The following is a 115,343-nucleotide window of genomic DNA, read 5'->3' on the forward strand; positions in this document are numbered from 1 at the left end:
CTGTTCCTGTTCTACATCTTCTTCGAGGCCGGCCTCATCCCGATGTACCTGATCATCGGCGTGTGGGGCGGTGCGGACCGTATCTACGCTTCGTACAAGTTCTTCCTCTACACGCTGCTCGGCTCGGTGCTGATGCTGATCGCGATGCTGTGGATGGCGAATACCGCCGGTACCACCGACATCCCGACGCTGATGGCTTACGATTTCGATCCGCAGGTCCAGACCTGGCTGTGGCTTGCCTTCTTCGCCAGCTTCGCGGTGAAGATGCCGATGTGGCCGGTCCACACCTGGCTTCCGGACGCGCACGTCCAGGCGCCGACCGCCGGTTCGGTCATCCTTGCAGGCGTTCTGCTGAAGATGGGCGGCTACGGTTTCATCCGCTTCTCGCTGCCGATGTTCCCCGAAGCCTCGGCCTACTTCGGTCCGCTGGTCTGGGGCCTGTCGATGGCAGCCGTGGTGCTGACCTCGCTGATTGCACTCGTGCAGCACGACATGAAGAAGCTGATTGCCTATTCGTCGGTTGCGCACATGGCGATCGTGACCATCGGCCTGTTCGCCTTCAACGTGCAGGGCCTCGAGGGCTCGATGCTGATCATGCTCAGCCACGGTCTGGTTTCGGGCGCGCTGTTCCTGTGCGTGGGCATCATCTACGATCGCCTGCACACCCGCGAAATCGATCGCTACGGCGGCCTTTCGATCAACATGCCGCGTTACGCGCTGTTCTTCATGCTCTTCACGATGGCCTCCGTCGGCCTTCCGGGCACCAGCGGTTTCGTCGGCGAGTTCCTGAGCCTCGCGGGTATCTACCAGGTTTCGACGTGGACCACGCTGATCTGCGCCACCGGCATCATCCTGGGCGCTGCCTACATGCTTTATCTCTATCGCCGGGTCGCTTTCGGCGAGCAGAAGAACGCCGATGCTGCCGCCATGGCCGACCTCGACGTCCGTGAGCTGCTGATGGTGGTTCCGCTGGGCATCGCAGTGCTGTGGATGGGCATCTATCCCGAGAGCTTCATCGCGCCGATGCGCGCCGACATTGCCGCGCTCGACGCCCGTCTTGCCGCTGCCAAGCCGGAAGGAGACTCCAAGGTCGCCATGGGTAAGGAAAAGCCTGTGCACGAAGAAGAAGCTGCGCATGAGGGGGCACACTGATGGACTGGTCACAGTCGCTGCGCCTGATCGCGCCGGAAGAAACACTGAGCATTGCAGGCCTGGTCCTGCTCCTGATCGCCGCCTGGGGCGGTGACAAGTCGAGCCGTCTGATCTCGATCCTGGCGGTTGCTGCGCTTGCCGCCGCGTCCTTCCTCGTCGCCCCCGCGCTGTGCGGCGGCGCAATGGGGCCGGATACCTCGGCTTTCTTCGGCCAGTTCCGTGCCGATGCCTTTGCGTCCTACGCCAAGATCCTGATCTATATCTCGGCTGCGGCCTCCTTGGTCATTGCCCCGAAGTTCTTCGATCGCTTCGATGCGATGCGTGCGGAATATCCCGTGCTCGTCGTCTTCGCGGCGCTGGGCATGGGCATCATGGTTTCGGCAGGCGACCTGCTGACGCTGTACATCGGTCTCGAGATGAACTCGCTGGCTGCCTACGTCCTTGCGGCCTTCCTGCGCACGGATGACCGTTCGGCGGAATCGGGCCTGAAGTACTTCGTCCTGGGTTCGCTCGCCTCGGGCATCCTGCTCTTCGGCATGAGCCTGACTTACGGCTTTACCGGCACGACCTCGTTCTCGGGCATCAACGCCGCGCTGTCCTCCGGGCTGTCGCATGGGGCGCTGTTCGGCATCGTGTTCATGCTGGCAGGGCTTGCCTTCAAGATCAGTGCCGTGCCGTTCCACATGTGGACGCCCGACGTTTATGAAGGTGCGCCGACGCCGGTCACTACCTTCTTCGCGACCGCGCCGAAGGTGGCTGCCCTCGGCCTGACCATGCGCGTCATGCTCGATGCGTTCGGTGAGCAGGCCGCTGCCTGGCAGCAGATCGTGATCTTCATCTCGCTCGCCTCGATCGTGGTCGGTGCCCTTGGCGCCATCGGCCAGTCGAACATCAAGCGACTGATGGCGTACTCGTCGATCAACAATGTCGGTTTCATGCTGATCGGTCTGGCCGTTGCCACGCCGCAGGGCGCTTCGGCCATGCTCGTGTACCTTGCGATCTACGTCGCAATGTCTCTGGGCGGTTTCGTCGCGATCCTGATGCTCAAGGACGAGAACGGCAACTACGTCGAGGACATCGCGAAGCTTGCCGGCCTGTCGCGTACGCGACCGGCGCTGGCGCTGGGCCTGGCGATGATCATGTTCAGCCTTGCCGGTATTCCGCCGCTGTTCGGTTTCTGGGGCAAGTTTGTTGTCTTCCAGGCGGCGGTGCAGGCCAACCTGATCGCGCTGGCCGCCATCGGCATTGCGGCATCGGTCATCGGCGCTTTCTACTACCTCAAGATCGTCAAGATCATGTACTTCGACGAGGCTGCCGACGTGGTGAAGGGCGAGAACGACATCTGGCACAAGATCATTCTTGTCGCCTCGGTCGTCTTCATTTCGCCGCTGGGCTACCTGTTGACCAAGTGGCTGGGCGGTCTCGCTGACGCTGCCGCGGCAGCCCTTTACTTCTCGTTTTGATCCGAACCGTCACTCAGACGGGTTCGACCAACGCTGATCTGGCTGCTCGCCTGTCCGGAGGGGAATACCTTCCGGAAGGCGAGTGGCTGGTCGCGGACCGCCAGACGGCAGGGAAGGGCCGCCTGGGCCGCGCCTGGAATGACGGGCTCGGCAATTTCATGGGCTCGACGGTAGTGAGGCTCGGGCAGGGCGATCCGCCGTTCGCCAGTCTTGCGCTTCTGGCTGGTCTTTCGGTCCACGAAGCCATCGCCTCGCTGCTCCCCGATCCTTCGCCCCTGTGGCTCAAGTGGCCGAACGATCTCCTGCTGGCCGGCAGCAAGGTCGCGGGCATCCTCCTCGAAATGATCGCCGGGACAATCATTGTCGGCATCGGCGTGAACCTGCGCGTCGCGCCGCATGTCGAGGGGCGTGCCGTTGCCGCACTTTGCGATCATGGCGTCGATGTCTCCCGCGATGATTTCGCGAATGTGCTGGCGCGGGCCTTTGCTCTCGAACTTGAACGCTGGCGGTCGGCCGGCCTTGCCCCCATGCTTCGTCGCTGGCAGAGTGCCGCACATCCCAAGGGAACACGCCTCACAGTGCTTCCTCCGGGAGAGGAGGCAATCGAAGGTGGGTTTGCCGGGCTGACGCAAGAGGGGAACCTCCTGCTCAGCCTGGATGACGGATCGGTGCGGACGATCCACGCCGGCGACGTGCTTCTTTCCGCAACTTCGCATTGAGGAAAACCAGGTCCCATGCTGCTCGCCATTGATGCTGGCAATACCAATGTCGTTTTCGCGCTGTTCGACGGACGCGAGTTGAAGGGGCGTTGGCGCATAGCCACCGATCCGCGCCGTACAGGCGACGAATATGCCGTCTGGCTGATGCAACTGCTCGGCATTCGCGGGATCGATGCCAAGCAGGTCGACACGATCATCATTTCGACCGTGGTGCCGCGCGCGCTCCACAACCTCGAGATTCTGAGCCGGCACTACTTCAATGTCGAGCCTCTGATCGCGGGTCAGGGCAAGGCCAATTACGCCATTGAAATCGACGTGGACGAGCCGCGCTCGCTTGGCGCCGACCGCGCCGTCAATGCGATCGCCGCCCATGCCAAGCATGGCGGAGACCTGATCGTCGTCGATTTCGGGACGGCGACGACCTTCGACATTGTCGACTTCAAGGGCGCGTACAAGGGCGGGATCATCGCGCCTGGCATCAACCTCTCGCTCGACGCGCTGGTCGGCAATACCGCCAAGCTGCCGCGCATTGCCATCGAGCTTCCCAAGACGACCAGCGTTATCGGCCGCAATACCGAGGACCAGATGCTGATTGGCGTCTTCTGGGGCTACGTAGCCATGATGGAAGGCCTGATCGCGCGGATGCGTGCCGAAATCGGCCGTCCCGCCAAGGTCATCGCGACGGGCGGCCTTGCGGTGCTGTTCGATGAGGCGACCGAGATTTTCGATGCCGTCGATCCGGATCTTACGCTCGACGGCCTTGCCATACTTGCCGAAAGGGCAGCTTCTAAGTGATACCCGGTAACGAATTGTTGTTTTGCGCGCTCGGCGGCTCGGGCGAGATTGGCATGAACGTCAATCTCTACGGCTGCCAGGGCAAGTGGCTGATGGTCGACCTTGGCATGACCTTCGGCATGAACGAGTACCCGGGCATCGATCTCGTCTTCGCCGATCTCGAATTCATCGAGAATGAGCGCGAGAACCTGCTGGGCATTGTCCTGACCCATGCGCATGAAGACCACATTGGTGCCGTTCCCTATTTCGCCCAGGAACTGGGCGTTCCGATCTATGCGACGCCCTTCACGGCAAAGCTGGTCGCGGCCAAGCTTGAAGAGGCCGGTATTCTCGGCGATGTCGAACTCATCGTGGTGGAAGACCTTGAGCGTTTCGAGATCGGGCCTTTCGGCATTCGCTACGTGCCGCTCGCGCACTCGATCGCTGAAGGCAACGCCCTGCTGATCGATACGCCGTTCGGCCGAATTTTCCATACCGGCGACTGGAAGCTGGACGATGCGCCGCAGATCGGCACCCCGGCAACCAGCGAGGAACTGACGAAGATCGGTGACGACGGCGTGCTGGCGCTGGTCTGCGACTCTACCAATGTGTTCAATCCGAAGGCATCGGGTTCGGAAGGAGATGTCTTCGACGGCCTGCTCGAGGAAGTGAAACGTCACAATGGTCGCCGCGTTCTGGTGACCACTTTTGCGTCCAATGTCGCGAGGCTCCAGACGCTGGGCGAAGTGGCGCGCCGCACCAACCGAAAGCTGTGCGTGGCGGGGCGCTCGCTCGATCGCATCATCCAGACCGGCCAGGCTTGCGGATACCTCACGGATCTGCCCGAGATCGTCGATCCGGAAACGGCGATGGACCTGCCGCGCAGCGACGTGCTGATCGTCGCTACCGGTGGGCAGGGTGAGCCGCGCGCGGCGCTTGCGCGCATTTCCGAAGGCAATCACCCGATCAAGCTGGAGAAGGGCGATGTCGTCCTCTTCTCCAGTCGCCAGATTCCGGGCAACGAGATCGCCATCGGCAAGATCCAGAATCGTCTCGCGGACGACGGTGTCGTGATTGTCACCGACCGGCAGAGCCATATCCACGTTTCGGGCCATCCCGGGAGGCCGGAACTCGAGGCGCTCTATGGCTGGATCCGTCCCGACATTCTTGTGCCCGTGCACGGAGAAATCCGCCACATGCGTGAGCAGGCGAAGCTGGGCCTGTCATGCGGCATTCCCAAGGCGGTCTTCCAGAAGAACGGCGATCTCGTGCGACTGGCTCCGGGGGCACCGGGCAAGTTCGGCGAAGTCCGCTCGGGCCGGCTCGTACTCGACGGCGATATCATCGCGCCTGCCGATGGCGAGGCCATCGTGATGCGCCGACGCATTGCCTTCAACGGCGTTGTCTCGGTCGCAGCCGACCGCAAGGGGAACGTCGAGGTAGCCGCCATCGGCCTGCCTCTGGACGAGGATTATCAGGCGTTCATCGAAGAGGCGCGCAGCGACGTTGCCCAGGCCCTGGCCAAGTCGAAAAAGGCGGATCACGCCGACCGCGTAGAGGCCGCGCGCCTGGCCGCGCGGCGTGCGGCGACCCGTTGGTCGGGCAAGCGACCGCAGGTCCAGGTCCTGCTTCTCGAGAATTGATCGGAGCGGGCCCATGCAATGGACATCGATAGCCGCGATCTACAGCCTGCTGTGGGTTCTCAGCGCCTTTCTGGTCATGCCGATCGGCCTGCGCACGCCTGATGAGGTTGAAGGTCACAAGGTCGAGACCGGTCATGCGGACAGTGCACCGATCAACTTTCGTCCCGGCCGCATCGCCCTGCGCGCGACGGTCCTGGCCGCGGTGCTGATGGGGCTGTTCTACCTCAACTATATCTATGGCTGGATAGAGGTCGAGGACCTCAACTTCTTCGGTGATCCGCCGGTCAAGGATCTCGGTTACTGAAGGTAACGCAGCAGGGCGGCTCCCTTGTGGGAGATCGCCCTGCCGGTCTTCCGGGCGGTTCAGTTGCGCAGGCGTTCGATGGCCTGTGCCAGGGCCACGTAGAGCTTGCCCATGTCCGACGAGAGCAGGGTCACGCCCAGCGCATTTCCGTCACGCGTCGAGAGGATCTGGCGCAGGATCGCTTCGAAATCGTGGATGTAGCGGCTGACGTGTTCGCGGAAGGCATCGTCGCGCTCGAAGATCTGCTGGATCGCCTTGGCTTCCCCGGCCTCGAGGAGCCGCACCGCACGGCGGGTGAAAATGCCGCGATCGCCCCGCAGGTAGGCCGCCCAGGCTGTGTCCGAAACATCGGATGACAGGGCACTGGCGATGTCGATGGAATTCGAGTTGAGCGATTCCGTGATGAGGGCGACGCGCCGCGAGAAGTCGTTGTCGACCTGCTCTTCGGCCCGGCTGCGGGCATGGGCAACGCGGTTTTCGAGGTTGCCGACCAGTTCGTCGATCTTGCCAAGCTGGTCGCGCAGCTGGATAGCGGCCTCCCGGGTCGCTCCCGAGGCATGGGCGACGGCCTGATCGAGCTGACCGGAGACTTCGGCGACGCGCGAACGCATGGCCTTGTCGATGGCCATGGCGCCTTCCTTGCCGAGCTGGTCGGCGACGCTCGCGACTTTCGCCGCGCTCTTCGTCTCTATCGCTTCGATGCTCTCGGCAATCGTTGCATTGAGGGCCTCGATGGAGGCGCGCAGTTCGGTCCCGGCCTTGTCCGAAGCCTTGGCGGTTGCCTGTTCGATTTCGTCTAGAGCGCTACGCAGCTCGCGCAGCAGCGCGGCGTGGTCGCTGCCCTGCCGATTGATGCCGGCATGGGCCGTGGATAGCGAGGCCATGAGTTCGTGCAGCGCCTTGCCGGCGGCGTCGATCTCGCTGGCAAGGCCTTCGCTGCCGTCTCCGGCCTGCCTGAGGCTTTCGAGGAGGGCGGCCACGCCCTGATTGACGCGGTCGAGACGGTCTTCCGTAATCGAGAGGGCTTCGGGCAGGGCGTTGTGCGCCTGCTTGGCGCTCGCCTGGATGAGCTCCAGCAGCCGGATGCTGTCGTCAGTGAGCTTCTCGACGTCGTTGTCCGTTGCCGCCAGGGTTGCGCGGGCCGAGGTCAGCCTTTCGGTCAATGCGGTCAGGCTTGCGCTCAGGACTTCCTCGCCTTGTGCGCTGTCTTCCGAAATGGCCCGCAGGCGCGCTTCGAACCCGGAGAGCTGGCCGGTGATCGCTGCGGCGGTCTCGCGCAGGTTCTCGCTCTGGATGCGATGGTTCTCTAGGCGTTCGGCGATGCCGCTGTCCAGCTCGCCCAGTGTCTCGCGCAGGCGGGCAATCGCGGCGTGTTCCTGTTGTTGCTGGCGTTCGAGACGTTCGGCCGCTTCACCGGCAAGACGGGCGGAGCGCTCCGCGAACTTTTGGTCGAGCTGCATGGCCTCGTTCTCGATACCGGCAAGCCGCTCGGAGAGGCCTTCCAGTGCCTTGCGCTGCGATTGCGCGATGGCATCGCTGACGCCCGCCTGTTCGCTCTGCAATTCGGCCAGGGACGATTGCAGCCGTTCAACGGCCTTCGTTTCGGCATTGCGCAGGGCGCGTGAGACGACATCGCTTTCATCGCGCAGGGCCTTGAGGCGGGCACGCAGCGACGTGAGGCTTTCGGCTTCGTGGTTGTCGAGCTGGCTGCGCGTGTTGGCGATTTCCTCGCTGAGAGCGGCGGCCCGCGTGCGCACGGCGGCAAGGGCTTCGATCTCGTGCTTGTCGAGTTCGGTGCGGAACTCCTCGCTCTTCTCGGTCAGCGCGGCGAAGCGCTTCTCGGTCAGGTCCTCGAGCTTTTCGCTTTGCGCGGCGAACTCGCCGAGCGTTGCCTCCACGGCGCTGCGCAAGGCTTCGACCTGACGCTCGCTTGCGGTGCCGAATTCGTTCAACCGGTTGAAGCCGGTTATCATGTCCTCAAGCTGGACATGCGCGGCGCGGCCTGCATTGCCGATGTTGTTGGTGACGTCCTTGGCCGAGCTGGCGATGACGGGAAGCTGGCTGCGCAGCTTTTCCATGTTTTCCAGCGCCGCATGGCTGACTGAGCTGATGGAATCGACGCGCGTCCCGTTGTCCCGGATCAGTTCCTCGAGACGCCCGGCGTTTTCCGAAATGCGTTCGGCGGCAATGCGGCCGAGGCTTTCCAGGTCGCGCGACTGCGAGGCGAGGAATTCGCGGGCGAGGCTGAGTTCGCGATTGACGGTGGTGAGGCGCTCTTCGAGCCGCGCGGATTCGCGCGACAAGGACTGCGCGACGTCGCCGAAGCGCCTGCCCTCTCGCGCGCTGTGGCGAAGCGCGAGCAGCCAGCATAGCCCGATCAGCAGGACCGGAACCGCCCATTCGGCAACCAGCGTGGGAATGGCCTCGAGGGTGACGCCGGGTTGGAACTGGGGAAGGCGGGCGAAAAGGAACAGGGCTGTCCAGCCTGCCGTTGCCAGACCGGCCAGGAGCGGGGCGATCCATACATTGGAGGGCGCTTCTTCCGGTTCGTCATGATCGCCGACCCAGGCTTCGTCCCAGTGCTCTTGCGCCTGGCGGGGCTGCTCGGCACCCGCATCTGCGGGCGTGACATCGGACGCGGTGGCCTCGGCCTTGTCCGCGTTAGCCTCGTTGCCGCCGGCGCCGAAGGCAATGATCCTGTTTTCTCCAGCCATTGCGATAGAATACCACGAGCCGGGCGGGGATAAACCCCGGTTTAATACATTACCCATTATCCTGGGGAAATGGCTTACGAATCAGGCGCCCTCGAAGCGACACTGGCTGCTGCGGCAGGCGGGGATGCCGTGCTTTTCGAAGAATTGCTCGCCAGTTTCCTCGAAAGCGTGGCTCGCCAGGTCGACCTGCTCGAACGCGCGCGCTGCGACGGCAACTGGAACCTTGCGGCAATGCTTCTCAAGGGACTTGCAGCCAGCTTCCATTCGGGCGCCTTGCTCGATCTGTCGGAGGAGGCCCTGAACGCTGCACCGGGCGAACCCACGGTGATAAGGCGCCTGAAGGCTTTTCTCGCGGAGTTTTCCGCCGATTGATCGCCCGGCGATGCTTGGCACCGACCAAGCCTGTGCCTAAATGGGCGCGCTTCGCTGGAGATTGAAAACTGCGCATCGCTTTGCTGGCCATGACTGAACCCGCGGGAGCGGGACAGGCGTTTCCGCGCGGATTTCTGCGGGTGGCGGGCGTGAGCGTGGCACACCACCAGCTTGGCCTGGCCCTCGCGCTCGACTGTCAGCGTGTCATCTGCATGGCGCGCGGCACTTCGCCCGAACTTCTGGCGCTCCAGCATGCGGCGGAAGATGCCGGGCTGCAGTTCTACATTGCGACGAATGCGCGCCAGCTGAGCGGGCTCATCACGGCCAGCGATGAAGTGCTCGTCGTTACCGAGGGACTTTTCGTCGATCCGGGCAGCGTCACCCACCTGTTCGAGAGTCGCGGGCCGGTGGTGCTCGTCATGCCGGTCGAGAATGCCTTGGCGGCCGGGTTCGAACGGATCGACCTCAACCGTGCGGCGGCAGGGATCATGCGGGTTCCGGGCGAATTGATGGAGCGGCTGCAGGAGCTGCCGCCGGATTGCGACATCATTTCGGCCCTGACCCGCATTGCGCTTCAGTCGGGTATTGCCATGCGCGAGGTGCCTTCAGGGGTGCGCATCGGCGCCAACTGGCGTCTGGTCCGCAACGAGGGCGAGGCCGTCGCGGTGGAGGCCGAATGGCTTGCCGAGCAGGTCAGCGACGGAAGGCAACTTTCTCCGGGCGGTTCGGTGGCTCGCCTTGGTGTCCTGACTTTCGGCACATCGCTGCTGCAGGCCGGCAATGCATCGAACATGCTCAGCCTCGGCGCCTTGGGAGCCGTGGGCCTCTCGGCAGTACTGGGCTGGTTCGGACTGGTCTGGATCGCCTTGATTTTCGCGGCGATCGCTGCGCTGCTGGTCGAAAGCAGCCGTCTTTTGCGACAGGCAGAGCGCCGGGCGCGGGGGCAGATGACGCCGATCATCCCGCGCGCCGATGCGCTGGGCTGGCTGGTCGATATCGAGATAGGGCTGCTCAGCCTTGTGGCGATTCCGCGCGTTGCCGGGGAATCGTTGATTTCGTGGGCGTTTCCGCCGATCATGCTGGTTCTGCTGGTGGCGCTGATACCCAATAATCTCACCGGTTCTACCGCATCGTGGTTCCGAGATCGGGCACTGCTCGGCGTTATACTGGCTCTTTCCGCGCTCTTCGGGCATGTTCTGGTCGTGGTCGAGTTGATCTCGATCGGCCTCGTCCTCGCAGGGTTGATCCTGCCCCTGCGGCGCAAGGACTAACCCGGCTTTAACCAAGGATGGCGTAATACGAGCCGATGATCGATCAAGCTGTTCATTCGGCTGACCGGGACAACGTCGAAGCTGTGCTTCGCGACGAGCTTGCTCGCGGCGATGCGATGGCGGGAAGTGTTCTTCCGATCCTGCGGCACCTTATTACCGCCGAAGACAGCTCTGTCTTCAGTGACGAGATCCTCGCGCGCGTGCGCGGGATGCTGGCAGACCTTGCCAATACCTTGCTCGACGCCCTTGCCGAGCGCACCGGGCAGCCGGAACGTGCCGCCCATCCGGCCGACGAAGTTTCCCTGCTTACGCGTGCCTTCCTCGAAAACCAGGCGCTTCTGGCCCACCTTCATGCCCTGGCGCTGGAATGGCAGCTGACAGAGCGGCTGCAGTCGCGCCTTGCGCTCGATCCCGTGGTTTCGCCCCTGTTGCAAAGCCATGTCTCGTCGCACGAGGGTGCGATTCAGGATCTCGCCATGAAATTTCTCGCCGCGCAGGCCCGCTGGTGCCAGTCTCAGCGGCGCATGAGGCTCTCGCTGTTCGAACTTCCGGCCGACCTTTTCCATGAGGCGCTCGTCACCTTGAGTGCGAGCATCGGTGAGGATCCCGAGATGATCGAGCGGGCGGCCTTCGCCGAAGCCGCGTTGCGGCGCAAGTACGACGAAGGGGCTGGCCGTCTCGGCCTTGCGACCCAGCTGGCGATGAGCATGCGCGGCGAAGTCGAGGCATCGCTTTCGGTCGCGAATTCGGGTGTGGCGCTGTTCCTATCGGCCCTGGCGATCGGCTCCCGTCAAGGTCGGGATGCAGTCGTCCTGTCCACGCATGAGGCGCAACTGGCACGTCTGGCGCTGGCGCTGCGCACTGCGGGCCTGTCCTCCACAGGGGTTGAGCAGCAGTTTCTCGCCCTGCATCCCGACATTACCCTGCCGCAAGGCTTCGACCGGCTCGGCGCGGATAAGGCTTCCGCGATCCTCTCGTCGGGACGCGTCGCAGGGTGATGCAGGCAGGCGGAACCATTCTCGCCCGGGCGGTCAGCGATCCCGAGGACAGGCTGTTGACGGCCGAAGAGCCGCTGGCGGGGCTGCAATTGCGCTGCGGCGGAGAGCTTCCCGGAACCATCGCGGTGCCGGAGCTGCTCGAACTCGTGCGCAAGGCGCGCCGCTATCGCTTTCGCCTGGCGCGGGCGATTTCGGCCAACGATGGCAGCGATACGGTTACGGCCTGGGTCGAGGTTGAACCGCGCGAAGGCGAAGCTGGCGAGACGCCCGGCTGCGACATCGTCGTGCGAAACTGGCAATCCTCCCCGCTGCCGTCGGAAGAGATCAGCTTCGCCGAACGCCGGCGGATGATGACCGACCGGCACCTGGCCGAACTGACGGCGCAGCTCGATGGTTCGCAGCGGGTCCTCACTGCAGTGACGGACAGCCCCGACCTCGTGTATGTGGCTACGCGGATGGAAGAGGGGATCGGTCGGCTCTGGACCGATTTCCTCCCACCCGAGAACGTGACTCACCAGCAGCCGCTGCACTGGCGCCTGCTCGATGGGACGCGCGTGAGCGTGGAGGGTTCTGACCGGCCCTGGCGGATTACCCTGATTCCGCATATCCGGCCGGGCTTCGATCCCTCCGGTTTCGAACTCTTGCTGATCTCGGACGAGCCGCAGGCCGGTGAAGTCGAGACCGCCAACCCGATCGAACCCACCTTGCGGCGCAGTCTCGTCGGGCAGGATCTCTCACCGGTCCTGCGTCAGCCGATTTCGCGCATCATCGCCAATGCCGAGACGATCCGCTCGCGGCTCGCCGGTCCGATTCCCGATGCTTACGCTGACTACGCCGGCGAGATCGCCAGTGCGGGCAAGCTGCTGCTGGACCTGCTGGAGGATCTGGCCGACCTCGAAGTCGTGGAATCGGAGAACTTCTCCACGGCGCCCGATCGCATCGACTTGTCGGAAGTCGCGCGGCAGGCTGCCGGAATTCTCAACGTCCGCGCGCGGGAAAAGGGCATCGTCATCGATGCGCCGCAAGTGGCCGAAAGCCTCCCCGCCGTGGCCGAATTCCGCCGCGTTCTGCAGATCCTGCTGAACCTGATCGGCAATGCCATCCGCTATTCGCCGGAAAGGTCTCGCATCTGGCTGAGACTCGAGCCCCTCGGGTCAATGGCTCGCGTCATCGTTGCCGACCAGGGACCGGGCCTGTCGGACGAGCAGCAGGCGCGAGTCTTCGAGAAGTTCGAGCGCCTCGGCCGTAGCGGCGACGGCGGATCGGGGCTTGGCCTCTATATTTCGCGCAGCCTGGCAAGGGCGATGGGCGGCGAACTGTCGGTCGAGAGCGCGCCGGGACAGGGCGCGCGCTTCATCCTCGACGTACCGGCCGACCCTGAGGCCTGAACTCGTTCAGGCCTTGCCGTTGCCGTGGCGAGCGAGCCACACGACGATACAGCCCACGGCTGCAAGGATTGCGCCGCGAATGGCCCATGTGCGGTCTGCCAGCATGAAGCTTTCCGCCGGCCACATGACCACGCCCGTGCCCTGACCGACCCATAGCAGGCCCATGGCGATGGCCAGGAGCCCCAGGACAAATGCTACGATCCTGATAAACAGCATGAAGATTCCCCCGCCATGTTCCCGAACGGCCTAGCTCATCGAGGTGGCCGGATTATGGCGGGTTGGCAAGTTCCGAGGTTCCACTTTCTCCGGCGCCCAAGAAAAAACCCCCGCTTTCGCAGGGGTTTCTCCTGGAGGCAGCCCTTGCAGGCGGCCCCGTCCGGATTGCCGGTTATCAGCGCTGCGACAGCGGCACGTAGTCGCGCTGCGTCGGGCCGGTGTAGAGCTGGCGCGGACGGCCGATCTTCTGGCCGGGATCCGAGATCATTTCGTTCCACTGCGCGACCCAGCCCACGGTGCGGGCAAGAGCGAAGAGCACGGTGAACATCGTGGTCGGAAAGCCGATCGCCGAAAGGATGATGCCCGAGTAGAAGTCGACGTTCGGGAAGAGCTTCTTCTCGACGAAGTACGGATCGTTGAGAGCGATTTCCTCGAGGCGCAGGGCGGTCTCGAACAGCGGATCGTCGACCTTGAGCGCCTCGAACACCTCGCGAACGGTGGACTGCATGACCGTCGCACGCGGGTCGTAATTCTTGTAGACGCGGTGGCCGAAGCCCATCAGGCGGAACGGGTCGTTCTTGTCCTTCGCACGCTCGATGTAGTGCGGGATCTTGTCCGGCGTACCGATTTCCTTGAGCATGTTGAGCGCGGCTTCGTTCGCGCCGCCGTGTGCCGGGCCCCAGAGGCAGGCGATGCCGGCCGCGATACAGGCAAACGGGTTCGCGCCCGACGAACCGGCGAGGCGCACGGTCGAGGTCGATGCGTTCTGCTCGTGGTCGGCGTGGAGGATGAAGATGCGGTCCATGGCCTTCTCGACGGCCGGGATCACTTCATACTCTTCCGCAGGCACGCCGAAGGTCATGCGCAGGAAGTTGCCGGTGTAGGACAGGTTGTTGTCCGGGTAGAGGAACGGCTGACCGATCGAGTACTTGTAGGCCATGGCCGCAATCGTCGGCATCTTGGCGATCAGGCGGTGCGAGCTGATCTTGCGGTGCTCGGGATCCGAGATGTCGGTCGAATCGTGGTAGAACGCCGAAAGCGCGCCGACGACGCCGCACATGATCGCCATCGGGTGCGCGTCGCGGCGGAACCCGCGATAGAACGTGGCGAGCTGCTCGTGCAGCATGGTGTGGCGGCTGATGGTGAACTCGAACTTCTCGAGCTCTTCCTTGTTCGGCAGTTCGCCGTTGAGCAGCAGATAGCTGACTTCCATGAACGACGAATTTTCAGCCAGCTGACCGATCGGATAGCCGCGGTGGAGCAGGACGCCTTCATCGCCGTCGATGTAGGTCAGCGCGCTTTCGCAGCTTGCAGTCGAAGTGAAGCCCGGATCGAACGTGAACATCCCGGTCTGGCCGTAGAGCTTACGGATATCGACGACATCGGGGCCGACGCTACCTTTCAGGACAGGGTAGTCGTAGTCCGCTCCACCTGCGGACAGTTTAGCCTGATCACCCACCAGTTCTTACTCCTTATACCTGTGACCCGGCCGGGACTTCGGCCTGTGCGGCAATGCGCGCGAGGCTTTCGTTCCTGCCGAGCAGAACCAATACGTCGAAAATTCCCGGCGAGGTCGTTTGACCCGTCAGGGCTGCCCGCAAGGGTTGCGCGAGCTTGCCGAGGCCCAATTGGAGGTCCCCGGCCATTGCTTTCAGGTTGGCTTCCAATGCCTCCAAAGTCCAGTCGGATTCCCCCGACAGACGCTCATGTATGATCGCCAGGCGCCCCCGCGCCTCGTCGGTCAGGAGAGCTTGCGCCTTCTCGCTCATCGCGAGAGGACGGGCGGCAAACAGGAAGGCGGCGCCTTCTGCAAGTTCGTTGACGTCCTTCGCTCGCACCTTGAGGACCGGCATGGCTTTCTCGAGCAGGACGGGATCTGCGTCTGCGAAGCCATTGGCCTTAACGAGCGGGACGACGAGTGCGGCAAGACGGGTGTCATCCGCCTCGCGCAGGTAGTGTCCGTTGAGATTCTGCAACTTGGCAAGGTCGAAACGGGCAGGCGACTTGCCGACATGGGCAATGTCGAACCACTCGACCGCCTGGTCGCGGGCGATGATTTCCTCGTCGCCATGTCCCCAGCCGAGCCGCAGCAGGTAATTGAACAGCGCTTCGGGCAGCACGCCCAGGTCATCGCGATAGGCATCGACGCCGAGCGCGCCGTGGCGCTTGGATAGCTTGGCGCCGTCCGGGCCGTGGATCAGCGGTACATGGCCGTAAGTCGGCACCGTCCAGCCCATGGCGCGGATGATGACAAGCTGGCGGAAGGCGTTGTTGAGGTGATCGTCGCCGCGGATGACGTGGGTCACGCCCATGTCGTTGTCGTCGACTACGACAGCCAGCATGTAGGTCGGCGTGCCGTCGGAGCGCAGGATGACGAAGTCGTCGATCTCGACGTTCTGGACCGTGACCTGTCCCTGCACGAGATCGTCGATTACAGTCTCGCCATCGCGCGGGGCCTTGATGCGCACGACGTAAGGGCGATCGTTCGGCCAGGTCGCGGGATCGGCGTCGCGCCATTCGCTGTCGATGCGGAAGGGGCGGCGTTCTTCCTGAGCCTTCTGGCGGCGCTCGGCGAGTTCCTCGGTCGAGAGGTAGCAGCGATAGGCGTGACCGGATTCAAGCAATTGCGCGGCCACTTCGGCGTGGCGCTGCGAGCGGGCGAACTGGAATACAGGTTCTTCGTCGCCTTCGAGGCCGAGCCAGGTCAGGCCGTCGAAAATCGCGTCGATGGCCGGTTCGGTCGAACGGGCGCGGTCGGTGTCTTCGATGCGAAGCAGGTACTTGCCGCCGTGATGGCGGGCGAAAAGCCAGTTGAACAGCGCCGTACGGGCGCCGCCGATGTGAAGGTAACCCGTGGGCGAGGGGGCAAAGCGCGTAACGACGGCTGACTGGCCGCTCGATCCGCTCGATGCACTGCCGCTTGCCATTGTAATTCCCTTCCTGTCCTATGTTAGCCATGGCCAGCCAAGCCACAGCCGGTGATGATGAAAATGCCCGCCACGGCCTTGTCGGGGGCGCTGCATTGCAGCATCGGCCATGGAACAGCAAGAGCGACTTGTCGAGGGTTTTGGCGGCCCTGGAACGATTTCTTTCGCAAGCCGGCTTCGATCGCGGGCCATGGCTGGTCGTCGCCTTCGCGGCCGGAATCGGCACATGGTTCGGGCTCCCCGGACCACTCTACTGGAGCGCATTTGCCGGTGGGGCCATCGCAATAGCGGCGCTCGCAGGATGGGTCTGGCCGGATCGTGAGCGTTTTGCGCAGCTGAGATTGGCGATATGCGCCGTTTTCCTCATGTTTTCTGCCGGTTGCCTCACCGTGTGGGCCAAATCTGTGCTCGCAGGACAAGAAGCGATCGAAAGGCCGATATCGGGCGTGTTCCTCGGCAAGGTCCTGGGCGTGGACGAGCAGCCGGCCTTGGAGCGCGTGCGATGGATCGTGGCCGCCCGAGAACCGGATTCGGGGGTGCCTATCAAGGTTCGCGTCAATGTTCCGGCCGACCCCGATGCCGCGCCCGTATCGCCTGGGGCAGTGATTCGCTTCGAGGCGCGGCTGATGCCGCCCGCCGCCCCGATGTTTCCGGGCGGTTACAATTTCGCCCGGACCGCCTGGTTCTCCGGACTTTCCGCAAGCGGGAGCGTGACGGGCAGGGTCACGATCGTTGAGCCTGGGACGGGCGACGACGGGATCGATGCCATGCGCACAGCGCTTTCCCGGCATGTGCGTTCCCGCATGGCCGGTTCTGAGGGCGGGATTGCCGCGGCGCTGGCCAGCGGAGACCGGGGCGGCATCCTCGAGGAGGATGCACAGGCGATGCGCGACGCTGGCCTCGCGCATCTGTTGGCAATCAGTGGACTGCATGTCAGCGCGGTGATCGGCGCCGCCTATTTTCTGGCCTTGCGACTTCTTGCGCTTTGCCCGGCACTGGCGCTGCGTTTGCGGCTTCCGGTCGTGGCAGCCCTGTGCGGAGCGCTGGCCGGGATCGCCTATACTGTGCTGACCGGATCGCAGGTGCCCACGGTCCGTTCCTGCATCGGGGCGATGCTGGTCCTGATCGCGCTGGCGCTGGGGCGCGAAGCGCTTTCGCTGCGGATGTTGGCGGTTGCCGGCTTCATTGTCCTGCTGGTCTGGCCCGAATCGCTGACCGGCCCCAGCTTCCAGATGAGCTTTGCCGCCGTACTCGCCATCGTGGCGCTGGCGACCTCCGGGCCAGCGCGTCAGTTCCTGGCACCGCGAGAGGAGTCGTGGCTCTCGCGGCTGATGCGCCAGGTAGTCATGCTCTTCGTGACGGGCTTCGTGATCGAAGTCGTCCTGATGCCGATCGGCTTCTACCATTTTCATCGCGCCGGTGCCTACGGGGCGCTTGCGAACGTGCTTGCGATCCCGCTTACGACTTTCGCGGTCATGCCCTGCATTGCCCTCGCGCTGCTGTGCGACATTGTGGGACTGGGCGGGCCGTTCTGGTGGCTGGCGGGGCAGTTCATCGACCTACTGCTTGGCCTCGCGCACAAGATCAGTGCGCTGCCGGGCGCCGTTTCGGTTCTGCCTGCCATGGGGACGGGCGGTTTCCTTCTGTTCGTAACCGGCGGATTGTGGCTCGGCCTTTGGAGCGGGCGCGTGCGGCTGCTGGGACTGGTGCCCGCCTGTTTCGGCATCGTCTGGCTCATCCTGCTCGAGCCGCCGGACATTCTCGTGACCGGCGATGGCCGTCATGTCGGACTGCTCGACGATAGCGGCGATGGGCTCGTCACCTTGCGCGACACCGGCAGCGATTATGTGCGCGACAATCTTCGCGAATTCGCAGGGATCGAAGGCGAATTGACGCCCCTCGCATCGTGGCCGGGTTCGAGATGCAATCGCGACTTCTGTTCGGTACGGATCGATCGAGCCGGTCGATCGTGGGACTTGCTGATCGCCAGAGGCCGCGACCAGGTGCCCGAGCGGTCGCTGGCAGCGGCCTGCGACAAGGCCGATATCGTCGTTGCCGATCGCTGGCTGCCATGGAGCTGCAAGCCGCGCTGGCTCAAGGCCGACCGGACCATGCTGGACAGGACCGGCGGGCTTGCCATCAGGCTGCGCGGCAAATCCGTCGAAACAGTGGCGGCAGGGCAGGGCCGCCATGGCTGGTGGAACCCGCGCGGGCCGTGATTTCGGCCCTGTCCGGAGAGTACGCCTTCCGGAGAGTACGCCTGAGCGGCACGCCTCCCCGGGGCAAGCTCAGTGATAGCGGCGCAGCAGCCCTGCGAGCTTGCCCTGAACCTCGATCTCGTCAGGGCCGTAGATCTGCGGTTCGTATGCGGCATTGGCGGGCACGAGGCGAACCATGCCGCCATCGCGCTGGAGATACTTGAGCGTCGCTTCTTCGCCGCGAACCAGGGCGACGACGATTTCGCCGTCGCGTGCGGTGTTGGTGCGACGGATCAGGGCAAAGTCGCCGTCGAGAATGCCGGCCTCGACCATCGAATCGCCCGAAACCTCAAGCGCGTAGTGTTCCCCCGAGCCGAGCAGGGCTGCCGGAACCGGAAGCATCGACTGGCCTTCGAGCGCCTCGATAGGAACGCCGGCAGCGATGCGACCGTGCAGCGGAATTTCGATGACGTCGTTCGCCGGTTCAGGCTTGCGTTCGGGCTGCTTGAGTGCGGCAAGGGCGTCTATGCCGGCAGGAGCGGCGGCCTTCGTCGCAGGCTTGCTGGTGACGTCTTCGGGCTGGCGCAGGATTTCCAGCGCGCGGGCGCGGTTTGGCAGGCGGCGGATGAAGCCGCGTTCCTCAAGCGCGGAAATGAGGCGGTGCACGCCCGACTTCGACTTGAGGTCGAGCGCTTCCTTCATCTCTTCGAAGCTGGGCGAGATGCCGCTTTCTTCAAGCCGGACCTGAATGAACTTGAGCAATTCATGCTGCTTGCGCGTCAACATCTTCGTTGCCTCTTTCTCTGCGTCCCCGAGCGTTGTTCTGCTTGTGAACAATGAGAGAACAATTAAGCAACAGATTCTGGAACGTCAAGCAATACCGCCGTTTTCGAGCAGGAACACCCGCACCGTGTCTCCGGGCGTGGCGGCCGGTGCATGCGCGGGGCGATCGATCAGCACATTGCTGGCCGCAAGGGCGCTGAGTGCACCGCTGTCCTGCAGCGTCATGGGCGCCACGCTCTCGCCGTTCCAGTAGCCGCGCAGGAATTCGCGGCGGTGGCCGATGGCTCTGAGAGATCCGTCCAGAACGGTCGAGATCTGCATTGGCAGCGAACGGTTTGCTCCGAGCATTGCGCGCAGCATCGGCAGGACGAAGAGATAGGCGGTGACCATGCTCGAAACCGGATTGCCCGGCAGGCCGATGATGATCTGCGTGCCGCCGCTGCTGCGTTCGCGCGTGGCAACGAGGATCGGCTTGCCCGGCTTGATGGCGACGCGCCAGAAGTCGAGCCTTGCGCCCCAGCGTTCGAGAGCCGGGCGCACGAGATCGTGATCGCCTACCGAGGCTCCGCCGCTGGTGACGATCATGTCGCAATCGGCGGCCTCGTCGAAAGCGCCGATCAGCGCATCGAGCGTGTCGGTCACGGGCCCGATTCGCTGCGCCTCGACCGGCAGGGCGCTGACCAGCGAGACCAGCATGGCGCCGTTGCTCGCGGGGATCTGGTGCGCAGGGCAGGTCTCCGGATCGGCGGCCAGTTCATCGCCGCTGTCGATCACCGCGACTTTCGGCATGCGGCGCACCGGCAGGTGGCGATGACCCGCGGAGAGGGCCAGCGCGATATGCGCAGGGCCGATGCGGACTCCTTCGCCCAGCACTTCTTGCCCCGCCGTGAAATCCATCCCGCAAGGGCGGATGTGCTTGTGCGGCGGTTCGGGCAGATCGCCGCTGAGAGTAATGCGGTCGCCTTCCCGCCCAAGGTCTTCCTGCAGGATCACGACGCCGGCATCGGCGGGCATGATCGCGCCGGTCGAGATCCGCACGGCCTCGCCCTTTTGCAGCGTGCCGGTAAAGGGGTGGCCTGCGGCGCTTTCACCGATCACCTGCCATGGCCCGGTGAGGTCGCCTTCGATCATTGCATAGCCGTCCATCGCAGAGAGATGAGCGGAAGGCTGGGTGCGCCGCGCCAGCAGCGGTTCGGCCAGGAAGCGGCCCAGCGCGCTTTCGACGTCGACGCGCTCGACCGCTAGTGCTTCGGCCAGTGCAAGCAGGCGGGCCTGGGCATCTTCGAGCGGGATCGGCGCGGGACCTGCCATCAGTGCCGGTCCTCCGCGCGCCAGGTCCCGGACTTGCCGCCGCGCTTCTCGATCAGGCGGATGTCGCCGATGACCATGCCCTTGTCGAGCGCCTTGGCCATGTCGTAGATCGTCACCAGCGCCACGGAAACGGCCGTGATGGCTTCCATTTCCACGCCGGTCTTGCCGGTGAGCGAGGCCGTCGCCGTGGCCCTGACGGCTTCGTCCTCGAAGCTGAAATCGACATTGATCGCATCGATGGCGAGCGGGTGGCACATCGGGATCAGGTCCCCGGTGCGCTTGCCCGCCATGATCCCGGCGATGCGCGCGGTGCCCAGCACGTCGCCCTTGGGGGCATCCCCGGCGCGGATCGCCGCGAGTGCCTCGGCCGACATCGTGATCCGCCCCGAGGCAATGGCGAGCCGCTGCGTCTCTGCCTTGGCGCCGACATCGACCATGCGCGCCGTCCCGTCCGAATCGATGTGCGTGAGGCTCTTGTTCATCTCAGACCTTGAAATCCTGATGAGGTTTACACGGTTTACACAGTCCAGAAGCGCCAGCGGAGCGGCCTCGCAGGACCGGTAAGCGTGCGGTTTCGGGGCCGGGTACATTCGCGCTCATGCCCCATGGATGGCAGATTTCCCGGCTGTAGGACAGGGTGGGCTTCGCGAATGCCATCGGCCCGAAGTTTATCCTTCGAGCAGCGCCCGCGTTGCCGCCTCGACATCGTCATGACGCATCAGGCTTTCGCCAACGAGGAAGGTGCGCGCGCCGCACTGCGAGAGACGCTGCAGGTCGGCATGGCCGTTGATGCCGCTTTCACTGACGAGCAGCGTGCCTTCCGGTGCGAGCGGGGCGAGCCGCTCGGTCGTGGCGATGTCGGTGACGAAGCGCTTGAGGTCGCGGTTGTTGACGCCGATCAGGCGCGATTTGAGCCGGGCCGCGCGCTCCATTTCATGCTCGTCGTGGACTTCGACGAGGCAGTCCATGCCGCGTTCGAGCGCGGCCGCCTCGATCTCGGCCATCAGCGTATCGTCCAGCGCGGCAACGATGATGAGGATGGCGTCGGCCCCGATCGAACGCGCTTCGGCGACCTGCCAGGGATCGACCATGAAGTCCTTGCGGATGACCGGCAGCGAGACCGCGGCGCGCGCCGCGACGAGATAGTCCTCATGGCCCTGGAAGTAAGGTGCATCGGTCAGGATCGAGAGGCAGGCCGCGCCGCCCTTTTCATAGGCGACGGCATGTTCGGTCGGGCGGAAATCCGGGCGGATCAGGCCCTTCGACGGGCTGGCCTTCTTGATTTCCGCGATGAGGGCGAACCCGCTCTCGGCCTTGCGGCGTAGCGCCGCCTCGAAGCCGCGCGGCGCGCTCTGGCCGGCAGCCTTCGCATCGAGCGCGGATAGCGAGGCAAGGGGCTTGCGGGCGGCGACTTCCTCGCGCTTGGTATCGCAGATCTCGGTGAGCTTGTTGGACATGGCGGGCCTTCGGTGCCTGATGCGGTTCGGTATGGGCGGGAAGCGGCGCTACTTGAGCGCGTCGATCCAGCAGTTGAGCAGGGCATTGGCGAGGCCCTTGTCGATGGCCTCGGCAGCTTCCTCGACGCCTTCCCGCCAGGTCTTTGCTTCACCGGCGACAACAAGCGCACCGGCCGCGTTGAACAGCACGGCATCGCGATAGGCGCCCGCCTCGCCCATGAGCAGGCGGCGCAGGGCCTGGGCGTTGTACTGCGGATCGCCGCCGCGAATGGCATCGACCGGCGCGACTGGCAGCCCCGCGTCGGCGGGCGAAACGCGGCGCATGGCCAGTTCGCTGCCGGTCACTTCCGCAACTTCGTTGCCGCCTGCAAGGCTGAGTTCGTCGAGGCCTTCATCGCCGGAGACGACGAGCGAATGCTCGGTGCCCAGGCGAAGGATCGCCTCGGCATAGATCGGCACGTAGGCGGGCCGGGCGATGCCCACGAGCTGGCGGCGGACCTGCGCCGGATTGGCAAGCGGGCCCATCAGGTTGAAGATCGTGCGGCGCCCCAGCTTCTTGCGTAGCGGCATCAACCGCCCAAGCGCCGGGTGGTGGCGGGCGGCGAAGAGGAAGCAGATGCCAAGGTCGGCCAGTGTCGCCTCGGCGGTTTCCACGGCGCGGTCGAGATTGAGACCGAGCGCCTCGAGCGTGTCGGCGGCGCCCGCCTTGGAACTGGCCGCGCGGTTGCCGTGCTTGGCGACCGGCACGCCGCAGGCGGCAACGACCAGCGATACGGCAGTCGAGACGTTGAGTGTGTGATGACCGTCACCGCCGGTTCCGCATACGTCGATGGCATTGGCGGGGGCGACGATGGGGATCATCCGTGCCCGCATGGCGCGTGCGGCGCCCGCGATCTCGCCGGCATTCTCGCCCCGCTCGGAAAGTGCGACGAGAAACGCGGCGATGTCCGCCTCGGGCACGTCGCCGTCAAGGATCGCGGCGAAGGCGGCTTCAGCTTCGGCTTCCTCGATCGGATGGCTGGGATCGGGCAGCGTCATGCGACGGCCCTGGTCTCGATGCCACACAGGCGCAGGAAGTTCGCCAGCATGTCGTGCCCGTGCTCGGTGGCGATGCTTTCCGGGTGGAACTGCACGCCGTGGATCGGCAGGCTTGCGTGGCGGAAGCCCATGACGTGGCCATCGTCGGAGCGGGCGTTGACCAGCAGCGTCTCGGGAATGTCCTCGACGATCAGCGAGTGATAGCGCGTCGCGGTGAAGGGTGAGGGCAGCCCCTCGAACACGCCGGTATTGTCATGCGTCACCGGCGAGGTCTTGCCGTGCATCAGCCCGCCGCGCACGACCCTGCCGCCGAAGTACTGGCCGATCGACTGGTGGCCCAGGCACACGCCGAGCAGCGGCTTTCCGGCATCGGCCGCCGCACCGACGAGGTCGAGGCTGATGCCTGCCTCGTTCGGGGTGCATGGCCCCGGCGAGATGAGGAAGCCCTGCGCCCCGCTCGAAATCGCCTGTCCGGCCGAGAGCGCATCATTGCGCACGACTTCGACCTCTGCCCCCAGCTCCATCAGGTAATGGACGAGGTTCCAGGTGAAGCTGTCGTAGTTGTCGATGACGAGGATCATGATTTGCCCTTTGCCCTTTTCTCGACGACGATCAAGGGGCCGAGCGGAGGTCCGCCATCGACGCGGCCCATGTGCGGGTCCCACAGGGAAGAAACGCTGCCGTCGAGGAACAGCGCATTGGGGCAGTCCAGCGCGTCGCGGAAATAGCGGGCGAGCCTGCCGAAGGAGATCGGTTCGTCGGAAATGACGAAGTGCGCGTTTCCGTCGCGGTCGACGCCCACGCCATTGCGCAGCTTGAGCGACTGGCCGTCGGGCGCGATGCGGGGATGCAGCTTTCCGGCGATGACCAGCATCGGCCCCGACTGGGTGCCAAACTGCGGGCGGTGCGAGACGCTCTGGGCAAAGTCCTCGCTGGTGCGAACGGCCCAGTGGCCGTCGGTATCGCCATAGAACACGCCGTTGGGCAGAAGGTGGAAGTTGCCGTAGCCCTCGTTGCGGTTGAGCGTGTGCAGGCGATTCCCGTCCTCGACGTAGTAGCCGATCGGCTGCCCTTTCTCGTCGAACATGCCTCCGTTCATCGCAAAGGCGACTTCATGGCTCATTTCCGGCCGGTCGACCGCGAGCTGGGAAAGGCTGCGGTAGGGCACGCCACCCTTGGGGCCCAGAACCATGTGGATGGTGTGGCGGCCCGGCTCTGCGGTGCAATGGGTGAGCGATGCGCCCTCGAAGCTGGCGGCCTCGCACGGCGGCGGCGGCGGCGCCGCGGCTTCCTGCTTCGCATCGCCCGAAGAACAGGCGGCGAGCAGCAGCGCCAGCAGCAGGGCGGGCGCCGTACGGGTCACTGCCCGAAGCCCGGCTCTCCTGCGACACGGACCGCTTCGCGCGCGGCAGCGAAAAGGGCGCCGGACTTGGCTTCGCATTCGCGCTGTTCGTAGGCCGGGTCGCTGTCGGCAACGATGCCCGCGCCCGCCTGGACGTGGAGCACGCCGTCCTTGAGCACGCCGGTGCGCAAAACGATGCACGAATCGACCGAACCGTCGGGCGCGAAATAGCCGACCCCGCCAGCATAGGCCCCGCGCGTTTCGGGTTCGAGTTCGGCGATGATCTCGCAGGCATGGACCTTGGGCGCGCCCGAGACGGTGCCGGCCGGGAAGCCGGCGAAGACTGCGTCGATGGCATCGTGCCTGGCGGTGTCGAGCCGGCCGACCACGTTCGATACGATGTGCATCACGTGGCTGTAGCGCTCGATCGTGTAGCTGTCGGTCACTTCGACGGTGCCCGCCGCAGCCACGCGGCCGACGTCGTTGCGCCCCAGGTCGAGCAGCATGAGGTGTTCGGCGCGTTCCTTGGGATCGGCCAGCAGGCTCGCCTCGTTGGCCTTGTCCTCGGCCGGGGTCTTGCCGCGCGGGCGGGTGCCCGCGATCGGGCGGATCGTGACTTCGCCGTCACGCACGCGCACGAGGATTTCCGGGCTCGATCCGACCAGCGCAAAGCCGGGCAGGTCGAGGAAATAGAGGAACGGCGAAGGGTTCACCCGGCGCAGCGCGCGGTAGAGCGCAAGCGGCGGCAGCGGGAATTCGCAGGTGAAGCGCTGGGCCAGCACGACCTGGAAGATGTCGCCGGCCTGGATGTACTCCTTGGCCCTGAGCACCATCGCCTTGTAGTCGTCGGCCGCCATGACCGGCGTGGGCTCTGGTATTGCCAGGTCGGGCTGGGCCGGAGCGAGCGTGGCGGGCACCGAGAGGCGGCGCAGCGCCTCGTCGATGCGCTCCGCGGCGGCTTCGACCACGCGATCCGGCGAACCGGCGTCGGGCCAGACCGGCGCCACGCAGAACAGCTCGTCGCCGAGGCGATCGAACACGAGGATCAGCGAAGGCCGCACGAACAGCATGTCGGGCACGTCGAGGCTGCTTTGCGGCGCGCGCGGCAGCTTCTCGACAAGGCCGATGGTCTCGTAGCCGAAATAGCCGACGAGGCAGGCGAGCGCCTTGGGCAGTTCGGCGGGCACGTCGATGCGGCAGGTCTCGACGAGGTTGCGCAGTTCGGAGAGGCTGTCGCCGGGCAGAGCCGCGAAGGCGTCCTTGTCGGACTTCCACTTGCGGTTGATCTCGCAGCTGGCGCCGCTGGCACGGAACACGAGGTCGGGATCGAGCCCGATCAGGCTGTAGCGCCCGCGCACTTCGCCGCCTTCCACCGATTCCAGCAGGAAGTCTCCGCGACCGTCCTCGAACAGCCGCAGGGCCGCCGCGACCGGCGTCTCGGTATCGGCGACCAGCTTGCGCCAGAGCAGGGCGGGGCGCCCTTGCTCCAGTTGCTGCCGGACCGTGTCTCTATCCGCTTCGCGCTGCATCGTCGTTCCTGCCTGCGCTTACTGGGCCGAACCGGTGCCGGCGAGTTCGTCGCGCACGGCCTTGATCGCGGCGGCATTCTTGGTGACGCCCACGTCCTTGCGGATCGCCTTGCCGAGTGCGTCGGCATAGGCCTGGCCGAGCTGCTGGCCGAGTTCCTTCTGGGTATTGGCGACCAGATCGTCGGAATCGATCTTGGCAGGGTCGATCTTCTTGAGGGCCACCACGAACCAGCCGCGTTCCTGCGGGGCGGCCTGCACCTTCACCGTGTTCTCGGCCATGTGGAACATGAGCGAGATCGGTGCCGGGACCTGGCGGCCGTTCTGGATCGCGGCGGTCAACGTGGGACGCGACATCGTGACGGGCTGGATCGGCGGCAGGCGCTTGCCGACCGACGCCATGGCCTTTTCGAGCGCGGTGCCCTTCTTGACCTCGGCCTGGACCTTGAGCGCGGCGGCCTTGGCGGCCTGCGAGCCCTTGTCCATCGACCAGGCGACCTTCACGTCGTCCTTGATCTCCTTGAGCGGAGCCGGCGCGGACGCGTCGATCTCGCTGACGTCGTAGATCATGAAGGTCTTGCCGCGTTCGACTTCGGCGACCTGCGGCTGCTCTTCCTCCATCGAGAAGGCGGTCTTGAGCACCGGGGCGATGACGTCGGGCGCCTTTTCGCCGGGCTTGAGATAGACCTGGCCGTCGGCGGTGATGGGCGCGGTGGTCTGCACCTCGATCCCGAGCGACTTGGCGACTTCGATCAGGTTGGCCCCGTCGGCGAACTTGTCCTCGAGGCTGGCGAGTTCGTCGGTGAAGGCGGCGCGGCGCTTTTCCTGCTCGATCTGCTTGGCCAGTTCGTCCTTCACTTCGGCAAGGGTGCGGGCAGGCTTTTCCTGCTTTTCCTCGACGCGGATGACGTGCCAGCCCAGCGGGCTCTTCTGCGGCACGGCGAGCTTGCCGGTATCGGCGGCGAAGACGGCATCGGCGACGGCCGGCGAGAACTGCTCGCTCAGATCGGTCTTGCTGAAGAATTCGAGCCTGGCTGCCGACAGGCCCTTTTCCTTAGCCGCCGCTTCGAGCGACTTGCCGCCGTTCACTTCGGCGACGATCGCCTTGGCAGCGGCCTCGGTCGGCACGATCAGCTGGGTGATACGGCGCTTGTCCTGCGCGGCGTACTGTGCCTTGTTGGCATCGTAGCGTGCGGCGATTTCCTTGTCGGTCGGCGCGGCGGGAGCCTTGATCGCGTCTTCACCGAAGGTCGCGTAACGGATCACGCGGCGCTCGGGCCGGATGAATTCGTTGATGTGGTCCTTGTAGAAGGCCTGGATCTCGATGTCGGTCGGGTCCTTCTCGGGCATGAAGGCCGAGGAAGGGAAGGCTGCGATCGTGCCGGTGCGGCTCTCGCCAAGCAGCGAGGCATAGCGCCTGGCGGCATCCTTCGACATAACCGCGCCGTACTGCGCCGGAACCAGCAGCTGCTGCGAGACGAGGCCCTGGGCGATGTCCTCGCGCAGGACCTTCTCGGTCAGGCCCTGCTGCGCGAGCGCCTGGCGGAAGGTGTCCTGGCTGAACTTGCCGTCAACGCCCATGAAGCCGGGGATCTGCGTGATCTCGCTGTCGATCAGGCGATCGCCTGCAACGACGCCCTGCTGCTTGCCGAAGACGAAGAGCGCTGTGCGGTCGATGAGATCGTCGAGGACCTGCTCGACTCCGCCTTCTGCGACCATCAGTTTCATGGTTGCGGTGGGCTGATTGCGCTTCACGCGCTCCAGCGCCGCGCGGGCCGACTGCGTCAACTGCGGGGCGTCGATACTTTCCTTGCCCACGGTTGCGACCTTCGTTCCGCCGCCGAGGCCGGCCGAGGAACTGAGGCCGGCGATATCGCCGCTGGCGAATGCGAGCGCGATGACGACGAGCATGATCAGCGCGACAGCCGCACCGATCTTGGATTTGAGCATTGAACGGAAGAAAGTGAGCATGGATCCGTGCCGATCAGCGATGACTTGAGCGAAAACGAAGGTTTCGCAGGAAACGGCCGCAGGCTTTAGGGGCGCTTGCGCGTTACTGCAATGCCGACTCGTATGTGATTGCTTGAGCGACACACAGGAAAGTTTTACCTGAACGAAGGCTGCATGAGTTTTGACAACCGAGGTCCGCCTGTCCTAGCTGCGCGGCGCAAGCGGAGCGGCGATTCTTTGGCTGGACCGAAGGCGGCGCTGCGCACTTGATGAAATCAAGGGTTGGAAATGGCTGGACTGCCTTACATCGTCGGTAACTGGAAAATGAACGGCACGCGCGCGATGCTCAACGAGGCGCGCGCGATTGACCGGGCGGCGGCACGCTTTCCCAAGGTGCAGGTCGCGGTCGCGCCGCCGGCGACGCTGATCTATCGCACGCGCGACGCAGCGGCCATCATCGGCGTGGGCGGGCAGGACTGCCACGCCGAAGAGAGCGGCGCCTTCACCGGCGACATCTCGGCACAGATGCTCAAGGACGCAGGCGCGGACTTCACCATCGTTGGCCACTCGGAGCGCCGCACGCTCCACGGCGAAAGCGATGCTGACGTCAAGGCCAAGGCGGAGGCTGCGCTCGGTGCGGGCCTCGGCGTGATCCTGTGCGTGGGTGAAACCGAATCCCAGCGCGATGCCGGCGAGGCCGAAACGGTCGTCGGCGCCCAGCTCGAGGGTTCGTGTCCGCGTGTCGACGGCGCACCGGAAAAGCTCTCGGTCGCTTACGAACCGGTCTGGGCCATCGGCACCGGCCGGGTGCCTTCGGTTGAGGACGTGGCCGCGATGCACAAGGCGATCCGCGCAAAGCTCGTCGCGCTTTACGGCGAGGGCGGTGCGGACGTGCGCATTCTCTATGGCGGCTCGGTAAAGGCCGACAATGCCGCGGAACTGCTGGCCGTGCCCGAAGTGGGCGGCGCGCTCGTCGGCGGGGCAAGCCTGTCCGCCGAGAGCTTCCTCGCGATCGTCGGCGCAGCCGCTTCGCTGGACGCGGACTGATCGATAAAGTGCTGCAGGGCCCGGCATTGATGGCCGGGCCTTGCGAAAACCCGTTGACGGGTTGCGCCGCGAAGGCGTTGCGCCTATCTGCGCGACGTGTGATGCGGGCTTGATGCTCCCCAGAAGGCTGAGACTGAGATGTTCCTTTTCCTGACCGTCCTCCAGGCGCTCATTGCAGCGGCGCTTGTCGGTGTGATCCTGATGCAGAAGTCGGAAGGCGGCGGTCTGGGCGTCGGTGGCGGCAGCCCCTCGGGCCTGATGTCCGCGCGCGGCGCAGCCAACTTCCTGACCCGCGCGACTTCGGTTCTGGCCGTTCTCTTCGTGGTCCTGAGCATCATCCTGGCAGCGCTTGCCGTCGATGTGACCACCGGCCGCGATATCGACACTTCGCTTGAACGCGGCGCTGCTGCGCCGACGGCTCCGGCACAGCCGGCCGATCCTCTTGCCGGCGCGGCGAATCCCGCCGCGGCACCGGCCCGGGGCGATGGCACTGCGCAGCAGGCGCCGGCCGACGATCCGCTTTCGGGTGCTGCCAAGCAGTAATTCCGAGGCATTTCCCGTAACCGAAATGCCGTCTGGCAGTGGCAGGCGGCATTTCATGTAGTATTGACCTGTGGATTCAGGCTCTGGGCGCTTGCCTATGGGCCTCCATGCAATTTAAGGCCCGACTCCCATGGCGCGGCATATTTTTATCACCGGCGGCGTGGTTTCCTCGCTCGGCAAGGGGCTCATGGCAGCGAGCCTCGCGGCTCTCCTGCAGGCACGCGGTTTCCGCGTCCGCATCCGCAAGTTCGACCCTTACCTCAACGTCGATCCGGGCACGATGAGCCCGTACCAGCACGGTGAGGTCTACGTGACTGACGACGGGGCCGAGACCGACCTCGACCTTGGCCACTACGAACGCTTCACCGGCGTATCGGCCCGTCAGAGCGACAATATCACCTCGGGTCGCATCTATCAGGACATCATCGCCAAGGAGCGCCGCGGCGACTATCTCGGTGCCACCGTGCAGGTCATCCCGCACGTCACCGACGCGATCAAGAACTTCGCGATGTCCGATACCGACGACCTCGATTTCGTGCTGTGCGAAATCGGCGGCACCGTCGGCGACATCGAGGGCCTGCCCTTCGTCGAGGCCATGCGCCAGCTGCGCAACGAGATGGGCCGTGAGCAGAGCTGCTTCGTCCACGTCACGCTGGTGCCCTACATCGCGGCGGCGGGCGAGCTGAAGACCAAGCCGACGCAGCACTCCGTGCGCGAATTGACCGGTCTTGGCATCCAGCCCGACATCCTGCTGTGTCGCTGCGACCGCGAACTGCCCGAAAGCGAGCGCCGCAAGATCGCGCTGTTCTGCAACGTGCGCCGCGAAGCCGTTATCCCGGCGCTCGACGCACCGAACATCTACGCGGTGCCGCTGCAGTATCACCGGGAAGGCCTCGATGCCGAAGTCCTGCACCATTTCGGACTGACTTCGCCGGCGCCCGACATGGCGCGCTGGGACGAGGTGACCGACCGCTACGAACATCCCGAAGGCGAAGTGACCATCGGCGTCGTCGGCAAGTACGTCGGCTTGCCCGATGCCTACAAGTCGCTCAACGAAGCGCTCGTTCACGGCGGCATGGCCAACCGGGTCAAGGTCAACATCAAGTGGATCGATGCCGAGCTGTTCGAGAAGGACGATGCCGAGATCGCGGCCGAGCTTGAGCCGATGCACGGCATTCTCGTGCCCGGTGGCTTCGGCGAACGCGGTACCGAGGGCAAGATCGCTTCGGTGCGCTTTGCGCGCGAGCGCGGCGTGCCGTTCTTCGGCATTTGCCTCGGCATGCAGATGGCCTGCATCGAAGGCGCGCGTTCGGCCGGCATCGCCCAGGCGAGCTCGACCGAATTCGGCCCGACGAGCGAGCCGGTAGTGGGCATCATTACCGAATGGATGGGCAAGGACGGCCTGGAGCAGCGCGCTGCCGGCGGCGACCTTGGCGGCACCATGCGTCTGGGCGCCTACCAGGCGGAGCTTTCGCCCAACAGCCATGTGGCCTCGATCTACGGTTCGACGACGATCAGCGAGCGTCACCGCCACCGCTACGAAGTCAACGGCTCGTATCGCGAAGCGCTGGAAGGCGACGGATTGATCTTCTCGGGCATGTCCCCCGACGGCTTGCTGCCGGAGATTGTCGAGCGTCCGGACCACCCGTGGTTCGTGGGCGTGCAGTTCCACCCGGAACTCAAGTCCAAGCCGTTCGATCCGCACCCGCTGTTCAAGGGCTTCATCGCGGCGGCGCTGCAGCAGGCGCGCCTCGTCTGACCTGACCGGCGACAGTTATCGCGAAATGAAAAAGGACCGGCCGCAGGGCCGGTCCTTCTCGTTTGGGGCGATGCCTTTTCAGGATCTCGTCGACAGGATCAGAGCAGCTTCCAGGTCAGCGGCAGGACGACCGAGCTGGTTCCGCTCGGCGGCGCGGGCAGGTTGCCCATGCGGGAGAAAACGGCTTCGGCTTCGCGGTCCAGCGCGCTCGAGCCCGAGGTCGCCACCAGTTCGGTACGCTCGACCTTGCCCGAGGACGAGACGTAGACCTTGACCTTGGCCGTGCCTTCCTCGCCGCGCATCTGCGCCGTGCGCGGATAGGTCTGCTTGGAAGCGACGGAGCGCTTGACGGTGTTGAGCCAGTCGTCGGCCATGGCGGGCGCCGCCGTCATGGCGAGGACCGAAGCGACCGCGGCGGCTTTGAGAACGATATTCTTCATGCACTCACTCCACTGTTATGGGAATGACCGGCCCCACCGGCAGGCCACCCGTTTACTCATCTTGAAAGCTTCAGAAGTCCGACCAGTCATCGAGGTCCAGTGCGGCATTGCCGACGAAAGCCGGAGCAGCAGCGGGCAGGCTACGCGCAGACGCTGAGGCCATGACCGGTCCCGCGTTGCCGATGCCATCCCTGGCAGCGCCGCCCGCATTGTCGTTGAGACCCTTGCCGTCCTTGATCCGGAACGCGGCCATCTGGGTCATGAGCTGCTGCGTTTCCTCGGACAGGCTGCGGCTGCCGGCCGAGCTTTCCTCGACCATCGCGGCATTCTGCTGGGTGAAGCTGTCCATGCCCGCGACCATCGTCGAGATTTCCGAGATGCCCTCGGCCTGCTTCTCGGCGGCCCCGGCGATCTCGTCGACCAGGTTGGAGACGGTGACCACTTCGCCGACGATCTGGCGCAAGGCTTCGCCGCTGCTCTCCACGAGCGCAACGCCATCGCCGACTTGGCGGCTGCTGCGGTCGATCAGGGTGCGGATGTCCTTGGCGGCATCGGCCGAGCGCTGGGCGAGGGCGCGCACTTCGGTGGCGACCACGGCAAAGCCCTTGCCGGCCTCACCGGCACGAGCCGCCTCGACCCCGGCATTGAGCGCGAGCAGGTTGGTCTGGAAGGCGATGCCGTCGATGGCGCCGATGATCTCGGACATCTGGCGCGAGGTCGTCTCGATGCTGCGCATGGCGTCCACGGCCTCGTGCGCAATGCCTTCCACCCGGTCGGCCGTCTCGCGGGCGACGCCAAGGCGCGAGCTGGTCTGGCGCGCGTTCTCGGCAGTGACGTGCACCACGCTGGTGAACTCGCTGAGCGTCCGCGACGTGTCGGCAAGCGAGCTTGCCTGCTTCTCGGTCCGCTCGGCAAGATCGGAGGTCGCCGTTGCGATCTCGTTCGTGCCGATGCGGATCGACTGGCAACCATCGATGATGCGGCCCATCGTATCGCCCAGGCGCGAGACCGCGACATTGAAGTGCTCGTGCAGCTGCGCCAGCGAGCCGCGCGCTTCGGGAACGCGGTGGATGAGGTTGCCCTTGGCCAGTTCGGCAAGGCCATTGCCGATGGCATCGATGGTGATCTGGAGCTCGCGGGCGCGCTCCTGTTCCTCGTGCGCGCGCTGCTGGTCGGTTGCTACAAGCCGCTGGAAGTTCTCCAGCGCGCGGGCCAGGCTGCCCAGTTCGTCGCGGCGGTTGCTGCCCGGGATGAAGACATCGATGTCGCCGTCGATCAGGCTGCGCACCGATTCGGAAAGCTGCTTCACTGGCCGCGCGATCGATCGCATGAGGAAGAGCATCAGGCCGATGGCGCTCAGTACGCCGGTGATCGCGGCCACGAGCATGACATGGCGGGCATTGGCATGGATTGCCTCGCCTTCCGCGGCTGCCGCCTTGGCGGTGGAGGCGTTCAGGTCGATCAGGTTCAGGAGCTGATCCTCGATCGCATAGAAGGCATCGAGCCCTTCGCCGTCGAACATGTCGACCGCAGCGGGCTTGTCGCCCTGCGCCAGGTTCAGGATCGCGTCGTTCTGCTGGACGTAGGCCTGCCAGCTTTCCCGTACGCCCTTGAGCGATTGCAGCGTCTCGGGGCGCTTCACGTGCTTGGCGTAGTCGGCGAGGACTTCGTCGATCACCGCGCCGGAGTTGCGCAGGACCTTGACCTGCCGCTCCCATGTCGGGGTGCCGGCGGCCTTGACCGTGTCTTCCTGGTGGATGCGATATTGCGAGACGTAGGCATGCAGGTCGCCCAGCGCGCGGGACGCTGGCAGGGCGTTCTCGTTCAGCTCCTCGGTGAGGGCATTGACCTCGCCGATCTGCTTGAGCGCGAAGGCTCCCATTGCACCCATGATCGCCAGCAGCAGGCCGAAGGCGAGTATGAGGCGGTGACTGATACGCAATCGATTCATTGCTCTTGAAATCCCCCCATGTTTCCCAATGAGGGGTTACTTAGCGCGCAAGTGTTCGATGCAGTTTAAGCCGTCCTCGTGTCCTGCCCCTTATTTGTTTGTTTCTAAGCGTTTAAACAATCTTGCGGGCATACTTCGGGTAATGGTTAAATCGAAGTTGCCGCAGCGCGCGTCCGGCGCGGCGAACAACGGGGCGACCACGCAAAAAGGGCGGCCCGGTTTCCCAGGCCGCCCCAGACTTCTGTTCTTCGAACGGCTTCGATCAGGCCGCCTGGGTGCCTTCGTCCGATGCATTGTCGACAACCGTGAGCGTGTTGCCGCCAATCGCGATCTTCTTGGGCTTCATCGCCTCGGGTACTTCGCGCACGAGGTCGATTACCAGCAGGCCGTCCGCAAGGTCGGCGCTGTCGACGCGGACATAGTCGGCAAGCTCGAAGCGGCGCTCAAACCCGCGCTGCGCGATGCCGACATGCAGATACTCGCCCTCGACACTGTCATCGGGCTTGTTGCCCTTGACGGTCAGGAGGTTGGCCTGGGCGGTGATATCGATGTCGGCGGGCTTGAAGCCTGCAACGGCAAGCGTGATGCGATAGGCATCCTGGCCGCGGCGTTCGATGTTGAACGGGGGATACTTGTCGCCTGCGTTGGGTCGGTTCTGGTTCTCGATCATGTCGAAAAGGCGATCAAATCCAACCATGCTGCGGCGATAAGGCGAAAAGTCGATACGGTTCATGACAAAAATCCTCCAATGAGCAATCTTCGTATTGTCCGGGCCCGTGAAATCCGGCGCCCTGCGATCGAGCCATCCCCACTGTGGGCCATGACTCGTCCCATTAGATATGATACCGGCGCCCACTTTCAAGTGACTGTCAGCACGGATTGAAGGAGCGATTGTCGATGAGCAAACCCAAGGTCGAGATCTACACCAAGTGGGGCTGTCCCTATTGCGTTGCGGCCAAGTCGCTGCTCGACGGCAAGGGCGTCGCCTATGAGGAATACGATATCACCATGGGCGGTCCCAAGCGCGACGAGATGACGGATCGCGTCCCCGGCGCGCGCACGGTCCCGCAGGTCCTTGTGGCCGGCACGCCCTACGGCGGCTTCGACGACATCAATGCGCTCGACCGCGAGGGCAAGCTCGATCCGATCCTCGGTCTGTGACCGCAAGCGAGTAAGGCCATGACCCGCGCAGCCCTGTTCCAGATGACGACCGGCATAGATCCGCAAGCGAACGCCGACGCCATCGCCTCCGCCACGCGCGAAGCGAAACAGGGCGGGGCGGCGATGCTTTTTACCCCGGAGATGTCGGGGCTGCTTGACCGCAAGCGTACGCGCGCGCGCGAGGTCATCCGTGCCGAGACGGAAGACCGCGTGCTCTCGCAGGTTCGCGAAGCCGCGGCGCGCGAAGGGATCTGGGTGCACCTGGGTTCGCTTGCAATCGAGCGCGAGGACGGCCGCTGGGCGAACCGGGCTTTCGTCATCGACGCAGGCGGAGAGATCCGCGCCCGCTACGACAAGATCCACATGTTCGACGTCGACCTGGCGACGGGCGAGTCCTGGCGCGAATCCAATGCCTATGCCGCCGGCGACGCAGTGGTGACGGTGGAAACGCCGCTGGGCAGGCTGGGTCTGTCGATATGCTACGACGTCCGCTTTCCAGCGCTCTACGAGGCGCTGGGCAGGGCCAGCTGCGACGTGATCGCCATTCCGGCCGCCTTCACCGTGCCGACCGGAAAGGCGCACTGGCACCTTCTGCAGCGCGCCCGCGCCGTTGAGGCAAGCGCCTATGTCCTGGCCGCCGCGCAAGTGGGCAGGCATGAGGACGGGCGCGAGACATACGGCCACTCGTTGGCGGTCGATCCGTGGGGGGAGATCATCCTCGACATGGGCGGGGAAAAAGCCGGTCTCGGCTTTGCCGAAATCGATCCTGCCCGCATTGCCGAAATTCGTGCGCAATTACCGAGTCTTGCCAATCGGCGGACAATAGCCAAATAGAACTGACCATGATCGTCTATGATCTCGAATGCCGTTCCGGCCCGCACCGGTTCGAAGGCTGGTTCAAGTCTTCGGAGGATTTCGCGCGTCAGCAGGAAAGGGGGCTGGTATCCTGTCCGCACTGCGGCTCGGTCGATGTGGGCAAGGCCATCCAGGCCCCGCGTCTGTCTCGCAAGGGCAACCAGATCGCCGAAGCGCCCGCTCGCCCGCAGCCTGCAAAACCGGCCGAAGCGCCCGGCGCGCCGGTAGCCAGCGCCCCGATCCCGGCCGAAGCCGTAGAAGTCATCCGCAAGCTCGCGCAGATGCAGGCAGAAGCGCTCAAGTCCTCTCGCTATGTCGGCAAGAACTTCGCCGAAGACGCGCGCGCCATGCATTACGGTGAGCGCGAGGCCGAGGCCATCCACGGCCAGACAAGCGCATCCGAGGCGCAGGAACTGCTGGAGGAGGGGATCTCCCTGATGCCCTTGCCGTTCCCGGTAACGCCGCCGGAACAGGCGAACTGAACCGAAGCGATTGCCAACCCGAAAAAGCCAAGCTAGGACCCGCCCCGAGCGCGCCCGTAGCTCAGCAGGATAGAGCACCAGATTCCTAATCTGGGGGCCACTGGTTCGAATCCAGTCGGGCGCACCAAATTCCATCATCCGCGGAATTCGGCCATTGCATGGGATCACCTGACCCGTTCTGACCGTGAACATCAGGGATGATCGGAATTCTCCGCCAAGTCCGGGATGGGTTCCTTATCGACTGCGCTCGTGAGCAAAGGGGGGCTCTCTCTTTGCTGGCCTTTCCGCCCAAGGCAGCGCCGCCGGTTCTGAAGGCCGATCTGCACGAGAGGCGCACGAAGATGCGCTGACGGCCGAAGGCCAGGTTGGCAACTCGATATTCTGTGGCTCAGATGTCTCGTTCAATCAGTATGTTGCGGGCCAGTAGCAGTGAGCCGACCGGTCCGGCGCTGGCGCCGAGTGCGGGAAGGCAGATCATCGTCTCGATGGCTGCAGGTTCCAGGTCGGGCAGGTAGCCTGCGAGGATCGCGGGCAGCCGCTTTCGTGCCCGCTCGATGAGGTGCGGCTGGCGGGTGGCGACGCCGCCGCCGATGACGATACGCTGCGGGGAAAGCGCGAGGAGCAGCGTGGACAGGAGTTCGGCCAGGTCATCCCCGACTTCGTCCCAAGCAGGCGAGGCGGGATCGAGCTTGCCCGGATGCACCGGCAGGCGGGCTTCCAGGGCGGGGCCGCTGATAAGGCCTTCGATGCAGTCCCCATGAAAGGGGCAGGTGCCTGCAAAGGTCGCGCCCGGCGCGCGGCGGGTGCGGATGTGGCCGAGTTCTGGATGGAGGAGGCCATGCACCGGTCGGCCATCGATCACGATCCCTGCGCCAAGGCCTGTGCCGATCGTGATGTAGACGAGGCTGGAGCAGCCTTGAGCCGCCCCGAAGGCATGCTCGGCAAGCGCCGCCGCATTGACGTCGGTATCGACGGCGATCGGGCAGGCGAAGTGTGCTTGCACCATTTCCAGCACGCCGGTGTTGCTCCAGCCGGGCTTCGGGGTGGCCAGGATGGTGCCGTAATCAGGCGCATCCGGCGTCACCCGGATGGGGCCGAAACTGGCGATCCCGATGGCGGCGAGGGGGGATGCGGCCTGCCATGCCGAGAGATGGGCGTGGGCAGCCTCCAGGGTTTCATCGGGGGTGGTGGTTGGCAGGGCATGGCTTTCGAGGATGCGGGTGCCATCGCCCAGGGTGACGATGGTCTTGGTGCCGCCCAGTTCTATGCCGGCAAGGCGCGGAGGGGACGCCTGTGTCATGTGAGCGCGGCGCACTCGCCCGAAAGCGAAAGCTTCAGGAAGGGAGCGAAAGTGCCGCCGAAGTGGGTGCGTCCCTCCGGCTTTTGCGCAGCCGTGGCATCGTCGATGCCCCAGTAGTCGGCGAAGCTGGTGACGGAAAGGTCAGGCAGGACCCACCAGCTATAGGCCTGAAAGGGCTCGCTTTCTGGATTGGCAAAGACGAGACCGTGGCCGTTGAGCAGGCGCCAGGGGCCTTCGATGCGCTCGGCAGTCGCGCCGTAAAGCCCCGTCGGCGCGGTGATCCCGGGGGCGAAGACTTTCGCCTGGGTCGACCAGAACAGGTAGAGGCGGCCCGCATGTTCGACGATGTGCGGCCTTTCAAGTTCGTTGTTGGCATCGGTCGCATCGACCAGCGGAGCGAGCGGACGATAGGTGCCGCTGGTATCGTCCAGGCGCGCCAGTCCGACAAGCCCGTTGAAGGCGCGGGGCGCCGCGGCTGCCGAACCGGTGAAGAGGAGGTACTCGGCTCCGTCCGGCGCACGCCAGGGAAAGGGATCTCGGAAGGCCTTGATCTCGCCGATCCGGCCTTCTGTTTCCTCGGCGGCCATGTAAGGGCCTGCCGGTTCCAGGATCTCGCGCGGATCTGACCACTGGCCGAACGGGGCGTCCGGGTCCTCTGCCAAGCTGCAGCGGGTCACGAACAGGCGCTGGCGAAAGGTGGGGGCGCTCTCGCCGCGCTCGCCGACGACCGTGAAGTAGAGGGCCAGATGCGCGCCCTCGACCCGCGCCGCGCCCGACCACTCGCGGCTTCCGGGGGTGAATCCCTCGGGAAGGGTTTGGCCGAGGTGCCGGAAACTGTCGCCCTCGCGGAAGAAGTGATGGATGCGGGCAAGGCCGTGCCGGCTTTCGGGATCGTCGGCCCTGGGCGCGGTCAGGGCAAACCAGAGTTCGCCGCCGTTCCAGGGGACGGGCTTGCCGCTCGCGTCGGCAAGTGGCCAGGCATCCCAAACGTCGATGTCATCTGCAACGCGGCGCACGTCCTTTTGACCGAGAACGGGCGCGCGACTGCAGGCTGCAAGGTCAAGGCCGGCCAGGTCCCCGGCTGTCCAGGACAGTTTTCCGTCATCCGTCTTGGCCGGATCGGTGTTCATGCGTTCGTTTTCCTTGCGTTGCATCGGGGCTGAGGTCGAGGGGGGCGGACATGGCCGGGTGGAGGAGAATGTCCAGCCATGTCCGCTGGCTCCAAGGTCAGAACTCGTAGCGAAGCGAGGCGGAGATCGTGCGCCCGTTGATCGACCTTGCCCTGACGTAGTTGTCCACGCCCGGGGTGATGGATCCTTCCTCGGCTTCGGTAATGCCCGTTGCGTTGAAAAGATTGTTGGCGTTGAGGGAGACCTCGATCTTGTCCATCGGACGGAAGTTCACGAAGGCGTTGACCTGCGTGTAGGCAGGGAACACCAGTTCGTTGCTGTCCTGGGCATAGGCCTTGGTGGTGCCCACGATGTTGAGACCGGCCCGAACCACGTCGAAGTCCACGGCGGGCGTGATCTGGTAGATCAGCTTGGCCTGGCGGCGCGGCGTGTTGCCCTCGTTGGCGGGCGTGATGGCGTCTTTGGCGATCTTGGCGTCGGTGTAGGTGGCGCCGGCACGCAGGTCGAAGATGCCCGAGCGATAGGCCGCTTCAATCTCGACGCCGGTGGCCTTGTAGCTGCGGTCGAGGAAGCGCTGGGTGGTCGCCTCGAAGTTCTGCTCCTGCGTCTTGGCGTGGAAGCCGGTTACGAAGAGGCCGAACGGTCCCGAGCGGTACTTCACGCCCAGTTCGTACTGGTCGACGAAGTCGATGGCATCTTGCTTGCGGACCGAGCCGTCGGCCTGGACCACGCCGAACAGCAGGCGGTCGGCATTGGCGCGTCCGCCGCGACTGATGCGGGCGAAGCCGGCAATGTCCGAGGTGAACATGTAGTTCGCACCGATCGACCAGGACCAGTAGCCGACCGAGTAGCGGACCGGGCTCGGGTTGCCGTTGTCGATCAGCGAGACGCTGCGCTCGACCGGCTGGATCGTGCCGTCCCCGTTGACGTCGAAGTTCGCGGTCTGGAGCGTGCCGGCGTAGTTGCCGCGCGCCTTGACATGGTCGTAGCGCACGCTCGCGTCGATGGTCAGGCCGCCGGTTTCAAAGGTGCCGGCCAGGTAGGGCGCGTCGATGTTGTAGCGCACGTCATAGCTGCGCTGGCAGCAGTTGCCCCAGAAGGGTACGCCATAGGCATAGAGCCCACCGCGCGTGAGGACGCTACCCGCGCCGTCGGTGACGTCGAGGAGCGCGGCGTTGTGCCCGTCCACTGCCATCAGGTAGGAATTCCAGACCCAGTCCATGTCGATGTTCTGGCGAGCCTTGTAGTAGCCGGCGGTGATCGAGCCCGGACCGAAGTCCTTGGTCAGCTTGAGGTCGTTGGTGAAGCTCGAGAAGTCGTTGATGTCGACGTTGAAGAGATGCGTGCGCATGACGAGAGCGTTGCCCGCCAGGGCCTGTCCGGCGCTGGGACCGTTGGCATAGACCAGTCCGTAAGTGCCGGCGGCCCCCGTCAGCAGTTCGCCTACCGAGTTCGCGATCCCCTGGCCCGCACCGACTTCGGCGGGGAAGGGCGAGACGAAGCGGCCATGGACGTCCGAGTAACGGAATCGTTCCTCGAGCTTCAGGCCGTCGGCCACGTCGAATACGGCTTCGAGGCCGACCGAGGTGACCACCGGGTGCATGCCGTCCTTGATGTCGGTGGTGTGGAGCGCATTGTTGCCGTCCAGGCCGATATCGGTGGTGAAGTACTTCGAGTGCGGCGTCTGCGACTTAATGTCGAAGCCCGGGAGCGAGCCGAAGTGCGGGTTGGCATTGGTGCCGGTCACCAGTGTCGGCATCGGCAGATAGCCGATCGCCCGGTCGTCGAGGCGCTTGAGATAGACGCGCACGTAGCCGCTGTCGAAGTCCTGCGTGAGATTCGCTTTGACCTGATAGCCCTTGTTGCCGGTATAGCCTGCGTCGCGCGGCCCTTCGCCCTGGCGCCAGAAGCCGCCGATGTTGAAGCGCGTCTTTTCTGCCAGGTGGCCGCCGTAGTTGAAGTCGAGGCGGTAATCCTCGTAGTCGAGGCCGACGGTCGCCATGACCACGCCGCCGTCGTCCTTGCCATCCTTCGAGATGAAGTTGATGACGCCGCCGGGCGAATTGGACGCCAGCGTCGAGGCCGAGCCGCCGCGTACGGCCTGGATGGAGGCGATTGTCTGGTCGGCGCGCAGGAAGATGTCTGCATTGCCGAAGGCGATGTCTCCGAACTGCATGACCGGCATGCCGTCTTCCTGCAACTGCAGGAACTTGGCGCCGCCCGAGGCGACCGGCAGGCCGCGCACGGCGATGTTGGCATTGCCGTCGCCGCCGGTGGATTCAGAGCGGATGCCCGGGATCTGGCGGAAGATCTCTGCGGTGGTGCGCGGTGCCGCTTCTGCGATAGCGGTTTCGTCTAGCGCGCTGACCGAGATCGAGCTTTCCAGCCGATTGGTGGGGCGCGCCGAAGCCGTGACGATGATCTCGTCAAGCCCGAGTGCATCCTGAGAGCTTTCGTCAGCGGCGGTATCCTGAGCGTGGAGGCTGGCAGGCAAAGTCGTGACCGCGGCCACACTAACCGCAAGCAGTGTGCGAAATTTCATCGATCCTCATCCCATTACGTTGTGTTTGTGCAAGTCCGTCATACCCCTCATTCAATCGATTGCAATATATTTCTGCAATCGATTGAATTTTTGTCGCGCAACCGCTACCAAGGCGCCTGGCCAGCGTGAAAAGCGCGGCTGATGAGAGGATTGCGGGCATGATTGAATCGCAGAAACCAAGGCTCTCCCTGATTCGGATCGTCGAGATGAATCTGGGTTTTTTCGGCCTGCAGTTCAGCTTCGGGCTGCAGCAGGCGAACATGGGGCCGATATACGGCTATCTTGGCGCAAACGAAGCGACGATGCCACTGTTATGGCTTGCAGGCCCGGTCACCGGCCTGGTCATCCAGCCGATCGTCGGCGCCATGAGCGACCGCACGCATTCGCGCCTGGGCCGCCGGACGCCTTACTTCCTGGTGGGGGCCATCCTCTGTTCGGCCTGCCTGTTCCTGATGCCCTTTTCCTCGGCCCTGTGGATGGCGGCCTCGCTGCTATGGCTCCTCGATGCGGGCAATAACATCACCATGGAACCCTACCGCGCTTATGTCGCGGATCGTCTTGCGAGCGAGCAGCACTCGGTCGGATTCCTGACGCAGAGCGCTTTCACGGGCCTTGCCCAGACGCTGTCCTACCTTGCCCCGTCGCTCCTCGCCGCAGTGATCGACCGCAACCTCCTCGATCCCAATGGTATTCCCGTGATCGTGCGGATGGCCTTCCTGATCGGTGCGGTCCTCTCGATCTCGACCATCCTGTGGTCGATCCTGAGGGTGCGCGAACTGCCGCTCAGCCCCGCGGAACGCGCCAAGCTCGACGCAAGTCCCCTGACGGCAGGCGCCACATTGCGCGAAATCGGCGATGCCATCCGCGAGATGCCGGCCCCGATGCGTCAGCTCGCGCTTGCCATGCTGTGCCAGTGGTATGCGATGTTCACCTACTGGCAGTTCATCGTCTTTGCCGTCGCACGCGCGCTTTACGGGACCCATGATGCCTCTTCGGCAGGATTTCGCGATGCCACGCTGACGGCGCAGCAGGCCGGTGCCTTCTACAATGGCATTGCCTTCGTTGCCGCGCTTGCTCTCATCCCGCTGGTTCGTCGATTTGGCGCCCGCGCGGTGCACGTCGTTTGCCTGAGCGCCTCGGGCGCTGCGATGCTGGCCATTCCCGGTGTCGATAGCACCGCGTTCCTATTCGCCGCGATGGTCGGCATCGGGTTGGGCTGGGCGGGCATGATGGGTAACACCTATGTCATGCTGGCAGGCTCGATCCCGCCCGAGCGCACGGGCATCTACATGGGCATATTCAACATGTTCATCGTGATTCCCATGCTGATCGAGAGCCTCACCATGCCGCTGCTCTACGGTCCGCTCCTGGGCAGCGACCCGCGCAATACGCTTTATCTTTCCGGCGGGCTGATGCTGTTGGGGGCAATCGCGACGCTGCGCATCCGCCTGCCGCGTTCCGGCGAGGCAGTTGGCGCAATTCCTCCGGCACATGGCGGGGGATGAATTTTGGTTCCCCTCTCGGGCCTCGTGGGCCTATGTCCTCGATCATGAAGTCAGGTCGCAGATTAGACGAGGATCCGGTCACGAAAGACGGGGCCGAAATCACGAAGGTGAAGACTCTTGCCGATCTCGGCAAGATCGCCGGAGTGACGGCGGGCACCGTTTCGCGGGCGTTGGCGGGCTCGGAGCTTGTCAACAAGCGTACGCGCGAGCGCATCCTCGCACTGGCCCACGAGCACGGATTCCAGCTCAACCAGATCGCCAGCAAGCTGCGATCGAAGCGCACGGGAATGATCGGGGTCGTCATTCCGCTGGGACACGAACGCAACCAGCACATTTCCGATCCGTTCTTCATGACCCTGCTTGGCCATCTTGCCGACGAGATCACCGAGCGAGGCTACAGCATCGTGCTGGAGCGCGCGATACCGGAGGAGAAGCCCGACTGGCTGGACCGCATCTGCGGTTCGGGCATGGTCGATGGAGTCATCCTGATCGGCCAGTCCAACCAGTTCGCAACGATCGAGCGGATCGCCGAGACGTATCGTCCGCTCGTGGCCTGGGGAAGTTACCAGGAGGGCCAACTTCACTGCGCGGTGGGCACCGACAACCGTGCAGGCGGAGAGATCGCAGCACGGCGACTGCTGGCAGGCGGGGCGACGCGCCTGGCATTCCTGGGCGAGACGACCGGTGTTGAAATCGCCGAGCGCTTCGCGGGCGTGAAGGACGTGGCGGACGAGGTCGGGGCCTCGCTGGTCCACTTGCCCTGCCACATGTCGTTCGAACTCATGACCGGCGAACTGGAAAGTCTGCTTGCCCAACATGACGGGGACTTCGACGGCATCATTGCAGCGTCGGACCTCATCGCCATGACCGCCCTCAAAGTCCTCTACGGTCTGGGCAAGCGGGTGCCAGAGGACGTCCAGGTGATTGGCTATGACGATCTGCCGCTGGCCGCGCAGACCATGCCTCCCTTGACGACGATCCATCAGGACATTTCCGGCGGCGCAAGGGAGATCGTCCAGCGCCTGCAGTCAGCTATCGCCGGACGGGACGTTGCCTCGCTGGTCATGGCTCCCAAACTCATCGAACGCGAAACGACGCGCGGGCTGGCCTAGTGTCGGCGGATCAGACATGCGCCATGTCGGACGGTTCATCCGGCATGGCGGTCACAGTCAAGACTTGTTCAAGGCCATTGCATCGAGAGGATCGCCGTTTGCGGCACTGGCGCGGTAAGTCAGTGTCCCGCCGTCGACGCAAATGACCTGGAAAGCCTGGGTTCGGGAGGCAATCTTGCGCGCCCAGGGCAGATCGGCCACCTCGTTCATCACAGCACTTTGCAGTCTCAAATCGCACCTGTGCCTGTCTCAAGACCGACGGAACGTACAGAGAATAAGCGTTTGTTTTCTGTATCTTCAGCTGTTCAACAGGGACAACAGAAAGCGCAGAGTCCGGTTACGGAAACTTGCCGAGGATCCAAGCGTCCATTGCTTCGATGATTAGGGACCAGTTTTGTCAAACAGGGCAATTCCTGCCATTTTCTTGCTGCGCGCAGCGCCCTTGAGCGCGCGGCCCGGTTTCGCTATCGCAGTGCACCGATGGCTTTTCCGCGTCGCCTCAAGCTGGACCGCATCGCTGCGATGCTTGTCCTGTCGCTCGCACTCCTGTTTGCGAGCGCGATGGCGTGGTCGAACATGGTCGTCGAGCTTCAGCACGCCCCGGGACAGGCGGATGAGCACGAAAGCGTTCTGCTCAGCAGCCTGACCGCACAGCTCGATCATCTGGACGATCATTTCCCCGATCGGGATGACGAGGACGAAGCGGGCGGCGCACTGCAGGGGCACCATCACCACTCCGGCGATACAAATTCGGCAATCCCGGCGGACGCAGGCCATGCCAATCAGCTCGCCATGGCTGACGCGGGCCCGCACGCGATCGGGCCCGATTGCGCCAAGCCCGGATCGGAGCTTACCGGTCTCGAGCGTCCTCCCCGTTTCATGACCCTGAACGCCTGAACCCCGCGCTGACCGGGCGCGGGATGTCCCACGCTCGTCCGCGAGGCTTCATGTCATGTTTTCGAACCCTTCCGCGCGCCTTGCCGCGCGCCTGATACGTCTGGCGCCCCCGTGCGCCGTCATTCCGCTTGTCCTTTCGGCACAGGCCGCCAGTGCGCAGGGGATCACCCTGTCCGAGGCGCTGTCGCGTGTCGCAACCACCAACCCGACCCTGCAGGTGAACGCTGCCCGGCTCGATGCCGCCGATGCAGCGGTTGCGATTGCGGGTGTGCGACCGCGCGATAGTGTCGGCATCGAAATCGAGGATTTTGCCGGCACAGGCACGTACGGCCCGCTTGAGCAGCAGCAGACCACCGCGTGGTACGAACGCACCTGGGAGCGCGGGGGCAAACGCGAAGCGCGCCTGAGTTCCGCCCGCGCCGAACTGGGCGTCGCCGGCGAGCGCAACGCACTGCGCATGCTCGACGTGCTGGCGCAGGTGCAGTCCGCCTGGGTCGAGGCTCTCGCTGCCGAGGCGGGCATCGCCATAGCGCAGCAGCAACTGCAGGTGGCCGAGCAGACACAGGCGCAGGTCGGCCGCCGGGTGGCCCGGGCGCTCGATCCGCTGTTCGCCGCCGAACGTGCGAAGACTGCGGTGATCGAGGCGAGGATCGCGCTCGATCAGGCACGCAGGCTGGCCCGCCTGTCGCGCGCCAGCCTCGCCGGCTGGTGGGACGGCAACGAGGATTTCACGCTGGCGACCGACCCGTTCTTTACGGTGCAGGAAACCGGGCCCTCGGCTGCCGACAGCCCCGACCTGACGCTACTGTCCGCCGAGCGGGAAGCGGCCGAGAGCCAGGTTCGCCTCGCGCAGACGGGCAACACCGGTGACGCCACGGCCCGGATCGGTATTCGCCACTTTGGGCAGGGCAACGATGTCGCCCTCATGGTCGGCGGCTCGATCCCGCTGGGCAGCCGGGCGGCCAATCGCGGCAATGTCGCGCGCGCCTCAGCCGAGAGCCGCGCCGCCGAGGCCGAGATCGCGGTCGCGCGGCTGCAGATCGGCCGAGAGGTGGATCGCCTTGTTGCGCAGCGCGCGGCACTGGCGAGCGAAATCGCCCGGATCGAGCGCGATGTCCTCCCGTCGGCACAAAAGGCGCTGCGCTTGGTGCGTGACGGTTTCGCGCGCGGGGGCACGGCTTTCACGTTCCTTGAAATCAACCAGGCCCAGCAGGCCCTGATCGATGCCCGGTCCCGGCGCGTCGACCTGCTGCGGCAGTTCCATCTCGCAGGCGCGCGGCTCGACCGACTGACCGGCCGCCACGCATCCCTCGTTTCCAGCACGGAGATCCGCCGATGATCCGCTCGCTTTTCTGTGTGAGCTCGCTGCTCGCCCTGTCACTGCTTGCCGCTTGCGGCGAAGATGCCGCCCATTCCGACCATGCCGAGACCGAGGGCGAAGCCCATGGTGCCGGCGCTGACGAATATGAACGCGGGCCCCACCGTGGCCGCATGTTGCGCGATGGCGATTTTGCGCTCGAAGTGACCATCCAGGAAGACGGCACGGAGCCCGAATTCCATGTCTATGCCTACCGCGGCGATGAACCGCTTGCGCCCGCAGAGGTGCAACTGGCCGTGGAACTCAAGCGCCTTGGCGGGGAGGTCGACCGCTTCGCCTTCGCCCCGCGCGAGGATTACCTGCGCGGGAAGGGCGTGGTTCGCGAACCGCACAGCTTCGATGTCAAGGTTCGTGCCGTCGAAGGCGGACGCACCCATTCCTGGTCCTACGCTTCCTATGAAGGGCGCACGACGATTTCCGCGCAGGCAGCCCGCCAGGGCGGCGTTGAGACCAGCAAGGCCGGTCCGGCGCAGATCGCGGAACTGGTCGAGCTTTCCGGCCGGGTGGAAATCACGCCCGAAGGCCAGGCGGACGTGCGCGCGCGCCTTCCGGGACAGATCATGTGGCTGAGCGGCCAGCTGGGGCAGGCGGTTCGCAAGGGCCAGGTGCTGGCGCGGGTCGAATCCAGCCATTCGCTGCAGACATACGCCATTCCTGCGCCGATTGGCGGGATCATCGTCGAGAAGAATGCCAATGTCGGCGACGTGACCGGCGATCGCGCGCTGTTCGTGATTGCCGATCCCACGAAGCTGCATGCCGAGTTTTTCGTCTATCCGCGCGATGCCGAGCGGGTGCGTGTCGGCCAGGCCGTCACCGTGCGCAGCCTTTCGGGCGATGCGCAGATGACGGCCGAGGTGGAGGCGATCCTTCCGACCGCGGACCTCGCCAGCCAGACGGTTCTGGCGCATGTGCACCTGCCGCCCGCCGCGGCCAACGTGTTCCGGCCGGGGATGGGCGTGAACGGGACTTTCACCGTCGCTGCGGCTGATGTGCCGCTGGCGGTAGAGACGAAGGCGATCCAGCGCTTCCGGGACTTCGATGTGGTCTATGCCAGGGTTGGCGATACCTACGAGGTCAGGATGCTGCAGATCGGGCGGCGCACCCCGGAATGGACCGAGGTCCTTGGCGGCCTCGAGCCGGGCACCGAATACGTCACCGACGGCGCTTTCCTGATCCGCGCGGATATCGAGAAGTCGGGGGCCAGCCATGACCACTGAGCCATCCGCCGGCAAACCGCACGTGCTTGAACGCATCATCGCCGCCTCCATCCGTTTTCGCTGGATGGTCCTGAGCTTCATCGCGCTTTCCTGTGCCGTCGGCATATGGGCCTTCCAGCGCCTGCCCATCGATGCGACGCCCGACATCACCAACGTGCAGGTCCAGATCAACAGCGAGGCGAAGGGCTTTTCCCCGCTGGAAGCCGAGCAGCGCGTCACGTTCCCGGTCGAAACGGCCATCGCCGGCCTGCCGGGCCTGCAATATACCCGCTCGATCTCCCGCTACGGTCTGAGCCAGGTGACGGCCGTCTTCGCGGACGGGACGGACATCTACTTCGCCCGCCAGCTGGTGAACGAGCGGCTCCAGACCGCGCGCGACCAGTTGCCCGATGGTGTCGCGCCCGAAATGGGCCCGATCGCCACCGGTCTCGGCGAGATCTTCATGTACACGCTGGAGGCCGAGCCGGGCGCGCGCAAGCCCGACGGCAGCGGCTATACGCCCGAGGATCTGCGCACCCTGCAGGATTGGGTGATCCGCCCGCAGCTTCGCAACACGCCCGGCGTCACCGAAGTGAACAGCATCGGCGGCTTCGAGCGGCAATATCACGTCACACCGCTGCCTGACCGGCTTTCGGCCTATGGCCTCGCTCTCGGCGATGTCGTGACCGCGCTCGAACGCAACAATGCCAATGTCGGTGCGGGCTATATCGAGCGTTACGGCGAGCAGTACCTGGTGCGCGTGCCGGGGCAGGCATCCAACCTCGACGATCTGCGCTCGATCATCGTAACCAACCGGGGAGGCGTGCCGATCCGCATTGCCGACGTTGCCGACGTCGTCATGGGCGAGCAATTGCGCACGGGCGCTGCAACCGAGAACGGCCGCGAGGTCGTGCTCGGCACCGTCCACATGCTGGCGGGAGAGAACAGCCGGGTCGTCGCCCAGGCGGCAGCGCAGCGGCTCGAGGAAGCGGCAAGGGCGCTTCCGCCCGGTGTCAGGGCCGTGGCGATCTACGACCGCACAGACCTTGTCGAGCGCGCGGTCGCGACAGTCGAGAAGAACCTCGTCGAGGGGGCTCTGCTCGTCATCGTCATCCTGTTTCTCCTGCTCGGCAATATCCGCGCTGCGCTCATCACCGCGGCGGTGATCCCGATCACCATGCTGATGACCATCACCGGCATGTTGCGTGCCGGCGTTTCGGGCAACCTGATGAGCCTGGGCGCACTAGACTTCGGCCTGATCGTCGATGGTGCGGTCATCATCGTCGAGAACTGCCTGAGGCGCTTCGGCGAGGCACAGCACGATCGTGGTCGCCTGCTCGACCGCGGTGAACGCTTTGCGCTGGCGGCTTCGGCTACTTCCGAGGTTATCCGGCCATCGCTGTTCGGCGTGCTGATCATCGCGCTCGTCTACGTGCCGATCTTCGCGTTGACCGGCGTGGAAGGAAAGATGTTCCACCCCATGGCGATCACCGTCGTCATGGCCTTGAGCTTTGCGCTCGTCCTGTCGCTGACTTTCGTTCCGGCTGCAGTGGCGCTGTTCGTCACCGGCAAGGTGGAGGAGAAGGAGAGCCGCCTCATGATCCGGGCGCGACGGATCTACGAACCTGCGCTCGATGCAGCTCTGCGCCTGCGCAAGGCCTTTGTCGCGGGGGCCGTCGTCCTGGTCGCGATTGCGGGCCTCTCGGCAACGCGGATGGGAACGGAATTCGTTCCCAACCTCGACGAGGGGGACATCGCGCTGCACGCGCTGCGCATTCCGGGGACCAGTCTCACGCAGGCAGTGCACATGCAGACGGCGCTCGAGGCACGGCTGAAGCAGTTCCCCGAAGTGGATCGCATCGTCGCGAAAATCGGCACCGCCGACATTGCGACAGACCCCATGCCGCCGTCTGTCGCCGATACGTTCGTCATGCTCAAGGACCGCGCCGAGTGGCCCGATCCACGCAAGCCGCGCGAGCAACTCGTGCGCGAGATGCGCGAGGCGGCGATGACCGTGCCGGGCAACAATTACGAATTCACCCAGCCCATCCAGATGCGCTTCAATGAACTGCTCTCCGGTGTTCGCGCCGATGTCGCGATCAAGGTCTTCGGCGACGATCTCGATACCCTGCACGAAATCGGCAAGTCGATCGAAGGCGTCGTCGAGCGCATCGACGGCGCGCGCGACGTCAGCGTGGAACAGGTGACGGGCCTGCCGGTGCTGCAGGTCACACCCGACAGGGCGGCGCTGGCCCGCCTCGGCCTCAATGTCGGCGATGTGCAGGAAGTCGTGGCCATCTCCATCGGCGGTGCCGAGGCGGGGGCGATCTTCGAGGGCGACCGGCGTTTTCCGCTGATCGTCCGCCTGCCCGAGGACATCCGCGGCGAGGCCGACGAGATCGGTCGCCTCAGGATCCCGCTTCCCGGCGAGGACGGCCAGCCCCGCGGCTTCGTGCCGCTCAGCGACGTTGCCCGGGTGGACGTCGTGATCGGCCCCAACCAGGTCAGTCGCGAGGACGGCAAGCGCCGGGTCGTCGTTTCAACGAACGTGCGCGGTCGCGATCTCGGCTCGTTCATCGACGAACTGCGCGAGAAGATCGATGCCGAAGTCGAAGTTCCGGCCGGTTACTGGGTGAGCTACGGCGGGACCTTCGAGCAGCTCATGTCCGCGGCAGAGCGCCTGCGGCTGGTGGTGCCGGCGGCCCTGCTGTTGATCTTCGCCTTGCTCTTCGCCCTGTTCCGGTCCGCGAAGGACGCCGGCATCGTCTTCTCCGGCGTGCCGCTGGCCCTGACCGGAGGCGTAGCAGCGCTGCTGCTTCGCGGCTTGCCGCTCTCGATCTCGGCAGGCGTCGGCTTTATCGCCCTGTCGGGCGTCGCCGTGCTCAACGGTGTCGTCATGCTGAGCTTCATCCGACAGCTGCGAGAGGCAGGCCGCCCCCTGGACGAAGCCATCCGTCAGGGCGCGCTCACCCGCCTGCGCCCGGTGCTCATGACCGCGCTGGTCGCCAGCCTCGGCTTCGTTCCGATGGCCCTCAACGTCGGCGCCGGCGCCGAAGTACAACGCCCGCTGGCAACAGTGGTGATCGGTGGCATCATTTCCTCCACCCTGCTGACCCTGCTGGTCCTGCCTGCGCTCTACCGGATCGTCCATCGGCGCGAGGCGGAACCGGAAGCGGGTGAGCAACAGGAAGAGGTGCTGGAAGGCTGATCCGCACCTTCCTATCCAGTGGACGCGCCGTCGAAGTCCTATAGAACTCGGCGGCGCGTTCGGACTCGAAAAGAACGGTGGATTGGAAAGCATGAGCAAGGTCACTGTCATTCTCCCGTTCTTCAACGAACAGGGATGGATCGGGCCGACCGTTGAAAGTCTCGCGGCGCAAGGTGACCGTCATTTTCGGCTGCTGCTCGTCGACAACGGTTCGATCGACGATGGGGCCATGGAAGCGGCGCGTTCAGGTCAGTCACTGGGAGACCGTTTTCAGATTGTCGCGTGCAACATTCCCGGGAAGATCAACGCCATGCAGGCAGGTCTGGCCCTTGTGGATACGCCTCTGGTCGCAATTTGCGATGCCGACACTTTCTATCCTCCGGATTACATCGAACGCATCATCGCAATCTTCGAAGGTGACCCGGCGGCGGCTGCGGTCATGGCAATCGACCTGTATGCACCCCGTCCGGATCCGGCATCCCGAGAGCGGGTGGAATTCATCATGCACAAAAGCCGTCGCTTCGCGGACAAGTGCCATGCGGGTGGCTATGCTCAGGCGTTTCGAACGGATTGGCTACGCGCCGCCGGTGGCTTTGACACTGGACTCTGGCCCTATGTTCTCGAGGATCATGAGGTCGTGCACCGGGTCGGCAGGTTCGGACACTCTGTCTATCATCCCGATCACGTGTGTTTTCCGTCGGAGCGCAGAACCTCACGAGATTCGGTGAGTTGGACGCGCTGGGAGCGTCTCTTGTACCGGTACATGCCTTCTACCGGGATGGACTGGTACTTTTATCGTTTCCTTGCCCACCGCCTGAGGTCGCGCAAAAGCCTCGGAACGGCTCTGCGGCAAAAGACTTGGTGATTGCCGCTCGTATCGCTGCCAAAGGCAATCGATGATCAAAGGCCCGACTGAAAGCGGAATTATGCGACTTAGAACTGAGCCGAGACCATCAGTCTGTCGCCGCCGGCGTCGTAGCGGATATCGAACCCGGCGGCGCGCAGATCGGCGAAGCTGACGTAGTCGGCCGCAGCGGAAGAGCTTGCCAGTCTTTCGAAGGTTTCCGGTGCCATCTGGTCCTTCACTGGCGCGAGCAGGTCGGCGAGTTTTACCGACAGGTCGCCCGTCATGCCGATGCGGACCGTCAGGCTACCCGCTGGCATTCCTTCCAGGCTGAGCCCGGCTACGTGCATGATGTGATCGCCCACAACCCGATCAGGTACTTTCGCGAGTTTCGGTGCCTTTTCCATGCGCGGCTTGGCAAGGCCTGCGTCGGTCGGGTTCTGCGCGCGCAGAGGCGAAACGCCCGAATTCCTGGCTGGCTGGCGGGCCGGGGCCAACTTGGCAAGGTCGAACTGGCGCACTTCCTCGGGCTGCGCGAACATTCCAAGTCCCTCGCTCTGGGATAGCGGTCCCGCAGCCACTGCGGGGCCGGCGTCGGGCTTTGCGCTTGAGACAAGCGATTGCTCTGGAGGTGTGACTGGAGCCGATTGCGCAATCGGCGGCGCAATCGGCGGTGCAATCTGTTTCAACGTGGCATCAGGCTGGAGGAGGCCAGGTTTCGACAGATCCGTGGTCGGCGGGGGCAGGGCAATGCGCACTGCGTCGAGCGGTTCGGTCTGTTCCACCTTTCTTGCCTGTGACTTGGCAAGTTGATCCGGCGGAAGGTTGCCTTGCGGACTGGTGCCAAGCACACTCGATGATGGCGCGGAAGGCTTGGTTCGGGCCAGTTGCGAAGTATCGGGCGAGGGAGCGACGACGACTGGGATGACGGGAGGTGACAAGGCTTCCGGCTGGAGGTCGCGCGTCCCGGTCGCGGCGTAGGCCGCGCTCGTCGGGGCCAATGCAGTCGTCAACTCGGCTGCGCTTACCGTAGCAGCTTGCGTCAGGGCCTCCGCGGAGTTCCCAAAGCTGGTGCTAATCGTCGGTGCTCCGCCGAAGCTCGGTGCGGTGAGACGAAGGGGCTTCACTTCCAGTCTGCCCATCCATTCGCCAACGGTCCCGTTGGAAACGGTTACGGCGGGATAGGTAACCGTGAAGCCGGCCATCCCCGTTGCCAGGGCGAGGGCAAGCACGCGCAGGTCCGGAGTGCCCGGGTGTCCCTTCGTGAAATCCATTCCCATTGCGATGTTCATGACGGTCCCCTCCGTTCGTTCGATCGCAAGCCCCAGAGATGTAACGGACGTTTATCGCCGCAATTCATCCTGTTGACAAACCTAATCATCCGAAATGGTCGAAGCGTGAGGCGTCCGGCTTCGCCGCTTTGCCTATCGTCAATAAAAAATATCTAAAAATCATATAATTAAAAAGTTTTCTGGGTTGCACGCCCAGTCAAGGCTTACCTCTAAATGTGTGCAACACCGGGACAGCGTCTCGTTAAGGTTAGTTAACAGACTTGTCTCCGAAAGGTCCGCGTGTTGCTGTGATTTCAGCCGGTTAAGTCTGCTCCGAGTCGCTTTCATCGAGCGCTGAGAGAGGCAGGCACCGGCTGAAAAGGGCGCAATGGTCAAGCGGTGTTCAGTCGCGTTGCGTCCGGAATCCGCCGCCTGACCATTTCGAACCCAACTGCGTCGCGGTGTCTTGCCGCGGCCGGCAAGCGACAGGGAAGTGGTTATGGATTTTCAGGACGGTCACGGTTCGGACGACATGTCTCCGGCAGATGCCAACCTGGCAGGTGGCAATATCCTGGCAGCCGCGGCGGCGGGGCCGTCGCAAGTCTTGCTGCCCGATGCCAACAATCTCGTCGTTCTGCCCGAGGGCGCTACGCTCGATGAACTGTCGGTGCAAGGCCGCGACCTCGTTCTGACGCTTCCCGATGGCCGGGTCTTCGTCATTCCCGATGGCGCCGTCTATGTCCCGCAGATCGTCATCGGCGATGTCGCGGTTCCGCCGCTCAACCTCGCGGCGTTGCTTACCGGCAATGAGCCCCAGCCTGCCGCCGGAGCGGTGCAGAGCTCGGGCGGCAATTTTGCCGATCCCACAGGACCGATCCAGGCCGCGTACGGCCTGGGCGACCTGCTTCCCTACACCGAACTCTCGTTCCCGCAGCCCGAGCAGGAGGAAATTCTTCCTCAGCTCGTGAACAAGGTGCCCGATATCCTGATCCAGGACGGCGGTCCGGCGTCGGACTCGGCTACCGATACGGTTTCTGAATCCGGCCTTTCCGGCGATCGTCTCAACGGCAATCAGGAAACGCCCGGCTCACAGTTCGGAAACGGGTCGGACGTCACCACCGGCACGATCTTCGTCACTTCGGAAGATGGCATCGGCTCCATTGTCATCAATGGCGAAATGCTCACGGGTGAGGCCGGCCAGCAAATCGATGGCGCTTTTGGTCGCCTGACGCTGGGTGCACTCAATGGCGACCAGATTGCCTACACTTACGAGCTTGCCGACAATACCAGTGGCGACAGCACGGCGGACGTGTTCACGGTCGTGGTCACCGATCCCGATGGCGATACCGCCACGGCGACGCTGACTGTCAATATCACTGACGACGCTCCTGTTGCCCGCGCGGATACCGACACGGTCCCGGCCGCGGACTTCACCGCGCAGACCGGCAATGTCCTGAGCGGCGAGGGCACTACCAGCGGTGAGGCGGGCGCCGATACCCTCGGTGCCGATGGCGGCAGCGTCACCGGCGTGCATGCCGGAACTTCCGGCACGTTTTCGGGCACCGGATCGGTCGTGACCGGCGAGTTCGGCACGCTCACGTTGCTCGCCAATGGTTCCTACAGCTATGTGCGCACTCCGGGAACCGGCGGCGGCGGAACCGATGTCTTCACGTATCAAGTGACAGACGGTGATGGCGATGTCTCGACTGCGACGTTGACGATCAGCATCGCAGACAGCCCGCCGATGATCATTTCGGTGCCCGAGATCGGCGAAGGAACCCAGGTCAACGAGAACCAGCTGCCCCCGTCGACCGATACGCGCGATGGCGAGGACCCCGGTTCGCAGTTCGTCAGCGGCCCCGAATCGACGACCGGCACGATCACCTTCCATTCCGACGATGGCCTGACCAGCGTCTCGATCGGGGGCACAGTCGTCACGCCGGGTACCTTCCCGCAAGTTGTCTCGAGCGATGAGACGGGTACGCTGACCGTCAACGATCTCACTTTCGATCCGGTCACCGGCGACGGTAGCGTCACCTATACCTATACGCTCAACGACAATACCTCGAACACCGATGGCACGACCGTGTCGTTCGATATCACGGTCATCGATGCGGACGGCGATCCCGCCTCCGACAATCTCGACATCCAGATCGTCGACGACATGCCGACGGCGTTTGCGGATTCGGGCACGGTCACCGAGGGCGGCTCCTTGACTGTGCCCGCGACGGGTGTGCTGGCGAACGATGTCCCGGGGGCTGACGGCGCGACGATCACCGGCGTTGCCACCGGCACCGACACTTCGGCGCCGGTTACCGGTAACCTCGGCGGGGCTGGCATCGCGGGCACCTACGGCACGCTGATCCTGGGCGCCGACGGCAGCTATACCTACCAGTCGAACGCCAATGCGGTACCGCCTGCGGGGGCAACCGACAGCTTCGTCTACACCATCACCGATGGCGACGGCGATACCTCGACCACGACGCTGACGATCAGCCTTACCGACAGCGGCCTTGCCGCGAGCAACGAGGATGCTTCGGTCGATGAAGCGGCGCTCTCGATCGGTTCGAACCCGTCCTCGACGGCGGAGACCGTCTCGGGCTCGCTGACCGACAATGCCTCGGGCGGCGCGGGCGGTTATACCTATGCGCTGGTCGGCTCGGCGACGGGCAGCCACGGCACGATCACCATCGATCCCAGCGGTTCTTGGAGCTACACGCTCACCAGCCCGGTCGACGGCGCCACGCTCGACAACGGCGTGACCACCGAGAACAACCTCGAGAGCTTCACCTACCAGGTGACCGACGCTGACGGGAACACGACCACCAGCACGATCACCATCGACGTCATCGACGATGTGCCCACCGCGCGCGCCGATACCGACAGCGTCGTCGAAGGCGCTTCGACCGATGGCAATGTGCTTTCCGGCACCGGCACGACTTCGGGTCTGGTCGATGTGCTGGGCGCCGACGGCGCAGCCCCGGGCGGCGCAGTCACCGGCGTTGCCACCGGCACCGACACGACTTCGCCGGTCAGCGGCAACCTCGGCGGTGCGGGCATCGCGGGCACCTACGGCACGCTGATCCTGGGCGCCGACGGCAGCTATACCTACCAGTCGAATGCCAATGCGGTGCCGCCTGCGGGGGCGACCGACAGCTTCGTCTACACCATCACCGATGGCGACGGGGACACTTCGACCACGACGCTGACGATCAGCCTTACCGACAGCGGCCTTGCCGCGAGCAACGAGGATGCGAGCGTCGATGAAGCGGCGCTCTCGATCGGTTCCAACCCGTCCTCGACGGCGGAGACCGTCTCGGGCTCGCTGACCGACAATGCCTCGGGCGGCGCGGGCGGTTATACTTATGCGCTGGTCGGCTCGGCGACGGGCAGCCACGGCACGATCACCATCGATCCCAGCGGTTCTTGGAGCTACACGCTCACCAGCCCGGTCGACGGCGCGACGCTCGACAACGGCGTGACCACCGAGAACAACCTCGAGAGCTTCACCTACCAGGTGACCGACGCCGACGGGAACACGACCACCAGCACGATCACCATCGATGTCATCGACGATGTGCCCACCGCGCGCGCCGATACCGACAGCGTCGTCGAAGGCGCTTCGACCGACGGCAATGTGCTTTCCGGCACCGGCACGACTTCGGGTCTGGTCGATGTGCTGGGCGCCGATGGCGCAGCCCCGGGCGGGGCGGTCACCGGCGTTGCCACCGGCACCGACACTTCGGCGCCGGTTACCGGCAACCTTGGCGGGGCTGGCATCGCGGGCACCTACGGCACGCTGATCCTGGGCGCCGACGGCAGCTATACCTACCAGTCGAACGCCAATGCGGTGCCGCCGGCCGGCGCAACCGACAGCTTCGTCTACACCATCACCGATGGCGACGGCGATACCTCGACCACGACGCTGACGATCAGCCTTACCGACAGCGGCCTTGCCGCGAGCAACGAGGATGCCTCGGTCGATGAATCGGCGCTCTCGATCGGTTCGAACCCGTCCTCGACGGCGGAGACCGTCTCGGGCTCGCTGACCGACAATGCCTCGGGCGGCGCGGGCGGTTATACTTATGCGCTGGTCGGCTCGGCGACGGGCAGCCACGGCACGATCACCATCGATCCCAGCGGTTCTTGGAGCTACACGCTCACCAGCCCGGTCGACGGCGCGACGCTCGACAACGGCGTGACCACCGAGAACAACCTCGAGAGCTTCACCTACCAGGTGACCGACGCCGACGGGAACACGACCACCAGCACGATCACCATCGATGTCATCGACGATGTGCCCACCGCGCGCGCCGATACCGACAGCGTCGTCGAAGGCGCTTCGACCGACGGCAATGTGCTTTCCGGCACCGGCACGACTTCGGGTCTGGTCGATGTGCTGGGCGCCGATGGCGCAGCCCCGGGCGGGGCGGTCACCGGCGTTGCCACCGGCACCGACACTTCGGCGCCGGTTACCGGCAACCTTGGCGGGGCTGGCATCGCGGGCACCTACGGCACGCTGATCCTGGGCGCCGACGGCAGCTATACCTACCAGTCGAACGCCAATGCGGTGCCGCCGGCCGGCGCAACCGACAGCTTCGTCTACACCATCACCGATGGCGACGGCGATACCTCGACCACGACGCTGACGATCAGCCTTACCGACAGCGGCCTTGCCGCGAGCAACGAGGATGCCTCGGTCGATGAATCGGCGCTCTCGATCGGTTCGAACCCGTCCTCGACGGCGGAGACCGTCTCGGGCTCGCTGACCGACAATGCCTCGGGCGGCGCGGGCGGTTATACTTATGCGCTGGTCGGCTCGGCGACGGGCAGCCACGGCACGATCACCATCGATCCCAGCGGTTCGTGGAGCTACACGCTCACCAGCCCGGTCGACGGCGCGACGCTCGACAACGGCGTGACCACCGAGAACAACCTCGAGAGCTTCACCTACCAGGTGACCGACGCCGACGGGAACACGACCACCAGCACGATCACCATCGATGTCATCGACGATGTGCCCACCGCGCGGGCCGATACCGACAGCGTCGTCGAAGGCGCCTCGACCGACGGCAACGTGCTTTCCGGCACCGGCACGACTTCGGGTCTGGTCGATGTGCTGGGCGCCGATGGCGCAGCCCCGGGCGGCGCGGTCACCGGCGTTGCCACCGGCACCGACACTTCGGCGCCGGTCAGCGGCAACCTTGGCGGGGCTGGCATCGCGGGCACCTACGGCACGCTGATCCTGGGGGCCGACGGCAGCTATACCTACCAGTCGAACGCCAATGCGGTGCCGCCTGCGGGGGCGACCGACAGCTTCGTCTACACCATCATCGATGGCGACGGGGACACTTCGACCACGACGCTGACGATCAGCCTCACCGACAGCGGCCTTGCTGCGAGCAACGAGGATGCTTCGGTCGATGAGGCCGCGCTGGGCATCGGTTCCAACCCGTCCTCGACGGCGGAGACCGTCTCGGGCTCGCTGACCGACAATGCCTCGGGCGGCGCGGGCGGTTATACTTATGCGCTGGTCGGCTCGGCGACGGGCAGCCACGGCACGATCACCATCGATCCCAGCGGTTCTTGGAGCTACACGCTCACCAGCCCGGTCGACGGCGCGACGCTCGACAACGGCGTGACCACCGAGAACAACCTCGAGAGCTTCACCTACCAGGTGACCGACGCCGACGGGAACACGACCACCAGCACGATCACCATCGATGTCATCGACGATGTGCCCACCGCGCGCGCCGATACCGACAGCGTCGTCGAAGGCGCTTCGACCGATGGCAATGTGCTTTCCGGCACCGGCACGACTTCGGGTCTGGTCGATGTGCTGGGCGCCGACGGCGCGGCCCCGGGCGGCGCGGTCACCGGCGTTGCCACCGGCACCGATACCTCGGCGCCGGTTACCGGTAACCTTGGCGGGGCTGGCATCGCGGGCACCTACGGCACGCTGATCCTGGGCGCCGACGGCAGCTATACCTACCAGTCGAACGCCAATGCGGTGCCGCCGGCCGGCGCAACCGACAGCTTCGTCTACACCATCACCGATGGCGACGGCGATACTTCGACCACGACGCTGACGATCAGCCTCACCGACAGCGGCCTTGCCGCGAGCAACGAGGATGCGAGCGTCGATGAGGCCGCGCTGGGCATCGGTTCCAACCCGTCCTCGACGGCGGAGACCGTCTCGGGCTCGCTGACCGACAATGCCTCGGGCGGCGCGGGCGGTTATACCTATGCGCTGGTCGGCTCGGCGACGGGCAGCCACGGCACGATCACCATCGATCCCAGCGGTTCTTGGAGCTACACGCTCACCAGCCCGGTCGACGGCGCGACGCTCGACAACGGCGTGACCACCGAGAACAACCTCGAGAGCTTCACCTACCAGGTGACCGACGCCGACGGGAACACGACCACCAGCACGATCACCATCGATGTCATCGACGATGTGCCCACCGCGCGCGCCGATACCGACAGCGTCGTCGAAGGCGCATCGACCGATGGCAATGTGCTTTCCGGCACCGGCACGACCTCGGGTCTGGTCGATGTGCTGGGCGCCGACGGCGCGGCCCCGGGCGGCGCGGTCACCGGCGTTGCCACCGGCAACGATACCTCGGCGCCGGTTACCGGTAACCTCGGCGGGGCTGGCATCGCAGGCACCTACGGTACGCTGATCCTGGGCGCCGACGGCAGCTATACCTACCAGTCGAACGCCAATGCGGTACCGCCCGCCGGCGCGACCGACAGCTTCGTCTACACCATCACCGATGGCGACGGCGATACCTCGACCACGACGCTGACGATCAGCCTTACCGACAGCGGCCTTGCCGCGAGCAACGAGGACGCGAGCGTCGATGAAGCGGCGCTGGGCATCGGTTCGAACCCGTCCTCGACGGCGGAGACCGTCTCGGGCTCGCTGACCGACAATGCCTCGGGCGGCGCGGGCGGTTATACCTATGCGCTGGTCGGCTCGGCGACGGGCAGCCACGGCACGATCACCATCGATCCCAGCGGTTCTTGGAGCTACACGCTCACCAGCCCGGTCGACGGCGCGACGCTCGACAACGGCGTGACCACCGAGAACAACCTCGAGAGCTTCACCTACCAGGTGACCGACGCCGACGGGAACACGACCACCAGCACGATCACCATCGATGTCATCGACGATGTGCCCACCGCGCGCGCCGATACCGACAGCGTCGTCGAAGGCGCATCGACCGATGGCAATGTGCTTTCCGGCACCGGCACGACCTCGGGTCTGGTCGATGTGCTGGGCGCCGACGGCGCGGCCCCGGGCGGCGCGGTCACCGGCGTTGCCACCGGCACCGATACCTCGGCGCCGGTTACCGGTAACCTCGGCGGGGCTGGCATCGCAGGCACCTACGGTACGCTGATCCTGGGCGCCGACGGCAGCTATACCTACCAGTCGAACGCCAATGCGGTGCCGCCTGCGGGGGCGACCGACAGCTTCGTCTACACCATCACCGATGGCGACGGCGATACCTCGACCACGACGCTGACGATCAGCCTTACCGACAGCGGCCTTGCCGCGAGCAACGAGGATGCGAGCGTCGATGAGGCCGCGCTGGGCATCGGTTCCAACCCGTCCTCGACGGCGGAGACCGTCTCGGGCTCGCTGACCGACAATGCCTCGGGCGGCGCGGGCGGTTATACTTATGCGCTGGTCGGCTCGGCGACGGGCAGCCACGGCACGATCACCATCGATCCCAGCGGTTCTTGGAGCTACACGCTCACCAGCCCGGTCGACGGCGCGACGCTCGACAACGGCGTGACCACCGAGAACAACCTCGAGAGCTTCACCTACCAGGTGACCGACGCCAACGGGAACACGACCACCAGCACGATCACCATCGACGTCATCGACGATGTGCCCACCGCGCGCGCCGATACCGACAGCGTCGTCGAAGGCGCTTCGACCGATGGCAATGTGCTTTCCGGCACCGGCACGACCTCGGGTCTGGTCGATGTGCTGGGCGCCGACGGCGCGGCCCCGGGCGGCGCGGTCACCGGCGTTGCCACCGGCACCGATACCTCGGCGCCGGTTACCGGTAACCTCGGCGGGGCTGGCATCGCGGGCACCTACGGTACGCTGATCCTCAATGCGGATGGCAGCTACACGTACAACAGCACGGCAAATTCGATCTCGGGCAACGCGACCGACAGCTTCGTCTACACCATCACCGATGGCGACGGCGATACCTCGACCACGACGCTGACGATCAGCCTTACCGATGTTTCGCTGGTCGGCGATGACGAGAGCGTCACGGTTTACGAAAAGGCCCTCGATACGGCCCAGACTGGCGCGGATGTTGCGGCCGGTTCGATTACCGGTTCGATGCCATCGGATCCAGGCGAAACCGCGAGTGGCGCCGTCTCCGTGACGGGGGCTACCGGCTATTCTATCGCCGGAGGATCCGTCAGTGGGAACGAGACGACGGTCGTGGGGACTTACGGCACGCTCGTGCTCAACAACAGCACCGGCGCCTTTACCTACACACTGACTTCGCCCGTCACGACAACGCCGTCGGCGAATGATGGCGTGACGACGGCGCTCGGCGCGGAAAGCTTCACCTACACCGCGAGCGACGCCAACGGGAACACGACGACAGGCACGATCTCGATCGATGTTGTCGACGACACGCCCTATGCCGTCGTGCCCGAGGCGATCCAGGTGACCAATGGCGCGGCGCCGGTCTCGGCCCCCGCGGACCTCGACGCCGACATGTCGGTGATCGACAACTACGGGGCCGACGGGGCGGGCACTGTGCGCTTCGCACCCTCACTGGACGGGGCGGACAGCGGCCTGACGCACAACTTCGTATCGATCACCTACACGCTGGTGAGCGATACGGTGCTGGAAGCCTATGCCGGCGCGGACAAGATCTTCACCGTCACGCTGGACCCTACGACGGCCACCTACACGGTCGACATGGACGGGACGATCGACTCGATCCAGACCATCGATTTCAATGCCGGCGGTTACAATTTCGTGGGCGGCAACAACAGCTGGTCGGGCTTCATTCCGGTGGGCGAGACGGTGGGATCGCCGATCGACAACAACAGCCAGGACCTGCTGCTGACACCGTCGATCAACAACGCCGACGACGGCACGATCAACTCCACCGCCAATACCGGTGGTATCGGCGGGGGCGCCTCGGTCGGTTCGAACGAGACCTTCCGGGTCGACTTCGTCACCGATCTGCGCGGCGATCCGAAGGACGGCGCCGGGGACTACGATACGGATACGAACCGCGACCACATGTTCGACGGCCACTATACCGTGAACGGGGCGGTGGCGCTGTTCAAGTCGACCAATGGCTCGACCGTGAACATTGCCGCGTTCGACGATCCGGACGGCAACACCGCCGTCGGTGACGGCGACAAGGACTCGATCACCGGCATTTCGATCGTCTGGCGGGGAACGCAGTACGTCGATGGAAGTGGTGATCCGATCATCATCCCGACGATCACTGCAACGAACTACACCGTGAATGGACACGTCTTTACCGTGACCCTGCTTGGCGATGGTTCGGTCAATGTCGCCGGGGTTGAAGGCGACCCGGGATCGAGCCAGGTCGGCACGCAGATCGCGGTCTTCACGGGCGACGGCTTCAACAGCGTCGAGTACACCTGGGCGGGTGGCGACACCTTCCAGATCGGCGACTTCGGCGCGAGCACGCTGACCAACGACCCGGTCAACTTCACCATTCCGGTCGAAGTGGTGGACGGCGACGGCGACGTTTCGGCTCAGTCCAATCTCTCGATCACGGCAGTGACGACGACGCCTCCGGTGGCGCTCGATCTCGATGGCGACGGCGTCGAATTCGTCGGGCTCGATGCCGGAGTCACGCACGACTATGGCAGCGGACTTGTGCAGACCGCTTGGCTCAGCGCCGATGACGGCCTGCTGGCCCACGATACCGGGCACGGCCTCGATATCGTCTTCACCGACGATGCCGCGGGAGCGGAAACCGACCTCGAGGGCCTGCGCCTGGCTTACGACAGTAATGGCGACGGCAAGCTGACGGCAGCCGATGAGAGCTACAGCGAGTTCGGCGTCTGGCAGGATGCGAACAGCAACGGCGTTGTCGATGCGGGCGAGTTCAAGACGCTGGCGCAGATGGGGATCACTTCGATCGAGCTGACTGCGGAAGGCCCGGGGTCGTCGCAAGCCGATGGCGATGCAATCGTCCATGCGACCGGCGAGTACACCATGAAGGGTGCCACTTACGCACTGGCCGACGTCTCGTTCGCAACGGCGAGCGTCGAGAGCCAGACTGCGGCACGCACTGCCGAAATGGCGGCGATCACTGCGGCTGCGGCAGGCTTCATGATGTCGGGTGCGGCCCATGCGATGCCGCTCTCGCCAATCGCGATAGAGGCGATTGCCGCGGCGATGCAGACTTTCGAGACGCATCTGCCCGAAGTGACGGTTGCAGTGCCGGAACATGCTCCGGCGACACCGCCGGTGACATTCCTGCAGGATGGCCAGCAGGCTCACCAGGACAGCGAGCCCGAAAGCCACCCGTCGCAGCACGCGGCGGAGCAGGGCGCCGGGCATGGCCTGGGTGACGTGGTGCAGCATCAGGACGTCTCCGTGCAGCCGCTTGGCAGCGGCGAGGAAGGCCACGTTCAGGCGAGTGCGGCTCCGGCTCTGTTCGGCGGCGCTGACTCGGGGCTGATGCAGGCATTGCTGCTCGCCGCACAGGGCGAGCAGGCCGGTGGTTCGAAGGACCAGGGTAATGGCACCGGAGCCGGGCAGGGGAGCGGGCACGGGGGCGAACATGGCTCCGGGAATCTACCTGCCGTGCAGGAAGCGATTGCTGAAAGCGCCGGGCACCATGCTGTGGACTCGCTGATCGACCACTTCGCCGGGCATCAAGGCGCACACGGCGCTCCCGCGATTGCCGAGACGATGGGGGCGGACGGCCTGGATCACGTGCTTGGCGCCATGCTCGCCGGCGGCGGCCTCGACGGCCTGCACGCGGCGGGTCTGGCCGGTGGATTTGAGATGGCTGCAATGGCTGCAGCCATGGAAGCACATTCGACGACGGTCGCCTGACGCGACCCGGGATATCGAGGGGATGAAAATGACGGGCAATTGGAAGGGGCCTCTGGCGGCATTCGCGCTGGCTGGATGTCTGGTCCCGGTGGCGGCTTCGGCACAGGACCAGCAATCGGACCTGATGTCGCTGGGCAAGGGGGAGCTCAAGAGCGAGATCCGCACGCGATACGACGCGGCTCTGGCGCAGACCGGGGATGCGAGCGTCGTTTCGGCCGATACGCCGGCCTACATGTGGGCTTCGCAGGCCAAGGCGCAATGCGGCATTGCCATGGGTTTCCTGAAGAGCGGGACCAAGGATCCCGTCAGCATCGGCAAGTGCGACGAGGCCTATCGCCGCATGACCCAGCCGCAGATGGTGTCGCAGGAAGCCGCTGCCCCGCAGCCGCCGGTCGCCGAGGCACCGTGCCTGCCCGGGCCCTACATCGTGTTCTTCGACTGGGACAGCAGCATGATTTCGCCCGACGCGGCGACGATCCTCGATTCGACCGTGTCTTCGACTGCAGGCTGCGGCGGGGCTGCGATCCGGATAGACGGATATACGGATCGTTCGGGAAGCGACCGCTATAACATGGGGCTTTCGACGCGCCGGGCCGATGCCGTGCGCGACTACCTCGTGTCGCATGGCACGACGGCCAATTTGTCCACGCAGGCGTTCGGTGAAAGCAACCCGCGTGTGCCGACGGCGGATGGGGTTCGCGAACTCCAGAACCGCCGCGTTGAGATTACGGTCGAGTGACCGGGAGAGGTGTGAAGATGTTGTACGGTAGAACCATCGCGGCGGGGATTGCGGTCCTTTTGTCCGGAACGGCTTCGGTGGCGCTGGCGCAGTCGGCCGGCCCGGTGAGCCTGCGCGATGCCATAGTCGTGGCGGTCAATTCGAACCCCGAAGTGGCGCAGGCCCAGTATAATACCGAGGCCATCCAGTTCGAGCGCAAGCAGGCGCAGGGTCTTTATGCCCCGCGCGTCGATGTCGAGGCATCGGCAGGCTGGCGCCACCTTGAGAACAGGACCCGCCGTTCGCTCGGCATTGCCGGGCAGGAACTCTATCCGCTGAGCGCCGAAGTGCGTGCGGAATGGGTTGCCCTCGACTTCGGTCGCCGTCGTGGAGAACTGCTGCGCCAGGCAGCGCGCGTCGACGGTGCCTCGCTTCGGGTGGTCGAACGTTCTGAATACATCGCCCTTCAGGTCGCGCGTCAGTACCTCGATATCCTCCTCCAGCAGCGCATCGTTGCCGCGAGCGAGGATAACGTGGCGTTTCACCGTTCGCTGGTGAACGATCTGACGACTGGAGTGGAACAGGGATCGATCTCGATCGCCGACCAGCAGCAATCGGAAGAACGACTGCAGGCCGCGCTCGTCCGCCAGTCGGAAGCCGAGCAGGACCTGACGGAAGCGAAGATCAAGCTGCGTCGGCTGACCGGTCTCGACATCGACAATGTCACGATGCCGCCTGAACTGGCGGAAGGCTTGCCGGGCACCCTCAGCGAGGCGGTCGGGCTGGCCCGAACGGAAAATCCGCTGGTCAAGGAAGCGGCGGCGGACGTCGATGCTGCAGGGGCACTGGCCGACAGCGTGCGCGGCGACGGTTTCCCCAAGATCGGCGTGGACCTGAACGGCCGCGCCGGTGAGGACATCGACGGTTTCCGCGGTTCCACCAAGGACGTGCAGGCCCGTGTTTTCCTGCGCTGGAACGTGTTCGACGGCGGCATCAACCGCGCCAACTACCAGGAGATGGTGCGCCGCGCGAGCGAAGCGCGCTATCGGCTCTACCAGGTGACCCGCGAAGCCGAAGAGGACGTCCAGACCGCCTGGACCACCCTGCAGACGCAAGGGCGCATCGGTGAACAGCTGGGCAACCAGAGCCGCGTGTCGGACGACCTGCTGCTTTCCTACCGCAGCCAGTTCAACGTCGGGCGTCGTTCGCTGCTCGACGTGCTCGATGCGCAGAACACGCGCTACAACGTGCAGGTCCGGCTCGAAACCGCGCGCTTCTCGGAAATGTTCGCCCGTTATCAGGTGCTGGCCGCGACCAATCGCTTCCTCACCACGATCAACGTGCCGGCAGGTGCCGGGGCCGGTATGAACGAGCGGGACCGCTTCCACTACGGTCCGCCCAATCCGGCCGAGACACAGTACCGCACCTATCCCTGACCCTGCGCATGGCGGCGCGGCGATTGACGGCAGTGGCTAACGGGGGCGGTTCTCGCCCCCCTGGATGAGCGTAATGTTCGAAGCAACGGAAGTGAAGCGCGGCGAGGAAGACTTTCTCGTCGCGTGCATTGCCCGCATGGCGGAAAAGGCCGGCGTCTCTTGCGCGCCGGTCATGTTCTCCTCGTTGGCGCGCAATGCGCAAGGCTACCTGCCGCGTCACCAGGCCGAAGCGGCGTTGGAGCTGCTGGGCCTCAACTGCGACGCCTCGCGTCGCACCAGGCTGCCGACCAAGCCGGAGTTCTACCCGGCCATCGTTTCGTTCGAAGAGGGCCAGGTGGCCGTCATTCACGAGGTGAAGGACGCGGATGCTCGGGTCTGGCGTCCGGAAACCCGCAGTGAAAGCTGGGAGCCGGTAGCGGCACTTGCCGAACGCTACGATGGCTGGATGGCCACCGTCTTCGGCGATTCCTCGAGCGCGAGGGAGGCTGGGGCGCCTTGGCAGGAGCGGGCCAAGAGCCACTGGTTCTGGAGCGAGCTGTACAAGCTGCGCGACCAGTTCTGGCCGGTGATGGTGGCCTCCGTCATCGTCAACGTGCTGGCGCTGTCCTACCCGCTGTTCTCGATGAACGTGTACGACCGTGTCATCCCCAACCGCGCGCAGGCCACCTTGTGGGTGCTGGCGGCAGGCGTACTGATTGCCTTTGCCATGGATTTCATGATCCGGCGTGCGCGGACCCGCGTGCTGGACCAGATCGGGCGCGATCTCGACCTGAAGCTGTCGCAGAAGATCTATTCCAAGGTGCTGAGCTCCCCGCTCGCCGGGCGCAAGGGCCACACCGGCAACCTCGTGGCGCGCGTCTCCGAATTCTCACTGGTGCGCGATTTCTACGCCTCGACGACCATTGTCCTTGTCGCAGACATGGCCTTCCTCGTCCTGTTCCTGGCGGTGATCGCCTATATCGCGGGCTGGCTGGCGATGGTGCCGCTGATCGGGGCGGCGTGCATGGCGATCTTCGGCCTGCGCCTGCAGCGCAAGGTCAGCAGCGCCGCGCTCGATGCGCAAGTCGACAACGGGCTACAGCAGACGCTCCTGGTGGAATCGATCTCGGGCATCGAAACGCTCAAGAGCCTGTCGGGCGAAGGCGTGATGCTCGGCCGCTGGCGTCAGCTTGCCGAAGCCGGTGCCCATTCGCAGCGCCGTCTGCGCGACGTCAGTTCCGCGGCGATCTCGCTGGCTTCCACCTTCCAGCAGGTTACCAGCATCAGCCTTGTCATCGGCGGATACTACCTGTTCGACGCGGGCAAGATCACGATGGGCTCGATCATCGCCATCGTCATGCTTTCGACCCGTTCGCTTTCTCCTGCCGCGCAGTTGGCCTTTCTGCTCACCCGCAGCCAGCAGGCGCGCAAGGTGCTGGATTCGCTGCAGCAGGTCTGGCTCGAAGAGGATGAGCGCACGATGGGCAGCACTTCGCTGACCCCCGAAGTGCGCAGTGCCAATGTCCGCACCGAGGATCTCGAATTCACATATCCGCAGGCCTCGATCCCCTCGCTCGCCGGGATCAACCTGACGATCAAAGAGGGCGACCGCATCGCCATCATCGGCAAGGTCGCCTCGGGCAAGTCGACACTGGGCCGGGTGATCTGCGGTCTCTACCAGCCCACCGCCGGCTCCATGCTGATCGACGGGATCGACAGCCGCCAATACCGGCCGCAGGACTTGCGCAACGCCTATCGCTTCGTGGGGCAGGATGCCGTGCTGTTCAGCGGCTCGATCAAGGACAACCTCGCGATCGGGGCCGGTATCGTGCATGACGAGGACCTTCTTCGCGCCTTGCGGCAGGTGGGGGCGGACGAGTTTCTCTCGCGAGATGCCAGCGGTTTCGATCGTCCGGTCGGCGAATCCGGCGTCCAGCTTTCCGGCGGGCAACGGGCGTTCCTGTCGCTTGCCCGGGCCATGGTGAAGCCCTCGCGACTGCTGTTCCTCGATGAGCCGACCGGCGCCATGGATAGCCAGACCGAGCAACTTTTCGTCGAGCGCCTGTCCCAATCCCTGTCACCTTCGCAGACACTTGTTGTCGCGACCCACAGACCGGCACTTTTCTCGATCTGCAACCGCCTGATCGTGCTGGACAGGGGGCGGATCGTCGCTGACGGTCCGCGCGACGAGATCATTGCGTCGGCAGGCATGGGAGCCAGATCGTGAACGCCGCAGCTGCCTCTATCCTAGGGCAAGGAATGCAGTGCACACATGCGCACGCTGCCCCGGTGCGCGCCAGGCGCGCGATGATTGCGGCGCTTGGCGGCGTCGTCCTCCTTGGCCTCGTCGCCTGCACGCAGGTTCCCGGGCTGCGCAGCATCTTCGGCCTTGGCGCGAACGAACCGGCGCCAGTCATCGTACCTGCCGAACAACTGCGCGAAGTCGAAGCCATGACGGTGGACGACAAGTCGCAGATCCTCGTCGAAGGCAGCGAGGCCGAACAGCGCAATGCCGCGATCGCCGTCTCGGGCCTCCCGGTGGAAAGCGCGGCCAGCTTCGTCCTGCACGGCACTTCCGGTGCTGCCTATCGCACGGCGCTGAAATGCATGACCCAGGCGGTTTATTACGAGGCTGCCCGCGAGCCGCTGGAGGGCAGGCGGGCCGTGGCACAGGTCGTGCTCAACCGGGTGCGCCATCCCGCCTATCCGAACAGCGTCTGCGGCGTCGTCTATGAGGGCTCGCAGCGCACGACCGGGTGCCAGTTCAGCTTCACCTGCGACGGTGCGCTGCTTCGCGCGCCCATGGCATCGCTTTGGGCCGAGGCTCAGGAAGTCGCGCGCGAGGCCCTTGCCGGGCGCGTCGAGGCCAGCGTCGGCACCGCTACCAACTACCACGCCGATTACGTCCTGCCCAAGTGGGCCTTCACCCTCGCCAAGATCGACAAGATCGGCCGCCACATCTTCTATCGCCTACACGGCAAGTGGGGCCAGCGTGCGCTGTTCACCAGCGCCTACAGCGGGGTCGAGCGCATTCCGGCGCTCGATTACGAAGGTTTGCGCGCGCGCCTGCTTGCCGCATCGCAGCAGCTGGTTGAGCCCGCACCGGCGCCGGGCCTGACCGTCCCGCCGGCCGTCACCGACCGCCATGCCGCCAACGACGTCGGCGGGCGCATCGATACGACCAAGCAATGGCGCCTCTCGATCCCCGATCCGGTGTCGGCCAGCTCGAAGTACCAGTCCGCCATCGCGGCCAGCACGCTGGCCCAGTCGCAGGCTGTCGAACCGGCGATGGAAACGGCATCCGCGCCGTCAAGGATAGTGCTCGCACGATGAACGCCATGATTTCGTCTTTCAGGCAGCGGATCGGTTACGACGACTGGGATGCCAGCCGCAGGCTGATTGTCCTGTGCGGCGTTGCCCTGCTGGTGCTGTTCGTCTGGGCCGGGCTTGCCCGCGTCGACGAAGTGACCCGCGGCATGGGCAAGGTCGTGCCGTCCAGCAAGGCCCAGCTCGTCCAGGCCGCCAGCCCGGCCACGGTGCTGTCGATCCTCGTGCGGCCCGGCCAGATGGTGAAGAAGGGCCAGTTGCTCGTCCGTCTCGACGATTCCCAGTCGTCTTCCGCGCTGGGTCAGTTGCAGGCAGAAAACGAGCGCCTTGCCGCGCGGGCCGATCGTCTGGAAGGGGAGGGCACCGGCACGGAAAGCTCCTGCGGCGAAGGCACGATCTGCGCCGAGGAAGCACGCCTTGCCGACGTGCGCCGCGCCGCCGCGCAGAGCCGCCAGAACGCTCTTGTTGCGCAAGTCGATCAGCGTCGCCGCGATCTGCAGGAGGGACAGGCAACGGTCGCCTCGCTCCAGAACAGCGCGAAGCTGGCGCAGGACCAGGTCAACATGCTCACCCCGCTTGCGCAGAAAGGCATCGTCCCCAAGACCGAACTGCTGACTGCCCAGCGCGATCTTGTCGACACGCAGGGGCGGCTCTCCGCGGCGCGGCAGGGCGTCGGCCGGGCGCAGGCGGCGATCCGCGAAGCCGAGGCGCAGCTGCGGCAGGCCCGCCTCGATTTCCAGCAGGAAGCGCTCAATGAGCGCAGCGAGATCACCACCAAGATCGCGGTCAACGAAGAGACGATCAAGGGCGCCGAGGCCCGCCTAGAGCGCAACGAATTGCGCGCACCCGCGACCGGCTACATCAACGATGTGCAGGTCACCACGGTCGGCGGCTTTGTGAATGCGGGCGAAAAGCTCATGCAGATCGTGCCGGTGGGCGAAAAGCTGCTGGTGGAAGCGCGCGTCGATCCCAAGGACATCGCCTTCATCAAGGTGGGCGATCCTGCCAACGTCAAGGTCACCGCCTACGACTTCTCCATCTATGGCGGGCTGACGGGCCGCGTGCGCAACATCAGCGCGGACAGCATCTACGACGACGTCGAGCGCAAGGCCTACTACAGTGTGATGGTGGAAACCGACAAGGCGTTCATCGTCAAGAATGGGACGCGGCTGCCGATCATGCCGGGCATGATCTGCGACGTGGAAATCGTGACGGGGCGCAAGAGCATCCTGACCTACCTGTTCAAGCCGGTCCTGCGCGCCTTCGACGAGGCTCTCACCGAGCGCTGATTTTCACGCTGGGCGGCAGCGTTCAGCGTGCGGCGATAAGCGTCGGGGCCTGTTCCGGTTGGCGGGTATAGCCGTGGAGCCACTTGCCGCTGGTGCTGAACGACATGATCGGCCGGTAGTCGTAGCTCATCGCGCCGTCGAGCAGCTTGTCGGTCGCATTGTCGAGCACCCAGTAGCGGCCCTCCAGCTTCACGACGAGCAGGGCATGATCGGCGTTGCGCACGGTATCGCGCGCGATCGTCAGGTACATGTCGGAACGCGGCACGCCCAGTGCGGCAAGCGCCTGCATCTTGAAGATCGCGATGTCCTCGCAGTCCCCGGCGCCGTGCTTGAGGGTCGCGCTGGCGGTCGCCCAGTAGTCGGACTTGCCGTAGATCTCGCTGTCCTCGCGGTAGCGGATATGCCGGTTGGACCAGGCATTGACCGCCGCCAGCGTCATTTCGCTCGCCCCGGCGCCGGAGCGCGCGGCCATGGCGGCGACGGCACGGCCAGGCAATCCGGCGCGGCGCACCCGGTCCCACTGCGCATCGAAAGTCGTATGGCGCAGCGGCAGGCGGGCGCTGCCGAGAAAATTCTCCGGATCGGCCGAGGCGCGGCTCGTCGCTGAGTAGATCGCCGGCAATGTGCGCGACTGGGTCAGGGCTGCGCAGCGCAGTCCCCCGGCAGCCGGTGCGATCGGCGCCGTCACCAGCGTCTGCGACGCTTGCCCGGTGCGAGACGACTGCTGCATAGAGATCAGTTCAAGCCTGCTCGGCGCGCCGCCCAGCAACGCTGCCGCCTTGCTGCTAACAGGTTCCGCCACCCGCGCCATGAGCCCTGCAGAAGCAGCTCCCTCGCAAGCGCTGGCGGAGTAGTCCGGTTGCGATGAGGGGAGGCCGGAAAGGCCCGACACCCCCGCCACGGCAACCAGCGGCAGCCCCAGCACAACGGAGGCCGAAGCCTGCGCCGGCGCAGCAATCGCGAGCTGAAGGCCGAGGACCGGCACACCCGCAGCAACGAGATGGGACCACTTCATACGGCAAATTCTTGCCGCAGCGGCATCAATATGCCGTTTATCCCCGTGGTTAGCGGATATTAAGGATGTTGGGGGTCAGGCAGGTTTCTAGCGACGCCGCTTTACTGCGAGAAATCGTATTGAATTCAATCAGTTCAAGCGTGTGCGATGCCTGAAGGTTATGTTCACGCGTTCGGAGAGGATCAGATAAGGCAGCCAGAGAGCCGTGCTGATCAAGACCTTCTCGATATTGCCGGAAAGCAACGAATGCAGGGCAGATGCAACTTGCGGCGGCAGATGACCAGCCTGCGTGACATGTTGGGCAATCAGAAGCTGCATGGTGGCATCTAGAAACCACGTGAATACGAGCATGCGCGGAAACATCGGCGCGGCGCGCAACGCCATGACGAAACAGACGGTGTAAAAGAAATTCAAGGTGACGACATCCAGCGTCATCATCGTCAGCATGGTGTTTGCCCATGCCGGGGCGCCGACAGGAATGGCAGGCATGGCGAGCATGAACTCGCCGCTGCGGAATGGGATATTGAGCAGCATTCCGGCGATAAGCGATGCCATCAACCCTGTCGGACCAAAAAGACCGTTCCTGCGCGCCTGCAGGCAATCAAGCTGGCGCCATTTGCCGTAACGGCAGAGGCGGATCGCGGGCTGCGTGCTAAGGTCACGATGCGGGAAGCAGGACGAGGCAATCCGGTAACCGAGAACGGGAGCCATGGTCACGGCCAGGAATGGAAAGATCATGGCGGCCAGGCTTGCGACTTGCGTCTTGTCGCCAGCAGCAACGGCAACTTTAGCCAAGGCCAAAAGCAGCATCGAGCCTAGCCAATAGGTGATGACCCGTTCCATGCGCGAATGGAAAAAGTTCACGGCAGCCACGCTCCGGCTCTCTAACCAGGAGAGCAGGACGCTTTTGCTATTTTCGATCTTGCGACTGCCCGATGTTTGCGGTTGCCACATGTCCGATTTTTCCCTTTCCGTTCCTCCCTTAACATGGTCCGGTTTGGTTAAGCAGGGGTAAAATTCCGCTGGACCAATCGACGGTGAGTCGTTTTCGAATCGCGCCGGGTTGATGCCGAATCCCCACAAGTGCTTGGAAATTAACCAATTATTTCAACAATTAACTTTCGTAAGTTACTGAATTACGGAGATAAAAAATACACTTAGCTTTTTAATTGACCAACTTGACCTTCCCGATCAATTCTATGCCTGCCCTGTGAGGGAACCTACGCATAGGAACCGATGCAAGTCACGGTTCTATAAGAACAATAGGTCGCGTTGGTTCCAGTGTACTCTCTCACGGACGGTGGGTTAGCCGGAAATAGATGCCGGAGCCCTGGAAACATTAGTCAGGCGGGCAGCCATGGGGCTGGGGGACCGCAAAATGTTGACTAGGAGTGCGCTATGATCAAGTTTTTCCGTAATTTCGTTAACGATGAAGCTGGCGCTTCGGCTGCCGAATACGCTCTCATTCTTGCGATCGTCGGCACGGGTATTACTCTCGCTGCAGTCAATCTGGGGGGAGCAATCTCTGGCGCAATGAATACCGCAGAAGGCTGCATTACCGCAAAGACTTGCTGATTTGATTTGGCTCCATTCTCAAGGTGGGAGTGGAGCCAATCACTTCTTCGTCGCATATTAGGGGGGGGCGCTCACATGCACGGGCGCAATATCGTTCTTATCGGGATCGCTGTGGCACTTGGCCTCATCGCGGTCATTCTTTCCAACTCCTACTTCTCCGGAGTAGAAGAGCAGCAGAAACGAATAGCTCGCGAGCAAGACCTCATAAGGATTGTTGTGGCGAACAAAGAGTTGCCATTTGGTACGATCCTTAATGACCAGAATATCACTCTGACAAACTGGCCGAGAAGCTCTGTTCCAGAAGGTGCATTTACCGACATTTCAGAGGCCGTTGGTAAAGGCAACGCGACCTTGCGCAACATCGTCGCTGGCGAACCCGTTCTGGCATCGAAGCTGTCTTCCCGCCCAACCCTGTCGGCCAACCTGCCCGCTGGACAATATGCCGTCGCTGTTCCGATCAGCGCTGTTGCCGCCGCTGGCGGTTTTATTCGTCCCGGTGACACGGTTGACGTCCTGCTGACGCGCAAGATCCCTGGCGATGGTGCTGCGGCCGATGACAAGATGACGGACGTCGTTCTCTCGACCGTTCCTGTTCTCGCCATAGATGTCGACGCAAGCGAAAAGAGCACCGAACCAAAGGCCGAAAGCAAGACCGCCACTCTGCAGGTCGATACGCTCGGCGCGCAGAAGCTGGCCTTGGCCCAGCAGCTTGGTGTTCTGAGCCTTGCTCTACGTAATGCTACGGATCAAACCGTTACCGCGGCATCAACCGTCCTTCCGAACCAGTTGACAGCCCGCAAGCTCTATATTGCCTCGCGGGAGAGCCGCGCGCCGTCAGCTCCGGCTGCACCGATCTCACGGTCGGTCATGTCGCCTTCGACGAGCGCGCCGCGCAGGAGCGGACCGATGATGACGATTTTCCGTGGCAGCGAACCCAGCCAGTATGAGGTGCAACGTGGCTACTAATCGCACGACGCGCACGGCGCTTGCCCTTGCCCTGGTGGCGATGTCGGGAGCCGGCCTTGCCGGATCTGCGGACACCGCGCGGGCCCAGGCTCTCGCTGCCGGGGGACTTCATGCGGGCACGCTGGAAGTGCCCTTCAACAAGAGCCAGGTCGTCTCGGCCGACCGACCGATCGCCAAGGCGATGGTCGGCAGCTCTGACATTGCCGACATCCTGCCGGTCACGGATCGTTCGATCTACGTGCTGGGCAAGAAGATGGGCACGACCAGCCTGACGCTTTACGACAGTGCAGGCCGGGTGATCTCGATCATCGACATTGCCGTCGGCCCCGACGTCGAGGCGCTCAGCGACCAGATCAACGAACTGATCCCCGGCAGCAAGATCGATGCCCGGATCTCCAACGACTCCGTTGTCCTGACCGGCATGGTCAACAACGCCGGGGCCGCAGACCGCGCAGCCCAGCTCGCCAAGGCCTTTGCCGGTGACAAGGTGATCAACCTTGTCACGATGGGTTCCAGCCAGCAGGTCATGCTGGAAGTGCGCTTTGCCGAGGTTAACCGGACCGCAGGCAAGGATATTGGCGTAAGCGCCTTTGCGAACTCGGATAACGGCAAGTTTCGGTCGGTGACCGGCTTGGGCTCACAACTGGTTCCCGACCCGGATACCGGCGAGGGAATCCTGCAACTTTCTGCGATTACAGATGCCTTCGGGATATTCCGGCAGAGATTCTCCATCGGCAAGCTCAACATCGATGCCACGCTCAATGCGCTGGAATCGCGCGGACTGGCGAAGACCCTGGCCCAGCCGACGCTGGTCGCCCTTTCAGGCGAAAAGGCATCGTTTCTGGCCGGCGGTGAATTCCCGGTTCCGGTTGCGCAGCAGAGCAGTGCAGGTGGCGGTAACGGCAACCAGGCGATCACTGTCGAATTCAAGCCCTTCGGTGTAAGCCTAGGCTTCACGCCGACGGTCCTTGGCGACAAGACAATCAGCATGATCGTCGAGCCGGAAGTCAGCGCGCTCGATCCAACGGCATCGATCACGGTGGGCAATATCGTGATCCCGGGCCTGCGTACACGCCGGGCCAGCACCACGCTGGAACTGCGCGACGGTGAAAGCTTTGCCATCGCCGGTCTGCTCCAGAAGGACTTCGAGACGACGATCAAGCAGGTGCCGATCCTCGGATCGCTGCCGATCATCGGTTCGCTGTTCCGTTCCAGCGGCTTCAAGAAGGGCGAAACCGAGCTTCTGATCGTGGTGACGCCAAGGCTCGTTGCGCCGATCAAGCCCAGCCAGGTCCGCCTGCCCACCGATCGCGTTGCCGATCCGGGTGAACTGAACACGTTCCTGCTGGGACAGCCCTATAGCCCGCAGCCCGTCGCTCCGGCGGTACCGGCGGGTGACCAGGCCGACACGCAGGACAAGGGGGACGGCTATGAATATTGAGAAGTCCATGCTGCCCGGGCTCACCGCGGCGCTGTTTCTCGTCGCCGGACTTTCGGCCTGCGCGACAACCGATACTCCGCCTTACATGGGCGGGCCGGACAACTTCGGTGAAGCCAATCGTCAGACGATGATGGCGCAGGTCATCGATCCCGATCCGCATTACGACACGGCCATCCCTGAAACCTCGGGCGATCACGCCGCAGATGCGGTGGAGCGCTATCGCGAAGGCAAGGTCAAGCAGCCTGAACGCATGACGACAACCTCGAGTATGTCGTCAGGCGGCGGATCGAACTGACGGGGGCAGGGGACGCAGCCATGAAGCGCGATGTTTTCCGAACTCTGAAAGAGGATGAAAACGGCGCGGTTGCGGCGACATATGCCCTTGCCCTCATGGGATTGATTGCGGTCGCGGGGGTCGGGTTCGACTACGCCCGCTTGTCGACGATGGACAGCGAGTTGCAGAACGGTGCCGACCAGGCGGCCCTTGCAGGGGCATCGCAACTGGACGGCAAGACCGGTGCCTGTTCGCGCGCTGCAACTGCGGCCATCTCGCTCGTCACCAACACGACCCTGCTGGCCAGCACCGATCATTCGATTTCCATTCCGTCGGAAACGGCCTGCGATGCGACCGGAAGCGTCCGGTTCTGGCAGAACAAGGACGCCACGACTGCTGCGACCAGCGACGCGAATGCACATTTCATCGAAGTCGATGTCGCCGTCCGCACCGTCGACTATGCCCTGACACCGGTGACGGGGCTGCTGAGCGGCTCTTTGAACGCCAGCGCCATGGCCGGGCTGGGATCTTCGATCTGCAAGGTTCCACCCGTCTTCATGTGCAATCCGGCGGAAACGACCGATCCGACCTTCACCGTGTCTAATTATGTCGGCAAGGGAATGCGCCTGATCGCCAACGACGGCGGCGGCAATTACGGGCCGGGCAATTTCGGTTATCTTCAGACAAACGCCGGTAACGGCGCGCAGGCAACGGCACAGACCCTCGGACGCGTCGATATTCCCGGAGATTGCGTGGGAGTCGATAGTGTCACCACCAAGCCCGGCGAACAGGTCAGCGTGCTCGACGCCCTGAACACGCGTTTCGACATCTACGACAATGGCCTCAATCAGGCTTGCGGTAACGGAAATGGCCTGTGCCCACCATCGGCTAACAGCCGCAAGGACCTGATGCACAAGGGCGGGGCCGGCAATTGCGGGATCGCCAATGGCGGCGGCAATGGCTGGGTGGAAGCGCCGCATCCTTACCGGCCAACCTCTGCCACGACGCCTATGAGCGATACTGAGATCGCGAACACATCGCCGATGGGCTATCCGCGCGACATGTGTCACGCGGTCAGCCTCACCGGTTCGTGCAGCGGCGGTACGATCGGCGACGGGAATTGGGACCGCAACGCCTATTTCAAGACCAATTCGCAGAATTACGCATCAACATTCAGCATTTCGGGAGCTTTCGGCACCTCAACGCCGACGCGCTATCAGGTCTATAAGTACGAAGCCGACAATGCGGCAAGCCGGTTGCAGAACCAGAGCGATGGTTCCATCGTTTCGCGGCCGCAGCCTTATTGCCAGCCGCCCGGAGTGCCGGTGAATGGGGCCGCGCCAGATCGCCGTGTCATTTCGGTGGCCGTGATCAATTGTCAGGCGGAAGGGGTGACAGGTTCTACTTCGGGCGTCCATGTCCAGTCTTGGGTCGATGTGTTTCTCGTCGAACCCTCGGCCGCGCGCGGAACGGGTGCATCGAAGTATACCGAGAAGAGCGACGTCTACGTTGAAATCGTGCGGGCGACGCAGCTCGGCGGGGGAGGGAGCACGGCGGCGCAGCAGATCCGCCGCGACGTTCCCTATCTGGTGAAGTGACGATGCCCGGTTTTCATGCCATCATGCGGAACCAATCCGGTGCGGCAGCAGCCGAGATGGCTTTGATCCTGCCCTTGGTCCTGCTCCTGATCTTCGGAACATTCGAGGGCGCATACTACATCATGTGCGAACATCGCGTGGTGAAGGGTGTGCGTGACGCCGCCCGTTACGCCGGGCGCCTGCCATTCAGCGAGTACGATTGCGGAGGGACTTTCGGCGGCGATGCCACTGCGGTGAAGAATTTGGCCCGGACCGGACAGATATCAGGAGGCACTGCGGCCGTTTATGGCTGGGCGAATGCGGACGTCTCGATAGCCGTTTCTTGCTCAACCAGTCAGCAGGGCATCTATTCCAGCGTGGGCGGAAACGCACCGAAAGTGACGGTCAGCGCCGATGTCGCCTATCCTTCCCTGTTCGGGACGCTTGGACTGGCGACCACAGGTTGGAGGCTCAAGGCTTCCGCTCAAAGTCCGGTGATGGGCCTATGACGCGTCTTTTCGATCTTGTCCGGAATGAAAACGGTGCCAGCGCAGCGGAGTTCGCGCTCGTCCTTCCCATCCTGTTGATTGCCCTGATCGGCACAATCGATGTCGGGCTCTATGCCTGGAACATCAATCAGGCGGAAAAGGCGACACAGACCGGCGCCCGCTGGGCCGTGGCAACGGACATGGTCGCAAGTGGCCTCAAGACCTACAGCTTCGCTGTCTCAGGCGGTGTGCCCCAAGGGACCGTCGTCGATCAGACGGCTTTCCCTGGCGTGACCTGCCAGAGCAACGGCACGACGGCTTCGTGCACTTGCGCCAGTGGCGGTACTTGCAGTTTTCCGCTTACGGCCGACAATGCGGCTTTCACGCGGCTTGTCACGCGCATGGCGCAGATCGACGGCGACATCACGGCGAGCAATGTCGTGGTCACTTACGCCTGGTCGGGTCTGGGCTTCTCGGGCGATCCCAACGGCCCCGACGTTGCGCCGCTGACAACCGTCAGCCTGCGCAACATGACATACACGCCGCTGACCACGCTGCTGTTCCAGGTTTCCGTTCCTCTGCCATCATTCGCGTATGCGCTGACCATGGAAGATGGCAGCGGCACTGTGTCCAATTAGGTGACTTCAATGGGAATTCATGAACAACTCGCCCAATCGATAAGGGAAGGCACATTGAAGAGCGACACCGACATCCTCGTCATTGCCAGCGGACCGTACATCTCCGCTTTCGATGCCGCGGTCGGGGGCAGGTTTCCGGCAGGCGTGCGGGCGCACGAGCTCTCATTGGCCGAGCAGGTGCCTGAAGCGATCATTGGCGATGCCACCCAGATCGTCGTCGAGGTCGATCCTCGCGATGCAGGGGCGATGCGGCGGCTTTCGGCGCTTCGTAATGACTATCCACACATCCCTCTGATCGCCGCGATCGGCGATGCCAGCGTTTCGCTTGTTCGCACACTGGTGCGCCAGGGCGTGAGCGATGTTGTTGCGCTTCCGCTTGAACCCGATGAACTGATGCAGGTCGTGCTTGAAGCGTCGGTCCGGCGCGATACGCAGCCCAGGCCTGCACAGAAGCTGGCGCCGCTGGTAGCCGTGGCACGTTCCATCGGCGGCTGCGGCGCGACCTCGATTGCAACGCACCTTGCCGCGGATCTTGCCGAACACGCCGGCGACGCGGGCGCGGTGATCGTCGATCTCGACCTGCAGTTCGGCAACGTGGGCATCTACCTTGGCGTGAATGCCCGCGGGACACTCAACGACCTTCTCGAAGCAGGAGACCGCCTGGACGACGATCTGCTGACTTCGACCATCGGTGAAGCGACGGAGGGGCTCTCCGTCATTACCGCGCCGGAGGCGATCCTGCCGCTGGAATCGGTCGATATCGACCAGTTGCTGCGCGTGATCCATTTGCTGCGTCAACGCTTCGGCTATGTCGTTCTGGACCTTCCGGCCAACTGGACGAACTGGACCTTGTCCGCGGCACTGGCTGCCAATTCGATCATTTTGGTGTGCGAACTTTCGATCGCCAGCTTGCGCCAGGCGCGCCGCCGTCTTGAGCTGTTCAGTTCGGTCGGGATCGAGAGTTCTGCCGTCGAGATCGTCGTAAACCGGGTCGAGAACCGTCTGTTCAAGACCATTGACCTCGACGATGTCTCTCGCACTTTGAACCACCGTGTGCTGGGCAAGGTCTCGCTGGAAGCGCCGCTTGTCAGCACGTCGCAGGACCAGGGCATGCTCACGAACGCGGTGCACCGCAAAAGCAAGTTCATGGCCGACGTTCGCAAGCTCAGCCAGTTGTTGAGGGACAGCAGTCTCAAGAGGGAGGACTGATCATGTGGCAGCTTCGCAGAACGCCCGAACTCCAGGATCCGCCAGTTGCGACGCCGAAGTTGTCGCTCGACAAGCTGACGCCTGCGCCTCTTTTCGAACCGGAGCAGCGGGCAGCATCGCGCCAGCTCGACCTCAAGATCGAGATCCACCGCCAGTTGCTCGACCAGATTAACCTCGCGGCGCTCGACAAGATGTCGCGCGAGACGATTGCCAACGAGATTTCGGTCATCGTCGCCGAGATCCTCGAGCAGCGGAGCGAAATGCTGAACCGCGCCGAGCGCCTGACCCTGTGCGAGGAGGTTCTCGACGAGCTCCTCGGCCTCGGGCCTCTCGAGCCGCTGCTCAAGGACGAGACGGTCAACGATATTCTTGTGAACGGCCCGGATTCGGTCTTCGTCGAACGCTTCGGCGTCCTTGAGAAAGTCACCACGCGCTTTCAGGACGGGCGCCATCTGCTCAGGATCATCCAGAAGATCGTCAGCGCGGTCGGTCGCCGTATCGACGAGTCTTCGCCCTTCGTCGACGCTCGCCTGCAGGACGGTTCGCGCGTCAATGCGATTGTTCCGCCGCTGGCCATCGATGGCGCGCTGCTTTCGATCCGCAAGTTCTCCAAGAAGCCGATCAGCATGGAGCGCATGGTCGAGATCGGCAGTATCGTCCCGCAGGTCGCTGAAGTGATGCGCGGCATCGTGCTCGGACGGCGCAACATCATCATTTCCGGCGGCACCGGCTCGGGCAAGACGACGATGCTCAATGCGTTGTCCTCCTTCATCGACGAGCGTGAACGCATCGTTACCATCGAAGACTCGGCGGAACTTCAACTCCAGCAGGAGCACGTTGCCCGCCTCGAAACGCGGCCGGCCAACATCGAAGGGAAGGGCGAGGTCACGCAGCGCGAGCTCGTCAAGAACGCCCTGCGCATGCGTCCCGACCGCATCATCCTTGGCGAATGCCGTGCCGGTGAGGCCTTCGACATGCTGCAGGCGATGAACACTGGCCACGACGGGTCGATGACGACGATCCATGCCAATACTCCGCGCGACGCACTCTCTCGTATCGAGCAGATGGTCGGCATGAGCGGCATCGACATTTCCTCCCGCTCGATCCGCGGACAGATCGCGGCGGCCATCAACGTCGTGATCCAGATCGGACGCCTTTCGGACGGCAAGCGCAAGCTGCTCTCGCTCAGCGAGATCACCGGCATGGAAGGCGACACGATCACCATGCAGGAGATCTTCCGCTTCAAGATGACCGGGCGCGACGACGCCGGCAATGTCATGGGGCATTTCGAGGCGACTGGCATTCGGCCCAAGTTCGCAGGCCAACTTGCCGAACAGGGCATTCATCTCGATCCAGAACTGTTTCGCCACGCTGCCGGGTTCGACGCGTAATGACGGGCCTGTTCGTCAGACTTTTCGTCCTGATCGCGGCATTTGTCGCCGTCTTCCTAATTTCGCAGACATTCCTGCGCTTCTTCTGGGATCGGCGCTCGGAGCGCAGCGGCATCAACGAACGTCTGCGAATGCTGCGGGCCGGCCTTTCGCGTGAAACGGTAGCCTACAACCTGCTGAAGAATGCGCCGCCGCACCTCTCCGCCCATGCCGGTTGGATTGAACGCAAGTACGTCAACTTCATCCGCATGGTGATGATGGCGGCCATACGGACCGATGCGAAGCAGATCCTGCTGCGCATGGTCATCGCCTTCTTCGCGTCTCTGGGCCTGTTGCTGCTGGTCCTTTTCGTATTGCGCATCACAATCACGCTGGGCGTCGTTCAGTTGGTGGTGGTCTTGTGCCTGGGCGCGACGATTGCGCTGCCGATCCTCCTGATCAGCCGCAAGGCCGAACAGCGCCGCAAGCGCATGGAAGAGCAGTTCCCTGTGGCCCTGGACATTTTCTCCCGTTCGCTGCGATCGGGCCATCCGATTGCCTCGGCGGTCGGCATCATCACCGAGGAAATGCCCGATCCCGTAGGCACCGAATTCGGCCTCGTCTCCGACGAAGTGGCCTATGGCGCAGAGCTCAACGATGCCTTCGCCGCCATGGCTGAGCGCTGGGACCTGGAAGACATTCGCATGTTCGTTGTGTGCGTCTCGGTGCAAAGCGAGACGGGCGGCAACCTGGCGGAAATTCTCGATAACCTTTCGAAGGTGATCCGCGAGCGCGCAGCGCTCTATCTCAAGGTGCGGGCCCTCAGTTCGGAAGGGCGCATGACCGGCTGGATGCTAACCGTCCTGCCCGTATTCACCCTGCTCAGCATGTTCCTGGTCAACCCGAAGTTCTATCTGGACGTGGCCCAGGACCCCATTTTTGTCGTCGGTTTTCCCGCGCTCTTCGTGCTCTATTGCGTAGGCGTTTATGCCATTCGGCGCCTGACGGACCTGAAGGTGTAATATGGTCGAGTTTGTCGCCAACAACGCTCTTATCCGCAACTTCCTGTTGCTGCTGATCTTCGCGCTCGTGGTCGGTGTGACGCTGGCCGTCATGCTTGCCACTTCCAAGCGCTCGCGCGTGCGTACGAAGCTGGAAGTGATCGGGAGCGAGAGTATCAGTTCGCAATCGGCGTCCAGCCTGCGCCGTTCCAGCGAGGATGCGTGGTCGCGCCTGGTCGCCCGGATCGAAAAGGCCGGACTCGACCTAGGCGATACCAAGTCCGACGCCCTGACTGAACAGATGCAGGCGGCAGGCTTCGAATCTCCAGCCGCTGCGCGCGTCTATACGCTGGTGCGCCTGGTCCTGGTCGTCGTCCTGCCGACTGCGATGATCGGTTTGCTGCTTCTTGCGGGCAGTGACGTAAGTTACATGAAGCTCTATTTTATCGGCGCATTCAGTGCCGTGATGGGGCTCTACGTTCCCAACATCTATGTGCGGGCGCGCGCCGCCTCGCGCCGCCGTGAAGTCCTCAACGGCTTTCCCGATGCTCTCGACCTTATGTTGGTCTGCGTCGAGGCGGGGCTGGGGCTAGAGGCAGCGTTCGACCGGGTAGGGCGCGAGATGGTCAACTCGCATCCGCTGGTCTCGCGCCTGCTGGTGACCACGACGCTGCAACTGAGGGCCGGCGCCACGCGTGAATCCGCGCTGCGCAATATGGCTGCCATGGCGCGCATCGATGAGATCGCCTCTTTCGCGACTCTGCTGATCCAGTCCGACAAGCTGGGGACCAGCATAGCGATGACCCTGCGGGTCTATGCCTCGGAAATGCGCGAGAAGCGCCGGATGCGCGCAGAAGAAAAGGCGCACCGCATTCCGGTCCTGATTTCCATTCCATTGGTGGCCTGCATGCTGCCGACGATGATCGGCACGCTGATGCTGCCTGCGGCCATCCGGGTCGTGCGAATTCTCCTTCCGACAATGACAGGGGGCTGACATGTTGAGCAAGACAGGAACGCGCATCGCTTGCGTCGTACTGATGGCGATGTCGTTGAGCGGGTGCGGGCGGGCGCTCGAATTCTTCGGACTTCGCCACGAAGCAAAGCCGGAAGTTCAGGTGCGCACCGCAGATGCCGACAGTGCTGCCGCGGCAGTGGCCGAAGGACGCGCGCATCTGGCTGCAGGCCGGACGGGCCAGGCTATCGAGCAGTTCCAGAAGGCGCTTGCAGCTGGCGACCAGATCGGTCCCGCAGCCAACGGTATGGGCGTCGCCTATGTGCGGCTAGGCCAGTTCGAGCAGGCGCACCGCTTCTTTTCCGAAGCGCTTGCCGTCGAGCCGAAGAATGCGATGTACCAGGCCAACATGGCGCGCCTGATGCGCTCGACCCTGTTGGCCGAAAGGCACGAAGCGGACTTTGCTGCGCAAGTCGCGGCTCGCACGTTGACGGGAGCGCACGACATCCAGTCGCAGGAAGCGAGGCCTGAGGTCGCCGCAGCCGAAGAGCCTGCACGGCAGACGGCACCCTCGACAAGCGGGGCTACGCTCCAGCGCATTTCGCGCGGCGAAGTTATGATCCGGTCGGTCCAGCCCGAGAGCCAGGCGGGACGCGGTTCCTTGCCGGTCGTGGGCGTGCGCGGGGGCAAGCTCGACACGTTCAGGCCGGCCGTGCGCATCGAATTCTCCGATGATGGCCGCAAGCAGGACAACGCTAAGGACAACACTAAAGACAAGGTCGAGGGCGGCAAGGCGGACGCTTCTGGCGGGGCAACCGACGCAGATCCGCCCAAGACCGCCAGGGCCGATAAGGCCGGATTCAAGCCGCTCGTGCGGATCGATTTTCCGACTTCGCGCTGACGCTCGCAGGGTAGCCGATTAGATGAATGTCATTTTCTGGGCGGAACTGTTGGTGCTGGTTCCCGCCTGTTTCTATGCGAGCTGGTCCGACACAGTACAGCGGCGCATCCCGAACTGGCTTTGCCTCTTGACGGCTGGGGCCGGCCTTGCCCTTGCCGCTTATGAAGCCGGATTGGGCGGCGTGGGTAGCCACGGCCTGCATCTGGGGGTTGCGCTGGCGGTAGGCATGGTCCTGTTCCGCTTCGGCATGATCGGTGGCGGGGATGCCAAGTTCTATGCCGGTTGCGCCGGCTGGTTCGCGTGGTCGCAGGCATCGCGCCTGCTTCTGTCGGTTTCGATCGCAGGCCTTGTCCTCTTCCTCGTCTGGTTCACCGTTCGCCGGATCATGCGCAAGCCGATCGGCGGGCGTGGCTCGGACGACAATTTCGACAAGCTGCCATATGGCATCGCCATAGCTGCAGGCGCGCTCATCACCGCAGCTTCCGCATTCTGAGGCGGAGACGGGGTTACTTGTGCAAGCTGGAAGAAGGATCGATCGGACGCCCGTCCTTGCGCACTTCGTAGTGCAGGTGGGGGCCGGTAGACCGACCGGTCGAGCCGACGAAACCGATGACGTCGCCCGGTTTGATCGCTTGGCCCGAGCTGACGTTCAGGCGGGAGAGGTGGCCATAGAGCGTCTCCACCCCTTTGCCGTGGTTGATGCGGACCGCTAGACCGTAGCCGCCCTGCCATCCTGCCGACATGATGACACCCGCCGAAGTGGCATGCACCGGTTCACCCATGGCCGCTGCAAGGTCAACGCCGGTATGCATGCGCACCTGGTTGAGCAGGGGATGCATGCGCAGGCCGAAGCCGCTCGACAGCCTGCTTGAGCGCAGCGGCATGCCTTGGGGCGCACCGCCCGATCCAGTGCCCGGTGGCGGCGTCAGCAGGCGTACCGTGTCCCGGAATCGACCGCTGGAAGACATGATGACCGATCGGCTCTGATCGAGCGAAGCGGAAGACGAAAGATAGCGAACCGGTTCCTGCCCGCTGAGATCGACGGCGCGGCCGACGGTGATGCGTGCAGGCGGAGCTTGAGCAGCGGCGACCGGGGCAGGGTGGGGCGACGTGACGCAGGCGGCGCGGTCGCTGACGATGGCTCCGGCGGTCAGGCAACTTCCCGCGGTCCCGGTGTCGACCACGGCCATGCGATTGACGCCGTCCTCACCGGCCATTGCCGGTGCGGATTGGGCCATGACCAGAGCGACCGCGCCGAGCATCGCTGGGCGGATCGTCTTCTTGCTCTGGCATTCAAGGATCATGGCACTTCCCCCGTAGCCGTAAACTAAAGGAAAAGCGCCGGTCTGTTAACTCAAATTGACGCTGCGTCTCGAACTGGAACGCGGGGATTTGGAGGTATGAAGACCTGCCTCAAAAGCCCCGCGCCATGCCCTCGCGCCTTGGATCGGCTCCGCCTTCATAGCCGCCGTTCTGGACCACGATCGCCTGAATTCCCGACTCCTCGCTGCGAGAGGTCGAGAGCGGCATGCCGCGTGCAGCAAGGCCGGTCATGATCGGTTCGGGGAACGGATCGGCGCGGAAGGTATCGCCTTTGGCGACAAGGTTGGGCAGCGCCACTGCGTCCTGCGGAGACATGTGCCAGTCCAGCATCGCTACCAGCGCCTTGAGATTATAGGCCTGGATCGAAGTCCCGCCGGGCGATCCGGCAGCGGCATGAAAGCGGCCGTCCTTCGTCAGGACGATGGCCGGTGCCATGCTCGAGCGCGGTCGCTTGCCGGGGGCGGGGGCATTCGCTGCTGGCGCTCCGTCTTTATCGGTGGGAGAGAACGAGAAATCGGTAAGCTGGTTGTTGAGGAAGAACCCGTCGACCATTCGTCCGGAACCGAAGATGCTCTCCACCGTGGTCGTCATCGAGACGACATTGCCCTCGCCATCGACGACGATGAAGTGGCTTGTCCCGCCAGGCTCGGCCGTAGCGTCGGGGCCGACAGCAGGTGCGCCCTCCGGATGGCCGAAGCTGACCGGGCCTGCGCGTTCGCCGATCAGTTCGGCGCGCGCTGCCAGGTAGTCCGGATCGAGCAGGCCCTTGATCGGAACTTCGACGAAGGCCGGATCGCCGACGTAGCGGTCGCGGTCGGCATAGGCCAGCCGGCTTGCCTGCGCGAACTCGAACCAGGCCTTTTCATCTTTGGCATTGCGCTTGCCGATATCGGTATGGTCGAGAATGCCCAGCGCCATGAGCAGTCCCGGGCCGCCGGACGGTGCCTGCGGCGTGCAGACCATGTAGACGCGGTAAGGTTCGCAAAGCGCCGGGCCGGAGCGCGGGCGATAGGCGGCGAGGTCGGCCAGCGTCATCGTGCTCGGGCGCGGTCCCTCGCTCACGCGCCTGACGATGTCAGCGGCAACAGGGCCGGTCAGCAGGCCGGAGGCTCCGAACCTGGCGATCCGCTCCAAGGTGCGGGCGTAGGCCGGATTGCGCAGCCGGTCCCCCGCGGCATAGCGGGTGCCGTCCGCCTTGGAGAAATACGCGACAGCATCGGGCGCGGAGGATTGCGGTGCGCGCTCCATCCGGATCATGCCGGCAAGGCGGGGGCTGACGATGAAGCCGTCCTCGGCAAGATTGCCGGCCGGCTTCAGCAGGTCCGCCCAGGCAAGCTTGCCGTGATCGTGATGGGCCATGTCGAGCATGGCCACGGCCCCGGGCACGCCGGTTGAAATGCCGCCAAGAACCGCATCGAAGAAAGGCAGTCGGTTGCCCTCATCGTCGAGGAATAGGCGGTCGGTCGCGCCGGCAGGCGCGGTTTCGCGCCCGTCGTAGTATGTCGCCTTGCGGCTCTTCGCGTCGTAGTAGACCATGAAGGCGCCGCCGCCGATCCCCGAACTCTGCGGTTCGACAAGGCCGAGGACCGCCTGGATCGCCACTGCGGCGTCGACCGCCGAGCCGCCCTTGCGCAGCACGTCCACCCCTGCCTTCACAGCGAGGGGATTGGCCGCCGCGACCATTGCATGCTTTGCAAACCCGGCCTGTTCCCGCTCCGGTACTTCGGCCCGTGCGGTCTGCTCGACGGTTGCTGCAGGGGGCGGACTGGCCTGGGAAACGCTGGCCTGGGAAACGCTGGCCTGGGAAATGGTCGTCAGTGTCAGTGCGGCAAGGCCGACGGACAGGAAAAGGCGGCGCAATAGGGTTCTCCGCGGGGTAGCTTCAATCGATCTTGTCGCGGCGATGGCCCCTTCAGTCAGGGACTCGCGCGATCGCCGGGACGGAACCTAACAGTTCCGTCCGGCAGGTATAGGGCCTTGCGGCGAGGACATTTCTGCTTGCAGTGCGCTGCCGTTGGCTAGAGGTCGATCCCCGGCTGCGCCTTGATGCCATTGCGGAAAGCGTGCTTCTCGTCACCGATCCTGCTTACCGTGTCGGCCAGTTCGATGAATTCGGCATGGGCCGCGCGCCCGGTGATTACCACGTGCTGCATCTCCGGCCGGTTCCTGATCGCAGGAAGGACTTCTTCCAGCGTGAGGTAGCCGTAATTGATGAGGTACGTCAGTTCATCTAGCACGACGAGCGAGATCTCAGGATCGGCCAGCGCGGCCTTTGCCTTGGTCCACCCGGCCTGCGCAGCGGCAATGTCGCGCTGGCGGTTCTGGGTTTCCCAGGTGAAGCCCTCGCCGCAGTTCTCCCAGGTGACGCCCGGCTGCACGGAGAGGAAAGCGCGTTCGCCCACGTCGACCTTGCTCTTGATGAACTGGAATACCGCAGCCGTGCGCCCGTAGCCCAGCGTGCGAGCCACCATGCCGAAGGCGCTCGAGGACTTGCCCTTGCCGTTTCCGGTAAGGACGAGCACCAGGCCCTTGTCGATCCTGGCTGCAGCAATGCGCGCATCGACTAAGGACTTGAGCTTGCGGGTCCGTTCCTTGTGGCGGCGGTCTTCTTCGGTGAGATTCTCGGTATCGGTCATAACGGTCTGGCCTCTCTCGTGGGTGGCATGCGGCGGGGCGAAGGAGAGTCCGGCAAGTCTGGCATTCACTCGGGTTTCCTCTTCGACGCACGCACGATTGTCGTTTGCCAAGGGATTGCCCGCAGGATGCGAGGCCCTCGTCCGCCCGGTTCATCCCGCCCGCGCGAAGGAACGACGGTAGCGGGCCGGTTTCCTGACTTTCCGGTTCGCCGCGCCTTTCGCCGCCTTCTCGAACAGGGTGTGCCCGTTCAATGGCATAATGGCGATGCGCTCACCGGTCACAGTTGCGGGAGCAGTGCCGTAGATGCGGCGAAGACTTCGCTGCCCGGACTTCCCGATTAAGCCCTTGCGGGCACCCGTTACGGCCTCGCGGATAGGTCAGGGCAAGGCTGCCTGCAAGCATATTGCGCTTGCGAAGGGCATGACTGCGCGATACTTGCCGGGCTGCGACAGGTTCCCCGCAAGGGGATCAAAAGGGAATTCGGGTGCAAGTCCCGGGCTGCCCCTGCAACTGTAAGCGGCGAGCCATCCGGCCATTTCGCCATTGGGACCCCAAGCCGGTCCTGAGAAGGCGGCCGGAGCGGCGCTGACCCGTGAGCCAGGAGACCTGCCTGCCGCAGTCGTTCTTCATCCGGGCAGGGCGCACCGGGTGTTCGAGGGCCTTGCGCAAAGCGGGGTCGTCCCTCGCGCAACGACAGTCATCGTCTTGCCGGTCTCGCTTCCGGCAGGGCTGGAGCCGTTTGCAAGGAGGGAGCGTGAACATGCTCTTGATGTCTATTTGTCGTCCGTGTTCTGGAGCGATGCGTTGATGCTGCGTGCCGTGAAAGCTGAAGCTTCTGTGGTGGTCTGCTCGACCTGCCGCCATTCCGAGACCGAGCGCGAGGATGAGCATGGCAAGCGGGGCGGTGCGCGCCTTGCCTCGGCCATGCGCGAAGTCCAGGCCGAAGAACCGGCCCTGGCGGCGGTCGCCGTGCAGGAAATGCCGTGCCTGTTTGCCTGCAAGCGTTTCTGCACGGTGCATGTCCGCGCGCCGGGCAAGGTCGGTTACGTTCTCGGCGATTTCGCCGCAGACCGCGAGGCCGCGCACGCGATCCTCAGCTATGCTGCGCAACATGCTGAAAGCGAGGAAGGCGTCGTTCCCTACCGCAGCTGGCCGCAGGGCGTGAAAGGTCATTTTATCACGCGTACCCCGCCCGAAGGGTATCTTTGCACATGATCCAGTTCGAAAGCCGGGGGGCTTTCGCGGCTGCCCTTGCCGATCTGCCTGCGGCCAACAAAGTGGCGCTGGCGGCCGCCCAGCTGCGCCAGAACGCTCTGACCAAGCCATTGGGATCGCTTGGCCGTCTCGAAGACATCGCCATCTTCATGGCCTCGTGGCAGGACCGCGAGAGGCCTCGTCTGGATCGTATCCGTGCGGCGATCTTCGCCGGGAATCACGGCATCGCGGCACGTGGCCTCAGCACTTATCCTGCGGAAGTGACAGCCCAGATGGTTGCCAATTTCGCAGCTGGCGGAGCGGCGATCAATGCCATGGCCGATGCCTGCGGCGCGGAACTGGTGATCGTGCCCATCGAGCTGGAAAGGCCGACTGCCGACTTCGTGGAAGAGCCGGCAATGAGCGAAGGCGATTGCCTTGCCGCGATCAATGCCGGTGCCGGAGTCGTCGAAGATGGGCTGGATCTGCTCTTCGTAGGCGAAATGGGCATCGGCAACACGACGCCCGCTGCCGCCCTTTGTGCGCAGTCCTGCAAGGGCGCGGTGGAAGACTGGGTAGGGGCCGGAACCGGGCTCGAGATGGACGGAGTCCTGCGCAAGCGGATTGTCGTCTCGCTGGCGCTTGCCTGTCACGGCCCCGCCTGCAACGATGCCTTCGAAACCCTGCGCCGACTGGGCGGACGGGAAATCGCGGCCATGGCCGGGGCCATCCTGGCCGCGCGGATGAAACGCATTCCGGTCCTTCTCGACGGCTACATCGCATGCGCGTCGATTGCGCCGCTGGTGGCCGACCAGCCGCAGTTCGCGGCGCATTGCCTGGCTGCACACTGTTCCGCGGAAGCGGGCCATCTGCGGCTGCTTGACTGGCTGGGCCTCGAGCCCCTGCTGCGGCTCGGGATGCGCCTTGGCGAGGGGACCGGCGCGGCAGTGGCGACGCAGCTCGTGCGTTCGGCGATTGCCGCGCACAATGGCATGGCGACCTTTGCCGAGGCCAGAGTGTCGCAAGCGCAATGAAGGGTTTCGTGCTGCACCTCATGCGGCACGGGGCTCCGCAGCGTCCCGGCCTGATGCTCGGACATCTCGACGAGCCGCCGCTGGCATCGGGCGTTGCCGCTTGCGCCGCACGCGGGGCCGAACTGGCCTTCTCCCGGATCTGCTGCTCCGATCTCGAACGCGCGCATGCTCCTGCCCGGCAGATTGCGGCCCGGCGCCATGTTCCGATCGATATGGACCCTCGCTGGCGCGAACTCGATTTCGGAACATGGGACGGAAAGGCCGCGCAACACTTGCCCGCAGACGCTTTGGCGCGGTTCTGGGACGATCCCGATTCCTTCCCTCCGCCGGATGGAGAAACCTGGTCGGCGCTCCTGCAACGGGTGGGCGCGGCAGTGGAAGAAATGCGCGAGGACAGCCTCGTCCTTGCCCACGGCGGTTCGATCCGGGCTGCAGTCTCGTACCTCACCGGTCTCGATCATCGCGGGGTCTGGGCGTTCGACCTGCCTTACGGTGCGCTCGTCAGCCTTCGCGTGTGGCTGGGGGGCAAAAGCGCCGGGCAGATCATCGCGATCGAGGCACCGGCGCCATGATACGGCGCTTCGTCCTCGCCATGCAATTCACCACGCGCATTCCCTTGCCGCAGGTGAATGTGGACGAGACCGACTTCGCGGCGCTGCTGCGCTACTTCCCGGTAGTGGGTCTTGTCGTGGGAGGCGTCGTTTCCGGCGCATGGTGGCTGGGATCGCTCCAGGGCGCCTGGCTGTCAGCGCTGCTGGCGCTGCTCGCCTGGGCAGCGGTGACAGGCGCGCTGCACCTCGATGGACTGGCCGATGTCGCCGATGCCGCCGGGGCTGCGCACGGCAATGCCACGCGACTTTCCGAGGTCCTGTCCGATCCGCACGTCGGCAGCTTCGGGGTCGTGGTGGTCGTGCTACAGTTGCTCGCCAAGTTCGTGCTGCTTGAGCACATGGCCCTGGCCGATTTGCCCATGCTCTGCATCCTGCCGGCCCTGGCACGCTTGGGGCCGCTGTACTGGGCCAGGATGCTGCCTTCCCTGCACGAGGGGCTGGGAAGCCGGCTCGGTTCCGGCGTGCGCGAAATCGACCTCGTGCTCTGGGCCGTTCCTGCCCTCATCGGCGCGATATGGGAGCCGCCTTTCGCTCTGCTGGCTATCGCGATCCCGCTGTGGGCGGTCTGGGTGCGGCGCAGGCTGGGCGGGATCTCGGGCGACGGTCATGGTGCAGGGATAGAGCTATGCGAGACCGCGCTTCTCGCCGCGCTGGTCCTGACATGAACGCGCTGCCGCCTGTACGTCACGGAGGACGGCTGCTCGAGGCCTGTCGGCGCTTCGGCGGCCGTCCGGGTGACTGGCTGGACCTGTCCACTGGCATCAATCCATCGCCATGGCCCAGCGCCGCAGTCGCCGCGACCGACTGGAGCCGGCTTCCCGAACCTGACGCCTTGAGCGAGTTGGAGGCGCGCGCCGCTGCGCACTTTGGTGTCGATCCGGATCATTGCTGCGCGATCGGGGGAAGCGAATTGGCGATCCGCCTCGTCGGGCGCCTGCTGGGTATGCCGGGGCGCTCGCTGCAACCCGCCTATGGCAGCCACGAAGAGGCCTTTGCCGGGCCGTGCGCGCACTTTGGCGAAGTCCCGAAGAAACCCGCCGCGCTGATTTTTGCCAATCCGAACAATCCCGACGGCAAGCTCAGGCGGGGCAATGACGTTCTCGACTGGTCTGATCGCCTGACGATGGCGGGTTCCTGGCTCGTGGTCGACGAGGCTTATGCCGATTGCGATCCCGTTGAGAGCGTCGCGTCCGGGGTTCAGGACGGACGGCAGTTGATCGTCCTGCGCTCCTTCGGCAAGTTTTTCGGCCTTGCCGGTCTGAGGCTCGGCTTCGTGCTCGGTCCGGGCGACATGATCGCAGCCTTTCGCGAAGCGATCGGCGATTGGCCGGTTCACTCGGCCGCGCTCGCCATTGGCAGCGCGGCATACGGCGACTCCGCCTGGATTGCCGGAACGCGCCTTGCGCTGTTCGAACGGGCGCGCGCGATCGACTCGGTTCTGGCTGGACACGGGTTGACGCCGCTGGGGGCCTGCCCCCTTTTTCGGCTTGTCGAGACGCGCAGCGCACAAACCCTGTTTCGCCACCTTGCGCAAAACCGCATTCTGGTGCGGCCATTCGAACGTAGTCCCGACTGGCTGCGCATCGGGGCCCCGGCATCTACGCGCGATCTGGCGCGCCTCGACCGGGCGCTTTCGCATGGCTGAAGCCATCGCCTTTTGCGCCATGGCCATCGAGGGGGCACTTGGCTGGCCCGCATGGCTTCACCGCCGCGTGGGCCACCCGGTCGGCGCATTCGCCGCACTGATCACGGCGTGCGACCGGCGTTTAAACCTGCGATCCGCACGCGAGCGCACGCGCCGTGCCGGGGGTTGCCTTACTGTCTGCCTGCTCCTCCTCGTTGCGGGGGGCGGCGCTTGGCTGATCGAACAGGCGGTGCGAGGATTCGCCGGAATCTGGTCCTGGCCGGTCCTTGGCCTGCTGGCATGGCCGGCAATGGCCGCTCGCAGCCTTGACGACCACGTACGCCCGATCCACCGGGCCTTGCGGCAAGGGGACCTTGAGGGCGCACGCGAAGCGGTGGGGCGCATAGTGGGGCGCGACACGACCGCACTCGATCAGGCTGGCGTTGCACGGGCAGCCATAGAAAGCCTTGCCGAAAGCTTTTGCGACGGTGTGGTAGCCCCGCTGTTCTGGTTGCTCGTTCTCGGCCTGCCGGGAGCATGGATCTACAAGGCGCTCAATACGGCCGACAGCATGATCGGCCACCGCGAGGTACCCTATACGCATTTCGGCTGGGCTGCGGCGCGCAGCGACGATCTGGCGAACCTGCTGCCCGCGCGCCTTTCCGGCTTGCTTTTGTGCCTTGCCGCCTTGGGCGGCTTGGCGACGCTCTGGCGCGACCATGCCAGGCATGCCTCACCCAATGCTGGCTGGCCCGAGGCAGCAATGGCCGGTGCCTTGTCCGTGCGACTTGCAGGGCCGATCGCCTATGACGGAGAGCTGGCGGACAAGCCCTGGATCGGGCAGGGGGGCGAAGCGGACGCGGCTGCACTTGCCCGCGCCATGAAGATCTATCGGCGCGCCTGCGCCTTGCTGGGAGCTATCGTCTTGGGGGCTGCATGGCTGGGTTGATGTTGCAGGGGACCGGTTCGGACGTCGGCAAGTCCGTTCTCGTTGCGGGCCTGTGCCGGGCCATGGCGAACCGGGGCCTGCGCGTACTGCCTTTCAAGCCGCAGAACATGTCGAACAATGCGGCGGTAACTCCTGCGGGCGGAGAAATTGGCCGCGCCCAGGCGCTGCAGGCCGTTGCCGCTCGCGCGCCGCTCCATGTCGACATGAACCCGGTCCTGCTCAAACCTCAGGCAGACCGGACATCGCAGCTCATCGTTCACGGCAAGGTGCGCGGCACTCTGGGATCCGGAAACTTTCGCGAAGGTCGCCGCAATCTCCTTCCGGAAGTCCTCGAGAGTTACCGCCGGCTCGAGGCGCGCTGCGATCTGGTCGTGGTCGAAGGCGCCGGATCTCCCGCCGAGATCAACTTGCGCGCGGGCGATATTGCCAACATGGGCTTCGCCCGGGCTGCCGATGTGCCGGTGGTCCTGGTCGGGGACATCGACCGGGGCGGGGTCATCGCCGCCGTCGTCGGCACCCGCAATGTCATCGACCCCGCTGATGCGGCGATGATCCGCGGGTTCCTGATCAACAAGTTCCGCGGCGATCCGGCGTTGTTCGCGGACGGCTACGAGGCGATTGCCGAACGCAGCGGCTGGCGCGGCTATGGCGTCGTTCCCTGGCTTTCGGACGCGGCCAGGCTGCCGAGCGAGGACGCCGTCATCCTCGAACGCGGACAGGGCGCGAAGGCCGGACGCAAGCTCGTAGCCTGTCCGATCCTGCCGCGCATCGCCAATTTCGACGATCTCGATCCCTTGCGCGGCGAGCCCGAGATAGACCTCGCCATGATCCCCCCGGGCACGCCGATCCCCGCCGATGCCTCGCTCGTAGTCTTGCCCGGCTCGAAAGCGACGATCGCCGACCTTGCCTTTCTGCGCGAACAGGGCTGGGACATCGACATTCTCGCCCATCGGCGCAGGGGCGGCATGGTTCTCGGGATCTGCGGCGGTTACCAGATGCTAGGCCGCAGTCTGGCCGATCCCGGCGGTGTGGAGGGGGCGCCCTCGAAAGTCGCCGGGCTGGGCATGCTTGATGTGGAGACCGAGATCGGGGCCGTCAAAAGTCTTGAGGCGGTTTGTGGAACCGCTCTCGAAGAGCCGCTTCAGGGCTATGAAATGCACATGGGGTTGACCGATGGCCCAGACCGCATCCAGCCATTCGCGCACTTCGCCGATGGCCGCAGCGATGGCGCTGTGAGCCGGGACGGGCGCGTGATCGGCACCTATTGCCACGGCTTTCTCGGAACTCCGGGTCTGCGCGGTGCGATCCTTGCCCGGATCGGGGCGCAGGGAAGGGGATTCGATCAGTCGCACGTCGTCGATGGCGCGCTCGATGCGATCGCCCGGGTCCTTGAGGAGCATGTCGACATCGAGGGTTTGCTTGCGTTGGCCGGGAGCCCGGGCCGGTGAAGCGCCTCCTGGTGATCGGGGGCGCGCGTTCCGGGAAGAGCCGTTATGCCGAGGAGAGACTGGAGGCTCTGCCGGGTCGCCTCGGTTATATCGCCACTGCGCAGGCGCACGATGCCGAGATGGCAGCGCGGATCGACCTGCATCGCGGCCGGCGGGGCGAGCGTTGGGAGACTTGCGAGGCACCTTGCGATCTTGCCGAAGCGATTGCACGAATGGCCGGGCGCTGCGACGCCCTGCTGGTCGATTGTCTCACGCTCTGGCTGTCGAACCTGATGCTGGGGGCGCATTCCTTGGTAGAAGGGCGCGAAGGTCTGATCGAGGCTGTCGCCGCTTGTCCTGTGCCCATCGCGCTGATTGGCAATGAAGTGGGGCTCGGTATCGTGCCGGACAATGCGTTGGCCCGGCAATTCCGCGATGAAGCGGGTCTGCTCAACCAGGCTGTGGCAAAGGTGGTCGAAGAAGTGGTGATGGTCGCGGCTGGCCTCCCTCTTTCCTTCAAGTCCGTCTAGTCCGATTGCGTTTTGGGAAAGCGCGCTTGCGCTAATGACGGTTCAAGCCCGCTTGAGTCAGTTCGTTAGCGTGCTAATTATTAGCCATGAACGAACGTGAGCGCCTGCAGCGAAACCTGGCGGCCCGAGTGGGCCCGGTGGCGCGTGCGTGGCAACAACTCGGCGATGCCGCCCTGGCTTCCCTCGAAGTCTCGAACTCGGCAGGCTGGGCACTGGTGCATCTGCTGCGCATGGGCGGCGATGTCCGTCAGGGCGACCTCGCTCGCAAGATCGGGATAACGGAGCCATCGCTGGTCCGCACGCTCGATCGACTGGAAGAAGCGCAACTGCTGGAGCGGCGTGCCGATGAACAGGATCGGCGCGCAAAACATGTCCGCCTCACGCCCGTGGGCACCGATCTTGGTAAACGGATCGACGCACGCCTCGTCGCCGTAAGAGGCCAGCTGCTTGCGGATTTCGGCGACGCGGAACTGGCAACCGTGGTCGACGTGCTCGAGCGACTGTCCGACAGGATTGCCGAGGCGGCGGAGCGGCTATGATGAAGCGCTTCGGAATCGACGCGGCGGTCTTCTCGCTCAAGGCCTATGTCGCAGGCATGATGGCGATATACTTCTCCATCCAGATCGGCCTGGAACGGCCCTACTGGGCCTTCCTGACGTCCTATATCGTTGCCCAGCCGCTGGCCGGCGCAGTCCTGTCGAAGGCGTTGTTCCGGGTCATCGGCACGTTCGTCGGCGCGGCGGCCAGCGTGATCATGGTGCCCAGCCTCGTCAATGCACCGGTGCTCCTTACCGGGGCGATCGGTCTCTGGCTTGCGCTTTGCGTGTTCGTCTCCCTGCTCGATCGTACGCCGCGGTCCTATGCCTTCGTGCTGGCCGGCTACACCGCGGTCCTGATCGTTCTGCCCAGCGTCGAAACGCCCGGCGCGATCTTCGAGACCGCCAGCCTCAGGCTTCAGGAGATCACCATCGGCATCCTTTGTGGCAGCCTCGTGCATGGCCTTGTCCTGCCGCAGTCGATTTCCGCATTCCTGCTGCGCCGGGTGTCCACGATCCTGCTCGACGCCGAACGCTGGACGCAGGATTCGCTCAAGCTCGAACCCGATCCCTCGGTCGATGCCGAGCGGCGCCGGCTGGCACTGGACATTACCGAGCTTCACCAGCTTTCCATCCATCTGCCTTTCGAGACCGCGCGCGTCGCGCCCCGCATCCGCACCGTGCGCGCGCTGCAGGACCAGCTTTCACTGATCATGCCATTGGGGGCGGCCGTGACCGATCGTATCGAACAAGTGCAGGCTGCCGGCCCGCTCCCCGAAGACCTTCGCAACCTGCTGGACGATACATCCGCGTGGCTTGCGGATCTGGACCGGCTGGCTCCGTCCGAACGTGAGGAGGGCGCCCGCCAACTGCAGGCCCGCTGCGCGCGCCTTGAACCCGCGCTGTCCGCGGATTCAAGCTGGCATGGCCTCATGGTGATCAGCCTCGTCGCGCGCCTGTCCAGCCTGATCCGGGCGCATCGCGATTGCCGCGACCTGTCGGAGCAGCTGTCCTCGCTCGGTCGCAAGCCAGTGTCGCCTCGCGCGGCGGAACTGCTCGAAGGGCGGCGCGGGCGCGAACTGCATTACGACGTGGGCGGAGCGATCAGGGGCGCGATTGGCGCATTCATCACGATTGCGGTCGGCACGGCGCTGTGGATCGGCAGCGGGTGGACCGAAGCCTACACCGCCGTAATGCTGGCCGGGGTTTTCACGGCGCTGTTTGCCGCAGCCCCGGATCCGCTGGCCCCCTTGCGGGCATTCTTCATCGGCACCCTGCTTTCCATCGTGATCGGCGCCATCTACGGGTATGCAATCCTGCCGGCGCTGCATGACTTTCCCGAGCTTGCGGCCGCACTGGCACCTGCGCTGCTCCTGCTCGGTACCTTGATGTATTCCCCGCGTTTCGGTGGTTACGCCTTACCGATGCTGCTGGGGCTGGGCAGCCCATTGCTGATTTCTCCCGTGTACGTAAGCCGTTTCGGAACCTTCCTCGATGGAGCACTGGCGCAGCTGGTGGGGATCGTCTTTGCCATCATCATGATCCGCCTGCTGCAGTCGTCGGGCATAGAAACCGCGATCCGGCGCACCTTGCGCGCTTCCTGGAGAGACATTGCAGAGCGCAGCAACCTGATGGCCCCCGCAGACTTCCAGGGCTGGATCAACCGAATGCTGGACCGCATTGCACTTCTGGCGCCGCGGCTTGCCATGAGCGGCAAGTCGCCCGGTTCGCCGCTCTACGATGCCTTGCGCGATCTGCGCACGGGCGTGGCTATCGGGGAGCTGCGCGACTTGCGCCTGGCGATGCCAGCTGAAAAATCTGCGCCGGTTACCAGTGTGCTGCGCGACGTTGGCGAATATTACCGCAAGCTTGAGCCGGAGCGCGAAAAGCCTGCCGCACCGGGCCTGCTTGCCGATATCGACCGCGCCTTGAAGGAAGTCCTGAGCGATGATGATCCGTCAACGGTGCGTTCGGGCGCCCTTGCGTTGATCAGCCTGCGGCGCAATCTGTTCCCTGAAGCCGAGCCGATGAAGGAGTTGCCCGTATGAGGGGAGAACTTTCCATCTATGGCGTGTTCGTGCCCACGCTGCTCGTCCTCGTCATCGTCGCGGCCGTCGTGACGGCCATTCTCGTCCGGATCGCCAACGATTTCGGTTTCTATCGCTTCGTCGCCTACCGTGCGTTGGTCGACGTGTGTCTGTTCATTCTCGTCCTCGGCCTTCTTGCCGCGGCAGCCCCCCTGATCGGTTTCCCCCAATGAAGCGTCTCCTCTCGCGCATAGCCCCAAGCCTGGCCACAATCGTCATTGTCGTGATTGCGGCAGTCGTCGCGATCTGGCTGTGGCGGCATTACGAAACCAGTCCCTGGACACGCGACGGACGTGTGCGCGCGGACGTCGTGCGGGTCACGCCGGATATCAGCGGTCTGGTGACTTCGGTGGCCGTCAAGGACAACCAGCATGTTCGCAAGGGCGACCTCCTGTTCGTGCTCGACCGGCCGCGCTACTCGCTGGCTGCCGCGCAGGCGCAGGCCAATGTTGCGAGCGCTCGGGCAACGCTCGATCAGGCCAGGCGGGTGGCGCGTCGCGATACGGCTCTCGGTGATCTGGTGGCGACCGAGACACATGAGCAGAACCTTGCGGCGGTCGAAACCGCGCAGGCCGCGCTGGCAGAAGCGCAGAGCGCGCTGGCGGGCGCCAGGCTCAACCTCGAACGCACTGAAGTGAAGGCTTCGGTCAATGGAACCGTGACCAATCTTGACCTGCATCCGGGCGATTTCGTCGCCTCGGGAAGCCAGGCCATGGCCCTGATCGACAGCGACAGTATCCGCGTGGAAGGGTATTTCGAGGAAACCAAGCTGCCCTACATCCGCGTCGGCGCCCCTGTGACTGTCGTGCTGATGGGCGAGGACCGCAAGATCAAGGGCGTGGTGGAAAGCATCGCAGCGGGCATCAACGATACATCGCGCAGCAATTCCGGGAACCTCCTGCCCAGCGTTGACGCCACTTTCACGTGGGTAAGGCTGGCCCAGCGCATTCCGGTGCGGGTGCGCCTGACCCATGTTCCCGAAGATCTGCGGCTCATCGTCGGACGGACCGCCACCGTCACCATCCAGCCCGCGGAATCTGGCCAGCCCGAGGAAACTGGCCAGCCGGCAGAAGCTGGCCAGCCGGCCGACAAGGACCGCACCTGATGCGCAGATGTCTGCCCAGCTTTGCCGCGCTGCTGCTTGCCGGATGTGCCACTGCCGGCCCGGATTACGCTCCGCCGTCCAATTCCGCGGCGACGATGGAAAGCGCGCAGCATGCATTCGTCTCGGCAGGCGATGGCGCCTTTTCACTTCAGCCGCTGCCCGAGCGGTGGTGGCGCCTCTATGACGATCCCGTGCTCGACGGCCTGGTCGAGGAAGCGCTGACGGCCAATGCCGACTTGCGCGCGGCCGACGCCAACCTGAAGCGGGCAGAAGCTGTCGTGCGCGGGGCGGTCGCCAATCGCGCGCTCAGTACCGGGATTTCCGGCGGGGCGAGCCTCGCACGGCCATCGTCGACCGGCTACTCGCTTCCCGGTGTCGTCGACTATGACGCTGGCATATCGCTTGCCCTGCCGCTCGACCTGCGCGGCAAGATCGCCCGCGCCATCGAGGCCAGCGAGGCGGATCGCGATGCGGTGGCCGCGGCCCGCGATGCCGTGCGTGTCAGCGTTGCGGCTGCCACGGCCCAGGCTTACGCAGACGTTTGCGGGGCCAACTTCCGGCTTGCCGCCACGAAACGTATCGTTGCCCTGCAGCGCCAGACGCTTGATGCCACCCGCCGCCTTGAGAAGGGCGGGCGCGGCACCGCGTTCGATGTCAGCCGGGCCCAGGCCCAAGTCGATGCCAGCGAAGCGAAGTTGCCCGGCTTCGTCGCGCAGCGCCGAAGTGCGCTCTACCTGCTCGCCACACTGCTGGGGAGGGCGCCGAGTGACTATCCCGCCGCGGTCGAGCAATGCGACAGTCTTCCCACTCTCGCCAGCGCAATGCCGGTCGGGGACGGTGCAGCGCTGATCCGGCGCAGGCCGGATATCCGCCAGGCCGAGCGGACCATCGCCGCCGATACCGCCCGCATCGGCGTGGCCACGGCAGACCTCTATCCGCAGATAAGTCTGGGTGGCTCTCTGGGCGTTTCCGGCCCGGTCAAGGATATCGGCGGGCCGACCTCGTTCGGCTTCAGCCTCGGTCCGCTGATCAGTTGGTCGTTCCCCAACCGCCCCGTGGTTCGTGCCGCGATCGATCGGGCCAATGCACAAGTGGAAGCCGATCTGGCCGGTTTCGATTCCACCGTGCTTTCAGCCTTGCGCGAGACCGAAACCGCGCTGGAGACTTACGCACGCAACCGCGAGACAACCGCTGCCCTGGGACGCGCGCGGGAAAGTGCTGCGCTTTCCGCACAGCAAGCCGGCAAGTTGTTCCGTTTCGGACGCAGCGATTTCCTCACCTTGCTCGATTCGCAAAGATCGCTTGCCGAGGCGGAGGCCAGTTACGCCAATGCGCGGGCCGGATTGGTCGATGACCAGATCGCGGTTTTCCTCGCTCTTGGTGGTGGCTGGGAGTAGTTTGATCGGTGAATTTGCCTGATCTTATCGGTAATTCGGAAAACTAATTACACGATACGGAAATTGAACCGCGCAAATTCTGGCGAATGCCTCTATGGGGAAGCAAATTCCGGCCATAGGGCCGCGCATCCCGTCATTTCTCCCCAGCCAGCCCGCTTTCGCGGCAGGATATTGTATTTCTATGACATTTACCCGGGTTCCCCAGCCACTGGCAGAGGCGCTTGAAGCGCATGGCTACGAGTCGCTGACCGCCGTTCAGGCGGCCGTCGTCGAAGCTGAAGCGCAGGGGCGCGACCTTGTCGTCTCGGCGCAGACCGGTTCCGGCAAGACCGTGGCCTTCGGCCTTGCCATGGCGGACGAACTGCTGGCTGGCGAGGGCATTACGAGGCCCGGCGCGCCGCTGGCGCTTGCCATTGCCCCGACCCGCGAACTGGCCCTGCAGGTCAGCCGCGAACTGACCTGGCTCTACGCCCGTACCGGTGCCCGCATCGTGACCTGCGTTGGCGGCATGGATCCGGTTCGCGAACGCAAGCAGCTGGAGCAGGGCGCGACGATCGTCGTGGGTACCCCCGGGCGCCTGCGCGACCACCTCGAGCGCGGAAAGCTCGACCTTGAGCAACTGCGCGTCGCGATCCTCGACGAGGCCGACGAGATGCTCGACATGGGCTTTCGCGAAGACCTCGAGGAGATCCTCGATGCCACGGCAAAGGATCGGCGTACGCTGCTGTTCTCGGCGACGATGCCCAAGCCGATCGAGGCTCTGGCCCGCCGCTACCAGAAGAACTCGCTGCGCATTTCGACGATGAGCGAGTCGCGCGGCCACGGCGATATCTCCTACCAGGCTGTGACCGTCGCGCCGGCCGACATCGAGCGCGTGGTCGTCAACCTGCTGCGCCTGCACGAGGCAGAGACCGCCATCCTGTTCTGCGCCACGCGCGACAATGTGCGCCACCTTCACGCGACGCTGACCGAGCGCGGTTTTTCGGCCGTTGCCCTGTCCGGTGAGCATTCCCAGAACGAGCGCAACAATGCGCTGCAGGCCCTGCGCGATCGCCGGGCCCGTGTCTGCGTCGCCACCGACGTTGCCGCGCGCGGCATCGATCTTCCTTCGCTAAGCCTTGTCATTCACGTGGAAATTCCGCGCGATGCCGAGACGCTGCAGCACCGCTCGGGCCGCACCGGACGCGCTGGCAAGAAGGGTACGGCGGTCATCGTGGTGCCGTTCCCGCGCCGTCGCCGCGTCGAATCCATGCTGCGCGGCGCACGCGTCCAGGCCGAATGGATCGAAGCGCCCACGCCCGAGCAGATCCGCCGCAACGACCGCGAGCGCCTGATCGAGCAGATCATGCAGCCGGTGGAGTTCGACGAGGAAGATCGCGAGATCGCCAAGGAACTGCTGGGCAAGACCAGCGCCGAAGACCTTGCCGCAGCCCTGGTTCGCAGTTTCCGCGAGCGGATGCCGCAGCCTGAGGAACTGATCGGTTCTTCGATGGACGGGCAGCAGAAGCGCCAGCGTCCCGGTTTCGACGACGTCGTCTGGTTCCGCATGGATATCGGCAAACGCCAGAACGCCGATCCGCGGTGGATCCTGCCGCTGCTGTGCCGCCGCGGTCACGTGACCCGCAACGCCGTTGGCGCAATCCGCATTTCCGCCAACGAGACTTATTTCCAGATACCCAGCGAACAGTCCGACCAGTTCGCCAAGTCCGTGGCGCGCACTGCGCGCGAAGGCGCGGACGATGAAGCCGGTGTGCTGATCGAACTGGCGCCCGATACCCCGCGCGATGTCGCCAAGGGGCGTCGCCGCGAAGAAGGCGGTCCGCGCCGCCATCCGCGAGGCGAGGGCGGTCCGCCCCGCGGCGAGGGCAAACGGCACCAGCCGCGTCCGACCGGACACAAAGGCGGCGCTGCAGGCCAGTTCGGCAAGAAGCAGCGCAAGGATCGCCGGGGAGACTGAAGTCTCCCCAAGGCGTTATCCTGCGGCGAGGGGCGCTATCGAGACGATCTCGATAGCCTCTTCCTTCCCGTTGAAATCGACGAATTCGCCAGCTTGCGCGTCCATCATCGCGCGGGCAAGCGGCGCGGTGAAAGCCAGACGGTTCTGCGCTGGCTCGGCTTCGTCATGTCCGACGATGTCGATCGTGCGCTGCTTGCCGGCCAGGACAAAGCTTACCCGGCAACCGAAAGCGACCGTTTCGCCGGAAGGGACGGGCTGAACCTGCGCGGTCGACAGTCTGGCACGCCAGTAGCGCAAGTCCCGCTTGGCCGCTTTCTGCTTGGTTTCCTCGGTCAGTGCGGGAACCTGGCTTTCCAGCTCGGCAATGCGTGAGCGAATGCGTTCCAGGCCATCGGCGGTGACGAGGTTCGGCCCGGGCGGGATCGGTACTTCGAACTTGGGCTCGAGATGTTCCTCGTCGCTTTCGCGCCGAAAGGCGACGCTCATGCTGCGCCCCCCATCACCGATTCAAGCGCTTCGCTGGCCTCCAGCCACGCCATCTCCGCTTCCTCAAGCTGCTCTGCTGCCGCCGTACGCCGCTTGCCGATTTCGCCGATGCCCAGGCGCGCAAGTTCTCCCTTGGCCTTGGTAGGTTCGACGAGAGCATTGTCGAGTTCGTCGAGCTGCTTTTGCAGGCGCGACAAGCGCGTCTCGGCTTCCGACACCTTGCGGCGCGCGGCCTTGAGTTCGTCGCGGGCGATGGCTCCCGCCTTGCGCTGCGGCTTGGCTTCCGAAGCGCCGGGCCGGTCTTCGGCATTGGGTTGGTTACGCCCGAGGACGAAGTCGATATAGTCCTCCATCGATCCGTCGTAGGGTTTGGCCGTCCCCTCATCGACCAGCACCAGCCGGTCGGCTGCGAGTTCGACCATGTGGCGATCGTGACTGACGAGGATGACCGCGCCTTCGAAGGCATTGAGCGCCTGAACGAGCGCTTCGCGCGCATCGACGTCGAGGTGGTTGGTTGGCTCGTCGAGGATCAGCAGGTGCGGTGCATCGCGGGTGACGAGGGCAAGGGCCAGGCGCGCACGCTCACCGCCGGACAGGGTATGCGTTTCCGCTGTCGCCCGCTCCCCGGAAAAGCCGAAACGGCCCAGTTGGTTGCGCACGGCCAGCGGCGGCTTGTCGGCCATCGCGCGGGTCATCAGCTCGAGCGGAGTGGATCCGCTCGGCAGTTCCTCGACCTGGTACTGGGTGAAGTAGCCGATCCGGATCTTGCCGGAGAAGGTGATTGCGCCTTCCATCGGTTCCAACTGCTGCGCGAGCAGGCGCGCAAGCGTGGTCTTGCCGTTGCCGTTGCGGCCGAGCAGGGCAATGCGGTCCTCCGGATCGATCCGCAGGTTCAGCCGCTTGAGGATCGGTTCGCCCGGCGTGTAGCCGACGGCGGCGAGATCGAGCGTGACCAGCGGCGGGCGTAGTTCGTCCGGGCTCGGGAAGTCGAAGCTGAGCGAGGGATCTTCGCTCATCGCCGCGATCGGCTGCATCTTGGCCAGCATCTTGGCGCGCGACTGCGCCTGCTTGGCGGTGGAAGCACGAGCGCTGTTGCGCGCGACATAGTCGGCCAGCTTCTTGCGCTGTGCTTCCTGGTTGGCACGCGCGGCTTCGGCCTGCGCCACGCGCTCGGCGCGGATGCGCTCGAAGCTGTCGTAAGTGCCCGGATAAAGCGTGAGCTTGCCCTGCTGCAGGTGCAGGATGTGATCGACCACGGTGTTGAGCAGGTCTCGCTCGTGGCTGATGACGATGAGCGTGCCGGGATAGCTTTGCAGGAAGCTTTCCAGCCAGAGCGTTGCCTCAAGGTCGAGGTGGTTCGACGGTTCGTCGAGCAGCAGCACATCAGGGGCCGAGAACAGCAGCGCGGCAAGGGCCACGCGCATCTTCCAGCCGCCCGAGAAGCTGTCGAGCGGTCGCGACTGCATTTCCTCATCGAAGCCGAGGCCGACCAGAATGCGCGCGGCGCGGGCAGGGGCACTGTAGGCGTCGATGGCGATCAGGCGCTCGTGTACGTCGCCAAGGCGATGGGGATCGGTGCAGGTTTCGGATTCGGCCAGCAGCGCAGTGCGCTCGGCGTCCGCTTCCAGCACGGCTTCGAAAGGCGTGCGGGTGCCGCTCGGCGCTTCCTGGGCGATGTAGCCCAGACGCGCGCGGCGCGGCATTTCGGCACTGCCGCCATCGGGTTCGATTTCGCCGATGATCGCCTTGACCAGGGTGGACTTGCCGGCGCCGTTGCGGCCGATCAGGCCGACCTTTCCGCCATTGGGGATGGTGGCACTGGCCTGGTCAAGGATGGTGCGCCCGCCGAGGCGCACGGTCAGTTCGCGGATCGTCAACATGGCCGCGCGCCTAGCAGGAGGCGTGGAGAATCCCAAGCGGACTTACGCGGCTTACCCTCAGGCGGATGGCGCAGGCGTGCGGGCGTGGTTTCTGCCGATGGCCTGCAGACCTCCCAGGGCAAAGTTCAGGAGGTGATCGACGAGTTCGTCCTTGTCCATGGCGTCGATCTGGCGGGACAGGGGGTTGTCGTTGCGGTGCGCGACGAAGATCATGGCGCAAGGCGCGCCAATGCTGACGGCACAGCGGATGAGGGCCGGGTCTCCCACGGGGATGCCGCTGATTTCGCTCAGCACTTTGGACATGACGCGGAACTTGGGGCCGATCTCCTGCTCGAGGAGAACCTCGATGTGGGACCCGGGAGAGAGCAGTTCACGGGCCAGGACGTTGCCGTTCCAGTTTCTGGGAGTGAGGGCGCGGGTGACGAGCCTGTCCAGAAACTGCCTCAGCTTGTCTTGCGGCGGCCGGTCGCCATTCGCGATGCCCTGCAGTTCGTCGAGTGTGATCAGGCGGCGATGTGCTTCGACCAGCACTGCCTTGTAGAGGCCGTCGCGATTGCCGAAGTGGTAGTTGATCGAGGCGAGATCCACGCCCGCCGCGGCGGCAATGGCCTTGCTCGTGGTTTCGGCAAGGCCGCTGGCGCCGATAAGCCGTCCGGCGCTTTCGATGATCCGCGCGCGCGTTCTCGTGCCGTCGACGCGCGCCGTGCGCTGCGGCGTATCCTTTTCCTTTGTGCGGAGTGACTTCGGTTTGTTCATTGAGGCTGGACAATACCCAATCCTCAATTTAAATGCAATTTAAGTTGGTGTACTGCCATCGCGAAGTCGCACAAGGGGTGGTAGGGCTGCGACGCCAGACAACCCGAACGCAATCGGAAGCCCGCATGAAAAAGATCGCTGCCGCTGTCGTCGGTCTCATAGTGGTAATCGCCTTCGGGTACTGGCTGTCCCAGGGGCGCCATGATGCAGACGGGGACGGTCTGGTTCTCCATGGTAATGTCGATATTCGCCAGGTCTCGCTTGCTTTCGAAGGCAATGGCCGTGTCGAGCAACTGAACGTCGATGAAGGGGATGCGGTCAAGGCCGGGACCGTGCTGGCCCGCCTCGATACGACGACGCTCTCGCTGCAGGCAGAGCAGGCCAGGGCGCAAGTTTCGGCCAGCCAGCAGAACCTGCTGCGTCTGCAAAACGGCTCGCGGCCCGAGGAAATCCGGCAGGCTCGCGAGAGGTTGGCCGCAGCCACGTCGGATGCCAGGCGCGCGGGCGAGGATCTGGCCCGGGTCGAGGCAATCTCCGAACGCACCGATGGTCGCGGGGTCAGTCGCCAGGAAATCGACGGCGCGCGCAATGCAGCGAAAGTCACGGCAGCTCGCGCCCGGGAGCAGAAGGAAGCCCTGCGCCTGGCCGAACAGGGCCCCCGCGCAGAGGACGTTGCCGCCGCGCAGGCGCAGTTGAAAGGCACGCAGGCCCAGTTGGCCCTGCTCGAGCACCAGATCGCACAAGGGGAATTGCGCGCGCCTGAAAATGCGATCGTGCGCAGCCGGCTGCTTGAAGTGGGCGACATGGCATCGCCGCAAAGGCCGGTTTACGAACTGGCGCTGACCAGTCCGAAATGGGTCCGCGTCTATGTCGATGAGGCGGACCTGGGCCGCATCAAGCCGGGGCAGTCGGCCAGGGTGACGAGTGACAGCTTCCCCGATCAGCCGGTTGCCGGCAAGGTTGGCTACATCTCCTCCGTCGCCGAATTCACGCCCAAGTCGGTCGAATCCGAGGAACTGCGCACAAGCCTGGTCTACGAAGTGCGGGTGCGGGTGGAGGACGCGCAGAACCGTTTGCGACTTGGCCAGCCGGTAACGGTGCGGATCGCGGCGGGCACGGCGCGGTGAGCCAAGCCGTCGCAACCGTCGTCAGCGAAGGTTTGCGCAAGGAGTTCGCGGCGCCAGACGGCACTCCGTTCAACGCCATAGACAGCGTTTCGCTATCGGTCCGGCCCGGCACCCTGAGCGCCTTCGTGGGGCCGGACGGAGCCGGCAAGACCACGATGATGCGGATGATGGCCGGATTGCTCGCCCCCGACGATGGCGCCCTGTCGGTGCTGGGAATTGATGTGCGCCAGGATCCCCAGGAGGTGCAGAACCGCATCAGCTACATGCCCCAGCGTTTCGGCCTCTATGAAGATCTCTCGGTTCAGGAAAACCTCGATCTCTACGCGGACCTTCACGGCGTGCCGCTGGACGAGCGCAAGGAGCGCTTCGCCAGGATGCTGGATATGACCGACATGGCGCGCTTCACCGAGCGCCCGGCCGGCAAGCTGTCGGGCGGGATGAAGCAGAAGCTGGGGCTTGCCTGTACCCTTGTACGCGTGCCCGAATTGTTGCTGCTCGACGAACCCAGCGTCGGCGTCGACCCGCTCTCGCGGCGCGACTTGTGGCAGATCATCGAACAGCTGATCGCAGACGAAGGGCTCAGCGTCGTCGTCAGCACGGCTTACATGGATGAAGCCGAGCGCTGCGACGAGATCTTCGTGCTCAACAAGGGGCGCCTGCTTGCACAAGGCAATCCGGATCAGTTGCGCAGCAAGGCGCGAGGGCTGACTTATCTCGCCGTTCCGGCGCAAGGCATGCTCGCCCGCAATCTCCAGGCCCGCCTGATCGATGCAAGGGACCGCATCGTCGATGCCGTGCCGCGGGGCGGTGCGGTGCGTCTGATCCGCAGTCCGCACCATGATCTTTCGGTTGATGCGGGCCTGCTCGAAGGAGCGCAAGTCGAGCCGCGCGAGGCAGAACTGGAAGATGCCTTCATGCTGCTGCTGCGCGAGCATGAGACGCGCGGGGAAGCGCACAGGCCGCCACCGCTAGCCGCAGCGGCAAAGGGACATGACCGGACCGCGACCGGCAAGGAAGACGGCCGCGAGCGGGAGGTCATGATCCGTGTGCGCGATCTGGTGCGTCGGTTCGGCGATTTCACAGCCGTTGCCAACACCACCTTCGACGTCGCCAAGGGGGAGATCTTCGGGTTACTGGGCCCCAATGGCGCTGGCAAGACGACCACCTTCAGGATGCTGTGCGGCCTGCTTCCGGCTACCAGCGGGCAGCTCGACGTTGCCGGCGTCAACCTGCGAACCGCCCGTGCGGCGGCCCGGGCGCGCATCGGCTATGTTGCGCAAAAATTCTCGCTCTATTCGAACCTTAGTGTGCGCGAGAATCTCGAATTCTTCGGCGGGGCCTATGGCTTGCGCGGCAAGATGCTGCGCCGGAGGGTCGACGAGACGCTCGAGCGGTTCAATCTCGATGCTTCTGCGACCTGCGGTCTGCTTCCGCTGGGCTACAAGCAGCGACTGGCGATGGCGACGGGCCTGATCCACGAGCCCGATATTCTTTTTCTCGACGAGCCGACAAGCGGCATCGACCCGCTGGCCCGGCGCGCGTTCTGGCGCACGATCACGGCGCTTTCGGATGAAGGCGTAACGATCATCGTCACCACCCATTTCATGGAAGAGGCGGAATATTGCGACCGCATCGCCATCCAGGACGCCGGGCACCTGCTTGCGCTGGGAACGCCGCGCGAAGTGCGTGAGCAGGCTGGAAACGGCGAAGCCGACGACATGGACAGGGCCTTCATCGCGATCGTCGAGCAGGGCCGTGCACGCGCTTCCAGCGAACGGGCAGCGGCGTGATGCGGTCCCAGTTTATCGTCCGCCTGACTGCGCTGACACGCAAGGAGACCCGCCAGATGCTGCGCGATCGCAGCAACCTGATGGTCGGGCTGCTGCTGCCGGTCGCGCTGATCCTGCTGTTCGGCTACGGGCTCTCGTTCGACGTGCGCAATGCGCCTGTCGCGCTCGTCCTCGACGACAATTCCGCAATAGCCCGCGAAGCCGTTTCCGGGATCGAGGGCTCGCGATACCTCGCGCCCGTGCGCGTCGACACGATGGCGCGCGCCCAGGACATGCTGCAGTCCGGCAAGGTCGATGCGATCGTTCGCGTTCCGATCGATTTCTCCCGGCGTCAGGCAGCGGGCAGGGCGACGATTCAGCTCATCCTCAACGGCATCGATTCGACTACGGCGACGTCTCTCGAGGCCTATGTCTCGGCTTCGGTTTCCAATGTCATGCTGCGCCGCATGGACCGCGAAGGAGCAATGTCCCGAGGCGGATCGATCACCCTGAAGCAGCGAACCTGGTTCAACGAGGCGAGTATAAGCACGTGGTATCTCGTGCCGGGGTTGATCGTACTGGTCATGACGCTCGTCGGGGCGTTCCTGACCTCGCTGCTGATCGCCCGCGAATGGGAGCGCGGGACGCTGGAAGCGCTGTTCGTGACCCCGGTGAGGCCACTGGAGATCGTGCTGTCCAAGCTGCTGCCTTACATGGTGGTGGGACTGATCGATCTGGCTACCTGCCTGCTGGCGGCGCGCTTCCTGTTCCAGGTCCCGATCCGCGGCTCGCTCTTCGCGATCGTTCTGGCCTCGACGCTCTATCTGGCCGTCTCCCTGCTGCTGGGCCTGTTCATCTCGGGCCGCACGCGCAACCAGTTCGCCGCGAGCCAGGTAGCCCTGCTCACGAGTTTCCTGCCTGCGCTCATGCTTTCAGGCTTCATCTTCGACCTGCGAAACGTACCCATTGCCGTGCAAGTCATCGCCCAGCTCCTGCCGGCCACGCATTTCATGGGCATGGTGAAGTCGCTGTTCCTGGCCGGGACGGACTGGATGATGGTTGCGCGCAATTGCACGATCCTCGCCGGCTATGCGGTCGTCCTCATTTTCGCGACGCGCAGGACGCTGCGCAAGACCCTGGATTGACGCCGTGCAAGCCGTGATCGCTTATATTGCCCAGATCGCCTTCCTGTGCCGCAAGGAAGTGCTGGCGATCCTGAAGGACCCGGCCAACCGGATCATCCTGCTGGCTCCTGCCTTCTTCCAGACGGTGCTGTTCGGATATGGGGCGACCTTCGATCTGACGCACGTTTCCTATGCCCTGCTCGACCAGAGCAGGGGCGCAGCGGCTCGAGAGTTCATCACCAGGCTGGACGGCACCGGCGTGTTCGAGCGCGAGGCCACGCTCACTTCGGCCAACCAGATCGCCTCGGTCATCGATCCGGGCACGGTGCTGCTGGCGATCACCATTCCGGCTGATTTCGACCAGAGGCTGGCGCGCGGGGAGGGGGCAACCGTCCAGGTGATCCTCGATGGCCGAAATTCGTCCACAGCGGCGACTGCGGCGGGTTATCTCAATGCGATTGCGCAAGGGTACAACGCATCGCAAGGCGCGGCGCCCCCGGTCACCATCGAGCGGCGGGCCTGGTTCAATCCCAACCTCAATTCGCGCTGGCAGATCATGCCGGCGATGATCGCCACGCTCAGCATGTTGCAGACGCTGCTGCTCGCGGCCCTCTCGGTCGCGCGCGAACGCGAACAGGGGACCTTCGACCAGCTTCTGGTCACGCCGCTATCGCCGCTGCAGATCCTGATCGGCAAGGCCTTGCCCTCGATCCTGGTCGGGCTTGTCCAATCGACGATCGTGCTGCTGATAATCCTGTTCTGGTTTCGCATTCCGATGAGCGGTTCGCCGGTGGTGCTCTACCTCGGCCTGCTTAGTTTCACCGGCGCAGCGGTAGGCATCGGCATGTCGATTTCGGCTCTTGCCCTGAACATGCAGCAGGCCATGCTCTATTCGTTTCTCATCATCATGCCGCTGACCCTGCTTTCCGGACTTCTTACCCCGATCCGCAACATGCCCGAGGTCCTGCAACTCGTCACCTACATCAACCCGCTTCGCTTCGGGGTCGATGTTGTCCGGCGGGTCTATCTGGAAGGCGCGGGCCTTGCCGATGTTGCGACCGATTTCATTCCCCTGTTGTTGGTGGCAGCGGTAACCCTGCCGCTCGCCGCCTGGCTGTTTCGTCACCGCCTTGCCTGACCTTCGGATGCCGCCATGCCTGAAAACGTGAAACTTCGTCGCCTGAGCCTGATCGTCGGCCTTGCTGCCTTGAGCGCATCGCTGGCCGGCTGCACCGTAGGTCCGGACTTCGTCAGTGCCACTCCGGATGCCCCGCAGGACTGGGCAAGCTGGCGCAGCGGAGACCCTTCCCTGGTGGCAGCCGCAAATACCGACGCCGTCATGCCGGCCAACTGGTGGACTTCGTTCAAGGACCCGGTCCTCGACACCCTTGTCGATGAAGCCCTCGCAGCCAGTCCGGACCTCGAGACGGCAGCCCTGCATTTCGCGCAGGCGCGTGTGCAGCGCTTGGGCACGGCTTCGGCCGCTGTGCCGCAAGTGGGCGCCAGCGCGGACATCAGTCGCCAGCGACAGAGCGAATACGGTGCTGGCACCCGCCTTTTCAATGCCATCGGGCCGAACCGGGATGCCCTGGCGAAGCTGCTGTCACAACCATTCACGCTCTTTCGCGGTGGCTTCGATGCGTCCTGGGAGCTGGATTTATGGGGCAAGGTGCGGCGTTCGATCGAGGCGGCGGATGCCTCGGTCGCGCAGCAGGGAGCCTTGCTGGACCAAGCGCGCCTGAGCGTGGTGAGCGAAGTCGCTTCGACTTATTTCGACTTGCGCACCTCCCAGCGCGATATCGCCCTGCTGCGCGAGGACATCGCCTTGCTGCGCGACCGAATCTCGCTGGTACGGGCGCGCGTCGAAGGGGGTGTCGACGCTCACGGGGACCTCGACCGCGAGGACGCGGCATTGCAGGGCATGGAAGCCCGCTTGCCCGCACTGCTTGCGCAGGAGGCCGCACAGGCCAACGCAATCGCGCTGCTGCTGGGCAAGATGCCGGGCAGCCTCAAGGAATCGCTGGCGTCTGGCGAGGGGCATACCTTTCAACTACCGCCGGATCTCTCGCTGGGCCTGCCTTCGGAAGTCGCCCTGCGTCGTCCCGATGTCCGGGCGGCCCAGGCCGGGCTGCATGCGGCGACCGCGCGGATCGGCGTGGCCGTGGCGGACCTCTATCCCAGCATCCGGCTCGGCGGCGGTTTCGGATTGGAGTCCTATCGCAGCGCGAACCTGTTCGACTGGGCAAGCCGCAACTGGTCCTTCGGTCCCAGCCTCGATCTGCCGCTGTTCGATGGCGGGCAGCGGCGCAGTGTCGTCAAGCTGCGTAAGCTGGAGCAGCGCGAGGCGGCAGTCTCGTTCCAGCGCACGGTCCTGAAATCCTGGCAGGAGATCGATGACGCCCTCAACCGTTCGGCCGCGGCGCATCAGCAGCACGATAGCCTGCTCCGGAAGCTGGAGCGGATGCAGTCGACTTTCGACATTGCGCAGGCGAGCTATGACAGCGGTGCAATCAACTATCTTGGGCTTATCGACGCGAAACGATCGCTCATTCAGGCACGCAAGGAACTGTCCGATAACGAGGGGCTGCTGCTCGCCAGCTACGTCGCCGTCAACAAGGCCATCGGCAATACTCCGGAGATTCCCGTAGCAAGCGCCGTTGCTCATCGCTGATCGAGGCTTCGCGCCAACACTTATCAACATCATTCCTTGCATCGCATTGCAGGAACTGCGGGACGGACGCTGTGCGCGCGGTGCGATAAGGCGTACTGAATAGTGCTTGCAACGCGGAATCACTTGTGATTCTATCGCTTCCCATGAGGACCATGCGCCCCGAACCCAACATTGCGAAAGAGCGACTCGTGCAGGGCCTGTCCCTGGCGGTGCTTTTGCTCATGGGCGCATTTGTTATCGCCGGGCCGAGCGGACTGATCGCATGGGGCGAAAATCAGCGCCTGCTCGAACAGCGCCGCGCCGACCTTGCACAGCTCAAGGTTGAACGGGCGCGGATCCAGAACCGCGTTGACCTGCTCGATCCCAGGAATGTCGATCCGGATCTTGCCGGCGAATTGCTGCGGGGCAATCTGAACGTCGCGCGCTCTGACGAAATGGTGATGCTGATCCCCTGATCCGGTGACCTCAGGTCAACCGAGCTGGCGATAATTTTTGTTCCGGAATTCGTATTTTCCCTCTCGGGCGCTTTCGCTTTGTCCACCTCTTTCCTATACCGCCCGCAACTGATCACATCGACGATGGGGAGCCTCATTGCCCAAAGCCAAAACTGACGCCCAGCCCGGCGCAAATTCGACCGGGTCGCCGGCAGAGGATCAGGACTTCGTCCTGCGCAGCCTCCAGGAGGCCCATGCGGCCGACCGCCGTTACAAGGCAAGCAAGGAAGAGCTTCTCAAGCTCTACGAGCAGATGCTGCTCATCCGCCGTTTCGAGGAGAAGGCCGGCCAGCTTTACGGCCTCGGCCTGATCGGCGGTTTCTGCCACCTCTACATCGGCCAGGAAGCTGTCGCTGTCGGCCTGCAGTCCGCGCTCGACGGCAACAAGGACTCGGTGATCACCGGCTATCGCGACCATGGCCACATGCTGGCCTACGGCATCGATCCGAAGGTCATCATGGCCGAACTGACCGGACGCCATTCGGGTATCTCGAAGGGCAAGGGCGGCTCGATGCACATGTTCAGTGTCGAGCATCGCTTCTACGGCGGCCACGGCATTGTCGGTGCACAGGTCTCGCTCGGTACCGGTCTCGCTTTCGCGCACAAGTACCGTGAAGACGGCGGCGTCGCGATGGCCTACTTCGGTGACGGCGCGGCGAACCAGGGCCAGGTCTACGAGAGCTTCAACATGGCGGCCCTGTGGAACCTCCCGATCATCTTCGTGATCGAGAACAACCAGTACGCGATGGGCACGGCCGTCGCCCGTTCGTCGGCAGAGACGCACTTCTACCGTCGCGGCACTGCATTCCGCATCCCCGGCATGCAGGTCGACGGCATGGACGTGCTCGAGGTCCGCAAGGCCGCCGAAGTCGCGCTCGAGCATGTGCGCGGTGGCAACGGCCCCGTGCTGATGGAACTCAACACCTACCGCTATCGCGGCCACTCGATGTCCGACCCGGCGAAGTATCGCAGCCGCGAGGAAGTCCAGGGCGTGCGCGACAAGCGTGACCCGATCGAGCATGCCAAGGCCGAGCTCATGGAAATGGGCCTGGACGAGGCCGAACTGAAGGCGATCGACAAGCGCGTTCGCGCCCAGGTCGCCGAATCCGCCGACTTTGCAGAGAATTCACCCGAGCCCGATATGTCCGAACTCTATACCGACGTCCTGGTGGAGCGTTACTGATGGCGATCGAACTGAAGATGCCCGCGCTCTCGCCGACGATGGAAGAGGGCAAGCTTGCCAAGTGGCTGGTCAAGGAGGGTGACGAAGTCTCCTCCGGCGATATCCTCGCCGAGATCGAGACCGACAAGGCGACGATGGAATTCGAAGCCGTCGATGAAGGCACGATAGGCAAGATTGTCATTGCCGAAGGTACCGAGAACGTGAAGGTCGGCACCGTGATCGCCGTCCTTGCCGGTGAAGGCGAAGATGCGTCGGCCGTGGCCGAAAGCGTTTCGCAAGCTCCTGCCCCGGCGCCCGCTTCCTCCGAGCCTGCCAAGGCAGAAGAAGCCCCGGCCTCTGCGCGCAAGGATCCGGAAGTGCCGCATGGCACCAACATGAAGACCTCGACCGTTCGCGAAGCCCTGCGCGACGCGATGGCCGAGGAAATGCGCCGCGACGAACGCGTCTTCGTGATGGGCGAGGAAGTCGCCGAGTACCAGGGCGCCTACAAGGTGACCCAAGGGCTGCTCGAGGAATTCGGACCCAAGCGTGTCATCGACACCCCGATCACCGAATACGGCTTTGCCGGCATCGGCACCGGTGCGGCGATGGGCGGCCTGCGTCCGATCGTCGAGTTCATGACCTTCAACTTCGCCATGCAGGCGATTGACCACATCATCAACTCGGCTGCCAAGACGAACTACATGTCCGGTGGCCAGATGCGCTGCCCGGTCGTGTTCCGCGGCCCCAACGGCGCGGCTTCGCGCGTGGGCGCGCAGCACTCGCAGAACTACGGCCCGTGGTATGCCAACGTGCCCGGCCTCGTGGTCATCGCGCCGTACGACGCGTCGGACGCCAAGGGCCTGCTCAAGGCGGCGATCCGCAGCGAAGACCCGGTGGTCTTCCTTGAAAACGAACTGATCTACGGCCGTTCCTTCGAGCTGCCGGAACTTGACGACCATGTCCTGCCGATCGGCAAGGCGCGCATCATGCGCGAGGGCAAGGACGTCACCATCGTTTCGTACTCCATCGGCGTCGGCCTGGCGCTGGAAGCCGCCGAACAGCTGGCCGGCGAAGGCATCGATGCCGAAGTCATCGACCTGCGCACCCTGCGTCCGCTCGACAAGCAGACAATCCTGGAAAGCCTCGCCAAGACGAACCGCCTTGTCGTTGCCGAGGAAGGCTTCCCGGTCTGCTCGATCGCTTCGGAAGTCATTGCGATCTGCATGGAAGAAGGCTTCGACGATCTCGACGCCCCCGTCCTGCGCGTGTGCAACGAGGACGTTCCGCTGCCTTATGCGGCCAACCTTGAAAAGGCCGCGCTGATCGACACGCCCCGCATCGTCGAGGCAGTCAAGAAGGTCTGCTACCAGGGCTGAGCCCACAGACTTTCAGGCCAGGAATGACAAGGGCCGCCGGTATCATCCCGGCGGCCCTTTTTCATGGCGTGGACGCTGCATCGATGCAGCACGCTGTCAGAAGGGAAGGGTGGTCAGCTGTCCTTGAGCAGGAAGACGGGCCGCTTGTACTTGATCTGCAGCAGGTTGCCCGGGACGAAGGCCAGGTAGTCCGGCGCATCGTAAGTGACACTGATCTGCATCTCGAGGGCATCGGCGATCCGGCTCGTCTGCGACGTGACGGTAATGCCCAGTCGGTCGGTATTGAGATTGTACCGTGAACCGGCCCCGCGCGAGCGCATCCAGGTTGAAATCAGGTCGGCCTGGCTCGCATGGCCTCGTTGATACTCGACCACAGCAAATCGCGCGCCATCCGAGGCGAGGTTGCGGATTGCGTTCCAGTTCTGGATCTGCATCCCGATCTGGAGGACGCCGATCAGCAGCGTGAAAAAGAGCGGCGCGAGCAGGGCGAACTCGACGAGAACCCCGCCGCGTTCGTCCCGGTGGAAGCGCGCAAGGCGCCGCTGCGAGAAGAAGCCTCCCATCACTGCACCTGGATCGTGCGCTCGACACGATAGTTCAGGGCCTTGCCCACGCCGAAGCGGGTCCAGATCGGCGTGTAGGTATCGGTCACGTCGAGCAGGACATATT

The 115,343-nt window shown here is 64.5% G+C and carries 96 protein-coding genes, 1 tRNA gene and 2 riboswitches (2 of these 99 running past the window's edge); of the genes, 66 read left to right on the top strand and 31 right to left on the bottom strand.

The genetic code is table 11. From position 1 onward, the window contains the following. The 6 genes in view from JI59_RS02890 to JI59_RS02915 are tightly spaced (at most 15 nt apart) and all read left to right on the top strand, a layout consistent with a single transcriptional unit that may run on beyond the window. Positions 1-1,152, top strand: the 3' portion of a protein-coding gene (locus tag JI59_RS02890) for an NADH-quinone oxidoreductase subunit M (protein WP_038576845.1). The gene continues 384 nt to the left of window position 1, outside the view; the window shows 1,152 of its 1,536 coding nt (coding positions 385-1,536); its start codon lies off the left edge, out of view; the stop codon is at positions 1,150-1,152. Then, a complete protein-coding gene (nuoN, locus tag JI59_RS02895) occupies positions 1,152-2,615 on the top strand; it encodes an NADH-quinone oxidoreductase subunit NuoN (RefSeq protein WP_007015111.1) in 1,464 nt (487 codons plus the stop codon). The genes JI59_RS02890 and nuoN overlap by 1 nt, the downstream gene beginning before the upstream one ends. After that, the gene (locus JI59_RS02900) at positions 2,612-3,334 is read left to right on the top strand and encodes a biotin--[acetyl-CoA-carboxylase] ligase (RefSeq protein WP_007015112.1); all 723 of its coding nucleotides are present in this window, start codon (positions 2,612-2,614) and stop codon (positions 3,332-3,334) included. Before nuoN ends, JI59_RS02900 begins: the two co-directional genes overlap by 4 nt. A 15-nt stretch (positions 3,335-3,349) precedes the next feature. Continuing rightward, positions 3,350-4,129, top strand: a complete 780-nt coding sequence (locus JI59_RS02905) for a type III pantothenate kinase (RefSeq protein ID WP_007015113.1) — start codon at positions 3,350-3,352, stop codon at positions 4,127-4,129. Continuing rightward, complete coding sequence (locus JI59_RS02910) at positions 4,126-5,751, top strand: ribonuclease J (RefSeq protein ID WP_007015114.1); 1,626 nt, start codon at positions 4,126-4,128, stop codon at positions 5,749-5,751. The genes JI59_RS02905 and JI59_RS02910 overlap by 4 nt, the downstream gene beginning before the upstream one ends. 13 nt (positions 5,752-5,764) lie before the next feature. Beyond that, on the top strand, positions 5,765-6,055 hold the full coding sequence (locus JI59_RS02915; protein ID WP_007015115.1) for a DUF1467 family protein: 291 nt from the start codon (positions 5,765-5,767) through the stop codon (positions 6,053-6,055). Positions 6,056-6,114: 59 nt separating this feature from the next. On the opposite strand, the gene JI59_RS02920 is transcribed toward JI59_RS02915, so the two are convergent. After that, positions 6,115-8,769, bottom strand: coding sequence for a coiled-coil domain-containing protein (locus JI59_RS02920; protein ID WP_007015116.1), 2,655 nt, complete (start codon positions 8,767-8,769; stop codon positions 6,115-6,117). 69 nt (positions 8,770-8,838) lie between these two features. Between JI59_RS02920 and JI59_RS02925 the strand changes: the two genes are divergently transcribed. The 4 genes from JI59_RS02925 to JI59_RS02940 all read left to right on the top strand — a co-directional run bounded on the left by JI59_RS02925 (position 8,839) and on the right by JI59_RS02940 (position 12,798). Then, positions 8,839-9,141, top strand: a complete 303-nt coding sequence (locus JI59_RS02925) for a hypothetical protein (RefSeq protein WP_007015117.1) — start codon at positions 8,839-8,841, stop codon at positions 9,139-9,141. Between the two features lie 89 nt (positions 9,142-9,230). Next, positions 9,231-10,412, top strand: coding sequence for a hypothetical protein (locus JI59_RS02930; RefSeq protein ID WP_038575432.1), 1,182 nt, complete (start codon positions 9,231-9,233; stop codon positions 10,410-10,412). A 35-nt stretch (positions 10,413-10,447) separates the two neighbouring features. After that, a complete protein-coding gene (locus JI59_RS02935) occupies positions 10,448-11,410 on the top strand; it encodes a hypothetical protein (protein WP_007015119.1) in 963 nt (320 codons plus the stop codon). Then, positions 11,410-12,798 carry a sensor histidine kinase gene (locus JI59_RS02940; RefSeq protein ID WP_038575434.1) on the top strand — a complete coding sequence of 463 codons (1,389 nt, stop codon included), beginning with the start codon at positions 11,410-11,412 and terminating at the stop codon, positions 12,796-12,798. The genes JI59_RS02935 and JI59_RS02940 overlap by 1 nt, the downstream gene beginning before the upstream one ends. 6 nt (positions 12,799-12,804) lie before the next feature. On the opposite strand, the gene JI59_RS02945 is transcribed toward JI59_RS02940, so the two are convergent. From JI59_RS02945 to gltX, 3 genes are all read right to left on the bottom strand, one after another. Then, positions 12,805-13,014 carry a hypothetical protein gene (locus JI59_RS02945; protein WP_007015121.1) on the bottom strand — a complete coding sequence of 70 codons (210 nt, stop codon included), beginning with the start codon at positions 13,012-13,014 and terminating at the stop codon, positions 12,805-12,807. 175 nt (positions 13,015-13,189) lie between these two features. Further along, the gene (locus JI59_RS02950; RefSeq protein WP_007015122.1) at positions 13,190-14,473 is read right to left on the bottom strand and encodes a citrate synthase; all 1,284 of its coding nucleotides are present in this window, start codon (positions 14,471-14,473) and stop codon (positions 13,190-13,192) included. 13 nt (positions 14,474-14,486) lie between these two features. Then, entirely contained in the window at positions 14,487-15,941 is a 1,455-nt protein-coding gene (gene gltX / locus JI59_RS02955; RefSeq protein ID WP_007015123.1) for a glutamate--tRNA ligase, read from the bottom strand. A 29-nt stretch (positions 15,942-15,970) separates the two neighbouring features. On the opposite strand from gltX, the gene JI59_RS02960 reads away from it, so the two are divergent. Next, on the top strand, positions 15,971-18,160 hold the full coding sequence (locus JI59_RS02960; RefSeq protein ID WP_007015124.1) for a ComEC/Rec2 family competence protein: 2,190 nt from the start codon (positions 15,971-15,973) through the stop codon (positions 18,158-18,160). Positions 18,161-18,229: 69 nt separating this feature from the next. Here the strand turns inward: JI59_RS02960 and lexA are convergent, their stop codons facing one another. The 9 genes from lexA to JI59_RS03005 all read right to left on the bottom strand — a co-directional run bounded on the left by lexA (position 18,230) and on the right by JI59_RS03005 (position 27,567). Then, positions 18,230-18,925, bottom strand: coding sequence for a transcriptional repressor LexA (gene lexA / locus JI59_RS02965; RefSeq protein ID WP_007015125.1), 696 nt, complete (start codon positions 18,923-18,925; stop codon positions 18,230-18,232). Between the two features lie 84 nt (positions 18,926-19,009). Further along, positions 19,010-20,233, bottom strand: a complete 1,224-nt coding sequence (locus JI59_RS02970; protein ID WP_007015126.1) for a molybdopterin molybdotransferase MoeA — start codon at positions 20,231-20,233, stop codon at positions 19,010-19,012. Continuing rightward, positions 20,233-20,715, bottom strand: coding sequence for a cyclic pyranopterin monophosphate synthase MoaC (gene moaC / locus JI59_RS02975; RefSeq protein WP_007015127.1), 483 nt, complete (start codon positions 20,713-20,715; stop codon positions 20,233-20,235). The genes JI59_RS02970 and moaC overlap by 1 nt, the downstream gene beginning before the upstream one ends. Before the next feature lie 186 nt (positions 20,716-20,901). Next, positions 20,902-21,690, bottom strand: coding sequence for an indole-3-glycerol phosphate synthase TrpC (gene trpC / locus JI59_RS02980; RefSeq protein ID WP_007015128.1), 789 nt, complete (start codon positions 21,688-21,690; stop codon positions 20,902-20,904). A 48-nt stretch (positions 21,691-21,738) separates the two neighbouring features. After that, the gene (trpD, locus tag JI59_RS02985; RefSeq protein WP_007015129.1) at positions 21,739-22,728 is read right to left on the bottom strand and encodes an anthranilate phosphoribosyltransferase; all 990 of its coding nucleotides are present in this window, start codon (positions 22,726-22,728) and stop codon (positions 21,739-21,741) included. Further along, positions 22,725-23,309 (bottom strand): anthranilate synthase component II, encoded by a 585-nt coding sequence (locus JI59_RS02990; RefSeq protein ID WP_007015130.1) that lies wholly within the window; start codon positions 23,307-23,309, stop codon positions 22,725-22,727. Before JI59_RS02990 ends, trpD begins: the two co-directional genes overlap by 4 nt. Next, a complete protein-coding gene (locus JI59_RS02995; protein ID WP_007015131.1) occupies positions 23,306-24,091 on the bottom strand; it encodes a phosphodiester glycosidase family protein in 786 nt (261 codons plus the stop codon). The genes JI59_RS02990 and JI59_RS02995 overlap by 4 nt, the downstream gene beginning before the upstream one ends. Continuing rightward, positions 24,088-25,599 carry an anthranilate synthase component I gene (trpE, locus tag JI59_RS03000; RefSeq protein WP_007015132.1) on the bottom strand — a complete coding sequence of 504 codons (1,512 nt, stop codon included), beginning with the start codon at positions 25,597-25,599 and terminating at the stop codon, positions 24,088-24,090. Before trpE ends, JI59_RS02995 begins: the two co-directional genes overlap by 4 nt. An 18-nt stretch (positions 25,600-25,617) precedes the next feature. Continuing rightward, complete coding sequence (locus tag JI59_RS03005; protein ID WP_007015133.1) at positions 25,618-27,567, bottom strand: SurA N-terminal domain-containing protein; 1,950 nt, start codon at positions 27,565-27,567, stop codon at positions 25,618-25,620. Positions 27,568-27,834: 267 nt separating this feature from the next. Between JI59_RS03005 and tpiA the strand changes: the two genes are divergently transcribed. The 3 genes from tpiA to JI59_RS03020 all read left to right on the top strand — a co-directional run bounded on the left by tpiA (position 27,835) and on the right by JI59_RS03020 (position 30,895). Next, the gene (gene tpiA, locus JI59_RS03010; protein WP_013833747.1) at positions 27,835-28,593 is read left to right on the top strand and encodes a triose-phosphate isomerase; all 759 of its coding nucleotides are present in this window, start codon (positions 27,835-27,837) and stop codon (positions 28,591-28,593) included. Positions 28,594-28,731: 138 nt separating this feature from the next. Continuing rightward, entirely contained in the window at positions 28,732-29,136 is a 405-nt protein-coding gene (gene secG / locus JI59_RS03015; RefSeq protein WP_007015135.1) for a preprotein translocase subunit SecG, read from the top strand. Positions 29,137-29,266: 130 nt separating this feature from the next. Next, entirely contained in the window at positions 29,267-30,895 is a 1,629-nt protein-coding gene (locus tag JI59_RS03020; RefSeq protein WP_007015136.1) for a CTP synthase, read from the top strand. 98 nt (positions 30,896-30,993) lie between these two features. Here JI59_RS03020 and JI59_RS03025 read toward each other — a convergent pair whose 3' ends face one another. The 3 genes from JI59_RS03025 to JI59_RS03035 form a co-directional block, all read right to left on the bottom strand. Further along, a complete protein-coding gene (locus tag JI59_RS03025; protein WP_007015137.1) occupies positions 30,994-31,335 on the bottom strand; it encodes an energy transducer TonB in 342 nt (113 codons plus the stop codon). Positions 31,336-31,405: 70 nt separating this feature from the next. Then, the gene (locus JI59_RS03030; protein ID WP_007015138.1) at positions 31,406-33,286 is read right to left on the bottom strand and encodes a methyl-accepting chemotaxis protein; all 1,881 of its coding nucleotides are present in this window, start codon (positions 33,284-33,286) and stop codon (positions 31,406-31,408) included. A 262-nt stretch (positions 33,287-33,548) separates the two neighbouring features. Further along, positions 33,549-34,019 (bottom strand): Hsp20 family protein, encoded by a 471-nt coding sequence (locus JI59_RS03035; protein ID WP_007015139.1) that lies wholly within the window; start codon positions 34,017-34,019, stop codon positions 33,549-33,551. Positions 34,020-34,183: 164 nt separating this feature from the next. Between JI59_RS03035 and grxC the strand changes: the two genes are divergently transcribed. The 4 genes from grxC (at position 34,184) to JI59_RS03055 (ending at position 35,911) form a co-directional block, all read left to right on the top strand. Beyond that, positions 34,184-34,447, top strand: a complete 264-nt coding sequence (grxC, locus tag JI59_RS03040) for a glutaredoxin 3 (RefSeq protein WP_038575439.1) — start codon at positions 34,184-34,186, stop codon at positions 34,445-34,447. A gap of 18 nt (positions 34,448-34,465) precedes the next feature. Then, a complete protein-coding gene (locus JI59_RS03045; RefSeq protein WP_007015141.1) occupies positions 34,466-35,281 on the top strand; it encodes a carbon-nitrogen hydrolase family protein in 816 nt (271 codons plus the stop codon). An 8-nt stretch (positions 35,282-35,289) separates the two neighbouring features. Continuing rightward, positions 35,290-35,784 (top strand): DUF1178 family protein, encoded by a 495-nt coding sequence (locus JI59_RS03050; RefSeq protein WP_007015142.1) that lies wholly within the window; start codon positions 35,290-35,292, stop codon positions 35,782-35,784. A gap of 50 nt (positions 35,785-35,834) precedes the next feature. Then, a tRNA-Arg gene (locus JI59_RS03055) sits at positions 35,835-35,911 on the top strand. A 261-nt stretch (positions 35,912-36,172) separates the two neighbouring features. On the opposite strand, the gene JI59_RS03060 is transcribed toward JI59_RS03055, so the two are convergent. The 3 genes from JI59_RS03060 to JI59_RS03070 all read right to left on the bottom strand — a co-directional run bounded on the left by JI59_RS03060 (position 36,173) and on the right by JI59_RS03070 (position 40,756). Then, positions 36,173-37,084, bottom strand: a complete 912-nt coding sequence (locus tag JI59_RS03060; protein ID WP_007015143.1) for an ROK family protein — start codon at positions 37,082-37,084, stop codon at positions 36,173-36,175. Further along, positions 37,081-38,214, bottom strand: a complete 1,134-nt coding sequence (locus JI59_RS03065) for a glycoside hydrolase family 68 protein (RefSeq protein ID WP_038576847.1) — start codon at positions 38,212-38,214, stop codon at positions 37,081-37,083. The genes JI59_RS03060 and JI59_RS03065 overlap by 4 nt, the downstream gene beginning before the upstream one ends. A gap of 97 nt (positions 38,215-38,311) precedes the next feature. Beyond that, positions 38,312-40,756: a TonB-dependent receptor gene (locus JI59_RS03070; protein WP_038575441.1), complete on the bottom strand. Its 2,445-nt coding sequence runs from the start codon at positions 40,754-40,756 to the stop codon at positions 38,312-38,314. A gap of 158 nt (positions 40,757-40,914) precedes the next feature. On the opposite strand from JI59_RS03070, the gene JI59_RS03075 reads away from it, so the two are divergent. Both JI59_RS03075 and JI59_RS03080 read left to right on the top strand, forming a co-directional pair. Then, positions 40,915-42,261, top strand: a complete 1,347-nt coding sequence (locus JI59_RS03075; protein ID WP_038575443.1) for an MFS transporter — start codon at positions 40,915-40,917, stop codon at positions 42,259-42,261. Positions 42,262-42,293: 32 nt separating this feature from the next. Next, entirely contained in the window at positions 42,294-43,373 is a 1,080-nt protein-coding gene (locus JI59_RS03080; RefSeq protein WP_007015147.1) for a LacI family DNA-binding transcriptional regulator, read from the top strand. 57 nt (positions 43,374-43,430) lie between these two features. On the opposite strand, the gene JI59_RS27000 is transcribed toward JI59_RS03080, so the two are convergent. Next, a complete protein-coding gene (locus JI59_RS27000; RefSeq protein WP_153811643.1) occupies positions 43,431-43,583 on the bottom strand; it encodes a hypothetical protein in 153 nt (50 codons plus the stop codon). A 270-nt stretch (positions 43,584-43,853) separates the two neighbouring features. Here JI59_RS27000 and JI59_RS03085 point away from each other — a divergent pair, with 270 nt between their 5' ends. From JI59_RS03085 to JI59_RS03105, 5 genes are all read left to right on the top strand, one after another. Beyond that, positions 43,854-44,270 carry a hypothetical protein gene (locus JI59_RS03085; RefSeq protein WP_007015149.1) on the top strand — a complete coding sequence of 139 codons (417 nt, stop codon included), beginning with the start codon at positions 43,854-43,856 and terminating at the stop codon, positions 44,268-44,270. A 55-nt stretch (positions 44,271-44,325) separates the two neighbouring features. Next, a complete protein-coding gene (locus JI59_RS03090) occupies positions 44,326-45,609 on the top strand; it encodes a TolC family protein (protein WP_007015150.1) in 1,284 nt (427 codons plus the stop codon). Beyond that, entirely contained in the window at positions 45,606-46,865 is a 1,260-nt protein-coding gene (locus JI59_RS03095; protein WP_007015151.1) for an efflux RND transporter periplasmic adaptor subunit, read from the top strand. Before JI59_RS03090 ends, JI59_RS03095 begins: the two co-directional genes overlap by 4 nt. Further along, a complete protein-coding gene (locus JI59_RS03100; protein ID WP_038575445.1) occupies positions 46,855-50,052 on the top strand; it encodes an efflux RND transporter permease subunit in 3,198 nt (1,065 codons plus the stop codon). Before JI59_RS03095 ends, JI59_RS03100 begins: the two co-directional genes overlap by 11 nt. 91 nt (positions 50,053-50,143) lie before the next feature. Beyond that, complete coding sequence (locus JI59_RS03105; protein WP_007015153.1) at positions 50,144-50,917, top strand: glycosyltransferase family 2 protein; 774 nt, start codon at positions 50,144-50,146, stop codon at positions 50,915-50,917. Between the two features lie 68 nt (positions 50,918-50,985). On the opposite strand, the gene JI59_RS03110 is transcribed toward JI59_RS03105, so the two are convergent. Further along, positions 50,986-52,188, bottom strand: coding sequence for a hypothetical protein (locus tag JI59_RS03110; protein WP_007015154.1), 1,203 nt, complete (start codon positions 52,186-52,188; stop codon positions 50,986-50,988). A 478-nt stretch (positions 52,189-52,666) separates the two neighbouring features. Between JI59_RS03110 and JI59_RS27535 the strand changes: the two genes are divergently transcribed. The 6 genes from JI59_RS27535 (at position 52,667) to JI59_RS03145 (ending at position 70,008) form a co-directional block, all read left to right on the top strand. Continuing rightward, the gene (locus JI59_RS27535) at positions 52,667-63,259 is read left to right on the top strand and encodes an Ig-like domain-containing protein (protein ID WP_239000586.1); all 10,593 of its coding nucleotides are present in this window, start codon (positions 52,667-52,669) and stop codon (positions 63,257-63,259) included. Between the two features lie 28 nt (positions 63,260-63,287). Then, positions 63,288-63,998: an OmpA family protein gene (locus JI59_RS26620; RefSeq protein ID WP_052117823.1), complete on the top strand. Its 711-nt coding sequence runs from the start codon at positions 63,288-63,290 to the stop codon at positions 63,996-63,998. A 17-nt stretch (positions 63,999-64,015) separates the two neighbouring features. Further along, entirely contained in the window at positions 64,016-65,413 is a 1,398-nt protein-coding gene (locus tag JI59_RS03130) for a TolC family protein (RefSeq protein WP_038576860.1), read from the top strand. Positions 65,414-65,486: 73 nt separating this feature from the next. Further along, positions 65,487-67,619 carry a type I secretion system permease/ATPase gene (locus JI59_RS03135; protein WP_007015159.1) on the top strand — a complete coding sequence of 711 codons (2,133 nt, stop codon included), beginning with the start codon at positions 65,487-65,489 and terminating at the stop codon, positions 67,617-67,619. A 62-nt stretch (positions 67,620-67,681) separates the two neighbouring features. Next, positions 67,682-68,725, top strand: a complete 1,044-nt coding sequence (locus JI59_RS03140) for a cell wall hydrolase (RefSeq protein ID WP_007015160.1) — start codon at positions 67,682-67,684, stop codon at positions 68,723-68,725. Then, positions 68,722-70,008: an HlyD family type I secretion periplasmic adaptor subunit gene (locus tag JI59_RS03145; RefSeq protein ID WP_007015161.1), complete on the top strand. Its 1,287-nt coding sequence runs from the start codon at positions 68,722-68,724 to the stop codon at positions 70,006-70,008. The genes JI59_RS03140 and JI59_RS03145 overlap by 4 nt, the downstream gene beginning before the upstream one ends. A 22-nt stretch (positions 70,009-70,030) precedes the next feature. Here the strand turns inward: JI59_RS03145 and JI59_RS03150 are convergent, their stop codons facing one another. Together JI59_RS03150 and JI59_RS03155 are read right to left on the bottom strand one after the other, a co-directional pair. Then, entirely contained in the window at positions 70,031-71,023 is a 993-nt protein-coding gene (locus JI59_RS03150; RefSeq protein ID WP_007015162.1) for a transglutaminase-like cysteine peptidase, read from the bottom strand. A gap of 129 nt (positions 71,024-71,152) precedes the next feature. Continuing rightward, the gene (locus JI59_RS03155) at positions 71,153-71,977 is read right to left on the bottom strand and encodes a hypothetical protein (protein WP_007015163.1); all 825 of its coding nucleotides are present in this window, start codon (positions 71,975-71,977) and stop codon (positions 71,153-71,155) included. 444 nt (positions 71,978-72,421) lie between these two features. On the opposite strand from JI59_RS03155, the gene JI59_RS03160 reads away from it, so the two are divergent. From JI59_RS03160 to JI59_RS03220, 13 genes are all read left to right on the top strand, one after another. Next, entirely contained in the window at positions 72,422-72,598 is a 177-nt protein-coding gene (locus JI59_RS03160) for a Flp family type IVb pilin (RefSeq protein ID WP_007015164.1), read from the top strand. Positions 72,599-72,673: 75 nt separating this feature from the next. Beyond that, the gene (cpaB, locus tag JI59_RS03165; RefSeq protein ID WP_007015165.1) at positions 72,674-73,564 is read left to right on the top strand and encodes a Flp pilus assembly protein CpaB; all 891 of its coding nucleotides are present in this window, start codon (positions 72,674-72,676) and stop codon (positions 73,562-73,564) included. Then, positions 73,554-75,005, top strand: a complete 1,452-nt coding sequence (locus JI59_RS03170; protein ID WP_007015166.1) for a type II and III secretion system protein family protein — start codon at positions 73,554-73,556, stop codon at positions 75,003-75,005. Before cpaB ends, JI59_RS03170 begins: the two co-directional genes overlap by 11 nt. Then, entirely contained in the window at positions 74,995-75,300 is a 306-nt protein-coding gene (locus JI59_RS03175; protein WP_232512459.1) for a hypothetical protein, read from the top strand. Before JI59_RS03170 ends, JI59_RS03175 begins: the two co-directional genes overlap by 11 nt. A gap of 20 nt (positions 75,301-75,320) precedes the next feature. Next, a complete protein-coding gene (locus JI59_RS03180) occupies positions 75,321-76,877 on the top strand; it encodes a TadE/TadG family type IV pilus assembly protein (protein ID WP_007015168.1) in 1,557 nt (518 codons plus the stop codon). A 23-nt stretch (positions 76,878-76,900) separates the two neighbouring features. Next, complete coding sequence (locus tag JI59_RS03185; protein ID WP_038576871.1) at positions 76,901-77,365, top strand: TadE/TadG family type IV pilus assembly protein; 465 nt, start codon at positions 76,901-76,903, stop codon at positions 77,363-77,365. After that, on the top strand, positions 77,362-77,982 hold the full coding sequence (locus tag JI59_RS03190) for a TadE/TadG family type IV pilus assembly protein (RefSeq protein WP_007015170.1): 621 nt from the start codon (positions 77,362-77,364) through the stop codon (positions 77,980-77,982). Before JI59_RS03185 ends, JI59_RS03190 begins: the two co-directional genes overlap by 4 nt. Before the next feature lie 54 nt (positions 77,983-78,036). Beyond that, a complete protein-coding gene (locus JI59_RS03195; RefSeq protein WP_238532633.1) occupies positions 78,037-79,191 on the top strand; it encodes a CpaE/TadZ family protein in 1,155 nt (384 codons plus the stop codon). Between the two features lie 2 nt (positions 79,192-79,193). Continuing rightward, positions 79,194-80,582, top strand: a complete 1,389-nt coding sequence (locus JI59_RS03200; RefSeq protein WP_007015172.1) for a TadA family conjugal transfer-associated ATPase — start codon at positions 79,194-79,196, stop codon at positions 80,580-80,582. Then, on the top strand, positions 80,582-81,583 hold the full coding sequence (locus JI59_RS03205; RefSeq protein WP_007015173.1) for a type II secretion system F family protein: 1,002 nt from the start codon (positions 80,582-80,584) through the stop codon (positions 81,581-81,583). The genes JI59_RS03200 and JI59_RS03205 overlap by 1 nt, the downstream gene beginning before the upstream one ends. 1 nt (position 81,584) lies before the next feature. Then, the gene (locus tag JI59_RS03210) at positions 81,585-82,556 is read left to right on the top strand and encodes a type II secretion system F family protein (protein WP_007015174.1); all 972 of its coding nucleotides are present in this window, start codon (positions 81,585-81,587) and stop codon (positions 82,554-82,556) included. A 1-nt stretch (position 82,557) separates the two neighbouring features. Next, positions 82,558-83,415, top strand: coding sequence for a tetratricopeptide repeat protein (locus JI59_RS03215; RefSeq protein WP_007015175.1), 858 nt, complete (start codon positions 82,558-82,560; stop codon positions 83,413-83,415). A gap of 22 nt (positions 83,416-83,437) precedes the next feature. After that, the gene (locus tag JI59_RS03220; RefSeq protein WP_007015176.1) at positions 83,438-83,908 is read left to right on the top strand and encodes an A24 family peptidase; all 471 of its coding nucleotides are present in this window, start codon (positions 83,438-83,440) and stop codon (positions 83,906-83,908) included. Positions 83,909-83,921: 13 nt separating this feature from the next. Here JI59_RS03220 and JI59_RS27540 read toward each other — a convergent pair whose 3' ends face one another. The 3 genes from JI59_RS27540 to cobO all read right to left on the bottom strand — a co-directional run bounded on the left by JI59_RS27540 (position 83,922) and on the right by cobO (position 87,443). After that, positions 83,922-84,719: a M23 family metallopeptidase gene (locus JI59_RS27540; protein WP_007015177.1), complete on the bottom strand. Its 798-nt coding sequence runs from the start codon at positions 84,717-84,719 to the stop codon at positions 83,922-83,924. Between the two features lie 109 nt (positions 84,720-84,828). After that, complete coding sequence (gene ggt, locus JI59_RS03230; protein WP_007015178.1) at positions 84,829-86,598, bottom strand: gamma-glutamyltransferase; 1,770 nt, start codon at positions 86,596-86,598, stop codon at positions 84,829-84,831. Positions 86,599-86,756: 158 nt separating this feature from the next. Further along, complete coding sequence (gene cobO, locus JI59_RS03235) at positions 86,757-87,443, bottom strand: cob(I)yrinic acid a,c-diamide adenosyltransferase (RefSeq protein WP_007015179.1); 687 nt, start codon at positions 87,441-87,443, stop codon at positions 86,757-86,759. Positions 87,444-87,540: 97 nt separating this feature from the next. Then, a riboswitch (cobalamin riboswitch) is annotated at positions 87,541-87,749 on the bottom strand. Positions 87,750-87,808: 59 nt separating this feature from the next. After that, a riboswitch (cobalamin riboswitch) is annotated at positions 87,809-88,003 on the top strand. Between the two features lie 179 nt (positions 88,004-88,182). Between cobO and JI59_RS03240 the strand changes: the two genes are divergently transcribed. The 14 genes from JI59_RS03240 (at position 88,183) to JI59_RS03305 (ending at position 101,826) form a co-directional block, all read left to right on the top strand. Beyond that, a complete protein-coding gene (locus JI59_RS03240) occupies positions 88,183-88,590 on the top strand; it encodes a DUF1636 domain-containing protein (protein WP_038576877.1) in 408 nt (135 codons plus the stop codon). Further along, the gene (cobT, locus tag JI59_RS03245) at positions 88,587-89,603 is read left to right on the top strand and encodes a nicotinate-nucleotide--dimethylbenzimidazole phosphoribosyltransferase (RefSeq protein ID WP_038575450.1); all 1,017 of its coding nucleotides are present in this window, start codon (positions 88,587-88,589) and stop codon (positions 89,601-89,603) included. The genes JI59_RS03240 and cobT overlap by 4 nt, the downstream gene beginning before the upstream one ends. After that, positions 89,600-90,175 (top strand): histidine phosphatase family protein, encoded by a 576-nt coding sequence (locus JI59_RS03250; RefSeq protein WP_007015183.1) that lies wholly within the window; start codon positions 89,600-89,602, stop codon positions 90,173-90,175. Before cobT ends, JI59_RS03250 begins: the two co-directional genes overlap by 4 nt. Continuing rightward, positions 90,172-90,879, top strand: coding sequence for an adenosylcobinamide-GDP ribazoletransferase (gene cobS / locus JI59_RS03255; protein WP_007015184.1), 708 nt, complete (start codon positions 90,172-90,174; stop codon positions 90,877-90,879). Before JI59_RS03250 ends, cobS begins: the two co-directional genes overlap by 4 nt. Continuing rightward, entirely contained in the window at positions 90,876-91,859 is a 984-nt protein-coding gene (locus tag JI59_RS03260; RefSeq protein WP_007015185.1) for a threonine-phosphate decarboxylase, read from the top strand. Before cobS ends, JI59_RS03260 begins: the two co-directional genes overlap by 4 nt. After that, positions 91,852-92,787, top strand: coding sequence for an adenosylcobinamide-phosphate synthase CbiB (gene cbiB, locus JI59_RS03265; protein WP_007015186.1), 936 nt, complete (start codon positions 91,852-91,854; stop codon positions 92,785-92,787). The genes JI59_RS03260 and cbiB overlap by 8 nt, the downstream gene beginning before the upstream one ends. After that, positions 92,775-94,235: a cobyric acid synthase gene (locus tag JI59_RS03270; RefSeq protein WP_007015187.1), complete on the top strand. Its 1,461-nt coding sequence runs from the start codon at positions 92,775-92,777 to the stop codon at positions 94,233-94,235. Before cbiB ends, JI59_RS03270 begins: the two co-directional genes overlap by 13 nt. After that, positions 94,232-94,744, top strand: a complete 513-nt coding sequence (gene cobU / locus JI59_RS03275) for a bifunctional adenosylcobinamide kinase/adenosylcobinamide-phosphate guanylyltransferase (protein WP_007015188.1) — start codon at positions 94,232-94,234, stop codon at positions 94,742-94,744. Before JI59_RS03270 ends, cobU begins: the two co-directional genes overlap by 4 nt. A gap of 86 nt (positions 94,745-94,830) precedes the next feature. After that, complete coding sequence (locus JI59_RS03280) at positions 94,831-95,283, top strand: MarR family winged helix-turn-helix transcriptional regulator (RefSeq protein WP_038575452.1); 453 nt, start codon at positions 94,831-94,833, stop codon at positions 95,281-95,283. Beyond that, positions 95,280-97,328, top strand: a complete 2,049-nt coding sequence (locus tag JI59_RS03285; RefSeq protein ID WP_007015190.1) for an FUSC family protein — start codon at positions 95,280-95,282, stop codon at positions 97,326-97,328. The genes JI59_RS03280 and JI59_RS03285 overlap by 4 nt, the downstream gene beginning before the upstream one ends. Next, positions 97,325-97,540 (top strand): DUF1656 domain-containing protein, encoded by a 216-nt coding sequence (locus JI59_RS03290; RefSeq protein WP_007015191.1) that lies wholly within the window; start codon positions 97,325-97,327, stop codon positions 97,538-97,540. The genes JI59_RS03285 and JI59_RS03290 overlap by 4 nt, the downstream gene beginning before the upstream one ends. Further along, positions 97,537-98,472, top strand: a complete 936-nt coding sequence (locus JI59_RS03295) for an efflux RND transporter periplasmic adaptor subunit (RefSeq protein WP_007015192.1) — start codon at positions 97,537-97,539, stop codon at positions 98,470-98,472. Before JI59_RS03290 ends, JI59_RS03295 begins: the two co-directional genes overlap by 4 nt. Beyond that, complete coding sequence (locus tag JI59_RS03300; protein WP_007015193.1) at positions 98,472-99,869, top strand: efflux transporter outer membrane subunit; 1,398 nt, start codon at positions 98,472-98,474, stop codon at positions 99,867-99,869. Before JI59_RS03295 ends, JI59_RS03300 begins: the two co-directional genes overlap by 1 nt. Before the next feature lie 181 nt (positions 99,870-100,050). Next, complete coding sequence (locus JI59_RS03305) at positions 100,051-101,826, top strand: DEAD/DEAH box helicase (RefSeq protein ID WP_007015194.1); 1,776 nt, start codon at positions 100,051-100,053, stop codon at positions 101,824-101,826. 15 nt (positions 101,827-101,841) lie between these two features. Here the strand turns inward: JI59_RS03305 and JI59_RS03310 are convergent, their stop codons facing one another. The 3 genes from JI59_RS03310 to JI59_RS03320 are packed head-to-tail and all read right to left on the bottom strand — an operon-like array spanning position 101,842 to position 104,948. After that, positions 101,842-102,312: a GreA/GreB family elongation factor gene (locus JI59_RS03310; protein ID WP_007015195.1), complete on the bottom strand. Its 471-nt coding sequence runs from the start codon at positions 102,310-102,312 to the stop codon at positions 101,842-101,844. Beyond that, the gene (locus JI59_RS03315; RefSeq protein WP_007015196.1) at positions 102,309-104,192 is read right to left on the bottom strand and encodes an ABC-F family ATP-binding cassette domain-containing protein; all 1,884 of its coding nucleotides are present in this window, start codon (positions 104,190-104,192) and stop codon (positions 102,309-102,311) included. The genes JI59_RS03310 and JI59_RS03315 overlap by 4 nt, the downstream gene beginning before the upstream one ends. Positions 104,193-104,249: 57 nt before the next feature. After that, on the bottom strand, positions 104,250-104,948 hold the full coding sequence (locus JI59_RS03320) for a TetR/AcrR family transcriptional regulator (protein WP_007015197.1): 699 nt from the start codon (positions 104,946-104,948) through the stop codon (positions 104,250-104,252). Between the two features lie 125 nt (positions 104,949-105,073). Here JI59_RS03320 and JI59_RS03325 point away from each other — a divergent pair, with 125 nt between their 5' ends. The 8 genes from JI59_RS03325 (at position 105,074) to JI59_RS03360 (ending at position 114,674) form a co-directional block, all read left to right on the top strand. Further along, positions 105,074-106,075, top strand: coding sequence for an HlyD family secretion protein (locus tag JI59_RS03325; protein ID WP_007015198.1), 1,002 nt, complete (start codon positions 105,074-105,076; stop codon positions 106,073-106,075). Continuing rightward, on the top strand, positions 106,072-107,865 hold the full coding sequence (locus JI59_RS03330; protein ID WP_007015199.1) for an ATP-binding cassette domain-containing protein: 1,794 nt from the start codon (positions 106,072-106,074) through the stop codon (positions 107,863-107,865). The genes JI59_RS03325 and JI59_RS03330 overlap by 4 nt, the downstream gene beginning before the upstream one ends. Next, positions 107,865-108,989: an ABC transporter permease gene (locus JI59_RS03335; RefSeq protein ID WP_007015200.1), complete on the top strand. Its 1,125-nt coding sequence runs from the start codon at positions 107,865-107,867 to the stop codon at positions 108,987-108,989. The genes JI59_RS03330 and JI59_RS03335 overlap by 1 nt, the downstream gene beginning before the upstream one ends. 13 nt (positions 108,990-109,002) lie before the next feature. Beyond that, positions 109,003-110,106, top strand: coding sequence for an ABC transporter permease (locus JI59_RS03340; RefSeq protein ID WP_007015201.1), 1,104 nt, complete (start codon positions 109,003-109,005; stop codon positions 110,104-110,106). A gap of 27 nt (positions 110,107-110,133) precedes the next feature. Beyond that, on the top strand, positions 110,134-111,639 hold the full coding sequence (locus tag JI59_RS03345) for an efflux transporter outer membrane subunit (RefSeq protein ID WP_239000587.1): 1,506 nt from the start codon (positions 110,134-110,136) through the stop codon (positions 111,637-111,639). Positions 111,640-111,782: 143 nt separating this feature from the next. Next, on the top strand, positions 111,783-112,094 hold the full coding sequence (locus JI59_RS03350; protein ID WP_038575456.1) for an FtsB family cell division protein: 312 nt from the start codon (positions 111,783-111,785) through the stop codon (positions 112,092-112,094). Between the two features lie 136 nt (positions 112,095-112,230). After that, positions 112,231-113,316, top strand: a complete 1,086-nt coding sequence (gene pdhA / locus JI59_RS03355; protein ID WP_007015204.1) for a pyruvate dehydrogenase (acetyl-transferring) E1 component subunit alpha — start codon at positions 112,231-112,233, stop codon at positions 113,314-113,316. Then, positions 113,316-114,674 carry a pyruvate dehydrogenase complex E1 component subunit beta gene (locus JI59_RS03360; RefSeq protein ID WP_007015205.1) on the top strand — a complete coding sequence of 453 codons (1,359 nt, stop codon included), beginning with the start codon at positions 113,316-113,318 and terminating at the stop codon, positions 114,672-114,674. Before pdhA ends, JI59_RS03360 begins: the two co-directional genes overlap by 1 nt. Positions 114,675-114,787: 113 nt before the next feature. On the opposite strand, the gene JI59_RS03365 is transcribed toward JI59_RS03360, so the two are convergent. Together JI59_RS03365 and JI59_RS03370 are read right to left on the bottom strand one after the other, a co-directional pair. Further along, positions 114,788-115,237: a TadE/TadG family type IV pilus assembly protein gene (locus JI59_RS03365; RefSeq protein WP_007015206.1), complete on the bottom strand. Its 450-nt coding sequence runs from the start codon at positions 115,235-115,237 to the stop codon at positions 114,788-114,790. Further along, positions 115,237-115,343, bottom strand: the end of a protein-coding gene (locus JI59_RS03370; protein WP_007015207.1) for a TadE/TadG family type IV pilus assembly protein. The gene runs 349 nt beyond the window's last position; the window shows 107 of its 456 coding nt (coding positions 350-456); the start codon falls outside the window, past its right edge; the stop codon is at positions 115,237-115,239. The genes JI59_RS03365 and JI59_RS03370 overlap by 1 nt, the downstream gene beginning before the upstream one ends.

The organism is Novosphingobium pentaromativorans US6-1 (assembly GCF_000767465.1).
GTDB classification, from domain to species: Bacteria; Pseudomonadota; Alphaproteobacteria; order Sphingomonadales; family Sphingomonadaceae; genus Novosphingobium; species Novosphingobium pentaromativorans.

Bases quoted from the DNA above. Each gene is read 5' to 3' on its own strand.
- JI59_RS03065 (WP_038576847.1), bottom strand. From the start codon at position 38,214: ATGAACACCGATCCGGCCAAGACGGATGACGGAAAACTGTCCTGGACA.
- JI59_RS03090 (WP_007015150.1), top strand. From the start codon at position 44,326: ATGTTTTCGAACCCTTCCGCGCGCCTTGCCGCGCGCCTGATACGTCTG.
- JI59_RS03160 (WP_007015164.1), top strand. From the start codon at position 72,422: ATGATCAAGTTTTTCCGTAATTTCGTTAACGATGAAGCTGGCGCTTCG.
- JI59_RS03045 (WP_007015141.1), top strand. From the start codon at position 34,466: ATGACCCGCGCAGCCCTGTTCCAGATGACGACCGGCATAGATCCGCAA.
- JI59_RS03220 (WP_007015176.1), top strand. From the start codon at position 83,438: ATGAATGTCATTTTCTGGGCGGAACTGTTGGTGCTGGTTCCCGCCTGT.
- JI59_RS03185 (WP_038576871.1), top strand. From the start codon at position 76,901: ATGCGGAACCAATCCGGTGCGGCAGCAGCCGAGATGGCTTTGATCCTG.
- JI59_RS03175 (WP_232512459.1), top strand. From the start codon at position 74,995: ATGAATATTGAGAAGTCCATGCTGCCCGGGCTCACCGCGGCGCTGTTT.
- JI59_RS02905 (WP_007015113.1), top strand. From the start codon at position 3,350: ATGCTGCTCGCCATTGATGCTGGCAATACCAATGTCGTTTTCGCGCTG.
- JI59_RS02935 (WP_007015119.1), top strand. From the start codon at position 10,448: ATGATCGATCAAGCTGTTCATTCGGCTGACCGGGACAACGTCGAAGCT.
- JI59_RS03050 (WP_007015142.1), top strand. From the start codon at position 35,290: ATGATCGTCTATGATCTCGAATGCCGTTCCGGCCCGCACCGGTTCGAA.
- JI59_RS03305 (WP_007015194.1), top strand. From the start codon at position 100,051: ATGACATTTACCCGGGTTCCCCAGCCACTGGCAGAGGCGCTTGAAGCG.
- JI59_RS03135 (WP_007015159.1), top strand. From the start codon at position 65,487: ATGTTCGAAGCAACGGAAGTGAAGCGCGGCGAGGAAGACTTTCTCGTC.
- JI59_RS02940 (WP_038575434.1), top strand. From the start codon at position 11,410: ATGCAGGCAGGCGGAACCATTCTCGCCCGGGCGGTCAGCGATCCCGAG.
- JI59_RS03315 (WP_007015196.1), bottom strand. From the start codon at position 104,192: ATGTTGACGATCCGCGAACTGACCGTGCGCCTCGGCGGGCGCACCATC.
- JI59_RS02915 (WP_007015115.1), top strand. From the start codon at position 5,765: ATGCAATGGACATCGATAGCCGCGATCTACAGCCTGCTGTGGGTTCTC.
- JI59_RS03035 (WP_007015139.1), bottom strand. From the start codon at position 34,019: ATGAACCGTATCGACTTTTCGCCTTATCGCCGCAGCATGGTTGGATTT.
- JI59_RS02990 (WP_007015130.1), bottom strand. From the start codon at position 23,309: ATGATCCTCGTCATCGACAACTACGACAGCTTCACCTGGAACCTCGTC.
- JI59_RS27535 (WP_239000586.1), top strand. From the start codon at position 52,667: ATGGATTTTCAGGACGGTCACGGTTCGGACGACATGTCTCCGGCAGAT.
- JI59_RS27000 (WP_153811643.1), bottom strand. From the start codon at position 43,583: ATGAACGAGGTGGCCGATCTGCCCTGGGCGCGCAAGATTGCCTCCCGA.
- cbiB (WP_007015186.1), top strand. From the start codon at position 91,852: ATGGCTGAAGCCATCGCCTTTTGCGCCATGGCCATCGAGGGGGCACTT.
- JI59_RS03210 (WP_007015174.1), top strand. From the start codon at position 81,585: ATGGTCGAGTTTGTCGCCAACAACGCTCTTATCCGCAACTTCCTGTTG.
- JI59_RS03285 (WP_007015190.1), top strand. From the start codon at position 95,280: ATGATGAAGCGCTTCGGAATCGACGCGGCGGTCTTCTCGCTCAAGGCC.
- JI59_RS03200 (WP_007015172.1), top strand. From the start codon at position 79,194: ATGTGGCAGCTTCGCAGAACGCCCGAACTCCAGGATCCGCCAGTTGCG.
- JI59_RS03060 (WP_007015143.1), bottom strand. From the start codon at position 37,084: ATGACACAGGCGTCCCCTCCGCGCCTTGCCGGCATAGAACTGGGCGGC.
- JI59_RS02925 (WP_007015117.1), top strand. From the start codon at position 8,839: ATGGCTTACGAATCAGGCGCCCTCGAAGCGACACTGGCTGCTGCGGCA.
- JI59_RS02945 (WP_007015121.1), bottom strand. From the start codon at position 13,014: ATGCTGTTTATCAGGATCGTAGCATTTGTCCTGGGGCTCCTGGCCATC.
- cpaB (WP_007015165.1), top strand. From the start codon at position 72,674: ATGCACGGGCGCAATATCGTTCTTATCGGGATCGCTGTGGCACTTGGC.
- JI59_RS03310 (WP_007015195.1), bottom strand. From the start codon at position 102,312: ATGAGCGTCGCCTTTCGGCGCGAAAGCGACGAGGAACATCTCGAGCCC.
- JI59_RS03075 (WP_038575443.1), top strand. From the start codon at position 40,915: ATGATTGAATCGCAGAAACCAAGGCTCTCCCTGATTCGGATCGTCGAG.
- JI59_RS02920 (WP_007015116.1), bottom strand. From the start codon at position 8,769: ATGGCTGGAGAAAACAGGATCATTGCCTTCGGCGCCGGCGGCAACGAG.
- JI59_RS03030 (WP_007015138.1), bottom strand. From the start codon at position 33,286: ATGAATCGATTGCGTATCAGTCACCGCCTCATACTCGCCTTCGGCCTG.
- JI59_RS03320 (WP_007015197.1), bottom strand. From the start codon at position 104,948: ATGAACAAACCGAAGTCACTCCGCACAAAGGAAAAGGATACGCCGCAG.
- JI59_RS03080 (WP_007015147.1), top strand. From the start codon at position 42,294: ATGTCCTCGATCATGAAGTCAGGTCGCAGATTAGACGAGGATCCGGTC.
- JI59_RS03300 (WP_007015193.1), top strand. From the start codon at position 98,472: ATGCGCAGATGTCTGCCCAGCTTTGCCGCGCTGCTGCTTGCCGGATGT.
- JI59_RS03250 (WP_007015183.1), top strand. From the start codon at position 89,600: ATGAAGGGTTTCGTGCTGCACCTCATGCGGCACGGGGCTCCGCAGCGT.
- JI59_RS03070 (WP_038575441.1), bottom strand. From the start codon at position 40,756: ATGAAATTTCGCACACTGCTTGCGGTTAGTGTGGCCGCGGTCACGACT.
- JI59_RS03005 (WP_007015133.1), bottom strand. From the start codon at position 27,567: ATGCTCACTTTCTTCCGTTCAATGCTCAAATCCAAGATCGGTGCGGCT.
- JI59_RS02960 (WP_007015124.1), top strand. From the start codon at position 15,971: ATGGCCAGCCAAGCCACAGCCGGTGATGATGAAAATGCCCGCCACGGC.
- JI59_RS02930 (WP_038575432.1), top strand. From the start codon at position 9,231: ATGACTGAACCCGCGGGAGCGGGACAGGCGTTTCCGCGCGGATTTCTG.
- JI59_RS27540 (WP_007015177.1), bottom strand. From the start codon at position 84,719: ATGATCCTTGAATGCCAGAGCAAGAAGACGATCCGCCCAGCGATGCTC.
- JI59_RS03130 (WP_038576860.1), top strand. From the start codon at position 64,016: ATGTTGTACGGTAGAACCATCGCGGCGGGGATTGCGGTCCTTTTGTCC.
- JI59_RS03020 (WP_007015136.1), top strand. From the start codon at position 29,267: ATGGCGCGGCATATTTTTATCACCGGCGGCGTGGTTTCCTCGCTCGGC.
- JI59_RS26620 (WP_052117823.1), top strand. From the start codon at position 63,288: ATGACGGGCAATTGGAAGGGGCCTCTGGCGGCATTCGCGCTGGCTGGA.
- trpC (WP_007015128.1), bottom strand. From the start codon at position 21,690: ATGTCCAACAAGCTCACCGAGATCTGCGATACCAAGCGCGAGGAAGTC.
- JI59_RS03360 (WP_007015205.1), top strand. From the start codon at position 113,316: ATGGCGATCGAACTGAAGATGCCCGCGCTCTCGCCGACGATGGAAGAG.
- grxC (WP_038575439.1), top strand. From the start codon at position 34,184: ATGAGCAAACCCAAGGTCGAGATCTACACCAAGTGGGGCTGTCCCTAT.
- JI59_RS03205 (WP_007015173.1), top strand. From the start codon at position 80,582: ATGACGGGCCTGTTCGTCAGACTTTTCGTCCTGATCGCGGCATTTGTC.
- tpiA (WP_013833747.1), top strand. From the start codon at position 27,835: ATGGCTGGACTGCCTTACATCGTCGGTAACTGGAAAATGAACGGCACG.
- JI59_RS03280 (WP_038575452.1), top strand. From the start codon at position 94,831: ATGAACGAACGTGAGCGCCTGCAGCGAAACCTGGCGGCCCGAGTGGGC.
- JI59_RS03105 (WP_007015153.1), top strand. From the start codon at position 50,144: ATGAGCAAGGTCACTGTCATTCTCCCGTTCTTCAACGAACAGGGATGG.
- JI59_RS03270 (WP_007015187.1), top strand. From the start codon at position 92,775: ATGGCTGGGTTGATGTTGCAGGGGACCGGTTCGGACGTCGGCAAGTCC.
- secG (WP_007015135.1), top strand. From the start codon at position 28,732: ATGTTCCTTTTCCTGACCGTCCTCCAGGCGCTCATTGCAGCGGCGCTT.
- cobT (WP_038575450.1), top strand. From the start codon at position 88,587: ATGATCCAGTTCGAAAGCCGGGGGGCTTTCGCGGCTGCCCTTGCCGAT.
- JI59_RS03100 (WP_038575445.1), top strand. From the start codon at position 46,855: ATGACCACTGAGCCATCCGCCGGCAAACCGCACGTGCTTGAACGCATC.
- JI59_RS03240 (WP_038576877.1), top strand. From the start codon at position 88,183: ATGCTGCGTGCCGTGAAAGCTGAAGCTTCTGTGGTGGTCTGCTCGACC.
- JI59_RS03190 (WP_007015170.1), top strand. From the start codon at position 77,362: ATGACGCGTCTTTTCGATCTTGTCCGGAATGAAAACGGTGCCAGCGCA.
- moaC (WP_007015127.1), bottom strand. From the start codon at position 20,715: ATGAACAAGAGCCTCACGCACATCGATTCGGACGGGACGGCGCGCATG.
- trpE (WP_007015132.1), bottom strand. From the start codon at position 25,599: ATGCAGCGCGAAGCGGATAGAGACACGGTCCGGCAGCAACTGGAGCAA.
- nuoN (WP_007015111.1), top strand. From the start codon at position 1,152: ATGGACTGGTCACAGTCGCTGCGCCTGATCGCGCCGGAAGAAACACTG.
- JI59_RS03325 (WP_007015198.1), top strand. From the start codon at position 105,074: ATGAAAAAGATCGCTGCCGCTGTCGTCGGTCTCATAGTGGTAATCGCC.
- JI59_RS03260 (WP_007015185.1), top strand. From the start codon at position 90,876: ATGAACGCGCTGCCGCCTGTACGTCACGGAGGACGGCTGCTCGAGGCC.
- JI59_RS03365 (WP_007015206.1), bottom strand. From the start codon at position 115,237: ATGGGAGGCTTCTTCTCGCAGCGGCGCCTTGCGCGCTTCCACCGGGAC.
- JI59_RS03085 (WP_007015149.1), top strand. From the start codon at position 43,854: ATGGCTTTTCCGCGTCGCCTCAAGCTGGACCGCATCGCTGCGATGCTT.
- JI59_RS03110 (WP_007015154.1), bottom strand. From the start codon at position 52,188: ATGAACATCGCAATGGGAATGGATTTCACGAAGGGACACCCGGGCACT.
- JI59_RS03335 (WP_007015200.1), top strand. From the start codon at position 107,865: ATGCGGTCCCAGTTTATCGTCCGCCTGACTGCGCTGACACGCAAGGAG.
- JI59_RS03095 (WP_007015151.1), top strand. From the start codon at position 45,606: ATGATCCGCTCGCTTTTCTGTGTGAGCTCGCTGCTCGCCCTGTCACTG.
- JI59_RS03180 (WP_007015168.1), top strand. From the start codon at position 75,321: ATGAAGCGCGATGTTTTCCGAACTCTGAAAGAGGATGAAAACGGCGCG.
- JI59_RS03290 (WP_007015191.1), top strand. From the start codon at position 97,325: ATGAGGGGAGAACTTTCCATCTATGGCGTGTTCGTGCCCACGCTGCTC.
- cobS (WP_007015184.1), top strand. From the start codon at position 90,172: ATGATACGGCGCTTCGTCCTCGCCATGCAATTCACCACGCGCATTCCC.
- JI59_RS03155 (WP_007015163.1), bottom strand. From the start codon at position 71,977: ATGTGGCAACCGCAAACATCGGGCAGTCGCAAGATCGAAAATAGCAAA.
- JI59_RS03215 (WP_007015175.1), top strand. From the start codon at position 82,558: ATGTTGAGCAAGACAGGAACGCGCATCGCTTGCGTCGTACTGATGGCG.
- gltX (WP_007015123.1), bottom strand. From the start codon at position 15,941: ATGGCAAGCGGCAGTGCATCGAGCGGATCGAGCGGCCAGTCAGCCGTC.
- trpD (WP_007015129.1), bottom strand. From the start codon at position 22,728: ATGACGCTGCCCGATCCCAGCCATCCGATCGAGGAAGCCGAAGCTGAA.
- JI59_RS02970 (WP_007015126.1), bottom strand. From the start codon at position 20,233: ATGGCAGGTCCCGCGCCGATCCCGCTCGAAGATGCCCAGGCCCGCCTG.
- lexA (WP_007015125.1), bottom strand. From the start codon at position 18,925: ATGTTGACGCGCAAGCAGCATGAATTGCTCAAGTTCATTCAGGTCCGG.
- JI59_RS03025 (WP_007015137.1), bottom strand. From the start codon at position 31,335: ATGAAGAATATCGTTCTCAAAGCCGCCGCGGTCGCTTCGGTCCTCGCC.
- JI59_RS03295 (WP_007015192.1), top strand. From the start codon at position 97,537: ATGAAGCGTCTCCTCTCGCGCATAGCCCCAAGCCTGGCCACAATCGTC.
- JI59_RS03350 (WP_038575456.1), top strand. From the start codon at position 111,783: ATGAGGACCATGCGCCCCGAACCCAACATTGCGAAAGAGCGACTCGTG.
- JI59_RS03150 (WP_007015162.1), bottom strand. From the start codon at position 71,023: ATGAAGTGGTCCCATCTCGTTGCTGCGGGTGTGCCGGTCCTCGGCCTT.
- JI59_RS03145 (WP_007015161.1), top strand. From the start codon at position 68,722: ATGAACGCCATGATTTCGTCTTTCAGGCAGCGGATCGGTTACGACGAC.